A 93,035-nucleotide genomic window follows, 5' to 3' on the forward strand; every position below is an offset into this window, starting at 1 on the left:
GGTGTCGGGGGGGGGGGTGGGGGGGGGTGGGTGCGCGTCGCGGCGGGGGGCGGGTGTGGTGTGTGCGTTGGTTTTGGGGAGCGGCCCTGTGCCGCTGGCCCTCCTGGGGGGCGGGGGGCGGCCCCCCCCCCCCCCCCCCCCCACGCCACTCGATGGACCGACATCGAGGACCGCCCCGCGCCGAAGCCTCCGTTAACATTTCTGCCAAAAAATCATCATATTGACGCACTAAAGTCGCGTCTTTCTTACTCACAACAAAAGGACACCCGATGAGTCGAGAAACCGGCGACAACCTTGACCGGAACCTGAGCGACAACCCGCCGATGGCCAGCGTCATGGACGCCTACCTGAGCCGTCGCAGCGTGATGCGCGGCAGCCTTGGCGCGGCGATCGCCATGATCGCGGGAACCGGCCTGGCCGGCTGCCTAGATGCCATTGCCGCCGCTCGCCAAGATGCGCCCCGCCCGGCCAAGCCGCAGCCCTCGAAACTGAAGCTGGGCTTCGAGTCCATCGCCGGCTCGCGCACCGATGCCTGCGTCGTCGCTGCCGGCTACAGCGCCTATGTGCTGGCCCCCTGGGGCACGCCGCTGAACAGCAAAGCCAGCCCATGGAAGGCCGACGGCAGCAACACCGCCCTCGACCAGGCCAACGCCATGGGCATGCACCACGACGGCATGCACTTCTTCCCCATCGCTGGCAGCGCCGACGACGGCCTGCTGGCGATCAACTTCGAGTACATCGATCCCGCCGCCCTGCACCCGAACGGCCCGACCACCGACGCCAACGGCAAGCGCCCAGCCGAAGAAGTGCGCAAGGAAATCAATGCCCACGGCGTCGGCGTGGTGCGCCTGAGCAAGGTCGACGGCCGCTGGCAGGTGGTCGAGAACGACCCGCTCAACCGCCGCTTCACCACCGCCTCGCGGATGAACATCTCAGGCCCACTGCGCGGCACCGACCACGTCAAGACCCGCTTCTCGCCCGACGGCAGCCAATGCCGCGGGACCAACAACAATTGCGGCAACGGCCATACCCCGTGGGGTACCTACCTGACCTGCGAAGAGAACTGGCCGGGCATCTTCGTCAACAAGGGCGCCCTCCCCGCCGACCAGTCACGGATCGGCGTGGTGACCTCCAGCGGCCTGTACCAATGGGAAAGCGCTGCTGGCGACAGCAGCGAGGTCGACGGCGAATTCGCCCGCTTCGACGTCACCCCGACCGGCGCCAGCGCCACCGACGACTATCGCAACGAAGCCAGCACCTACGGCTACATCGTCGAGATCGACCCGTACGACAGCAGCACCCTGGCGGTGAAACGTACCGCCCTGGGGCGCTTTCGCCACGAGGGCTGCTGCCCGGGCCTGGCGGTGGCCGGCAAGCCGCTGGTCTGGTACAGCGGCGACGACTCCAACAACGAGTACCTGTACAAGTTCGTCTCCGACGCCCTGTGGGACCCGGCCGACGCCAACCCGGCCGACCGCCTGGCCACCGGCGACAAGTACCTGGACCAAGGCACGCTCTACGTGGCCCGCTTCGATGCCGACGGCCGTGGCAGTTGGCTGCCCCTCGACGTCGAGACCGCCACCACCGACGGCAGCACCCTTGGCGCCCGGTTCGGCGACCTGCCGGGTATCCTCCTCAACACCCGGGGTGCGGCCGATGCCGTGGGCGCAACGCCCATGGACCGGCCGGAATGGACGGCGGTCAACCCGCTCAACGGTGACGTCTACCTGACCCTGACCAACAACAGTGCGCGCACCCCGGCAACGGTAAACGCCGCCAACCCACGCGGCCCGAGCCGTCACGGCCATATCATCCGCTGGCGCGACAGCGACGATCAGCGGGGTTTCACCTGGGATATCTTCGTGTTCGGCGCCAACGCCTCCGGTGCCGCCGAGATCAACCGCTCGGGCCTGACCGAACTGAACCAGTTCGCCAGCCCCGACGGCATGTGTTTCGATAGCCGCGGCGTGTTGTGGTTCGAGACCGACAACAGCGAGCCGAGCGTGGCCGACTACACCAACGACCAGTTGCTGGCAGTGATTCCGTCCGACCTGATGGATGCCGATGGCAGGCAGATCCCGGTCAACGCCCGCAACCAGGTGGACCTGCGCCGCTTCTTCGTCGGCCCGAACGGCTGCGAGGTGACCGGCATCGCCTTCACACCGGACAACAAGACGTTGTTCATCAACATCCAGCACCCGGGCAACTGGCCGTACAGCGACATTGCCACCGATGCCACCCCGGCGGGCACGACAGTGCGCCCACGGGCTTCGACCGTGGTGATCCAGCGTAACGATGGTGGGGAGATCGGGACGGCCTGATGGGCTGTCCTTTCAGGTTTCTGGGGCCGCTTCGCGCCTCCATGCCACCTAGCTAACAAACATTCGCGGGCTTGCCCCGCGAATGGCTCCAGCGCGGTCTAGAACTCGGCGAGCCGCCAGACCTCATAGGCCGGCGTCTCGTACGGGTGGCTCGCCTTGAGCGCAGCGACGACCTGGACAACCAGGTCGTCAGCCACCACCAGCTCCACCTTCCACTCGTCCACCTGCTCGACCTGCCCTGCCCGCCCCAGGTACGGCTGGCTGCCGTCCAGAGGCCGGAACTGGCCCTGGCCCAGGGTCTGCCAGGCACAGTGGTCGTAGTCGCCGATGCGCCCGCCACCGGCGGCGAACACAGCGGCCTTGACCACGTCCACATGGCTCGGTGGCACGAAGAAGGCGAGCTTGTACACCGTCAGTTCACCCAGACCCGCGCATTGCGGAACATGCGCATCCAGGCGCCATCTTCCTGCCACTCGTCCGGACGCCAGGAGTTCTGCACGGCGCGGAACACCCGCTCAGGGTGCGGCATCATGATGGTCACGCGACCGTCACGGCTGGTAAGGCCGGTGATACCACGCGGCGAGCCGTTGGGGTTGGCCGGGTAGGCTTCGGTGACCTTGCCGTGGTTGTCGACGTAGCGCAGGGCCACGCAACCGGACAGGTCGGCTTCCAGCAGCGCTTCCTCGCTGGCGAACTCGGCATGGCCCTCGCCGTGGGCGATGGCGATCGGCATGCGCGAACCGGCCATGCCCTGCAGGAAGATCGAATTGGACTTCTGCACCTCGACCATGGCCACGCGCGCCTCGAACTGCTCCGAGCGGTTGCGCACGAAGTGCGGCCAGTACTCGGTGCCCGGGATCAGCTCGTGCAAGTTGGACATCATCTGGCAACCGTTGCACACGCCCAGGGCGAAGCTGTCGTTGCGCTCGAAGAACGCCTGGAAGGCATCGCGGGCGCGGCGGTTGAACAGTGCCGACTTGGCCCAGCCTTCGCCGGCCCCCAGCACGTCGCCGTAGGAGAAACCACCGCAGGCCACCAGGCCCTTGAAGTCGGCGAAGTCGACCCGGCCGGCGAGGATGTCGCTCATGTGCACGTCGATGGCGGCGAAGCCGGCACGGTCGAAGGCTGCGGCCATCTCGACCTGGCCGTTGACGCCCTGCTCGCGCAGGATCGCCACTTGCGGGCGCACGCCCTTCTTGATGTACGGCGCGGCGATATCGTCGTTGACGTCGAAGCCCAGCTTGACCGACAGGCCGGGATTCTCTTCTTCCAGCAGCACGTCGAATTCCTGGTCGGCGCACTCGGCGTTGTCGCGCAGGCGCTGGATCTGGTAACTGGTCTCGGCCCACTGGCGCTGCAGCAGACGGCGCTGGTCGTCGAACAGCACCTCGCCGCCCAGGCTGATGGACACCTCGCCGTTGTTGACCGGCTTGCCGATGACCGCGACGCAGTCTTCCAGGCCGGCGGCGCTGAACTGGGCCAGCACCTCGGGGGTGGCATCCTGGCGCACCTGGATGACCGCCCCGAGTTCCTCGTTGAAGAGGATCGCCGGGACTTCGCCACGCTCGTCGGTCAGCGGGTCCAGGTGCAGGTCGAGGCCGCAGTGGCCGGCGAAGGCCATTTCCAGCACGCTGACCAGCAGGCCGCCGTCGGAGCGGTCGTGGTAGGCCAGCAGGTGGCCGTCGGCGTTCAGGCCCTGGATCACCGCGAAGAAGGCCTTGAGGTCTTCGGCGTCGTCGACGTCCGGGGCCTGCTGGCCGAGCTTGCCGTGCACCTGGGCGAGGATCGAGCCGCCCATGCGGTTCTTGCCACGGCCCAGGTCGATCAGGATCAGGTCGGTCTCGCCCTTGTCCATGCGCAGTTGCGGGGTCAGGGTGTCGCGGATGTCGACCACCGGGGCGAAGCCGCTGACGATCAGCGACATCGGCGCGGTGACGCTCTTCTCGACACCGTCCTCGCTCCAGCGGGTCTTCATCGACATGGAGTCCTTGCCGACCGGGATGGTCAGGCCCAGGGCCGGGCACAGCTCCATGCCCACGGCCTTGACGGTGTCGTACAGGCGGGCATCCTCGCCGGGGTGGCCGGCGGCGGACATCCAGTTGGCCGACAGCTTGATGTCGGAGAGTTGTTCGATGCGGGCACCGGCCAGGTTGGTCAGCACCTCGCCGATGGCCATGCGGCCCGACGCCGGGGCATCGAGCAGGGCCAGCGGGGTGCGCTCGCCCATGGCCATGGCTTCGCCGGTATAGACGTCGAAGCTGGTGGCGGTGACGGCGCAGTCGGCCACCGGTACCTGCCAGGGGCCGACCATCTGGTCGCGGGCCACCAGGCCGGTGATGGTACGGTCGCCGATGGTGATCAGGAAGCTCTTGCTGGCCACCGCCGGATGATGCAGGACGCGCTCGACGGCGTTGTCCAGGTCCAGCGCGCTCGGGTCGAAGTCATCGCCCAGCTCCGCCTCGCGGGTGACCGAACGGTGCATGCGCGGCGGCTTGCCCAGCAGCACGTCCAGCGGCATGTCCACCGGGGTGTTGCCGAAGTGGCTGTCGGTGACGGTCAGGTGCAACTCCTCGGTGGCCTCGCCGACCACGGCGAACGGGCAGCGCTCGCGCTCGCAGATGGCCTTGAAGCGCTCGAAGTCAGCGGCGCTGACCGCCAGCACGTAGCGCTCCTGGGACTCGTTGCTCCAGATCTCGTGCGGCGCCATGCCCGGCTCGTCGTTGGGCACGTTACGCAGCTCGAAGCGGCCACCGCGGCCACCGTCGTTGACCAGCTCGGGGAAGGCGTTGGAAATACCGCCCGCGCCGACGTCATGGATGAAGGCGATCGGGTTCTGCTCGCCCAGTTGCCAGCAACGGTCGATGACCTCCTGGCAACGGCGTTCCATTTCCGGGTTCTCGCGCTGCACCGAGGCGAAGTCCAGGTCGGCGGAGCTGGCACCGGTATCGACCGAGGACGCCGCGCCGCCGCCCAGGCCGATCAGCATGGCCGGGCCGCCGAGCACGATCAGCTTGGCACCGACGGTGATCTCGCCCTTCTGCACGTGCTCCTCGCGGATGTTGCCCATGCCACCGGCGAGCATGATCGGCTTGTGGTAGCCACGGACCTCTTCACCACGCGGGGTGTCGATGGCCTGCTCGAAGGTACGGAAGTAGCCGGTCAGTGCCGGACGGCCGAATTCGTTGTTGAACGCGGCACCGCCCAGGGGGCCTTCGACCATGATGTCGAGGGCGTCGACGATGCGGCCCGGCTTGCCGTAGTCCTGCTCCCAGGGCTGCTCGAAGCCGGGGATGCGCAGGTTGGACACGGTGAAGCCGGTCAGCCCGGCCTTGGGCTTGGCGCCACGGCCGGTGGCGCCTTCGTCGCGGATCTCGCCGCCGGAGCCGGTGGAGGCGCCGGAGAACGGGGCGATGGCGGTCGGGTGGTTGTGGGTCTCGACCTTCATCAGGATGTGCACCGGCTCCTGCACCGCGCCGTACTGGCGGGTCTCAGGGTTCGGAAAGAAGCGCCCGGCGACGTGGCCGACGATCACCGAGGCGTTGTCCTTGTACGCCGACAGCACGCCTTCGCTGTGCATCTGGTAGGTGTTCTTGATCATGCCGAACAGGCTCTTTTCCTGAGCCTCGCCGTCGATGTCCCAACTGGCGTTGAAGATCTTGTGGCGGCAGTGTTCGGAGTTGGCCTGGGCGAACATCATCAGCTCGATGTCGTTCGGGTTGCGTGCCAGGCCCTGGAAGGCGTTGACCAGGTAGTCGATCTCGTCTTCGGCCAGGGCCAGGCCCAGGTCGATGTTGGCCTGGGCCAGCGCGGCACGGCCGCCACCGAGGATGTCCACGGAGGTCATCGGCCGAGGCTGGGCGTGGCTGAACAGGTCGGCGGCTTCTTCGAGCTTGCCCAGCACGCGCTGGGTCATGCGGTCGTGCAGCTCGGCGGCGATGAGCCCGGCGTCGGCCTCGGACAGCTCGCCGGCGACGTAGTAGGCGATGCCGCGCTCCAGGCGCTGGATGGCCTGCAGGCCGCAGTTGTGGGCGATGTCGCTGGCCTTGCTGGCCCAGGGCGAGATGGTGCCCAGGCGCGGCACCACCAGGAACAGGCGGCCACTGGGCTCCTGCACCGGTACGCTCGGACCGTACTTGAGCAGACGGCCCAGCACCTGCTGCTGGTCGGCGGTCAGCTCGCCGCTGACGTCGGCGAAGTGGGCGAATTCGGCATACAGGCCGGTAACAGCGGGGACTTTCTGGCTCAGTTGCTCGAGTAGCTTACCGTGGCGAAAGGCAGAAAGGGCAGGAGCGCCGCGCAGGATCAACATCGTCGGGACAGCCTCAGGAAGGGGTGTGCTTAGAGGCCGTGCATTCTAGCCTAAATCCGCGGCTTTCGGCACCCGCCAGAGGGCAATGCTGCCGGGCGGCGGAACCGGACTTCGGGGTCAGGAAAGCGGCACGAAAAGCAGCTTCAAACGGAAAGCTACAAGCCGCAAGAAAAAGTGGGGCAGTGCACGGCTAATGCTGTTCACTTAAGCCTGATGTGACATCGATTGGGGCTGCCTTGCAGCCCTTCGCGGGCAAGCCCGCTCCCACAGGATCGTGCATTTGCAGCGTACTTGTGGGAGCGGGCTTGCCCGCGAAGGGCCGCAAGGCGGCCCCAATTGATTAAAGTGAACAGCATTAGGCAGTGCACGGCCTGCTTTCCCCTGCAGCTCGCCGCTGGGAGATAAGTAGCTTGAAGCTTGCCGCTAGCAAACCTATGGCCCGTTGTCGAGATATGGCGCGACCGGTCCTTTGCGTATACTGCAAGCTATGTTCGCCCACACTGCTTTGCGCCAGCGCTGCGCCAGATGGCTCTTCGCAACCGGACTCTTCCTGATGCTCGGTGCCTGTGTTGAAAAACCCAGCACCCTCGAGCGCGTCAAGGAGGACGGTGTGCTGCGCGTGATCACCCGCAACAGCCCGGCTACCTACTTCCAGGACCGCAATGGCGAGACCGGCTTCGAGTACGAGCTGGTCAAGCGGTTCGCCGACGATCTCGGCGTGGAACTGGAGATCGAGACCGCCGACAACCTCGACGAGCTGTTCGACCAACTGGGCAAGCCCTCCGGTCCGGTGCTGGCCGCCGCCGGCTTGGTCAGCAGCGAGCGGCGCAGCGCCCAGGCGAAATTCTCCCACCCTTACCTCGAGGTGACCCCACAGGTCATCTACCGCAACGGCCGCTCCCGGCCCACCAGCGTGAAAGGCCTGATCGGCAAGAAGATCCTGGTGCTCAAGGGCAGCAGCCATGCCGAGCAACTGGCCGAACTGAAAAAGCAGAATCCCACGTTGGAATACGAAGAGTCCGACGCTGTGGAAGTGGTCGACCTGCTGCGCATGGTCGACGAGGGCCAGATCGACCTGACCCTGGTGGACTCCAACGAACTGGCCATGAACCAGGTGTACTTTCCCAACGTGCGCGTGGCCTTCGACCTGGGCGACACCCGCGATCAGCGCTGGGCAGTGGCCGCCGGCGAAGACAACAGCCTGCTCAACGAGATCAACGCCTTTCTCGACAAGGCCAAGAAGAACGGCACGCTGCAACGCCTGAAGGAGCGCTACTACGGTCATGTCGATGTACTCGGCTACGTCGGCGCCTACACGTTCGCCCAGCACCTGCAGCAGCGCCTGCCCAAGTACGAGAAGTACTTCAAGGCCAGTGCCAAGGTCGAGCAGGTCGACTGGCGCCTGCTGGCGGCGATCGGCTACCAGGAGTCCCTGTGGCAGCCGGAGGTCACCTCCAAGACCGGTGTGCGCGGCCTGATGATGCTCACCCAGCGCACCGCCCAGGCCATGGGCGTGTCCAACCGCCTGGACCCGAAGCAGAGCATCCAGGGCGGCGCCAAGTACTTCATGGTCGTCAAGGCCCAGCTCGACGACAGCATCAAGGAGCCGGACCGCACCTGGTTCGCCCTGGCCGCCTACAACGTCGGCAGCGGCCACCTGGAAGACGCGCGCACGCTGGCTAGGCGCGAGGGGCTGAACCCGAACAAGTGGCTGGACGTGAAGAAGATGCTGCCACGCCTGTCGCAGAAGCAGTGGTACAGCAAGACCCGCTACGGCTATGCCCGCGGTGGGGAGCCGGTGCACTTCGTGGCCAACATCCGCCGTTACTACGACATCCTCACCTGGGTGACCCAGCCGCAGCTCGAAGGCCAGGTGGCCGAGGGCAGCCTGCATGTGCCGGGGGTCAACAAGGACAAGCCGGCGGAACAGTCGCCGCCGATGTAGTGCCGGGCGACCGGTGGTGGAGGCCCAGACCGGCTCAGGCCTTCGTCCTGCGTGCCTTGAAGAACTCGCTCAGTATCTGCCCGCACTCCTCGGCCAGCACCCCGCCTTCATAGATCACCCGATGGTTGAGAAACCCCTGGGTGAAGAACTGCCCCTGGCTCTGCACGACCCCCGCCTTCGGCTCCAGTGCCCCATACACCACCCGCGCCACCCGTGAGTGCACGATCAGGCCGGCGCACATGCTACACGGCTCCAGGGTCACGTACAGGGTGCTGCCGGGCAGGCGGTAGTTGCTCGCCGCCCTGGCCGCCGCGCGAATGGCGACCATCTCGGCATGGGCGCTGGGGTCGCTGTCGGCGATCGGCCGATTGAAGCCCTGCCCGATGACTTGCCCGTGCTGCACCAGCACCGCGCCCACCGGCACTTCGCCCATGGCCGCCCCTTCGGCGGCCAAGGCCAGGGCCAGACGCATGAATTCCTGGTCGCGGCTGCGATCGATGATCTGCGGGCGCATCAGACCACCGCGATCGCGGCCATCAGGCCGGTTTCCATGTGGTCGATGACGTGGCAGTGGAACATCCAGGTCCCTGGGTTATCCGCCACCAGTGCCACCTGGGCACGCTCGTTCTTGCCCAGCAGGTAGGTGTCGGTGAACCAGGGCTCGACGATCTTGTGGCGATTGGAGGCGATCACCTTGAAACTCATGCCGTGCAGATGGATAGGGTGCTGGTACTGGGTCATGTTCTTCAGTTCGAAGATATAGCTCTTGCCCTTCTGCAGGGTAGCGATCGGTCGATCGGCACAGGTCTTGTCGGTGATGTCCCAAGCCTGGCCGTTGATCTGCCACAAGCTTGGAGGCTTGCCGTCCTCGGTGCCGACCGACACCTTGCCGGCCCACTCGAAGTTGAAGTTGAGCTTCTCGGCGTTCGCCAGGTCCGGCTCAGCGACCGGATTGGGTGGCAGGGGCTTGGGCCAGTCGCCGGGAGCTTCGTCGCTGGCCACCGAGCGCAGGGTGCCCAGGCGCACGAAACCATCGCGCAGGGAGATCTCCTCGCCGGCCTGGGGAATGCGGATGGCCAGGCAGATGCGCATGCCCGGGCCGAGCCAGTAGTCCTTGCCCAGGGGCCGTGGCGTGACGGGGTTGCCATCCAGGGCATAGATCATCGCCTCGCAGTTGCCCTTGAGGTTGATGCGGTAGGTCCAGGTGTTGTCCAGGTTGAGCAGGCGCACCCGCACCACCTGGCCGGCCGGCAGCTCGGTGACCGCCCCGGCCTGGCCGTTGATGGTGATCAGGCGCCCGGCGGTGCCGTTGCGCGCCGCCTCGCGGGCAACGCTGAACGGCATCCAGGCGCCCTGCTCGTCCACGTGCCAGGTCTTCAGGCTCAGGGTGCGTTCATGACGAAACCCCGTGGGCTCGCGCTCCTCGACGATCAGCGGGCCGACCAGGCCGCGGCCCAGTTCCTCGGAGCTGCTGACGTGGGGGTGGTACCAATAGCTGCCAGCGTCCGGGACGCGGAACTTGTAGTCGAAGAACTCGCCCGGCTTGACCGGCAATTGCGACACGTAGGGCACGCCGTCCATTTCCAGCGGCAGGCGGATGCCATGCCAGTGAATGGTCGTCTCGACCGGCAGGTGATTGATGAAGCGTACCCGCAGCCAAGTGCCCTGGCGTACCCGCAGCTCGGTGCCCGGGGCCGATGGGCCGAAGGCCCAGGCCTCGGTCTTGAAGCCGGGCACCAACTCGACGTCCAGGGGTGCGGCGATCAATTCGTAGTCGTGCCCGGCGTTCTCGTCCTCCACCTTGCCCAGCCAGTAGCGGGCGGCGCCCCCGGCGCCCAGGCCAACCACCACCAGGCCGGTCAGGCCCTTGAGCATTTGTCGACGGGTGAAGGACATCGGTGCAGGTACCTCGTTTTTCGCGATCAATCTGCCAGCAGAGCTGGCAAGGAAGGGCGAATACGATACACCTGCAGTTGAGAAAGATTAAGTGAAGACTTGTACCTCGGGCCGGACGCGATGTCGCATCCAGCATTAAGTACCACCCCCACCACGACCGTTCCAACCATCTTGTGCGCCCCTTGAACCACCGCGAGTACGCTCATGATCTTTACCGAACGGCAGAAGCAGGATCACCAAACCCTGAACCTGATGGCGACCCAGGTAAGCACCTCTTGCCCCGACCTGCGCCAGATGGCCCGGGATATCGCCAAAGCGCTCCTGACCCAACATGGTTTCACGGCACTGGATCCCGACCGGGTGTACTTCCATCGCTTCCATACCGCCTCCAGCAGCCCCCGCACATTCAATGGCTGGCAGCATCATGAAAAGCCCTACCAATCGCTGACCCTGCCACAGCTGGTGATGCATCGCTTCGACGCGGCCGAGCAGGACAATGCCGACCTGCTCGGCAACTACACAGGTTTCTACACCTCAGGCCCAGGGGCCCAAGCCTACGATGAACGCAACGAAGTCCCCCTGGCCCCCAAGGCCGTACTCGAGGCGTTCTGGAAGATCGATTTCAGCAGTGCCTTCCATCAACGCCTCGATGCCTTCTGGGCACAGCATGCCGATGACTACCGAACCCTGGCCAAATCCATGTTCCTGAGCAAGGTCCTGGAAGCCTGCGCACATGACGCCCACAGTAGCCTGGCCAAGAGAGCACGCCAGATCACCGAGGCCTTGACGGGCGTGCGGACCTGGCCTGCCTCCCTACAGGAGTTGCGCCAGCAGGTCGTGCCCTCGACAGAGGTACGCCTGTGCACCTTCGACATAGGCGGACACGTCGCCAGCGATATCCTCAGGGTGGTGATGAGTGATGGCTGCCAGTTGCTCTACCTGCCAGGTGAAGACGAGGCGCTGCAACTGTTCGCCAGTGACCGGGAGCTTCATGCGTGGGTCCTGGCCAATACCCGGGAAACGCAAGGCAAGGTCCGCTTCATGGGCCACTTCCCGCTGGCGAGCCAAAAGGAGAATGACCCCAACGTGGGGCTCGGTCACCTGCTGGATGTCATGAGGCGCCAGTGGGACGCCGCACATCCCGATGGCCTGAACACGCAGGACACGACGCTGCATGTGGATGCTTTCAGCCACCTGCGCGATGCCGCTCGCCAGCGCATGCTCGAAGATGCTCACTTCGCCTTGCGCTCCAACGCAGACCTGCGCAAACAGCTGTGGATCGGTTACCTAGGGGCCTTCTCCAAGGTCTTCGGCCCCATGGCCGCCCTGGACTGGCCAGTGGCGCTGGCCGCCGTCGGCGCAGGCCTGGCCGAGACAGGCCTGGATATCGACCAGGCGATCAACGGCCACACCACCGCCGAGCGTCAGGCGGGCGTCACGGGGGCCATACTCGCCGGCATCAATACCTTGTTCAACGCCACTTTCCTGGTTGCCGCCGGTGTGAACGCCACGGGCGAGCTAGCCCCCATCGAGGAAGCCGGCGAACAGGTCACGCTCCCCGAGGAAAACCAGCCCCCGGGCGAAGAACTCGATCCCGCCACCCCGGACGAGATCCAGGCCTGGGTTCCGGAAGATTTCAGGCCGAGCGATCTCGCACAGCGGATGCAGACGCTAGAAAGCAACGATATCCTGCGCAATGCCCCGGCAAACGCACCGTTCAAGGGCATCCTGGTACAGGACGGCAAGCAGTACGCGATGGTTGGCGACCTCGTCTACCAGGTACGTTTCGTCGGAGAACTGGATACCTGGGTCATCATCGATCCAGAAAACCCCTACGCGTTCTCAGGCAGCATCCCCATTGCCCCGGATACCGAAGGCCGCTGGCAACCTATCGACAGCATAGGGCTCAAGGGCGGCGGAATACCGAGGTTCCTGCTCAAGGCATGGGGCCGGTTACGGCCAAGGCCTGCCCTGCCACCCCTGGCCCCCACCCCCTACGACGTAGCGGAAATCGAGCGTCCGGCCTTGGCGCCTGCGACCAGAGGCGGCCTGAGGCTCGCCCTGGAAGACCCCGACAGCGGCCATCCCTATTCGGTCTATAGGCAACTGCGCGACCGCTTGGCCGCTGACGCACAGGGCTTCTTTTCTTCGTTTCACGCCCCTGCCCGCCCAACGATTCCCGAGCTACCCAGTACAGCCACAAACAAGGAGATCATCCGCACGCTTTACCAGGAAAGCGACGGTCTGGTGATCGGCGAGTCACATACCCAACGCGGCGCCAAGCAGTTCTTGATCAAGAACATGCGGCAACTCAAGAAACAGGGGGTGGATGTACTCTACATGGAGCACTTCACGACCGATTTCCACCAGGTCGATCTCGACCTGTTCAACCGAACCGGGATGTTGTCGGCCGAACTCAAGGCCTATGTGGAGGATTTCGACGCCCAAGCCACCCTCGCCGAATCGACGCCCCACACCATGAAGAACGTGCTGTACGAGGCCCACCGGCAGAACGTACGCGTACAAGCCATCGACTGCCTTGCCTCGTACGTCCAAGCCTGGGACGTGCAGCCCTCTTCGACCATTCGCCAGGAAATGATGAACTATTTCGCCCATGTGGTCATCGAGGCCGACCAGACGCGACGCGGGGCCGGGAAATGGATCGCCCTCGCGGGCAACTCCCATGCCAATACCTTCATGGGCACTCCCGGCCTGAGCGAGCTGGAGGGGGTTATCGGCTTGCGGGTCGAAGACGTCGAGATCGACCAGGCAGGCGGCATTGGCAACGATCCCGGCTTCTGGGAGGAGGTGGAGGGGGAGCCGTTATTCGTCAAGAACGACCTGCTCCTGCAAGTTCCTCTCCTTCGCCCCTGGATGTAGGATGTAGGTACGACAGCCCTGCCCCTGAGCGCCATGGCGACAACTCGCGTCAGAGTGCCGCCATGGCACTCCAGCGAATCGTACGCCCTGAAACCCAAAAGCCCGCAATTACGCGGGCTTTTGGATGTTTCTTGCTACTGGGTGCCGGTCAGTACCGGCTGCCGATCATTCCCACTCGATCATCAACAAGTCTCGCAAGCCCGCGTAGTTAAAGGGATTTGCGATGATCGACTGGGCCATTACCGTCGCTTTTACCGTCATCCGACAAGAGTTTTGCCTGGTGCGGAAGATGGAAGGATTTGAGGGGCGACGATTCTGGCAACTCCATCGTCAATCGCCCTCTAGGATAGCGCAGACAAGCACAGCGGTCTTCCTCCAAGCCTCACTTCGCCGATGACTTCGGCGTTGCCTGCCCTCCCCTCTTAAAACCACGATCCCCCGCCATGAACGCCTCCAGCATGTGCGGGATCAGCGTCATGGCATCAACCGCCTCGCCGTAGGTCTGCGCGTGCAGCGCGGCGTAGCGGTCGAGGTCGGCTTTCAGGCCGACCGGGCACGCGAAGGTCAGCTTGACGTTCTCGGTCTTGGGCAGCGGCCCGAGCCGCAGCTTCTTGGTCGCACTCATTGGGAAGCTCCCCGACTGAAGAACAGGGGCTGGTACGGCCGCAGCACCAGATCCCGGTTGACGATGATCCGCACCGGCAGGCCCGGCCGCTCGGTCAGCGTCGGCTGGATGTTCATGTTGCGCCGGGTGATCTCTTGGCCGACCTGATTGATGCTGTCCTGGGCGCTGTCGCGTCCGGCGATGACGATGCGGTTGCCGTCCTGGCGGTTCTCCGGCGCGGCCAGCTCGGCGCCGACGCCCAGCAGCGTCGTCAGCACCGCGCCCGCGACGATGCGCTTCCAATGCCAGTTCACGTCGTCCTCTAGGCCGGCGTAGCCCGCTGGATCGGTGCCCACAAGGTTATCGAGCGTCAGCGACGACGTGTCGGGCAGGATGATCCGATTCCACACCACCTGCACGCGGCTTTGCCCATAGCCGACCTGGCTGTTGTAGCGCCCCAGGATGCGCGATCCCTGCGGGATCAGCAGGAACTTGCCGGTGGCCGTGTCGTAGACCGGCTCCGTCACCGTGGCGATCACGTCGCCCGGCAAGTCCGACTTGATGCCCGTCACCAGCGCGCCCGCGATCACCGTTCCGGCCATTACCTGATAGGGCGACGCCGGCAGCACCAGATTGCCGGAATTGCGGATTTCCGTGGAGCCGGCTTTCAGGAACGCCTCCTTCTGATCTTGCCGGTTCTGCACGGCGGTCGGGTCGGCAGGCTGCGCCGCCACTGACGCCGGCCCGGCAGCGAGCGGGTAGAAGGCCGCGACAGCGCTTGCACCACCAGGCGCACCCGGCGTCGCCTGCGCCACCGTGGCGGCGGCCTGGCCTTGCCCGCCCGAGCGGAAGAACACCGACGAAGCCGCAGCGGCTTCGGCCTCCTTGCGCAAGGCATCGTTGGGATCAGGGCCGGGGGCCGCGTAAGCGGCCACGGCCGGCTGCTGCGAGTTCACGATGGCAGGGCCGAGGTCGCCCGGCAGCGGCGGCCCCAGCTCGGGCACTTGCGGCGGCAGCTTCGAGTAGTCGGCCGGCAGGCCGTCCAGCCCTTCGGACTTCGAGACGCGATCGACGTTGTAAAGCTCGGTTTGCTCGCCCGCACTGCGTCGCTGCGGATGTAGCGACCAGATTGTGGCCCCAAGGACGGCGACCGACAGGCCGCCGACGAGGATGGCCAGCGTGCGCCGGTTCAGGCGCGTGACCGGGCGTGGCTGGGCGCGCAACGCCACCGTTTCCGGCGCGACCTTGCCTGCCTGAGGCGTGGCGAGGTCGGGGGTGTCGTCCTGGCTCATGGTCAGTTCCTCCGCACAACGCCGTCCGTGCGCTCAATTCGCACCACGTCGCCCTTGTCCCCGCCCAGGCGCAGTTCGGCGGCACCGAACAGCCGATCCACGATGTAGTACGGCGAACGGAAGCGGTAATTGACCAGTTGCCCGTCGCCTTGCGCGCCGATGACGAACAGTGGCGGCAGCTCGCCTTGTGCGATGCCCGGCGGGAACTGGATATAGACCTTCTCGCCGTCGTCGAAGGCGCGCAGCGGCTTCCACGGCGGGTTGCTACCGCTGACCGCGTAGCGGAAGCGCAGATTTTCCAGCGCCAGCCCGGTATCGACCGGCGCGGCGGCGCTGGCCGTCTGTGCCTGGCGCTGCAAAGCCAACATCCGGTCGCGCGGGTACTCCCACGACACGGACGCCATCCACGTCTTTTCCGTTGAGGTCAGCTCCAGCAGGTACGTCCTGCGGCTGGTGGTGATAACGAGATTAGTCTTGAGGCCCGAGCGGATCGGCTTGACCATCACGTTCACGCGCAGGTCGGCTCCGCTGCCGCTCGATGTGTCGCCCACGATCCAGCGCACGGTATCGCCCGCCGCCACCGTCACCAGTTCCTCGCCCGGCTGGAGCGAAACCACGGTCACGCGGCCCACGGCCGCATAGATCTGATACAGCGCGCCATCGGTGAAGGGCCACACCTGAATCGCGTTGACGTAGCCCTCGCGCGTGGGCGCGACGCGGGCCTCGGCGTTGGCGCGCGAGACGCGCACCTTCTCGTCTGCCGGTTCCGGCACCGGCTTGACTTCCTCTGCGTCGGGCAACGGCTTCAACTGCGCCGGCATCGGCAACACCTCGGGCACGGCCACCACCTCCACCGGCACAGGCGGCTCGGGTAGCGGCTGGGCCTGCACCGGCTCATCGAGCGAGATGGTCGGTGGCGGCTTGCCCTGCGTGGCACAGCCCGCAAGGGCAAGCAGGATCACCGAAAAAGCGGATTTACGGAAAAGCTCATTCATGGCTTGGCTCCTTCGAAAGAATCCAGTTCGCGGCTCCACGACAGGCCGTTGACGTAGATGCCCAGGGGGTTCTTGCGCAGGCGTTCTTCGGTGCGCGGCGGCTGGAGCACGATGGACACCACGGCCGTCCACCGCTCCAGGCCCGCTGCGGCGCCGTTGACGTAGCGGCGTTCCGTCCAACGCACGTTGAAAGACGTGTCGCTGGCGCGCACGACGCTGTTGATCTGCACCGTCACCGACTCCTTGCCGATGCGCGCGAATGGGTCGTTGACCCGCGCGTAGTCGTTGAGCACGGCCGCGCCCTTATCAGTTGTGTAGCCGTAGGCGTCCAGCCAGTTCTGGCGGACGACGATGGGGTCGATGGACAGCGAGCGCACCAGCGTCACGAAACGCGCGATGTGGTGCGCCGTCTGCGCATCGTTGGGCTGGTACGGCGTGGCGGCCTCGCCGACCGCGCGTACCTGACCCGCGTTGTCCACTTCCACGACGTAGGGCGTCACGATGGACTGCGCAGAGCGCCACACCAGGCCGCCGGCCATCAGCAGCGCGAGCATCAGGCAGCCGAAGGCCATCAGTCGCCAGTTCTTCGCCTGCACGCGGGGCGAGCCGATACGGTCGTCCCACACCTGGCCGGCAGCTTGGTACGGCGTGGCAGGTTGCGGCGTGTCGGCGTAGCGCACCTGCGGTTTCTTGAATCGCATGGTCTGTTCTCCTTATGAGTCGGAATCGCGCAGGCTCGGCCCTTGGCCGGAGCCGCCGCCATCGCCACCGCGCAGCATGTGGGCGGCAGTGGTCGCGGCATGGGTGAGCTGCTGGCGGCGATGCAGCCGCTTGGCCCAAGCGGGTTGTTCCGGCTTCTGTGCAGCGGCACCGTCTGCGGGGGCTTGGCCGGTTGACGCGCCAGCGTCGGCCGTCGAGCCATTCCAGCCAGCACGGAACGGAGCGGCCATCCGCTGCCCGGCAGCGGAAGCGCGGGATGCAGCAGCGCGTCCGGCGGACTGCGTGCCGGTCTTGGCGACGTTGCCTAGGCCCGCTATCGCGCCCTTGGCACCGCCGCCTGCTGCGGCGGAACCGGCCTGGAACGCCGACTTCGCGCTGCCAGCCGCCGACGTGGCGGCACGCGCACCGCTGCCGGCCAGCTTGGCGGCGGCCGGGGCCATGCGGGCACCAGCGGCCACCGCACCGCCCACGCCCGTCGCGGCAGCACCGACAGCCACTGCGGTTCCGGCTGCGCCGATAGCGGCACCGGCCATTGCGCCCGCGCCGAGCTGCGGCGCACCGGACACGAGGCCCGTGGCGATGCCGGGGCCGAAGATGCCCAGCGCCAGCAAGGTGAGCGAGGCCAGCATGATGACCAGCGCGTGGTCGATGGACGGCTCGGCGGGATGGACTTGGAACTGAGCGAACAAGCCCGAGCCGATACCGACGATCACGGCCAGCACCAAAACCTTGACGCCGGAGGCCACCACGTTGCCAAAGACCTTTTCGGCGAGGAACGCGGTCTTGTTCCAGAGCGCGAATGGAACCAGCACGAATCCGGCGAGCGTGGTCAGCTTGAACTCGATCAGCGTGATGAACAGTTGGATCGCCAGCACGAAGAAACACAAGACCACGACCAGCCACGCGAGGAACATCACCACGATGGGGTCGAGGTTCACGAATACTTCGGGAAAGCCCGCCATCTTGCCGATCTGCTCCAGAATCGGCGCCCCGGCGTCGATGCCGGTCTTCGCAAGCCGGCCCGGCTGCAAGAAGTTCTCCATCGTGATGGCCGAGCCGGTGGCGGTGATGCCCAATCCCGCAAACGAGCGGAATACGATGCTGGCCAGCCAGTTGAAGTTATTGATGATGTAGGCGAAGGTACCGACGTAGAGCACCTTGCGTAGCAGCTTGGCGATCACGTCCTCGCCCTGGCCGGTGGCGTGGCTCATGGCCCAATACAGGCCAGCGATCGTCATGTCGATGACGATCAGCGTGGCTGTGAGGAAAGCCACTTCGCCCCGCAGCAGCCCGAAACCCGAGTCGATGTAGGCGGCGAATGTGTTGAGGAATTGGTCGATGATGGTCACGTCATTCATGGCGTGTCCTCCGGTTCGGCGGGAACTGGCGGCGCCACACCATTGGCCGGCTCATCGAAACTCGGCGGGATCGGCGGCAGATCGGCCAGCGTCTGGTATTCATCCGGCCCGGCTTGGCCGGAAAAGAAGCGCCGCCGGAAGGCTTCGGCGGCGGCGCGGCAGGCGTCCTCGCCCGTGGCCTGCCGGTCGGCGGCGCATTGCGCGCGCAATGCCTTGAGCCGCACGGGATCGGCGGCCAGGGCATCGGCAAGGTTGTCGGCCGACTGCTCGCTGCAAGCGGCCAGCAGCGCGGCACACAGGGCGAGGACGCATCGCATGGCGGCCTCCCGTCAGTTGCCGTAGAAGGTCACGGGCTGCGGCGTGTACGACGTACCGTCGCCCAAGAAACGCCGCCGCACCTCGCGGGCGCGTTCCGTGGCCGCCGCCTGCCGCGCCAGTTCCAGCGCAGTCGCCCGGTCTTGCGTGATCTGGAGCCGCTGCGACTGGATCGACTGCTTGGCCTGCAAGGCCAGCAGTTGGTTCATGGCCTGCATCGCTTGCAGCGCGCCTTCGGCCGATTGGCTCTTGCCCACGAGGTCGGCCAGCACGCTTTCGTCTTCGCCCAGGTTCTGCGACACCTGGGCCTGCATCTGCATCGTGGTCTGCAAGCCGTTGAGCGTGTTCCGCCAACGCTCCTGCGCGTCGCGGTACATCTGGTCGCCGCTGATCGTGGCGGCGTACTGCTGCGGATACAGGCGCGCGAATTCCCGATCCAGATTCGTCACGTCGTAGGCCAAGCCGCGAGCCTGGGCGATCAGCCGCTCGGTCGTTGCCAGATTGGCGCGCAACTGGTTCACCACGCTGGACGGCAGGCTGGCGAGATTGCGCGCCTGGTTCATCAGCATCTGCGCTTCGTTCTGGAGCTGGTTGATCTGGTTGTTGATCTGTTCCAGGGTGCGCACGGCTGTAAGCGTGTTCTGCACGAAGTTCGACGGATCGAACACAGTGATGGCGGCCGCCGGCTGTGCGAGCATCAGCGACACAGACAGCGCGGCAGCGAGCGAGGCGGACAGCAAACGGGGCTTGATCTTCACGGTGAAACCTCCAATGGTTGGGGGTTGAGGAACGAAGCAGCCGCCGGTGCGGACAGCAGCAAGTCAGCGGCCCAATCAAGGCCGCGATGGCGCAGCCACGCGCCGGCGAAGCCGGGTGTGCCGGCCTGCGCCAGCACGTGGTCGATGTCGCGTTGGTCTTGCGGTGTGGATGCGCCCGCGAATGCGAGCGCGGCTGGCCCCAGGTCGAGGTCGAACAGACGATTTCCGAGACGCGATTGGTAGTAGTAGTCGCGCTTGGGCTGCGCGGCGGCGACGATTTCGATCTGACGCCTGTTGAGGCCAAAGCCCTCGTAGATCGTGCGAATCTGCGGCTCGATGGCCTGCGGGTTGGGCAAGAAGATCCGACTCGCGCAGCTCTCGATGATCGCGGGCGCAATGCTCGAATCCTTGATGTCGGCAAGGCTCTGCGTGGCGAAGATGACGCTGACGTTCTTCTTGCGCAGGGTCTTGAGCCACTGGCGGATACGCGCGGCAAACACCGGGTCGTCGAGGAACAGCCACGCTTCATCAAGGATCAGCAGCGTGGGCGCACCGTCGAAGCGTTCATCGAAACGCGCGAAGAGGTAATGCAGCACGGCCATGACGGCGGCCTTGCTGTGCATTAGCTCCTCCATCTCGAAGCACTGCACGTCGGCCATGCCCAGCCGGTCATGGTCGGCGTCCAGCAGCTTGCCGTGGGCACCGCCGAGCACATAGGGCGACAGCGCCTGCCGCAGCGTGTTCGATTGCAGCAGCACGGAAAGCCCCGTCATCGTGCGCTGCTCCAATGGCGCACCGGCGAGGCTTCCCAGCGCCGACCAGATAGCCGCTTTCTCGTCGGGGCCGACCACTACGCCTTCATGCAGCAAGCGGCCTTCGATCCATTCGGCCGCCCAGGTGCGGTAGCCCTCGCGGTCGATGCGCGCGAGCGGCTGGAAGGCAATTTCGCCATCCGTTCCGAGGTCGTAGTGCTCGCCGCCCAGCCCGAGAACCGTGGCGCGCATCGAGCGGCCCATGTCGAACGCGAAGATACGCGAGCCGCGATAGCGGCGGAACTGCATTGCCAGCGTGGCGAGCAAGACCGACTTGCCCATGCCGGTCGGCCCCGCGACCAGCGTGTGGCCCACGTCGCCGATGTGCGTCACCAGCCGGAACGGCGTGGCGCCATCGGTGCGTGTGACGATCAGCGGCGGGCCGTCGAGGTGATCGTTCTTTTCCGGCCCGGCCCATACCGCCGACAGGGGCATCATGTGCGCCAAGTTCAACGTCGAGACGATGGGCTGCCGCACGTTGGCGTAGGCATTGCCCGGAATGGAGGACAGCCACGCATCCACAGCGTTGAGCGTTTCGGGGATGGTCACGAAGCCCCGGCCCTGGATGACACGCTCCACCATGCGCAGCTTCTCGTCCGCCACAGCAGCGTCCGTGTCCATGACGGTGACGGTCGCCGTCAGGTAGCCGAAGGCAACTTGGTCGCTGCCCAACTCCTGCAAGGCGGCGTCGGCGTCAGCCGCCTTGTTGTTCGCGTCGGTATCCACCAGCGGGCTTTCCTGCTGGAAGATAGTTTCGCGCAGCAGCGCGATGACGTTCTTCCTTTTCGCAAACCACTGGCGGCGCAGGCGCCCCAACTCTCGTTCCGCCTCGGCTTTGTCGAGGCAGAGAAAGCGCGTGCTCCAGCGGTAGGCAAAGCCGAGACGGTTGAGATCGTCCAGAATCCCCGGCCAGGTCGAGGTCGGGAAGCCTCGCACCGACACCACGCGCAGGTACTGGTCGCCCAGCATGGGCGCCAGGCCACCGACCAGCGCGGAGTCGGTCAGCAGCGCGTCGATGTGGAATGGCACTTCGGGCACGCCGACGCGGTAGCGCCGAGTCGAGATAGTGGCGTGCAGGTAGGTCAGCGTCTGGCTGTCATCGAGCCAGGAGATTTCCGGCATCACGCCATCGAAAAGGTCGAAGACGCGATCGGTTTCCGCGACGAAGGCTTGCAGCCGCTCGCGCCAGTCCACGCCATTCGTCGGCGTGTTCTCGTAGAGCATCTTGGCTGCGCGAGCGCGGGATTCCTCGGGTGGCAGGTAGACCAACGTCAGGTGATAGCCGCTCTCGAAGTCGTTGCCCGATTCCTCGAAGGTGGCGCGGCGTTCCTCGTCCACGAGCCACGACAGCGGCTCGGGAAACTCCGAGTGCGGATAGTCGGCGGCGGCGCGGCGCTCGGCCTCGATGAACAGCGCCCAGCCCGAACCCAGCCGGCGCAGCGCGTTGTTCAGACGCGCCGACGTTGCGATCAATTCGCCTTGCGTCGCGCTGTCGAGATCAGGCCCGCGAAACCGGGCCGTGCGCTGGAAACTGCCGTCCTTGTTCAAGACGATGCCCGGCGCGACCAGCCCGGCCCAGGGCAGCCAGTCGGCGAGCAGCGCCGGGCGCTGGCGGTATTCGGCGAGGTTCAGCATCGCGGCGTTCTCCCCTCACACGTCCAGCAGCGGGCGATGCTTGATGTGCCGGGCGAACACGGCCATGAACTGCGGATCGACGCGCGCACCCCACACCGCCAGCGAATGGCCGACGATCCAGAGCACGGCACCGGGAATCCACAATTGCAGGCCCAGCCCGACAGCAGCGGCCAGTGTGCCGTTGGCGATTGCCACGGTGCGCGGTGCGCCCCCCAGCAAAATCGGCTCCGTCAGTGAGCGGTGCAATGGCACCTCGAACCCGGCCGCGAAGGTATCCAGGGCGCTCATACGACAGCCCCGCCGGAGAAGCTGAAGAACGACAGGAAGAAGCTGGAAGCCGCGAATGCGATGGACAGGCCGAACACGATCTGGATCAGCTTGCGGAATCCGCCCGACGTGTCGCCGAAGGCCAGCGCGAGGCCCGTGGCGATGATGATGATGACCGCGACGATGCGAGCCACCGGCCCCTGGATGGATTCGAGGATGGATTGCAGCGGGCCTTCCCACGGCATTGAGGAGCCGGCGGCCTGCGCGGTTCCGGCCAGGAACAGCAGTAGCGCGGCCAGCAGCAGCCCTTGCCCCGCAGGGCGGCCCAGGCAGCGCAGCCGCGCGAGGTTGGACAGGTGAGAAGTCGGATTTACGGAAACACGGAAAGCATGGGCGTGCGTCATGGCAGTTCTCCAAAGGGATTGAAGGACGGAGACGAGGAAGTCGCCGCAGCGGATGCGGCATCGGGAACTGGCGACAGCTCGGGAAACGGCGTGTCCATCGCGTCCGCCAGTTGGTAGCCAACGCCGTCGAAACCGACGACGCGGGCGATGCTCTCGATGCGGCGCTTGCGTCCGCGCCCGGCGATGTGGATCACCACGTTGACCGCCTCTGCGACCAGCGCACGCGGCGGGTTCACCGCCACTTCGAGAATCAGTTGCTCCAGGCGCAGCAGCGCGCCGAGCGCGGAGCCGGCGTGGATCGTTGCGATGCCGCCCGGATGGCCGGTGCCCCACACCTTGATGAGATCCAGCGCCTCGGCGCCGCGCACCTCGCCGACGACGACGCGATCCGGCCGCAGGCGCATGGACGAGCGCACCAGCTCCGTCATGGACACCACGCCTGCGCGCGTGCGCAGCGGTACGTGGTCGCGGGCCGCGCATTGCAGCTCCACCGTGTCTTCGAGCACCAACACGCGGTCGCCCGTGGCGGCAATCTCGGCCAGCAGCGCGTTGGCCAAGGTCGTCTTGCCGCTGCTGGTGGCGCCGGCGATCAGGATGTTCTGGCGCTCGCGCACGGCGCGAACGAGAAAGCCCGCCTGGGCACTGGTCATCATCCCGTCGATGACGTACCGCTCCAGCGGGATCACGCCGATGGCGCGCTTGCGCAGCGCGAAGGCTGGCCCTGGCGCGGCGGGCGGCAAGATGCCCTCGAAGCGTTCGCCGGTTTCGGGCAGTTCGGCGGATAGCAGCGGCTGGCCGCGATGGATTTCCGCACCGACATGGGCCGCGACGAGGCGGATGATCCGCTCGCCATCGGCCTCGGGCATCTCCACGCCCATCGGCGCGCGGCCCGACGACAGGCGATCCACCCAAAGGGTGCGATCGGGGTTGAGCATGATTTCCACCACGTCGGGGTCTTCCAGCGCGGTAGCGATCAGCGGCCCCATCGCCGTGCGCAGCATCTGGATACGCCGGTCGAGCGACGTGGCGCTCATGGATTGCGGCACGGCGCTCATGACGCACGCTCCTGCGCTTGCGCGGCTGCCACCGCGTCCTCCATCCGCATCGGGTCGGGGTGCAGTTCTTCCACCACGTCACGCACCAGGCTTCGGCCCCGCAGCAGATGGCGGCCAAGCTGCTCGGTGAACTGCTCGAAGCGTGCTTTGCCCTGAGCGCGAGCGGCGTCTTGGTGCGCCTCGGGAACCGGCGTGCTCACGGTCAGGTAGTAGCGGATGAACAGCGCCAGCGTCTCGATGGCGATGTTCTGGTCGCGCTCCATGCGCTCCGCCTGCCGCGAGAGGCGATCAAGCCGCTTAGCGATGGCCGCCTCGCGCTGGTCGGCCGCATCGGGCGACAGCCACGATGCGAGCGCCGCCGCGACGATGGACGACTTGGACACGCCTTTCTTGGCGGCAAGCTCATCGAGCCGCTTGGCGTGCTCGGGCTGGATAAAGAGGTTCAGGCGGTAGTGGCTCATAGCTCGATTCCGTCGTTGGGGTCGAGGGAAGCCAGCCGGGCCGTGCGCTGCATGGCTGGATCAAGCTGGCGAGGAAGGGGAAGCGGCAGGTCGTCGTCATCGAGCAGCGCGAGGTCGGCTGCGGGAGCGGCCAGCTCGGGTGCGTAGGCGACGGCTTCGGAAAGCTCGTGTTGACGGCGCGGGCCGCCGTCGTCGGCGATCAAGCTCCCCAGGCCATCGGCGGATGCCGTGGCGGGTATGGCAGGCGTCGGCGGAATCGCCAGCCCGCTCCAGTCGTCCGGGCGCAGCGGCGGCGCGTCGGCGTACTGCCCGCCCGCAAGCGCGGGCGGCGGCAGCACGCGGCGCTTGAAATTGGCGTCCGCGTAGTAGCGCAGCTTCTTGGCCTTGATCGGTGCGACGCTGGACACCATCACCACCGCCTCGTCAGGCGGAAGCTGCATCACCTCGCCCGGCGTTAGCAGCGGGCGCGCTGTTTCTTGGCGCGACACCATCAAATGCCCGAGCCACGGCGCGAGCCGGTGGCCCGCATAGTTGCGCTGCGCACGCAGCTCGGTGGCGGTGCCGAGCGTTTCGGAAATGCGTTTGGCCGTGCGTTCGTCGTTGGTGGCGAACGTCACGCGCACATGGCAGTTGTCCAGAATCGAATGGTTCTGGCCGTAGGCTTTGTCGATCTGGTTCAGGCTCTGAGCGATGAGGAAGCTGCGAATGCCGTAGCCCGCCATGAAGGCCAAGGCCGTCTCGAAGAAGTCCAGGCGGCCCAGCGCCGGGAATTCGTCGAGCATCAGCAGCAGCTTGTGGCGACGCTCGATGCCGTCGGAGCCATCGAGCGATTCGGTGAGGCGCCGGCCGATCTGGTTGAGGATCAGGCGAATGAGCGGCTTCGTCCGCGAAATGTCCGAAGGCGGAACCACCAGATACAGCGATACCGGATGCTCGGCCGCGATCAGGTCCGCGATGCGCCAGTCGCAACGCGAAGTGACTTCAGCCACCGTGGGATCGCGGTACAGGCCGAGGAATGACATGGCCGTGGACAACACGCCCGAGCGTTCGTTGTCAGACTTGTTGAGCACTTCGCGCGCCGCCGAAGCGACGACGGGATGCGGCCCATCGCCCAGGTGGGGCGTGGTCATCATCCGGCGCAAGGTCAGCTCGAAGGGGCTGGCCGGGTCGGACAGGAAGTTGGCGACACCGCGCAGCGTCTTGTCCTCGCCCGCGTAGAGCACATGCAGAATGGCGCCGACCAGCAACGCATGTGAGGTCTTTTCCCAGTGGTTGCGTTTCTCCAGTGCGCCTTCGGGATCAACCAGAATGTCCGCAATGTTCTGCACGTCGCGCACTTCATGCGCGCCGCGCCGCACTTCCAGCAGCGGGTTGTAGGCGGCCGACTTCGCATCGGTCGGGTTGAACAGCAGACAATGCGAGAAGCGCGAGCGCCAGCCGGCGGTGATCTGCCAGTTCTCGCCCTTGATGTCGTGGATGACGGCCGACGCGGGCCAGCTCAACAAGGTGGGCACTACCAGGCCCACGCCCTTACCCGAGCGCGTAGGCGCGAAGGTCAGGACGTGTTCCGGGCCTTCATGTCGCAGGTACTGGCGATCGTGCTGGCCGAGGAACACGCCGGCCGGCTGTGTGAGGCCGGCTTTGCGAATGTCATCCGCGTTTGCCCAACGGGCCGAGCCGTAGGTCGTGACCAGGCGCGATTGCCGCGAGCGCCAGATCGACATGCCAATCGCCACCAGCACGGCGACAAGGCCGCTGCCGCCCGCGATGGCGCCGCCGGTATCAAACACGCGCGGCGCGTAGGCGTCGAAGAAGAACCACCACTCGAACAGCCGCCACGGTTGATAGACCGGCGTGCCGAAGAAATCAAACCAGGGCGAGCCAAGGCGTAGTTGGTAGCCAAGGGCTGCTGCTGTCCATTGTGTGGCGCTCCACACTCCGGCGATCACGATGCCGAATACCACGGCAATCTGACCGAACAGCACGTTCGTCCCCTGCATGACCTGGCCTCCGATTTCTCCTGCGCCTTTTCCTCATGGAAAGAGCGGCACAAGGACGTGCCGCAAGCGTCAGATTCGGTGCCGGGTCAGTGCCGGTCAAAGACCGTTTTCAGCAGAAAAGTCGATGAAATTGGCAGAATGAGCGTGGTGGCGAGTCAAATAAAAACGCCGCAAGCGTGGGCGCATTGCGGCGTGTCAAACAGAAAGTTGAAGGCGATGCGGCGAACCGTCAACGATCAGAACTTGGGCGATTCCTTCGGCGGTGTGTATGTGGTTTCGCCGTCGCCATAGAACCGCTTTCGCGTGGCTTCGGCGACCCGGTTGCACAGCATATCGCCCAGCTTGGGGCGATCGGTCTTGCATCGCTGCCGCAGTTCCTTTAGCCGTCCGGGGTTGGCTGCAAGTTCTTCCACAGTCGGGATATCTGCCTCCGAATTGGTGGCTTTCTGCGGTGCTTCGGACTGGCCGCAGGCAGTCAATGTCGCGACTAGCAAGAGTGGAATTGTCATTTTCATCGCGCAGGCTCCTCTGGGAGATCAAGACTGCAGCCAGGGAGCAGCCTCGGGCGCTCCAGCGATTCGATGGCCTGGACGCGCTCAATGAAGCGCACCAGTACATCGGAAGGCTCGCCCTCGGGATGCAATAGGTAGGTCGTCAGCGGCGGCACACGTGCCGCCAACGGCCGGCCTACCACGCCTGGTTCACGACTAGCGGCAATATGCGCGGCACCTGCCAGCCCAAGTGCGAAGCCTGCCGATACCAGCGCCATCATCAAATCGCAAGAAGCAACTCGCTCCGCAATGAGCGGTTCCGTGTCCATCCGACGCAGCACCCTATCAACATGTCTGGCATGACCTTCACAAACCTGTGGATCGCACAAGACGAGCGGATAGCGCAGCAGTTCTTCCAGGGGAATTCGCTTATGAGCCAGCAGCGGATGCCGCGCCGGCACCGCGACCATGAGCGTATCGCTCCAGGCAGGCGTGGCGACGATGCCGTCGCCTACCTCATTCGACTGTGCAAATCCAACATCGTACAGATCATCGTGCAACCCCTTGATCTGCTGTGACAAAGGAATTTCGAAGAGGCGAATATCAACGTCGGGCTCTTCCTGCCGGCACAGCGCCAGTAGCGCTGGTAGGCGAGACGGTGAGATTCCATCCGACAAGGCAACACGCAATTGACGGTGAAATCCATTAGCGGCAGCCTTCACACTGTCTCGTGCCTGCTGCAACGCTGCAAATACGCGTGGAACATGCTCCAGGAACATATTTCCAGAACGAGTCAGCCGGGTATTTCGGGTAGTCCGCACGAAAAGCTGGGCACCTAACTCCTCTTCCAGCTCTTTGATAGTCCGCGACAAAGGCGATTGCTCGATATGCAGTCGTTCAGCCGCGCGTGCAAAATGCAGCTCTTCGGCCACGGCAAGAAAGCATCGCAGGTGCCGCAGTTCCATGGGAACTATCTACCTGGGGATGGCTCGGATGCCCAGCATTCGGCAAGCTTGCGGGCCTCGGCCTGCGTTTCGACCGCCTCATGTTGCATACCGAACGCTCTTGCCAGCATCCCCCCCATCTGCCTTGCCTCCTCTCGGCGCACAGGGTCGGGCTCAATACTGATGAATCCCTTGCACACTCGGCTCATCTCCGCTTTGTTCTGCTTGAGCCACAACGCCCTGTGCCTTAGGTCCTGTTGATCTTCATCTCCGCGAAGCTGGTCATACACAATGACGAAAGGCACCCCGTACCGAATAAGCGAAACCGTTTCGGCCTCCCATTGCTTTGCGTAGCCAGGTCTAGCAGAGTCGTTCCTGAAGACGACCATCGGATGGTGGCTAATGTCATGCACCAAGAAGTTCTGAGGGTTAAGGTTCATAGTCAGTCTGCTCCATTGAACAATTGAGTACCCGAGCGAGTCGAGGGGTCACGATGCTGCTAGGCGTGCACACAGCAGTTCCTCGCGAATGGCAGTCAGAATTCGACAAAAAACGATGGCAGGCAGCGATGTCGTCGGCGCTTCTGCCCGACCCGTATCGTGGACCAGTTCCAGCCCATTCGTGGACAGCAGTGCCCTCTGCAATCCTATGGATTGATCGATTCGTGCCCGAATAGCGGACTCAATAAGCTGATGATGCTGCGTTGAGCCGTAGGGCAAGCATTGGCGGTTCCAGTAGGCACCACTGCGATCCGCCAGATCTCCGAGTTGTTTTGCATCCCAGCCACTCAGATGAAAGGCCTGCAGCCGGCGCGGATCGCTCTCTGGAAATTTGATGCCTTGTATGAACCCCTCAACGGACGCAAACAGCATGTCGTGGAATACGAATGGTGAAAGTCCGAAGTTGGAAAGCGCCAGCCCACGCCAGTCGGCGGAGGTGCTGGAGATATTTAGAAAGGTCGTCTTGCTGCTCATTTCGTTACCTCACGAACCTGTAGTTCCCAAAGCGCTGCCCCCTGCATAGCGGTGGACGGCGCAAGCGATGACATCAATGACGAGCTTGCGGATGCTCACCCCCGATCGTTCGAGAGCGGCCTGCAAGCAAGCCAAAGATCACCATCACGATCGAGAGCCCCATGCCGATATACAGAACGGCAATCCAGCTACCGGTGAGGTCATGGAGCTTGCCCGCAAGCGTCGGACCGCATGCCGCCAGAAAGTAGCCAACACACTGGGCCATGCCTGAAAGCGACGCGGCCTGGTGGGCGCTGTTAGCCCGCAGGCCCATGAACATCAACGCCAGCAGCACACCACCGCCAGAGCCCAGGCCGAAGCAGAACGCCCACAAGGAGGCCCAGGACGGCGCCACGCAGAATCCGAGAAGGGCCACGGCCATCAGCCCACCCATAATGGCGGCGACCAGCCTTTGGTCCTTCATACGGCTGACGATGGGACCAAGCAGGAGGCCGGGCACTGCCGAAGCGAATTGCATGACACCATGAAGCGAGCCGGCAACCTCCGGAGAAATACCCGAGGAAGTCAGAACGGACGGCAGCCACGCGACCAACACGTAATACACCAGTGAATTAATGCCCATGAACAAGGTCACCTGCCACGCCAATGCGGAATGCCATACCCGTCCACCATGAGGGGCCGAGGCAGTTCCCTTGGCCGGCGCGGTATGAGACCCCAACTGGCTGGACCACACCAGGGCGGCAACCAACGGAAAGACGAAGGTAGCGCCAAGCGCGCCTTGCCAGCCGAACGCATGTCCCAGCGGCACGGCACTCGCGGATGCCAGCGCGGCCGCGCCGCCTATGGCAATGGAGCAGACGCCCATAACGGTGGGCACCTTTGCCGGGAAGTCACGTTTGACCAGGCTGGGGAGCAGCACATTGCCCACGGCGATGCCGACACCGATGGTGGCCGTGCCCAGATACAGGGTCCACACAGGCCCGACGGATCGGACCACCACGCCGGCCGCGATAAGCAGTAGCGCCCCGAACAGCGAACGCTCCAGTCCGTATTCCCTCGCGAACATCGCGGCAAAGGGAGAAATGATGCCGAACGCCAACAACGGTAGCGTCGTCAAGAGCCCCGCTTGTGCCGGCGACAGCGCAAACGCCGACTGCAGTGTCTCCAGAACGGGAGCAACGCCCGTAATGGGCGCACGCAGGTTGGTCGCGATCAAAAGGAGCCCTGCTATCAGCAAAGCTGGTCGGGCAACCGCCAAGGCTGCATCACGATTACTCATTCATAACTCCAAAAACAGACAATCAGTACCGCAATCTATCGCTTGGACCTAAATATGAATTTAGCTAGAATGACAACAGATCGCTAAATTCTGCCAAGGTAATTCCAATGGCCATGTCGCTAGAACCGTCGTTGAGAAATTTCGACGAAACCAAGGTGCGCGGCCCAGTAGTGGGGATGCGTGTGAACATCGCCGAGCAAAAGAGCGAAGTCCCGGTACATCAACATCGACAAGGACAGCTAGTCCTTGCTCTGAAGGGTGGCGTGACCTGCGAAGTACCTAATGCGATTTGGATGGTTCCCCCGCGCTGTGCCGTGTGGATTCCAGGACAAATGCCCCACAGTGTTCGCGCCACCGCAAACGCACGGATTTGTTACCTCTTCGTGCAACCAGGTGCAGCGCAATTGCCAGACCAATGCTGCACGCTCTCCATCACTCCCCTGGTGCGCGAGTTGGTGCTGCACATGGCTGACCAGGCTCCCGAGTACCTTCCAGACAGCCGAGTGGGACGCAAGGCCGTCGTGCTTCTGGAGGAACTCGCACAAATGCCGGTCGAGCAGCTATACCTGCCAACATCGAACGAACCTCGGATGCGCAAGATTGCGAAGATGCTCTCGGACGATCCAGCGGATCGAAGGACACTTGCCGATTGGGCCAAGCTGGTCGCCATGAGCGAACGCTCGCTAGCCCGACTCGTCCAACAGGAGACAGGCCTGACGTTCGGCCGCTGGCGCCAGCAACTGCACTTAATCGTTGCCATGCGCCAGCTTTCCTCCGGGCAGACGGTTCAGCGAGTAGCGGACCAATTGGGCTACGACTCGGTCACCGCCTTCATCACCATGTTCAAGAAGGCTGTCGGAAAGCCCCCTGCGCGATACTTCGCGGAACTCACACAAGGCGAAGAGCCGTAGGGACGTTCGGATTACTCGAACTTGTACGTCATATTCACCATGAAGTTACGAGGCTCGCCGTACAGGTAGTGGTTGTAGAACCCCGTCATCGTGTAGTACTTGCGATCAAACAGGTTGTTGACGTTCGCCGTGATGGTGGTGTTTTTCGAGACGTCGTAGCGTGCCATCAACGAGGCGAGCGCATAAGAAGCCTGGCCAACTTGGACTTCTCCTTGAGGTCCCGTCGCCGTCCCATAAAAGCGGCTCTGCCAGTTCACCCCACCGCCGATCGTCAAGCGATTCCAGTCACCCGGTAACCGGTAAGTGGTGAACAGGCGCGCCGTCGTTCGAGGAATCTGCGTGCTCAAGCGCTGGCCGTCGCCTTGCGATGCTGTGAAATGAGAGATGCCCGCGTAAAGGTTCCAATCACGCGCAATCTCGCCCTGAACATTGATGTCAAATCCTCGCGACTTGGTGCCGTTGGCCGCGTAATACGCCTGAGAACCGTCGGGAAGCAGATGGCCGCTGTCAATCTGCGGCACACCGTCTAGTCGAGCCTCGAACACTGCGAAGGACGCGTTCAGACGACCGTCCAGATACTCGCCCTTGATGCCAACCTCGGTATTTTTCCCCTTGGTCGGCCCAAGCACCTTATCGTTGCGGTCGCGATCGGTCTGCGGCTTGAAGATTTCCGTGTAGCTGGTGTACACCGAGTAGGTATCGTCAATGTCGTAGACCAACCCCGCGTACGGGATCAGCTTGTTGTCCTTCTTATAGTGAAATGGCTCCCCCCTGCTGCTGTCCCGCTCCATTTCGTAGTTGCTCAGCCGAGCACCGATAATCAGCTTGAGCGGGTCAGCCAACGAGAAGCGGGCCGCGCTATAGAGGCCGGTCTGCTTGATGGTCGTACTGGATGCGTCGTGCGGAAAGCTGGCGAAGTCGGGCTTTGGATAGTTGCCATTCCAGTCGTAGATGCTACCGATAGGGTCCGTCGGGAAGATGAAAGCAGAGTTGTCATGTGCACGGAGCCGGGACGTTGACGCGCCAACCATCAGTTCGTGATCACGCCCGAACAACGCAAACGGTCCAGAGGCCATAACGTCAAAATTGTTCTGCCGACTATTGCTGCGGCCTCCCAGGGCAATCGGCCACAAACCTTCCCCCGAGGCGCGATCCGGATAGCCGTTCATCGAGAACAGCTCGCTTGAGCTGTCCACACGTCGGTGCTCCGCGTTGGCGCGAACGCTCCATCCGTTATCGAACTCATGTTCCAAGCGCGCGAAGGTCGTATTGATCCGGTTGCTCCAATGGCTCCAACGCGGCGCGGTGTTCTTGGACCGGGACCAATCGGTGCGCGATCCATCGGAATAGAACAGCGACTGGCCACCCCAGGTAATCCCCTTCGGGTCGCTATCCTGGTATTCGTGGCCCAGGCTCAGGGTCGTGCTCGACGTCAGATCTGCCTCGACCACACCGTAGAAGGCCTGCCGACGCTGCTGGTAATAGTCGAGGAAGGAATTGCGGTCCTGATAGGCAGCTACCACCCGTGCACGGACATTGCCGGAGGTGGTAAGCGGCGTGGACACGTCCAACACCCCCCGATAGTTGTCCCAAGAACCAGCCCCCAGCGAACCAGTCAGAGAGAACTCACGCAACGGCCGCCTGCGAACGAGGTTGACCGAGGCTGACGGATCGCCGACCCCCTGCAGCAGACCAGTGGCTCCACGTACCACCTCGACCCGATCGTAAAATGCCGTGTCCAGCACCCCCTCACCTGGCAGGAACGATCCGGGAATGTATGTCGTGGGCACGCCATCGTACTGAAAGCTGTCGATACTGAAACCACGCGAATAGTAAGAAACACGTTCCGTGTCCAATGTGGTCGAGCTGATCCCGGTCGTGTTTTCCAGAACATCCTTCACTGAGTTCAACTGCTGATCGTCCATACGCTGACGCGTCACGACAGTCACCGACTGCGGAGTTTCTCGCGGCGAAAGGCTCAGTCCCGTGGCCGCTTTGGTTGTCCCGGTGGTGTATGAGCCAGTCCCTTCTGTATCGGCTCCTGGTCTTTGCGCGGAAACCGTCACCGCGGGGAGAACCGTAACACCGCTTCGTTCCTCCCTGCTTTGCGGCGATACCGCAACGGCCCCTTCTGTCTCCGTGGAAGCCGCATATGCAGGTAGAACGGTCGGTAGGAGCAAGGCGTAGAGCCATGTCATTGGGTGGTGAAGGTTTTTTCGGGCGCAAGCCGGCCCCTGGCGATGAATTGCCATGTCAATAAACTCCTCGAATTCAGAAACGCAACGGAGACCGAGTTGCTCGCTCTAAGGGATATCCGTCAGCGTGGTAGACGCTGGGGTATGGCAGCGTCGCTGGAGACAATGCGCAGGCGTGGTCCTATCAGCCGGTATAGCCCTTCAGAACTTCGTCGATGAGCATTTCCAGGGAAGTGACGCCGGCGCCGGTGAGATACCAAACATCCGGATTCACGAAGACCACGCGGCCGGTCTTCCAGGCTTTGGTCTGCCGCAACAATGGGTTGTCCAGTGCCTTGGGATCTACAGGCTTGCGATCATGGGCAGCGGTCCGGTCCACGACATAGATGATGTCCGGGTCGGCATCGTGAATGAATTCGTTCGAGATCGGCTGGCCATGCAGTCCGGGTTCGATGTGCTGGCTGGCCGGCTTGACACCTAGGGTATCGAAGATGAAGCCGTAACGAGATTGAACACCGAACGCGGTGAACGCGCCGTTGTTGTGCATCACGATGAGCGCCTTCTCCGGGCGATCCTTGATAACAGCACGCGCTTGATCGACCTTGGTTTCGATCTCATGGATCTTCTTGCGTGCCTGGTCTTCCACCCCGAACACGTGCCCCAACGTCATGAGCTGCTTCTTGACGCCACCGATGTAGTCGCCGTGTTGGTTCATGTAGTCCACATCGAAGTAGATCGTTGGAGCGATCTGGGACAACTCCTGATAGCTACCGGCCTCCAGAGGCGAAATCAACACCAAGTCAGGCTTCACTGCATAAAGTTGTTCGAGATTGGGCTGCAGAACCCCGCCCACATCCTGAATTGCCGGATTATCCTGGTACTTCGAGAGAAATCGGGGAACATAGTCCTTCGGCATACCGACAATCGTAATTCCAAGCTGGTCCAGAGAGTCGAGTACGCTCATGTCATAGGGAACGACCCGTTTCGGCCGAGCCTTGAGAACGGTGGTTCCCAACTCGTGTTGCACTGTGATGACGTTTGAATCTGCAACGGCGCGCTCTTGCGCAGCCAAATCTTTCGCTCCTGTTTGCGCCGACTTCCCGGCTTTGCCATCGCAGCCCTGTAATGCGGTCACCGAAACCAAGAGCAAGGCCGCGGCCCACCAATACCTGCTTCTATTCGACTTCATCTTAGTTCTCCTGCTGGTTTGAAGTAGTTGCATACGCACCCGCGAGCGGTGCGCATGATCTCGAAATCCAACTCGTAAAGTTCACGCAGCCGATGTTCCGAAATGGCCTCGGCAGCCTGGCCGCTGAAACTGACGGTGCCGCCCTTCATCGCAACGATGTGATCCGAATAGTTGGCGGCAAAGTTGATGTCATGAACCACCATCACCACCGTGCGGCCGCGTTCGTCACACAGGCGGCGCAAGGCCTGCATGATCTGCACGGAATGCTTCATATCCAGGTTGTTGAGCGGCTCATCGAGCAACAGGCAGTCGGTCTGCTGCGCCACCGTCATCGCCAGAAACGCCATCTGGCGCTGGCCGCCGCTAAGCTCATCGATGTAGCGCTCTCTCAATCCATCCAGGGAGAGAAAGGCCAAGGCTTCGTCGATTTCCCTTTGGTCACGTGCATCGAGTGATCCGCGGGTATAGGGGAATCGGCCGAAAGCCACCAGCTCCTCGACCGTCAGGCGGAGGTTGATATCGGGTGCCTGACGCAGCGTGGCGACACGCGTTGCGTACTCCCTGGGACGGAAATCCAGAACGGTCCTATCGCCGATCCTGATCGCGCCGCTGGTGGGCTCCAGCAAACGCGCGACCAACATCAGCAAGGTGCTCTTTCCTGCGCCATTGGGTCCAATCAGGGAGGTCAGTTTTCCGGCAGGGAACCGAACGCTGACATTGGACAGCACCGGTTTTCCGTTGTACGCCTTGCAAAGGTCTTCCGTCGTGATCATGCATTACCTCGTGTACGCACCATCAGCATGAGGAAGTAGGCCCCGCATACGAGGTTGACGAGAATGCTGACGGTGGTCGTGTAGTTGAAAACGTGCTCGACCAGGAGCTGAGCGATGATGAAGATGCCGACCGCCACTGCGCATCCAGTGGGGAGCGTCAGGCGATGCCATGTGGATTTGGTCATCGAGTACGTGATGTTCGCGACGAAGATCCCCATGAAGGCTGTCGGCCCGATTAGGCTGGTAGAGACGGCCACCAATGCCGCGATGATGGACAGGTAAAGCCTCACGCTCCGCTTGTAGTCCAATCCGAGCGACAAGGATTGTTCGCGTCCCAGCGCCAGAACGTCCAATGAAGGAAGTGTTTTCGCTAAGACGATGGAGATGGCGGCGAGCAGCACCGCCGCATAGGCCAGTTGCTCTGGCTGCGCCCGGTTGAAGGACGCATAGATGAACCCCTGGACGATGCCGAAATCTCCCGGGCTGATCTTGAGCTGGATGAACTGGATCATCGTGCCGAACAGCATGGTCAGCACCAGGCCCACCAACAGCAAGAAGTACACGTTGCGCCTGCCATCCTTGAAAAAGTAGCGATGGACGGCCCACGAGTAGGCCAGCATGAAGACGATAGAGAGGAAAAAGCTCTCGTTGCGGCCGATGGCGATCAGGCCATGCCCGCCCAGAACCAGCGTCAGCAACGATTGAAGAAGCAAGTAGACCGCTTCGTATCCCATGACAGCAGGGGTAAGTATCCGGTTACCCGCAATGGTCTGAAACACGATGGAAGAGACTGCGACGCAGACTCCGCCGATCACGATGGCTCCCAAACGGTTCAGGCGCTTGGGAATGACATATTCAAAGTCGAAACCCGATTGGACGAAGATGAAAATCAACGCAGCCGCGATGACCAGGGTCCATAGCCAGTACCTGTTGAGCACGCGCGTCATTTGAGCTTCCTCAACAACAGCACGAGGAACAGCAGTCCGCCCAGGCCGCCTGCGGTCATACCGATGGGTACTTCAAACGGATAGATCAGAAGGCGGCCAACGATGTCGCACCCAAGCAGGAGTGACGCGCCCGATAGAGCCACGATGGGCAAGGTTCGGCGTAGGTTTTCACCGCAGCGCAGCGCCACCAGGTTTGGGATCACCAGTCCGACGAAAGGAATCGCCCCCACCGCAATAACGGAAGCGGACACAGTGACCGCGACCAACAGCAAACCCACGGCGGCAGTCCCCGAATAGTTCAGGCCCAAACTGGTCGCCGCGTCTTCCCCCATCCCCATTACCGTGAAGCGATGGGCAAACAGGTAGGTAAGCGAAACGATGGGGACGATCAGATAAATGATCTCGTAGTTGCCCTGGACGATCTTGGAGAAATCACCCAGCAACCAACCCTGCATGCTTTGCACAATGTTGTGGCGATAGGCGTAGAACTCTGCGACCGCGCTCAGGACACTGCCGTACATCAGCCCTACGACAGGAACCAACACCGTGTTCCTGAACTTTATTCGCCGGATAATCGCGACATAGAGCATGCACGCCGCGAAGCAGAACAGCAGCGCGAACAACATCTTTCCTATGGTCCCCGCCCCTGGCGTGAGTACCAGCGAAAGCAGAATTCCCAGTTTCGCTGCATCCAGGCCGCCAGAGGTCGCAGGCTCGGCAAACTTGTTCCGAACAATCTGCTGAAGAATCACGCCGCAAATGGATAGCCCCACCCCGGTCAAGACGAGTGCTGCCAAGCGGGGAATACGGCTTACCGTTAGCGTCAGCCATGAATCACCGGAAACTGCGAAAACCTGCGACCACGAGATGTGCGTCACGCCGACGAACAGCGACGCAAAACAAAGGAATCCAAACAAGCTGAATAGACGTGCACGAGCCACGAAATTGCCCTGGCAGAGTTCGTTTCAGGCCGGTGTTCGATACGCGCAGCCGTAGGACGTCCATGTTAGTTTTTTGATGCGAATGATTGCTATTAACAACGGACCGCGAATCGCTAAATCCTGCCAATCGCAACGGATCACGCTGCGTCTTGCGTCAGAGTGCTACAGGAGGGACATCTCCCTTATCCACGGTTTGGTCGACATACTGATTAATCAGAGAGGTGCACGGACGTCCGAGTCCTGGCAAGCCGAGAGTCACCAAATCCCCCCTTCTTGGGCTCAGCAGTTCCGATACCGGACCTGCTATCTGCTTAGTCCTCGGCCAAGATGCCAGGACGTCGTGTGGCTATGGACGGTGGCGCTAATAGACTGACCAAGGCGTTGCTCAATCACTGGTTTCCACGGCACCAGACTGAACCCTATGCCGTCGTCCAGCATGGCGTAGCGCCCGCTGGCGAGCATGACACTGCGCCGGTAGATGCCGGCCACCCGCTGCCCATCCGCCACGGGCCGATGCTCCAGGCCGGTTTCGGCGGCAATGTCCTTCGCTGCCTGCGCCAATTCCCGGTTGCGCAGCGCCCCCAGCAGGTTCCGGGCGAGGATCACGCGCTGCCCGCGTCGCTCAGCCAGCCCCTGTTCGACCAGGAAGTCGGCGCGCTGTTGCAGCGTGTTCTTGACCTCGCCGCCAAAGCCCATTTCGCCTAGCCCTCGGCCACCGCCGATCAACTGCTGATCCAGCCAGGTCGCGCCGATCACGCGGGCCTGCCGCTCGATAGGCAGGTGTGATTTCAACTCCACGGCGACACCGCCGAGACGCTGCGCGTCGTACTGGCGGCCGCGTTCGGCCAAGTCGTCCGGCACCTTCCATAAGCCATCGGTCACGCGCTCGACGATGCCAGCGCGGCGCAAGGCTTCCAGCCGGCGGACGTGGGCGGCGACGACTTCCTGCGGATCGCGGTCGGGCTTGGCCCGGCCTTGCTCGATCGCCAGGTGATGATCGGTGCGGTACAGGCCATCGCTCGCCAGCGCGGCGATGTTCTTGTCGGCGGCGCGCACCTCGGCGGAACCGCGCACCTCCACCACCGCGCCAGCGGGATAGTTCGCCAGCTCGTCGCGGGCGTTGAGCGCGACGTAGTGGGCCTTGCCATCGGTGCCGTCGATGACCAGATAGCCGCGGTCGTGCAGCTCGTCGGCCAGCCCCTTCGCGGCCACGCGGCCGAGGATGGTTCGGTCATCGTCGCCCGGCTCGAACACCGCCAGCTCGCGCGGCTCGCCGCGCATGGCCCGCTGCATGGTGCGGATGATGTCGCCGCGCTCGCCCAGGGCGCGCAAGGTCTTCTCCGCGTCCGCATGGATAGCCCAGGTGCCCGGCTGAGTCTCGTCAGCCAAGCCCAGACGCTGCAAGCGTTGCAGGCGGCCGATCAGCAGCAGGCGCTGGCGTTGCAGCCGGGGTTCGTTGAAGCGTTCGATCTGCACCCGGCCATCCTCGCCGGCCTCGCGCTGCAATGTGCGGTCGAGGCTCGTCCACCGCTCTTGCTCCACCTCGCGCTGCAAGGTCTGCTGGATCTCCAGTTCGGTGCGTGGCCCCAGCCATTCCGTCGCCAGTTCGGCGGCCTGATGCCGGAAGCCGTGGGCGATGTAGTCGCCGGCGATGATGAGGTCTTTGCCGGTGTCGTCGCGTCCGCGCACGATCAGGTGGGTGTGCGGGTTGTCGGTGTTCCAGTGATCCACCGCCACCCAATCCAGCCGCGTCCCCAGGTCGGCCTCCATCCGGTTCATCAGGTGCCGGGTGTAGGTGCGCAGGTCGTCCAGCTCCGCACCGTCTTCAGGTGAAACGATGAAGCGGAAATGATGCCGGTCGTCCTGGCAGCGTTCCTTGAAGGCATCGAGGTCGGCTTCGTCGGTCTGCGGGCCATAGGCCAGGCCAGGTTCGCCATCGCGGCCCGTGCCGTCGCGCTCGATATAGCGCAGGTGTTTCGCCAGAGATTGGGGGCTGGCGTTGCGCTGATTGACCAACAGGGTCTTGATGGTCACGCGCCGCGACATGGGCGTCAGCTTCGCGCCCGCGAAGCGCGCCGCCGTGTGGCCGCGCCCAAGCCGCGAGCCGGGCCGTTGGCCAGTGCCGGGACGGTGCACCGCCGACTTGCCGCCGCTGGCCTTGCCGGTCTGCTTGAGCACCTTGGAAACGAAGCTCTGGCCCTGGCCCTTGCCACGATTCTTCGGGGCACTCGGACGCACCCGGAAATCGTCGTCGCGGCGGTCGGTCATGGCTGCGCTCCCCGTAAGCTACGGCGTGTCCTGTCGTGTGAAGCACGCGGACATGTCAGCATTGGCGCGGGCCTCGCGCCCCACGCGGCACGGCGGCAAAGCCGCTCCGTGCCGCGTCCCCCCACGTGCAGACAGGCTTTCGACGCGGCCAGGTGCCGCGTCCTTTTGTCTTGCCTTCCGCCTTTGCCCCTCGCTGTCGCTCCGGGCAGCGTCGGCCCGGCGGCGCTGCTGCGTAGCCAGCCAGCGCGCCGGCGAACGCGGACACGGCCCCAGGCCGGGCGCGTTCGAGGCAAGACGCCTGCACGTTGGACGGCTGCGCCGAAGACAGCGCGAAGTGCGGTGCGAATACACCCGCACTGCACGCGCGACGACACGGCGACGAACAGCAGAACGACACGCCCGATGGCACGATGAGATGCACGGCGACGTGCAGCGAATCGACGGCCTTCATGGGCGGGATTCCAGCCAGACCGGATGCGCGACGCCGATCACGGCGGATGTGCTGACCGGCCCGAAATACCGGCTGTCGAACGACGCCGGGTTGGTCACACTGAGCAGGAACAGTTCTCCGGGTTCAAGGCGGCGGCACTGCTGCCAGGATGGCAGCGCCCGGCCCCAGCGGTCAGCAGGCAGCACGGCGGCCGAAGGCACGCCGTCGATGCGGACTATGCGACCAGTGATGCACACCTCCTGCGGTGCGACGGCGCCCACGCGCTTGAGCAGCGGCACGCGCGCCGGCAGGTAGCCGCGCTGCGCGGCCAGCGCGGCGGTGTCTGGCGGCAGCGTGGTCAGGACGATGCTGCCCACGGACAAGGGGCGTGGCAGCGAGCCGGAGCCGTGCCCCCGCGGATCAACGCGATACCAGCCGACCGCCACGCTGTCGGACGGGTTATAGATCAGGCGCGGCATCGGATGCACGAAAGACGCCCAAGCGAGCGCAGCGAGGCCGCAGGCGGACAGGCCCGCCAGCACGAGGCGAGCGCGCAGGCGCGAGCGAGGACGCAGCGGAATGCCCGCTGCACCGGCAACGGCGGATGGAAGCGTCATGGCAGCGCCCTCCCGGTCAGCCAGGCGGCGTGCCGCTCGGCGGTGTATTCGGGCAGCGGCAAGCGCGCAGCGAGCCGGTTGGCGAGCGTGCGCCAGTACGTGGGCGAGGCGCCGACGGGCGCGATGCCCAGCGCCTCGATGGCGTCGATGCGCTCCAGCACGGCGCGCACCTGGTTCTCCCCTTCGGCGTGGAGTAGCAGGCGCGCGCCCGGCTGCACGCCGGGGATGCGCTGCGCCGCATCCAGCGGTGTGCAAGCCTGCATCACCATGAGCTGCCAGCGAACGGTGCCGTAGTCGTTGGCCTGCCAGCGGATGCGGCACAACATGGCGCCCGGCAGGAACACCGCGCAGCGCCGCCAGCGGTCGAGCTGATGCGTGCGCGCAGGTTCGCCGAAGCGCAGGTAGAGCTTGAAGCGCGGTTCGATGTAGGCCAGCGCCACGCGCGTCAGCGGCGCGCTGGCAGGCTGGCCGGCGAGCATGGCCAGTGACGGCTGCGGCGCAGTTGTGGCCGCGCCAGCGGCCGACGAAGCGGATGCAGTCATGGCGTTTTCTCCCTGTGGTTCTCGGGAAACTCCCGCTCCAGCAAGCCGCGCAGCAGGTCGGCGACGGTCACGCCTTGCGTGAAGGCCGACACCTTGATGCGCGCCCGCATCGCGGGCGTGATGTCGAGCGTGAGGCGGGCCGTGTAGAGGTCGCCCTTGCCCAACGCATCGGCGTCGCCCTGGCGAATCCACGCCTCGGCGTGCGGATTCGCGGGCGGACGCGCGCCGATGCCGACGCGCTTTGCGCGTATCGGTGGCTTCGCTGTCATGTCGGCCACCACAGCAGTTCGTCCACCAGCGCGGTGATTTCGCGTGCGGCGGCGCTGTCCGGCGCCGTCTCGCGTGCAAGCCGGCCAGCGGCTACGCTGTCGGCGAACACGATGCGCTGATGCACTTCCGCGAGCAGCGCAGGAAGCGGTTGGTCGGCCAGCGCCTGGCGCGCTTCGCGCCCGATCACCGTGGTACTGACGCGCCGATTGATGATGAAGGCCGCGCGCAGCGCAGGCCGAAACACCTGTGCCTCGCGGATCAGCGCCACCATCTCGGCGCTGGCCCACAGGTCGTAAGGGCTGGGCTGCACGGGGATCAGCACGCGCTCGGCCGCCAGCAGCGCGGAGCGCGCCAGTGCCGCGATGCGTGGCGGGCCGTCGATGACGACGTGATCGGCCCGTCTGGCGAGTTCTGGCGCCTCTTGGTGCAGTGTTTCGCGTGCGAGGCCCACGGCGCTGAACAGCCGTGGCAAGCCTTGCTGGCTTCTGCGCTGTGTCCAGTCCAGCGATGAACCCTGCGGGTCCGCGTCCAGCAGGACGACGTGCTGGCCGCGCATCGCCAGCTCGCCGGCGATGTGCGTGGCGAGCGTGGTCTTGCCCACGCCGCCTTTCTGGTTGAGCAGAGCGACGATCATGGCGCGGCCCTCCGTGTTGGAAAGCCAGGCTTTTGCTGCTGCGCTTGTGGCCGCGTGGTGGTTGTCCACCGCAGCGGCGTTTCTCTACTAAAAGTTAGAGAAATGAAGTTAGGGAAGTTAGAGGGCGCACAAACCCAATACTGACGCGGGATTGCGGCCGATCGGCACGCCTGATAGCACGACAGTTCCACGCCTGATAGCACGATACCCCGCACGCCTGATAGCACGACACTGTTCACAGGTTCTCCCGGAGTTATCCCCGTGCCGTATGCGGCACGGGCCGGAAGGTCAGCAGCTCCATGCCGTTGTCGGGCATCCGCTCGATGCCCAAGACGTAGCCGGGCAGCGACTGCCGCGCGACGAGCGCGCGCAGGTCGCAGGCGAAGTCGTAGGGCTTGGCGGTGCTGCCGGATTTCTGGTGCAGGTAGCGGAAGTCGAACTGCCAGCCGTATGCCTGCTTGCCGCCGTGCTTGCGCACCAGGCGGTACAGCCACCGCTCGATGCCGCCCGTCAGCCGGAAATACGCCGGGTCGATGGTCAGCACCAGGGCGGCGTCGAGCACGCCCGCAAAGAACCAGTCCGGCAGGATCAGCTCGATGCCCAGCGGCGTGCCGCTGGCGTCGGCCAGCTCCTTCCATTCGTTGATCCACGAAAAGCGGTGCAGGCGCCGGCCTGTCGTCTCGCGGATGGACGTGGCCACCGTGGTCGATTGCAGCCGATCGAGCGCGGCCTTGAGGCGCTGGTAGTCGCGCAGCGACTTGCCGCGCCCGATGAAGCGCAGGATCTCGTAGGGCGTCGCACGCATCAGTCGCGACGGGCGCAAGCCCGCGTCCTTCGCTTCCACGATCTGCGAGGCCGCCCATATCAGCACGTCCGCATCCCAAATCGTGGCGATGCCGTGCTCCTGCGTGCCTTCCACGCGAATCGTCACGTTGCCCGCACGGAAGTCGATGGGCTTGACCCGCTTGGACTTGCCGAGCGAGAAGAACGGATAGGCCATCAAGTCCTGGCTGTCGCGCGGCGCCATGTCGCCGGGCAAGGCGCGGAACAGGTCGAGCTGTTCGCGCTCCTGCAACGGCCGCTGCCGGGACGGCAGCGCGGTGCTGGACATGGCGATGGCCTGCCGCGCGCCGCCGATCAGCGCGCACGGCTGTCGGCCGAGTGGTGCTCGGCGTATTCGGGATCGGAAGTCGTCTCGAAGCTGCGGTCGGCGGCCCAGGCATCGAGGTCGGCCACGGCGTACATGACGCGCCGGCCGAACTTGCGGAAGCGCGGGCCGCCGCCGATCACGCGCTGCTTTTCCAGCGTGCGCGGCGACAGCCGCAGGTACTCGGCGGCTTCGTCGTTGGTGAGATAGCGTTGGGGCTGCGCAGCAGCGGTCGAGACAGTGGCGGCAGGCCGCAAGGGAACGGGACGCATGGTGTGAACCTCCATCGGTTGAAAGCGCCCGGCCACACAGCGCGACCGGATGGAGGCAGTCTCAGAAAACGCGGCCCTTCTACTCAGGGTCGTTTTGCGTCCACATCAAAACGACCCTTCTCAAGTGGCGGAAGCTGTGCTAGGTGGCGATAGCCGCCGCGCATCAGCGCATCGCCGCGCCGCACCAGGCGGCGCACCTTCGAGCGCAGGCCGCCGTCGCTGTACCAGTCGGCCGCAGCGTCGGCACCGAACAGTCCTTCGCCCACATCGCGCAAGGACGCGCCCGCGAGGGTCGCGTCGAGCGCCTGCAAGGTGTGCAGTTCCAGCAGCGCGGAAGGTGTTGGCCTGGGCGTGGTGGCAGCGAAGGTCGCGCCGCGTGCATGACCGCGCACAGGCGCGGCAGTGCCGCTCCGTTGGGCATAGGCCACGGCCATTCCGTCTTCGAGGCCAGCCGCCAGCGCAAAGCGCAGGCAATGGCCTGGGCTGCGCGCGATCAGCGCGAGCTTCTTGCCGTCGTGGAACAGTTGCTTGTGGCCGGGGATGCGCCAGAACGCGAACGCTGCCGCATCCAGCGGGGGATCGGCATCGGGGTAGAGCTGCACCACGGCGACGTGGCCTGGCAGCCAGGCCGGATGCGCGTCGCGCGCATCCAGGGCCGGGTCTTCCAGCAGGCGCAGGCCCCAGCGCTGTGCCGCTTCCTGTGCCGCCTGTGGCCGACGATGGCGGCGCAGCCAGTCGAGCCGGTAGTCGGGATGCCTGCGCAGGTACTCCCAGGCGAGCGCAAGGCCGTCCAGATGCAGCACGTACAGATACGCGGCAGTCGGATACCAGTGCTCGGCGCTGCGATCGACCATGACGCCACCTCCCTGCGAACAGGACTGGCCGCCACGGCAGGGCTACGCGCTACATCACCATCGTCAGAACGTCATGGGTTAAAAAGGCGGATAGGACTGTCAAGACCGATTGGCTCCGATGCGTTGCGGTATTCGTCTCAATGCTGCGGCGGCAGCGCCCCAACCTTGGGCGCGGTACAGGCCAGCGTGCCGCAGCCCGCGCCTGGCATCATGTCTATTTGGATCAGACTGGTGCGGCTACGCCGCAAGAATCCGGATTGAGACTTACCCGGTATGAAATCAGACTGAAAAAGTCACAGTGGGCCGTATTCAGTCCGGGATCGCTCCGTCGCGCTCGGCCAGCCGGGTGTATTCCGACAGCGTGCGCGTGGGGCGGAAATAGAGGTCGCGCATCACGGGCTACTGGCACGGCCCGACGATGCCGGCCAGCTCCGACAGCTTGACGGTTCCCTGCGCCGGCATCCCGATTCCCAGGTCGATGAGTCCCCAGGCGGTGTCGCCATCGGCGGGATCGAGTGCGGCCAGCAGCCAGGTCACATGCGCGTCCGGCGTAAACAGCCGCACCACGGGCACCGGGTCGATGGCCCGGCCAGCGGCGCGGGCCTCGCCGTTGGCGAGCAGTTGCGCGCGCTCCGGGGACGGTGGCGAGTGGCTGGGGCATGGTCGGCAATCCCACAAATCCAATGATGCACGGATGCGGTTTCACGCCCAAGCGCAGAACCGCCAAACCGGATTTACGCCTTCGTGCGCAAGCACGGATGCGCTTGCGTGGCTTTGCTGGAACCCGCCGATGCGGATTTCCGTAAAGGCACGAAAACGTAGAACACCAAATGAACACTATAGATTGTAGTCCTATAGGGCGCAATGGGCTGTCATCTTGGTTTTTCGAGGGAAACCATAGGTGGCGGCTGGGAACTCATTGGCGAAGGCGTTGAAGACCGTTAGAAAGGCGCGTGGCTTGAGCCAGGAAGCCTTCTCTGACGTGTCCAGCCGCACCTATATGAGCACCCTCGAACGCGACCTCAAAAGCCCGACCCTGCATAAGCTGGCCGAGCTGTGCGAGGTGATGGAGATCCACCCGCTCACGCTGCTGACGCTGGCCTACGCGGGCGACAGCCCGCGCAAGGCCGACGAGCTGCTGGCGCAGGTGCGCCGGGAGCTAGAGGCGGTGTTGAAGGAGCGCGACGCGGCGAAGCCGCGCGCGTGACGTGGTGGTGTGCTGCGAACAGCAGCACAGCGCCCCGCCGTGATGGGCGGGGCGCTGCGGCGGTCACGCCGCCTGGGGCTTGCTGCGCGACCAGATCAGGTCGTGCGTGCCATCCTCGCCTTCGATCAGGCGGGCATAGACCGGAGCCGGGAACGAAGGATCGTCGAGGGTCACGGACTTGTATTCCCGCCCGGCCTCGCTGGTCTTGTTCCATGCCGCGCCGATGTCGTGGCCGGCGGCCTGGAGGCGGAAGTCGGGGGCGTTCTCGCTGTTGCCCTTGTCGTTGGGAATCAGCTTGACCTTGACGTTGAGCGTCAGGGTGCGCAGCGTGCCGGTGAAGCCGTCTTTGTCTGCGGTGAAGGTGCCGATGTTGGCCATGATGGTTTCTCCTTTCGGTTGAACAAGGTTCGCGCCCATCGCGTCCTTGTTGTGATCCGGCCGGCGGGGGACGGGCTGGCTGCACCGCTTGCGGTCGAAACGCAGTGGAGAGCCGGGAGGCGAAAAGAATTTGCTGCGCGAGGAAGCCGCGCAGCGGCGGGGAAATTGTTTTCGCTGGGCGGTTGCAGCCATGAAGCCCGAGGCGCAGCCGCGCCCCCGCCAGGATTCACAACGAGACAAGGACGCCTTGGGCCGAACCGCTCCGAAAGGAGATGGGGCCGACTCGGCATCCCCGCCGGACGGCTTCTCCGGCTCACCCGCTGACGCGGGCCAGGTCAACTGCCCGACGACAAGCGAGAACGCCCCCGCTGCACCTTGCGGCGCCGCTCTTGAGGCGTGTTGTGGAAACTCCATAGCGATGCCGGGCGGGTTGTCCGTGAACCGTCCTTCGTGACGTGATGGGCAGGAACCGCCAGCGTTGAGGACGGCACGCACCTGCACAACCTGCCGCAGCAAGCGCCAGCGTGTTGGTCAACTCCCCGTCCATCGCGACGGGGAGTTGACCGGGCCGATCCGGCGCAGCCGGTTCGGCGGCATTGAGGGGCGCCAAGCATCGCGCGGCGGGGATAGCCCGCAGGGCTTTCCCCTGGAGGCAAGCGCAGCGCGCAGCGCCACAGGCGCGAAGGCGTGAGGGATTGAAGCCGAATGGCCGTGACGGCAAAGACGGCACGGGGCGCAGCCCGAAAGCCCGGCGGCGCAGTGCGCCGACACGCCCAGGATTCGAGGCTGCTATCGCACCGTAGCTCAGCTACATGAAGAAGCTGCCCTGATCGGAGTAACCAGCCGGCTCGATCGCTACATCCGCAATGCGCGATTGCAAGGCACGCTTGCAGCGGACGTTCTCACCTCCATCCTGAATCCAAGCTCCGAGACGCCGCTCTACCCAACCACAAGCAACAGCGTCCCCGCTACTCAAATCGCAATACCATTCCGGCTGAATGTCGGCTTTCCGGGGCTTGAGAACAACATTGATGGAAAGCTCGCCACCACTGATGGCATCCACGCTGGCAACGGCAGGCAGATCCTCGTCAAACATGTAGCGGAAGGTGCTGCGCGCGCAGTGATGGCTGTCCTCGGCGCCGCCGGGCCACCAGTTTTCGCCCTCTGACAGCCCGAACAGGCGCTGTTCAAGGCCGGCGTTGACCGCCGACACCATCAGGTTTCTCCATACCCACCAGCGCGCGCTCCGCTGCGTTCGCAGCGGAAAGGTCTTGAACGGTGAATAGGAATGCTCGAATTCCGGCAGCAGCCGCAAGTCGTCGGGTGCGGCATAACCAAATTGCCGCAGGCGTTGCACCAGCCGGGCATTGCTCGGCTTCTGTGCTTCAGCGGTCGCGTGGCCCGCAAGGGCTGCTCGCAGCGCCGCATGGGTCTTGAATCCCAAAGCTGCGGCAACCGCTTCGCTCAGGTGGGACGAAGAAACACCTTTCACACCACGCTGCGCCCTCTGCTTGAGGGTGCGCAAAGCAGCTTCAGAAACAAAAAAGGTCGAGACAGTCATACCAAATTCCTCAGTGACTGGTCGATGTCTGCCGATTACGCATCGACCGAGGAATAGGCACGGTCAGCGAGGGGGAAGCGCGGAAACGTCGTTTAACCCGGCAGCAGGTTCAGCGTGACGCGGCTGTAACTTTCATCATACCGCACGGCTGCCAGTTCGGATATCGCGTTTTGCTGTGGGCATTGAACACCGGGCGCGGCCACTGCCGCGCCCGGATTTTTGCGTCCACCGCGCCCAGGACGGAACGGCCTGGGCGCGGTGCTGAACGCGGTTATTCCTTCGTCTCGATGAGCCACCACACAGCACACGGCAATGCGTGGCCCGTGATGGGATGAATGTCGGTGAGGTCGGTGTGGGCCGCCCAGCCCGAGGGCGGGCGGTAACCGCGCACGTCGCCTGCGCAGTGCCAGCGGCGGGCACGTACCGTGCCGGGTGCATAGGTCGCCGCCATGCGCAGGCGGCTAGCGGGGGTACGGGTCATGGGGGGCTTCTCCTTCCAGCGAAGCGCCCCGGTCGAGGCCGGAGCGCTTGCGTTCGGCGCGGGTCAAGCGGCCAGCACCTCGGCCGGTTCATCTGCCATCGCTTCGACCTCTTCCGGATCTTCCTGCTCTGGGCCTGCCTCCTGCGGGCCTTCGGCCTTGAAGATGGCAGGCATCCAACCCGTGCCATCGGCCAGCCGCTCGGCTTCGCTGGCAATGTCGGCCTTCTTCAACTTCGCCAGCCGGGAAACCAGCTCGGGCGCGTACTCGCCCACGGCTTGCAGGATCGCGGCCTTCGGAACGTGCTTGAAGTAGCCTTCCGCGCTCGGCTGCCACCATGCGGCCATGTCGAGGCCCACGGCCTGCGCGAGTTCCTCGCCGGGCTGGCGCGGCATGGCGCGATGCGTCACCACGTCCACCGTGGACGCCACGCACACGGCCAGCAGCCGCACCAGTTCGTCTTGCGACTTCGCCAGCAGCGCGGCGAACAGTTCGGCACTGTCCTGCGGCAAGGCTGCGCCTGCCACCTGTTGCAGTTCGCGCAGCGCCACGATGGCAGGCGATTCCGGCCAGTCCGGGGCCATGCCTTCCAGTCGGTCTTGCACTTTCAGGCTCACGCCCAGCGGCAAGTCGTGGCCATAGTGGCTTTCCTGCAAGACCGCCTGCACCATGCCATGCACCAGCGCGGCCAACGCGACTTGCGGATGCCGGGCGACTTCGATTTGCAGCGCGGCGGTGCGGTGGGCGCTCAACCGTTGCGCCAGCCGGTCGGACATGGCGGCGGTCTTGGGCTGCCCATCGCTGTCTCCGTCCTCGCCTCCGTCGTCGTTCCCGGCATCCTCGCCGCCGAAACCTTGGCGCAGGCGTTCCAGCGTGCGCAGCGCCTTGGCCTCGGCCTCGCGCATCAGCCCGCGATGAATCACGGCCTGACCGTTGCGGTCTATGGTGACGATGGCACCGGCTGCGGCCTTCACGGTCGGGCTGTAGTCCTGCAAGCCATCTTCCAGCGCCTGCAACTGCTTGCCCACGGCTTCGCCTTCCTCTTGCAGTGCGTCGGCCTTGTCCTCGTCCTCGGCGTCCAGCGCATCATTGAGGGTTTCGCCAATGGCCTGCACCTTGGCTTGCAGCTTTTCGATGCGCTGCGCTTCGCGCTTGGTCGGTTCGCGCCGTTCCTGCGGGGCGCGCTGGAAGGCGTGCAGGTCAGCATGGGTCACGCCCGGCGTGGCGTCCACCCATGCCCAGCCTTCGGCCTTCACCTCGGCGGCGATGCCTGTCAGCCGGTCTTGCGCCAGCCTGTCCAGCAGCGCGGCATCGGTCAGATACACGCCTGCGTCACCTTCCGCGAATAGGTCATGGCGAACACCACCGCCTGCGGCTTCGTAGGTGTCCAGCCCGACGAACCGCACCAGCGGATGCCGGTAGGCGTCGATTTCGCGTTCGGTCAGGCGGTCGCGCAGCGCGGACGGCTGGCGCTGCCACGTCGGCGCATCGTAGTAGGCGGCTTCCTGCGCGGCGTGGTCGTCGGTGATGGCAAGGGCCATCAACTGATCGAGCGTCACAGCTTCGGCGCGGTAGTCGGCCAGCAGGCGCGGCGACACGTTCGCCAGCTTCAAGCGGCGCTGCACCACCAGCGGGGACACACTGAAATCAGCGGCTATGTCCTCGATGGGTCGGCCTTCGGCCACCAGCGCGGCGAATGCCTCGAACTGGTCAGCAGGGTGCATGGCTTCGCGCTGCACGTTCTCGGTGAGGCTGGCCGTGCGGGCGGTGCCATCGGCCACCAGCAGGCAAGGCACGTCCCATTCCTTGTTGATGCGGCGCTTCTTCGCCAGCAGCTTGAGGGCGGCAAGACGACGGCCTCCGGCCACGACTTCGTAACGCTCGCCGTCAGCGGTCGCGGTCACGATCAAGTTTTGCAGCAGGCCGACACGCTGGATGCTGGCGGCGAGTTCGGGAATCGACATGCGCGGGGTCTTGCGCACGTTGCGGCCCGTGGGGCGCGACACCAGCCGCGACAGCGGCACCAGAATCAGGTTCTTGCTAGGGTCGGCAGCTTCCAGCAGCGCGGCAGGCGCGGCGCTGGCCGTGGCGTGGATGGCTTGGGCTTCGGTGTGGTTGATGGCGTTCATGGTGAAAACTCCTTGTGATGATGGAATGCAGCAGCGAATGACGCGGCAGGGGTTGCTGCCTGCTCCTGCCGCGCAGGGGAATCAGGCTTTCAACTGGCGCAGGCCATCGGCCAGCAGCCACAGGGCGCGATTGAGGCGAATATCGGAATCAATGCCCTGCACCGGGCGGGTCTGCTGGTGGCGTCCGTTGGCGCTGCGCCCATGCAAACCGCCTTTGGTAAGGTTCTCTTGGGTGCGGTTGAACACGCTCCACAAGTCCGGGCGGCGGTCGTCGAAACGGCGCGGCATCAGGATTTGCGATTCGGTGATGGGTGCGGGCTTGTCTGGGTCGTCGTACTTGAGCGACAGCGCGGCGCGGGCGAACACTTCGGCCTCGCCTTCGTCCAGCGTGATGGCCTGCATGGATTCGCGGGATTCCAGCGCACGGTCAAAGCCGTGCAACACCTGATAGGCACCCTCGATCACTTGCCCGGCCACGTCGCCCTTATGCGGCACGCGCACATCGGCCACGGTATCGCCGCAAACAAGGCCATTGCTGCACACGAAACGGAACATCCCGGCCAGCATCTGGTAGCTGCTGGTGCCGTCGTGCGAGTTCAACAGGATGATTTCGTTGGCCTCGCCTCGGGCATTGATCTGGCTGGCGTGGCGTAGCCGGATCATGTGCTTGGTGAAGTCGCGTCGGTCTGCGTGGCGGGTCCGGGTCTGCGTCACCATGAAGGGCTGAAACCCTTCTTTGCGCAGTTCGGTCAGTACCGTGGCGGTGGGGATATAGGCGTAACGCTGGGAGCGACTCTCGTGTGGCGCTTCCGCAAAGATGGACGGCGCAACGCGGTGAATCTGGTCATCGGACAGCGGGGAATCGCTGCGCAGTACCGGGGAGCGGGAAGCGAAACGGGATGCGAGTTGCATGGTCTTTCTCCTGACGAAAAGGGTTTGCTGTTCAAACCGCACACCGGATTCCTAGATTCGGAGCCCAGCCTTTCGGCTGTTCGGTGCGGTTGGCACGAGGAACCCGGTTGGCCCTGTTGCCACCGTCTTTCCTGAGTTCATCGCCCACGACGGTCAGGAGCCCACGGACGTGGGCCGTCAAGGAGAAAAGCGGCAGGTAGGTGCGGCCCGCAGGCGCAGCCGAGGACACGGCCTGGCGCGCCTTGATGGCACGCGGACACGGGCTACAGTCGCGGACAAGGTGAAGGAGTCAGGGAAGACGGCTGGACATGGCAACGGCATATCCTTGTATGCCGACCGCACGCAAGCGAAGCGCGCAGGCCCGGATCGAGAAATCCGGGCCGTAGACGTCAGGGATGTAAAAGGCTGGCGAATGCCAGTCCCGTCAGGGATGAGCGAGTAGCGAACCTGGAGCAGCGCGGTCCGCGAAGCGGAGACGCAAGGCTCTTCTTGGCTTATTATCTATTTGTATGTTTCTGCAACCGAAGAAATTTTTTCCATCTCAGGAATCCAAAAGACAAAAGGGGTAGCGCCTTGTCTGATGTCAACTACGAAAAGCAAGCTCAGGACTATTACGGCAAGGCTCCCATCATTATTTTGGGTAGTGGAGCCTCGGCTGCACATGGAATGTCTGGCATGTGGGGGCTTGCGCAGCATTTGATCAGTAAGACTGATGTTTCAGGGCTATCTGATGCTGAGACGGAGTCCTGGGGTATCTTCTGTCAGACGCTGACAGATGGCGTGGACTTAGAAGCGGCTCTCCACCGAGTAGCTGTATCTGAAGAGCTGACGCGCAGAATCATAAATTCCACTTGGTCACTTATAAACGATGAAGATTTCAGCATCTTCAAGAGTGGCTTGCAAAATAGCTCGATGTTCCCATTGAGCCGTCTGCTTGAACATATGTTCAAAACAAGCTTAAAAAAGATAAATATCGTCACTACAAATTATGATCGCTTGGCCGAGTACGCATGCGAGCAAAGCAGAATTCATCACTACACTGGTTTCACACACGGATTTTTCCGTCAACTGGCCACTCCCGATGAATTGACCTGTTCGCGCAGAGTGAATATTTGGAAAGTACATGGCTCTCTAGACTGGTTCCAGTCCCCACTAGAGGACACTGTCGCAATTTCAGGCTTGCAAGAAATACCTGAAAACTACAGTCCACAGATTGTCACGCCTGGCACGCAAAAGTACCAAAAGACGCACCTTGAGCCATTCCGCTCAATTATCAATAATGCAGACGTAGCCATCAACGAGGCAGGATCATATTTGTGCATCGGATATGGGTTCAACGATGAACATATTCAACCAAAACTTATGGCCAAATGTCAGCGACATGGAGCGCCAGTCACCATCATTACATACGCGCTTTCCGAGTCAGCCAAAAGACTTATCCTTGGCGGCAAAGCGCAAAATTATTTAGCCATAGAGCGAGGAGAAACGGATAATCAGTCTATTGTCTACTCTTCTCTGAGCAGTTCTGCGATCGCAGTAGAGAAAAACATCTGGAGCCTTGAGGGCTACTTATCACTCATCATGTAGAGAGGACATATGCCAATATTCAGCTTTAGGGATGAAGAAGCACTCGGGAAGGTTGCCTCGGTTGACACCACAAATGTCATTGTTGATGTCGAGAATGTGTCCCATCTAAAGAGGCTGCAGGTTAATCATCTCGCTGTACTTCAGAGTAGCAGGCCAGGACAGCACCTTATTGGTCTTATTACACAAGTGACCAGAAAACGAGGCATCGAGAATCTTTCTGATGATGGGATCGTAGACCAAAATTCAGAGTTGAATCTGTGCCGCATTACTTTAATTGGAACCATGCTAGATCGCGATGGCTCCAAGGAGAATGTTTTCCGTCGAACACTCGAAAGTGTCCCAGAAATAGATGCAAACTGCTTCGCTCTCGAAGGCGAGAACCTCACTGGATTTATGCGCACTCTCTCCAGTGTTTCTGCCGACGGCAATGCATTGACACTCGGCAAATACACCCTGGATGATAATGCGGTAGCCTACCTTAATGGAAATAAATTCTTCCAGCGCCATGCCTTTATTGGAGGAAGCACAGGGTCTGGAAAGTCTTGGACAACTGCCAAAATTATTGAGCAGATGTCAGGGCTTTCTACGGCGAATGCCATTGTCTTCGACCTCCACGGAGAATACGCGCCATTGACAGGCCCTGGTATTCAGCATTTCAAAGTTGCAGGGCCTGCAGATGTTGAAGCTCAACGAACTATTTCTGACGGTGTGCTTTATCTGCCGTATTGGCTGCTTTCTTATGAGGCACTAGTTTCCATGTTTGTGGATCGCAGTGACCAAAACGCCCCTAATCAAGCCATGATTATGGCTCGCGAGATCAATCAGGCAAAGAGAAAATACCTTGAGGACAATGGGCAACAGGATTTACTAAAGCATTTTACTGTGGATAGCCCAGTGCCATTTAACCTTGACTTCCTGATGTCGAGGCTGAATGAAATAAACGTTGAAATGGTTCCTGGTGCGCGCGGCGAAAAGCAAGGAGATTTCTTCGGAAAGCTCGCGCGCATGATTTCTAGGCTTGAGAACAAAATCTCTGATCGACGCCTCGGATTTATGTTCAATGGCGGTGGAGATATTCTTGATTTCACGTGGCTTGAGAAATTTGCTAGTGCCGCTCTTGGGAGTACAGGAGAGAACGGAAAAGCAGGTATCAAGATCATCAACTTCTCCGAGGTTCCTTCGGACGTTTTACCACTAATCGTCTCCCTTGTTGCACGAGTTACATTCTCAGTGCAGCAGTGGACACCATCAGAGCTTCGCCACCCCATTGCGCTTCTTTGTGATGAAGCGCACCTCTATATGCCTCAGCGGAATATGGCTGATTCCGCCGACGACATTTCATTGGATATATTCGAGCGCATCGCCAAAGAGGGCCGAAAATATGGTGTCAGTTTGGTTGTAATCAGTCAACGTCCATCCGAAGTAAACAAAACACTGCTTAGTCAATGCAGTAACTTTGTATCTATGCGCCTGACTAATGCCGAGGACCAAGGTGTTATAAAACGCCTACTTCCCGACAGTCTCGGCGGATTCAGTGACATCCTTCCCACACTCGATACTGGCGAGGCGTTGGTTGTTGGCGATGCCAGCTTGTTGCCAAGTCGCATCAGAATCGACGAGCCACAGAATAAGCCAAATAGTGGGACAGTGAATTTTTGGGATGAATGGCAGAATCCAGTCAAGGACAATCGGCTAATTATTGCTGTCGATAACTGGCGAAAGCAAAACATCCAGTAGTTAAAATTGGCAACATAAGCTAAGGTCGTTGGGGGGCAAAGCCCCCCAACGTTCAAACCAGCCCTCGCTCGGCAAACGATACTGTATCTGTACCTGCCACAATGACGTGGTCGAGCGTGCGCACCTCGACTAGCTCCAGCGCACCCTTGAGCCTCTGCGTCAGCACCTTGTCGGCACTACTTGGCTCAGGATTCCCGCTCGGATGATTGTGCGAGAGGATCACCGCCGCCGCATTGAGCCGCAGCGCTTCCTTGACCACTTCACGCGGATACACCGATGCACTGTCGATAGTGCCGTGGAACATCTCCCGGTACTCGATTAGCCGGTGACGTGTATCCAGAAACAGCACCGCAAAGACTTCATGCTCAAAGCCTGCCAGCTTGTTGCGCAGGTACTCCTTGACCAGCGCCGGCGAAGTGAACTCAGCACCACGCTGCATCTTCAGCTCGATGGTCTGGCGTGCCGCTTCAAGAATTTGATCCACCGATGCCGGCAGATAGCGCCCATGGGCGTCACGCACCAGCAAAGCGTCATCGAACGAGGAAAAGGACAGTTGCGACATGATCGTGCTCCGGTTGCTCGGGCGGAATTGCCCGAAACCGGCGTCAGCACGGCGCAGCGCAAGCAGTCAGGGGTCGCAGACGGCCGCCAGGACGCAAGCGCGCATGGCGCGCGCCGCCCTTGACGGCGAGAACGCCGTGATACGGTGAAGGGAACAGCAAGACCGCTCCACTCTCTCGGAATCTCGCCGTGGGCAAGCGGAGCGCGTAGGCTCGCAAAAGCCGAAGGCAACAGGGACAAAGCCGGTTGGTCGCGCCCCGGTACGAGGCACGAGGCGTGGCCCGCAAACCCGACGGCGACACACCTGGATGTGCTTTGCTCAGATAAACTCCGCGTGAGAGCACCAACAATCTTTGGAATAGAGGTAAATCATGTGGTTCGTCGTGAAATTTCGAGATGGGAAATCACCTTCCACTGACAAATATCCACACACCGTGTTGGTCCAAGATAATTGGGACGACTACTCCTACAAGACGACCTTTCACGCCACCATTCATCTATCACCAGACAATGAAGTCGAACTCGGTAGCGTGAAGATCCTCAAGGAGGATCAAACTCATGGCCTAACGCCAGTCCCACGAAGAGCATTTCGAGCATTAGGCGAGAAATTTTGCTCCCTCGGTGCCGACCTAGAGTATTACGAGAAGCTCTTCAAGCTAGGAGCGGCTGTCTACGAAGGATATTTGGAAGGGTTACAGGACGTGGCATACAGCGATAGTGTCCGGGCCCAGTTTGAAGATCATGAGGGATTCAAAGTTTCGCTGCTCCGCTTCAGCGGTGCAGAACGGACCATCGTAGATGCCAGTCGTCTATTTACGCGCAAAACCCCAACTATTCGTCGCAGGGGGCGTGGCTTTGTCATGCGATTCAAGACTCAAGTTGCACGTCAGGCCACTCCTTTGATTGTTGATTTTGATTTCCGAAGAAAAGGCCCACTTCCCAACAGAATCAACGTCCTCATTGGTTACAACGGAACCGGGAAGACTCGTATGCTGGCAAATCTAGCGACAGTAGCCAGCGGTTACGGCTATAGCGAGAAAAGGGACTTCTTAGAGAAGCGCGCGGGCCGCTTCGTCGGAACTCAACCACCTTTCAAGTCTGTAGTAGTTGTCTCATACAGTGCATTCGACACATTCGCAATTCCAGGAAAAACCAACATAGAAAAAAGGCGCCTTGAGAATGAAGGTGGAATCTTTGGCTATGTCTACTGCGGCTTGCGCGAACGAATAGATGTAAATGACGATGAAGCTTATCGGCTTAAAAATCTGGAAGAGGTAGATCAAGAATTTCTCAGCGCGCTAGAGAGAATACGAAGCTCTGACCGCATGAGCATATTGCTCGATGTATTGAAACCCCTACTCCAAGATGTCTCATTTCAGCGAATCGGTCTGACCACTCTATACGCGGACAAAAATGAAGAGTCACTTCTTGATCTTTATCATGGACTCAGTAGCGGCCATAAGATTGTCACCAAGATGATGACCGAATTGACCGCACACCTCGACGACGCACATCCAACGCTAGTGCTCATCGACGAGCCCGAGACCCATTTGCACCCTCCGTTACTTGCAACTGTCCTTAAAAGCATACGTATATGTCTCGACCATTTCGATGGCTATGCCATCATCTCGACGCACTCTCCCGTCGTACTTCAGGAGACTCCATCAAAGTACGTCCTCGTACTGAAACGTATCGGTGAACTCTCAAAGGTCGTTGCCCCATCAATCGAAACCTTTGGAGAAAATATCAGCGTTATCACCGAAGAAGTTTTCAATCTCGATGATGGATCAACGGACTGGCACGACACGCTCCAATCCCTAGCCAGATCACATAATGTCGAAGAGATTGAAGACATGTTCGGCCGCCGCCTAGGATTCGGGGCACGATCGTACATGGTAAACATCGTGGAAGAGGATTTGTGAAAGCATGCATTCCATTCCTCCTCCTGACATCGACAGCGAAGACGTATTTGATGACATCACTACCGCAAAACGGCAACCTACACGCCGCCGACTGGAGGCGGCCAGAAGACGTGTCGTGGCCGCATATGGAATGTATGAGAATGCCGCCCCCTCTGTTGAGTCGCTAGTTCCTGCCACCGTAACAAACGTCCAGCGTAAGGCCTTACATCACGCATATTCCGTAGAAACAGCCCCCATGCTGGACCTACGGGAGAAGCTCAACGAGCCCGTGATGGCCGCACGTTGCCCATTCTGTGGCGTCAGTGAGTCAGGCACCCTGGATCATTATCTCCCCAAGGAGCTATATCCAGAGTTCTCAATTTTTGCTTTGAATTTGGTTCCGAGCTGCGCGAAATGCAATACACGGAAGCGCACGTTGATTGTTGATGAAGACACCGATGTCCGATTGTTCCTTCACCCATATTTTGACGATATTCCTAACCAACCATTCCTGACTGTTCGCGTCGGACTCCGCCAAGGTGCACTGCTTTTGGAATTTCGTGTTCGCCGGCCAGCGGGGATGAGCCAAGCCCGATACTTCCAACTGCGCTCCCACTTCAAACAGCTCGATCTAGCAGATCGCTACCGGAAACTCTCGCTTGTCGAACTGCGTGGACGGCATGGTGGCTTTGTTCGCTTTTACCAAAATGGTGGCGGTGCGGCCCGTGTAGCTGCTGAATTACAGGCAGAAGCGGATGACTACGAGGCCGCGCATGGGTCCAACTTCTGGAGAGTCATTCTGTATCGCGCACTCGCAGCACACGATGGTTTTTGTGACGGTGGATTTGATGTCGTGAAACCACCGCAAGCAGATGGAGCTGAACAAGAATGAAATCCCATCCATTTACCCGCCCCACTATCGTCGCCGCAATCGAATTTCTTGGGGAAATGTTAACGCAGGCGAAGTTCGATCAACTCGTGGTGCGGTTAGGGCTGGACGACGAAATCCCGCCGGGGCCGGCAAAGAGTGTGATTGCGAAAAGCGCCGTACTGGCGCGCCTCGTCAATCAACGCGCAACGCAGATAGTCAGCACCTTGGACGGACCTGTGACTCTGGCTGAAGCCGCGGTACGCGAAGCCGTTGGAGTCGCCGTACCGCAGTATGCGAAGGCCGAGCAGGAACGCCTTCTGCGGGGGCTGGCGCTCGACGGCTACGTTGTCTCCTGGGACGAGGATGCACGAATGCCATCGTTACGCGCGGCGTTGCCTGGCGAAGTGGATCTTCCTGCGGCCGATGATGAAGTTCACCAACTGTTGAAGCAGTTCGGGTTCACTGTGCCATTGGGGCATCTCGATCAAGCCATCGACGCGCATGCGCGCGGCGACTGGGCGGCGGCGAACAGCCAGATACGCACGTTCTTGGAAGGCTTGCTAAGCGACATCGCTTTGCACATTGATCCGCAGAAGGCCACCACGCTGGCTTCCAGCGAAAACCGGCGCGCTTGGCTAGCGGAGCGCGGATTTCTCTCGGTCAACAGGAATGAGTGGACCAGCGACGGAAAGAACTACTTGAATGGCCTGTTCAAGATGCTTCATACCGATGGGTCGCATCCCGGCCTGTCGGACGAAGATCAGAGCACGTTCCGACTGCACCTTGGACTTATCACTGGCCGCACCTTGCTTCGCCGCCTGAGCAACGGTCGTTGAGTGTGCTGCACTACGCCGCAGCAAGTTGTCCAAATAGGTACTGAACTTCACCATGTCTCCATGCCGCGCACACATGGAGCCCGAGGTGCAACAGCAACCGCAAACCTCAAGCGTGACCAGCATCGACACTGACCAGTCCCGTCCCTTGCCGGGGACGGAAGCCTACGAGGCGCTGCCGCAGTTTCCGGTGCGTAGCCCCCTTCCCTTCCGGCGCACCATCCGGCGCCAGGAGCTGCGGCAGATCGTCCCACTAGCCGAAACGACGATCTACGAAATGGAGCGCCGCGGCGAGTTCCCGCGTCGATTCAACCTGACACCGCGCTGCGTCGTGTGGGACTTGGCCGAAGTGGAAGCGTGGATCGAAGAACGAAAGCAGGCCCCGCGCGCCTGCCTCTCAAAGCCGGATGTCCATCTACGCAAAACCCGCCCTGTCCGGGCGGGTTCGAGTGACGCATGAGGCCAGGCAACGGCTCTCATCCAACCAAGGCTTCCAGAGCCTTGGACGCCGAGCGCGGCAAGCGACGCCCCTCCTTCGCCACATTGACCTGCAAGGCCACCCGCGCCACCTCAAACACGTCCTTGGCCAGCGAGTAGCTGCCCTTGGCCTGCAACCAGGCCAATACGTCCGCCAAGTGCCAAATCGACGCGCTGCCCTCATGCACCGGCACCGGGAAGCTGCCCGGATGGGCCAGCATCAGCTTGCGCATGTTCTGCCGCGACACGCCCACGATGTCGGCCACGTCGGTCAGTCCAACCAGATCCGGCGCCACTTCGATCAATCGCGCTGTCGGCGCGGCGCGGCGCACATCGGCCAGCGCGCTACGCACGGCCTCGTCCGCATCCGCTGCCTCACGGGTGAATTCCAGCGCCAACCGTCCCGGCTGCCCGATGCCGACCAAGGCATCGTCGCAGCCTGCTTCGCCCAGGCGCTCCACCAGCGCATCCGGGTCGCGGTCATCATCGGTGAGCTGGTATTTCAGAATGAAGGTGTATTCCATCGCGCTACTCCTTGGCACCATCGTTAGCTTCACGCTGCTGGCGGTGCGTGGTGCAGTTGTCCACGACGCGTCGCAAGGCGCGCGCGTGGTTGCCGGGATTCTTCGGCGTGCTCCATACGCTGGTGATGCAGAACTCGCCGCAGCGACACTCCTCATTGTTGTACGGGCAATACATCCGCCCCCAAGCGTGGCTCCCGCCGACCTCGACGCGCCAGCCCTGTCCTTCGGCGTGCCTAAGAGCTTCCTCGACCTCTTGCTTCGGATGAGAGGAACGGGTCATCAGTGATCTCCAGTATGAGGATGACCGGCAAGGTTGTCAAGTGACAACCTTGCCGCCCTTTCAGGCCGTTGCGCTCAACGCAGGAACGATGACGCTCTCCGGCATCAGTTTCGGCACATAGGTCTGCCCGTCGATCCAGGCATCGACCATGTTGGCCCACTCCTGCAGCATGTGGCGCCGCTGCTGGGCGTACTCAGCCTTGTTGTAGATCGAGCGGGAGGAACGCCCGTCCTCATGCGCCAAGCACTTCTCGATCCAATCCCGGTTGAAGCCGATTTCGTTCAACAGTGTCGAACCGGTACGGCGCAGATCGTGGACGGTGAACGGCTCCAACGGCAGGCCCGCAGCCTTTGCCCGCTCCGCGACGATCTGCGTGACGCGGTTCAAGGTCGCGTTCGACATGCAGCGGTCGGAGTTGTAGCGCGATGGCAGCACGAACTTGGAGCCAGCGGCGCAGGTATGCAGCGCAACGAAGATGTCGAGCGCCTGGCGAGAGAGATAGACCACGTGCGGGTTGCGTCCCTTCATCCGCTGCTTTGGAATCGTCCAGGTCGCGTTCTCGAAATCGACTTCATCCCAAGTGGCCTGGATCAACTCGCTCTTACGCACCAGCGTCAGCAGGATCATGCGCAGCGCCAGCCGGATCGTCGGATAGGTCGCCACCGATTCCATCTGCCGTGCCATCAACCGGATTTCCAGGGGCGACAACGCCCGATCCTTCGGCACGAAGGTCGCGATCGACGCCGCGCCGACGCCGTCGGCGGGATTGTCCACCTTCTCGCCATGCAGGATGGCGAAGGCATAAACCTGCTTCACGATGTCGCGGATATGTACCGCAGTGGCGGGCGCACCGCGTGCCTTCACCTTGCTGCAAAGGGCGCGTAGGTCATCGGCAGTGATTTCGCTAAGTTGTCGGTTCTGGAAGACTGGCAGGATGTCCCGATCGACGATGTGCTTGCGCATCGCCTTGGTGCTATCGGCCATCCGGGCACCTTCCAGCCACTTCGCCGTCACGTCGCCGAAGGTCTTTGCGGCAGTCAGCCGGCGCTTCTCGCGCTGCTTCTCCAGCGCGGGGGACTTGCCCTGGGCGACGGCCTTCTTGGCGTCGATCAGCTTTTCGCGGGCCAATGCCAACGAAATGCCCGCCGGACCGTAGCGGCCAATGGTCAGCGTCTCGCGGCGCCCGTTGAGACGGTAATCGTAGCGGAAGGTGACGGTACCGGTAGGCGATACCGTCACGTACATTCCATCGCGGTCAGAAGCCTTATAAATCTTGGACTTAGGCTTGAGGTTGCGCAGTGCGGTGTCGGTAAGCATCGAGGTTTTTCCTCCTGTTCGTGACGGCTTTTACCGTCAGGGGCCAGGAGACCTGCTGATGCTCGGAAAGCCGCATGAAACTAGCTTTCCCGAGGAGACTTTTACCGTCAAAGACGGCTTTGGTCCGAATAGTGAACGGGAGGGTCTTAATCCGGCCTCCGGTTCTTACCGCCACTTCCACCGCCAACCTGTTCTGCTGGCCGGCGATAGTCACCGATAGCTGCCGCGACGTATCCACTTGAAAATCAACACGTTACGGCAGCTTTTCGATAGCTGGCGATAGTCCCCGAAGGACGTCAACTCACTCCCACTCGATCGTGGCAGGCGGCTTGCTCGACACATCGTAGGTGACGCGGGAAATGCCTTCGATTTCGTTGATGATACGGCCGCTGACGGTCTCCAGCAGCTCATAGGGCAGGTGCGCCCAGCGAGCGGTCATGAAGTCCACAGTCTCGACGGCGCGCAGGGCGACAACCCAGGCGTAGCGACGGCCATCACCGACCACACCGACCGACTTCACCGGCTGGAACACCACGAACGCCTGGCTGGTCTTGTGGTACCAGTCGGCCTTGCGCAGTTCTTCGATGAAGATGTGGTCGGCGCGACGCAGCAGGTCGGCGTATTCCTTCTTCACTTCACCGAGGATGCGCACGCCCAGGCCCGGGCCCGGGAACGGGTGGCGGTAGACCATGTCGTACGGCAGGCCCAGCTCCAGGCCGATCTTGCGCACTTCGTCCTTGAACAGCTCGCGCAGCGGCTCGACCAGCTTGAGGTTCATCTCCTCCGGCAGGCCACCGACGTTGTGGTGCGACTTGATCACGTGGGCCTTGCCGCTCTTGGCGCCGGCCGACTCGATCACGTCGGGGTAGATGGTGCCCTGGGCGAGGAACTGGATGTTCTCCAGCTTGCTGGCCTCGGCATCGAACACGTCGATGAAGGTGCGGCCGATGATCTTGCGCTTCTTCTCCGGGTCGCTCTCGCCCGCCAGGTTGGCCAGGAACTGGGCCTCGGCGTCGGCACGGATCACCTTGACGCCCATGTTCTCCTTGAACATGGCCATCACCTGGTCACCTTCGTGCAGGCGCAGCAGGCCGTTGTCGACGAACACGCAGGTCAGCTGGTCACCGATGGCGCGGTGCAGCAGCGCGGCGACCACGGAGGAGTCGACGCCGCCGGACAGGCCCAGCAGCACGTTGGCCGAACCGACCTGCTCGCGGACCTGGGCGATGGCGTCCTCGACGATGTTCGACGGGGTCCACAGGGCTTCGCAGCCGCAGATGTCCTGGACGAAACGCGACAGGATGCGCCCGCCTTGCTTGGTGTGGGTCACTTCCGGGTGGAACTGCACGCCGTAGTAGCCACGGGCATCGTCGAACATGCCGGCGATCGGGCAGCTCGGGGTACTGGCCAGGATGTGGAAGTCTTCCGGCATCTGGGTGACCTTGTCACCGTGGCTCATCCACACGTCCAGGCCGAACACGCCGTCATCGTCGACATGGTCTTCGATGCCATCGAGCAGGCGGCTCTTGCCGACCACGTCGACGCGGGCATAACCGAACTCGCGCAGGTCGGAACCTTCGACCTTGCCACCCATCTGTTCGGCCATGGTCTGCATGCCGTAGCAGATGCCCAACAGCGGGACGCCCAGGTCGAACACCGCCTGCGGTGCGCGTGGGCTGTCGGCTTCGTGGACCGACTCGGGGCCGCCGGCGAGGATGATGCCGCGTGGGTTGAATGCGCGGATCGCTTCATCGTCCATGTCGAACGGATGCAGTTCGCAGTAGACCCCGATCTCGCGCACGCGGCGGGCGATCAGCTGGGTGTACTGGGAACCGAAATCGAGGATCAGGATACGGTGAGCGTGAATGTCGAGGGCCATGACTCAATCTCTGATACAGCTGCGAGCGTCTAGCCGCAAGCTGCAAGTTGATCGGGGGAAAACGCGGTAGCGGCTGCAGCGCAACTACCGCTTGTAGCTTGGAGCGCGTAACGGCGACTGGGCTGTCAGCCGACGCGGTAGTTCGGCGCTTCCTTGGTGATCTGCACGTCATGCACGTGGGACTCGGCCATGCCGGCACCGGTGATGCGCACGAATTCCGGCTTGGTGCGCATCTCGTCGATGGTCGCGCTGCCGGTGTAGCCCATGGAGGAACGCAGGCCGCCCATCAGCTGGTGGATGATCGCCGCCAGGGCGCCTTTGTAGGGCACACGGCCTTCGATACCTTCCGGCACCAGCTTCTCGGCACCGGCCGAGGAGTCCTGGAAGTAGCGGTCCGAGGAGCCCTGGGCCTGCGCCATGGCGCCCAGCGAGCCCATGCCACGGTAGGCCTTGTAGGAACGGCCCTGGAACAGCTCGACCTCACCCGGGGCCTCTTCGGTACCGGCGAACATCGAACCCATCATGACGCAGGAGGCGCCGGCGACGATGGCCTTGGACAGGTCGCCGGAGAAGCGGATGCCGCCATCGGCGATCAGCGGGACGCCAGTCCCTTCCAGGGCGGCGGCGACGTTGGCGATGGCGCTGATCTGCGGCACGCCGACACCGGCGACGATACGGGTGGTGCAGATCGAGCCCGGGCCGATACCGACCTTGACCGCGTCGGCACCGGCTTCGGCCAGGGCCTTGGCAGCGGCGCCGGTGGCGATGTTGCCGCCGATCACCTGCACCTGCGGGTAGGTTTCCTTGACCCAGCGCACGCGGTCGATCACGCCCTTGGAGTGACCGTGGGCGGTGTCGACCACCACCACGTCGACGCCCGCGGCGACCAGGGCGGCAACGCGCTCGCCGGTGTCCTTGCCGGTACCGACGGCGGCGCCGACGCGCAGGCGGCCCTGGTCGTCCTTGCTGGCCAGCGGGTAGGCCTTGGCCTTCTCGATGTCCTTGACGGTCATCATGCCCTTGAGGTTGAACTTGTCGTCGACGATCAGGACTTTTTCCAGGCGGTGCTTGTGCAGCAGCTCGCGGACTTCGTTCTTGTCGGCGCCCTCGCGCACGGTGACCAGGCGCTCTTTCGGGGTCATCACCTCGCGCACCTTGGCTTCCAGACGGCTTTCGAAGCGCACGTCACGGGAGGTGACGATACCGACCAAGTCGCCGTTCTCCAGCACCGGCACGCCGGAGATGTTGTTCAGGCGGGTCAGCTCGAACAGGTCGCGCACGGTGGCGTCGGCGTCGATGGTGATCGGGTCCTTGACCACGCCGGCCTCGAACTTCTTGACCTTGCGGACCTCGGCGGCCTGCTGCTCGATGGTCATGTTCTTGTGGATGATGCCGATGCCGCCTTCCTGGGCCATGGCGATGGCCAGGCGCGCTTCGGTCACGGTATCCATGGCGGCGGAGACCAGGGGAATGTTCAGCTCGATGCCACGGGTCAAACGGGTCTTGAGACTGACTTCATTGGGCAGTACCTCGGAATAGCCAGGTACAAGGAGGATATCGTCGAAGGTCAGGGCTTCTTGGCTGATACGCAGCATCGCGGGGGCTCCCGGGCGGGAAAAATGGAAGCGCGCCATTATACTCATCCACGCTGCCGCGCTCAATGCAAAATAAGGGCCTCTTGTCAGCTGCGAGCGTCGGGACCAAGCCGCTCGCCGCGCGTGGCTCAGCGCTTGTCGCCCAGCTTCACCTGCACCACCGCCACCGGCTGGTCCAGCCAGTCGGCGAAGGTATCGAGGAAGGCCTGGGTGAAGCCGGCCTCGCCCCAGTTGTTGAAGATGAACCCCAGGTTGGAGAAGGCGCACGGCTGCAGGTAGAGGAAGCCGTTGATGTCGTCCTCGAAGCCGCATAGCGGGCAAGTGAAGTTGTCGCTCACCCCGGGCATCCACTCCTCCAGGCTCTCGAACAGCGGTTCGCCCACCTCACGCCGACATTCGGGGCAGCCGGCCTCCTCGAGAAAACCCTCGGTAGGGGTATAGATGCAGCGCTTGAGCACCACCTCCAGGCCGTTGATCGGCTCGCCGAAGGGCAGCTTCTGCGGGTGCAGCGCCACCTTGCGCGCGCCCTCGGCCAGGGCATGGCCCATGCGGTTGCCGGTACGCCCGCAGGTGCTCAGGTGTTCCTCGACGATCTTCTCGCGCACCAGCCAGCGCAGGATCGCCCGGGCGCGGGCTTCATGCACCGGCACGGTGGACAGTTTGGGGACGATGATGCTCTGGGTGTTCATGAACGAAACGGGCCTGCGGACTGCGGTAATGGCGCAATTCTACCGCCTGCTCACCTGCCCAGATAGCGACCGATCAACGCCACGCCGCTGGCCAGCACCAGCCAGGTGACCATCGGACGAAGGCCTCGCGCGACAGCCTCATGCTCAGCCGCCGTCCAACCCACAGCCCGGCGATCTGGAACAGCGACAGCCCAAGACACTGTGGGCTTGCCGGCGATAGGGCGCGAAGCGGCCCCAAATGACCGGCACGGGGACCTGCCGGCAACCGATGCACAACCCCGCCGCGTCCTTTATGATGCCCGCCATGATCAGAGACCCTTTCGAACGACTCGGCCTGGACCGCGAGGTCCTCACCGTCAGCCAGCTCAACGGCCGCGCCCGCGTGCTGCTCGAGGACGTGTTCCGCAGCGTCTGGGTGGAAGGCGAGATTTCCAACCTCGCCCGCCCGGCCTCCGGCCATGTCTACTTCACCCTCAAGGACAGCGGCGCCCAGGTGCGCTGCGCGCTGTTCCGGCAGAATGCCGCCCGCGTGCGCCAGGCCCTGCGCGACGGCCTGGCGGTGCGGGTGCGCGGCAAGGTCTCGCTGTTCGAGGGGCGTGGCGACTACCAGTTGATCCTCGACAGCGTGGAGCCGGCCGGCGATGGCGCCTTGCGCCTGGCCTTCGAGGCACTGAAGGAGAAGCTCGGCGCCGAAGGCCTGTTCAGCGCCGAACGCAAGCGCCCCTTGCCGGCCCACCCGCAGCGCATCGGCATCGTCACCTCGCCTACTGGCGCAGTGATACGCGACATCATCAGCGTCTTTCGCCGCCGCGCGCCCCAGGTCGAATTGAACCTGATCCCCACCGCGGTGCAGGGCCGCGAGGCCATCGGCCAGATCGTCCGTGCCTTGCAGCTCGCCGACAGCCGTGGTTTCGACGCACTGATCCTGGCCCGTGGCGGCGGCTCGCTGGAAGACCTCTGGTGCTTCAACGAGGAAGCCGTGGCCCGCGCCGTGGCGGCCTGCGTGACGCCCATCGTCAGCGCCGTGGGGCATGAGACCGACGTGTCGATCAGCGACTTCGTCGCCGACGTCCGGGCCCCGACCCCATCCGCCGCCGCCGAGTTGCTCGCCCCCGACAGCAGCGGCCTGCAGCAACGTCTCGAGAGCCTGCAACGGCGCCTGCTGCTGCGCATGCGCAACCGCCTGGCCCACGACCACCTGCGCCTGGAAAGCCTGGCCCGGCGCCTGCGTCACCCGGGCGAGCGCCTGCGCCAGCAGGCCCAGCGCCTGGACGACTTGGACATGCGCCTGCGCCGCGCCTTCATGCTCGGCATGAACCAGCGCCACGAACGCCTGGCACGGCTCGACACACGCCTGTCCGCCCAGCACCCGGGGCGCACGCTGAAGCTGCTCGGCCAGCGCCTGGACAGCCTTGCCGAGCGCTTGCCGCGAGCCATGCGCGAAGTGCTCAAGGACCGTCGCCAGCGCTTCCAGGCCCAGTTGCAGACCCTGCAGGTGGTCAGCCCACTGGCGACCCTGGCGCGCGGCTACAGCATCCTGCTCGACGAGCGCGGCCAGGCCATTCGCAGCGCCGCCCAGACTCACAACGGCCAACGCCTGACCGCACGCCTGAACGAAGGCGAACTCAAGGTGCGGGTCGAGGACAATCACCAGACCCCGGTCACCCTTTCGCTACTGGACTGACACATGCCCCGCCTGCTCGCGCCCCTGCTCGCCCTGACCCTCCTGCTGCTCGGCACCAGTGCCCAGGCCAGCTACATCACCCGCCAGTTGAACAAGCCGGTACCTGGCGGCGTCGCGGTGGTCGACCTTGGCCCGGCAGCCAGCGCCCCGAGCGCACGCTTCGACGGCAAGCCGGTGCTGGTGGTCAAGGAGCAGGGCACCTGGCTGGCCATCGTCGGCATCCCCCTGACCCAGCAGCCCGGCACCGCCGTGCTCACCCAGGGCGGTCGCACCCTGCCCTTCACCGTCGTCGGCAAGAAGTACCCCGAGCAGCGCATCACCTTGAAGAACAAGCGCCAGGTCAACCCCAACCCCGAGGACCTCAAGCGCATCGACCGCGAACTGGCCGAACAGCTCAAGGCCTACCGCAGCTTCAGCCCCAACCTGCCGAGCAACCTGATCCTCGACAAGCCGGTCAACGGCCCGCTGTCGAGCCGCTTCGGCGTACGCCGTTTCTTCAATGGCGAGGAACGCAACCCGCACGCCGGGCTGGACTTCGCCGTGCCCGCCGGCACGCCGATCAAGACCCCGGCCAACGGCAAGGTGATCCTGGTGGGCGACTATTTCTTCAATGGCCGCACGGTGTTCGTCGACCATGGCCAGGGCTTCATCAGCATGTTCTGCCATATGTCCAGGATCGACGTGAAACCCGGCCAGGTGCTGCGCCGCGGCGAAGTGGTCGGCCGTGTGGGCGCCACCGGCCGGGCGACCGGGCCGCACATGCACTGGAATATCAGCCTGAACGATGCACGGGTGGACCCGGCGATCTTCATCGGGGCGTTCCAGCCCTGAGATCGGCGACATTGGGCCGCTTGCGCCCCTTGAAAAGACCGCGCAACCAACGCGGTCTTTTTGCACCCAGCAAGCGATAAAATCTCGAAAACCTACTTTTTTTGAGCATTTCTATCAATTTTTCTCGAAGGCTTGCCATCCTTCACCCCACTGGTTAGGGTTGAAGACATGAAAACGTCCACGACCCTCATTCTGCTCCGCCAACACCGCAGCCTCTGCCTGGTCAGTGCACGACTACCAGGGTGAATCGCGTCGCCTCGCCTTTTCATCTCGTTACGTCCGGCAGGCCCGATCACGGCCGCACACTAAAGGATTGCTTCCATGACCATGCTCAAAGACCCTTCGAAGAAATACCGCGCGTTCCCGACCATCGACCTGCCCGACCGCACCTGGCCGTCGAAGACCATCACCCAGGCGCCGATCTGGTGCAGCTCCGACCTGCGTGATGGCAACCAGTCGCTGATCGAGCCAATGGACTCGGAGAAGAAGCTGCGTTTCTGGAAGACCCTGGTGCAGGTAGGCGTCAAGGAAATCGAAGCGTCCTTCCCGTCCGCCTCGCAAACCGACTTCGACTTCGTGCGCACGCTGATCGAGGACGGCCACATCCCGGACGACACCACCATCCAGGTGTTGACCCAGGCCCGTGAAGACCTGATCGCCCGGACCTTCGAGTCCCTGCGCGGGGCCAAGAAGGCCATCGTCCACCTGTACAACGCCACCTCGCCGTCGTTCCGCCGCATCGTCTTCAACCAGGACAAGCAAGGCGTGAAGGACATCGCGGTGAACGCGGCCAAACTGTTCGTCAAGTACGCCGCCCAGCAGCCGGAAACCCAGTGGACGTTCCAGTACTCGCCGGAGACCTTCAGCGCCACCGAACTGGAGTTCGCCAAGGAAGTCTGCGACGCGGTGATCGAGGTGTGGAACCCGACCCCCGAGCACAAGATCATCCTCAACCTGCCGGCCACCGTCGAAGTGGCGACGCCGAACGTCTACGCCGACCAGATCGAGTGGTTCTGCCGCAACATCAGCCGTCGCGACAGCGTGATCATCAGCCTGCACACCCACAATGACCGTGGCACCGGCATCGCCGCCACCGAGCTGGGCCTGATGGCCGGCGCCGACCGCGCCGAAGGCTGCCTGTTCGGCAACGGCGAGCGCACCGGCAACGTCGACCTGGTCACCCTGGCCCTGAACCTCTACACCCAGGGCATCGACCCGCAACTGGACTTCTCCGACATCGACGGCGTGCGCAAGGTGGTCGAGGAGTGCAACCAGCTGCCGGTGCACCCGCGTCACCCGTACGTCGGCGACCTGGTCCACACCGCCTTCTCCGGCTCGCACCAGGACGCCATCCGCAAAGGCTTCGCCCAGCAGAAGGACGGCGAACTGTGGGAAGTGCCTTACCTGCCGATTGACCCGGCCGACATCGGCCGCAGCTACGAGGCGGTGATCCGCGTCAACAGCCAGTCCGGCAAGGGGGGCATCACCTACCTGCTCGAGCAGGAGTACGGCATCAGCCTGCCGCGCCGCATGCAGATCGAGTTCAGCCAGGTGGTACAAGGCGAAACCGACCGCCTGGGCCTGGAAATGACCGCCCAGCAGATCTACAGCCTGCTGCACAAGGAATACCTCCAGGCCAACACCCCGTACGCGCTGGTCAGCCATCGCCTGCAGGAAGAAAACGGCCACAGCGCGGTGGAAGTGGAAGTCGCCGGTGAAGGCGAGACCACCCTGCACTGGCGCGGCAAGGGCAACGGCGCCCTGGAAGCCCTGGTCGCCGGCTTGCCGATCGGTGTGGAGATCATGGACTACAACGAGCACGCCATCGGTGCCGGTACCAATGCCAAGGCCGCGGCCTACATCGAGCTGCGCGTGGCCGGTGGCCGTCCGGTGCATGGCGTGGGCATCGACGAAAACATCACCACCGCCAGCTTCAAGGCCCTGTTCAGCGCGCTGAACCGCTCGCTGAGCCAGCAAGCAGCGAAGGCGGCATAAGTCACACCGCAACATGCAAAGCCCCTGTCGAAAGACAGGGGCTTTCTTGTGCTCGACAGTTAGAGCGAAACGTAATTCGTTGATTTGGGCAAACCCTGTGGACATTCCGTCAACCGAATGTTCTGCGTGCGGCAGCGCTGCCCGCAGGGCTGGGTCATCTCCCTCAGAACAACTTGATCGTATAGCTCAGGATCAACCGGTTCTCATCGATATCCGTGCGGTAGTTCGATCGCGCCACCACGTTGCGGATACGTACGCCAACGCCCTCCAACGGCCCACTCTGCACCACATAGGCCAGGTCCAGGTCGCGCTCCCAGTCACGCCCCTCGAAGCCCAACCCCGTCTCCACGTCCTTGCCCTTCACATAGCGCAAGGTCGACGTCAGCCCAGGAATCCCCAGCACCACGAAGTTGTAGTCATGCCGGACCTGCCACGAACGCTCGCCCGGGGCGGCGAACTCGTAGGTGGGCAGCGTGTTGCCCAGCGGGTTGGTGTTGGCGCCGACCTGGATGAAGCCGTCGTCGCCACCGATCTGCTGGTAGCCCAGGTAGAAGGTATGCCCGCCGTGCTTGGCGGAGAACAAACCGAACAACGCATGGTTGTCGTACTCGCCGGCGATCTGCCGGCCGTCCTCGCGGGCATCGAAGTAACCTGCGTTGACCCCCAGCACCCAATCCCCCACCGGCTCGGCATGCTTGAAGCTGTAGAAACGCTGCTGGTAGATGTCCTCGAGTTGCGCCTGCCACACCCCGACACTGGTGCGGTTGTCGTTGAAGGCATAGTCGGCGCCGACGTAGTTGAAGCGGTCGCTGGTGAAACGGGCCAGGCGCTGCGGGTTGATCGGGTCGTTGACCAGGGCATACATCTTCTGGTCGTTGGACGAGTCGCGCAGGCGGGTGGAGCGGAACTGGCCCGCGCTCAGGGTCAGCCCCGGGAACTCGCGGGATTCGAGCATCGCGCCCTGGTAGGTCGGTGGCAACAGGCGCAAGTCGCTGAACACCAGCACCGGCAGGTTCGGCATTAGCTCGCCGATCTTCAGTTCGGTCTTGGAGGCCTTGAACTTGATCGCCGCACCCAGGCGGCCGTACTCGTCCGCCGACTCACCGTCGGCGTGCGTGGGCAACAATCCCGACCTGGCCCGGTCAGGGCTGCTGTCGAGCTTGATGCCGAGCAGGCCGATGACATCGACACCGACGCCGACCGTACCCTGGGTATAGCCGGAGCTGGCATTGAGGATGAAGCCCTGTGCCCATTCCTCGGTCTTCGATTGCCTGTTCGCCCCCTGGATATCGGAATAATCGCGGCTGAAGTAATAGTTGCGGGCTTGCAGGGTGGCCTGGGCACCTTCGATGAAACCGGCTTGCTCGGCGACCGACTCACCGCACAGGGCGGCGGCCAGGCAACCGCCAGTCAGGCGAACGGCCGGGTTGAGACGCTGTGACATTCGGGCATGCATGGAACGACTCCTGGATTTCGGGCAATGGCGATCCGTCGCGGTGGCCTGGGGCCAACCACGGGCGGAGTGCGACAAGGGGGATCGGCAAGCGGACCCAGGGCCCGCCTGCACTGCCGTTACGAAAGCCGGTCGGCCGCCTAGCGGTTGACCAGCTTGGCCGGCAAGGCGATCACCAGGAAGCAGCTGAGGATCAGGCAGCCTGCGAACACCCACAGCGCGGCATGGGAGGTGCCGGTAAGGTCGGTCACCAGGCCCATCAGCGAGTTGCTCACCAGGCCCGCGATGTTGGCCAGCGAGCAGGCCAGGGCGAAGCCGGTGGCCGCGGCGGTACCCTTGAGGAACGTCGCCGGCAGGCTGAAGAACACCGGTACCGCGCCGATGATCGCAGCCGAGGCGATGGAGAACAGCACCACGGTCACCACCAGGTTGTAGCTGAACAGGGTACTGCCGGCCATGGCGAACGCACCGATGACGAAGGGCACGATGATGTGCCAGCGGCGTTCGCGATGACGGTCGGAGCTCGCACCGATCATCAGCATGCCGAGCAAGGCGGCAAGGCTGGGGATGGCGGTCAGCAGGCCGATGTGGAAGGTGTCGCTGACGCCCGCGTCGCGGATGAAGGTCGGCATCCAGAAGCCCATGGCATAGGCGCTGAGCAGGATGGAAAAGTCGATGCCACCGAGCATCCACACCTTCAGGTTGAAAAAGCCATCGCGGAAACTGTGCTTGCTGCCCTTCCCTTCCGCGTCATCGGCGGCGAGATCGCTGGCCAGTTGCGCCTTGTCGTCCTCCGACAACCACTTGGCCTGCTGGAAGTTGTTGGGCAGCGCCCAGAAGGTCAGGATGCCGAGCAGCACACTCGGGATCGCCTCCAGCAAGAACAGCCATTGCCAGCCGTGCAAACCGTGCACCTGGTCGAAATGGCCCATGATCCAGCCGGAGATCGGCCCGCCGATCACGCTCGACAGCGGCAGCCCGATCATGAACAGGGCGATGATGCGCCCACGCCGGTAGGTCGGGTACCACATGGTCAGGTAGTACAGCACGCCCGGCAGGAAGCCCGCCTCGGCGGCCCCCAGCAGGAAACGCAGGATATAGAACTGGGTGGTGCTGGTGACGAACATGGTGCAGGCCGAGAGCAGGCCCCAGGTGATCATGATACGGGCGATCCAGATCTTCGCACCGACACGCTCGAGGATCAGGTTGCTGGGCACTTCGAAGATGATGTAGCCAACGAAGAACAGCCCGGCGCCCAGGCCATAGGCCGCGGTGCTGAACTGCAGGTCTTCGAGCATCTGCAGCTTGGCGAAGCCGACGTTGATGCGGTCGAGATAAGCGGCGAGATAGCAGAAGCACAGGAAGGGGATGAGCCTCCATGTGATCTTTCGATAAAGCGCTTGTGTGCCATGGTCGGCTTCGCTATGGACCGTGGTTGCATTCGCAATGGGCATTTTCTGTCTCCTGGCGGCGACTTGTGGTTGTTGTATAGGCCAGCAGTTTTCGACGCTCCGGGAGCGCCGCGAACTACAAGCGACTTTCCAGGGCAGCGTCACAAGATCCCCGAGCGCTCCTGCGGGGAGGTCGCCCAGACAGCAGGCGGCCAGGGAACGGGCTTCCCGCGCCGTTCCTCGATTGTTATGGGTGCGCCGGTCGAGTCAGCCGGCCAGGCGCGCCAGTTGTTCCATGGCTTCCTGCCGACTGACGACATCGCCGTACTTGCTGTCGATGTCGAACAGGTTGGCCTCGTGGGGAGCGGGATGGCGATCGCCCACGCATTCACGAACCACGATGGTACGGAACCCATGCTGCACGGCGTCCACCGCGCTGGCACGGATGCAGCCGCTGGTGGAGCAGCCGGCCAGCACCACGGTGTCGACCCCTTGTGCATGCAGCAGCGAGGCCAGGCTGGTACCGAAGAAGGCACTGGCGTACTGCTTGCTGATCACCGGCTCCCCTGGCCGTGGCGCCACCGGGGCGCAGAACGCCGCCAGCGGGTTGCCCTCGACCATGTCCTTCATCACCGGCGCCTTGCGCACCCAGATACCCCCATCGGCGAAATGCCCAGGCTGGTAGCGGATGTTGGTATGCACCACCAGGGTACCGCAGCCACGGGCCAGTTCCAGCAGGCCAGCGGCCTGCTCCACCGCCGACACCACGCCCGGGGCGTAGAGCGGCGCACCTGGTGTGGTGTAGCCCTGCATGAAGTCGATCAGCAGCAAGGCAGGCTTGCGGCCGAAGCCGATGCGCTGGCCCCACACGCCCTGGTAGTTGTCGCTTGCACTCTGCACGTCGCTCATTTCCGCCTCCCGACTCAGTAGGCGCCCGACAGCAAGGCACCGGCACCCGGCACCACTGGCTCCAGGTCCAGGGCCTTGAGCATGGCGTAGGTGGTGGCGATGGCCGCAGTGACCACCGGCTTGCCGGTCTGCGCCTCGACCTTGGCCACCGCCGACAGCGACTGCATCTGCACGCAGGCCGACAGCACCACCACATCGACGCCTTCCAGGTCCATGTCGGCGACGATACCGGGCAGGTTGGCCGGGTCGTGGCGGGCCACGGCGAGGTTGTCGGGGATTTCCAGCGCGCGCCAGTCCTGCACCTCGAAGCCTTCTTCACGGATGTAGTTCACCACCAGTTCGGTGAGCGGCTTCATGTAGGGCGCGACGATGGCGATGCGCTTGGCCTTCATCACGTGCAAGGCTTCGACCAGGGCACCGGCGCTGGTGATCACCGGGGCCTGCGCCTCATTGTCGGCGGTGGCCTTTTGCAGGCGCTTTTCCGACTGGCGATGGTAGCCCAGCCCCATGGCCATGATCGCCACCAGGCAGGCGTAGCCCAGCACGTCGACCTTGGCGTCGGACAGCTCGACCGCGCAACGGTCGGACTCGGCGTCCATCGCCGCCAGCTCTTCCTTCTTCACCTGTTTCATGCGCATGCGGCTGGAGTGGAAGGTGAAACGCTCGGGGCGGATGGCCTGGCGCGCCATGAGCATCGCCGGGATCTCGGTTTCCATGGTGGTGTTCGAGCTCGGCACGATCTGGCCGATGCGATACAGCTTGGTCATGTTGCGTGCTCCTTCAGACGAGAGGTTGGCCGAGGAAATCGCCGAACGCGGCGAAGAAACCTTCAAGGTCATCCCAGGGAATCATGTGCCCGGCGTTGTCGACGTGAACCACCTGGATATCCGGCTTGAGCTCGCGGATCTCGGCGATGTCCTGGGGCTGGATCACGCCGCCGCGCCCGGCCACCATCAACAGTGCCGGCTGGCTCACGGCGGGCAGGTACTGGTGGATATCCACCTCGTGGAAGTCCTCGAAGGCGCGCACGATCGCCGGCTCATGGCAGGTGTGCAGCCACTCGGCGCGCAGTTGCAGTTGCTCGTCGCTCCAGGTTGGGCAGAACGCGCGCATGTCGTCGCCGGTCATGCCGATGCTGGCCTGGCGGATCGAGTCCACGTACCACGGCAGCTTGCTCGGATACGCGCGGCGCCCCGGCCCGGAGACCGGCGGGTCCACCAGCACCAGGCACTGCAGGCCCGGTGCGCCTGCGGCGGCGGCACGGATGGCGAAACGCGCCCCCATCGAGTGGCCGAGCAGGTCATAGCGCTCAAGGCCCAGGGCCTCGGCGAACGCCGGGATGTCCGCGGCGCAGGCATCGGTGCCATAGTCCAGGCCCGGACCGCTGGAGGACAGGCCACGGCCGCGCACGTCGAGCACGTAGGTGTCGAAGTGCTGGCCCAGGCGCTCGGCCACGAAGCCCCAGGTGATCGCCGGGCTGGTGATCCCCGGCACCAGGATCAGCGCCGGGCCCTTGCCACCGTAGCGCAGGTAGTGCTGGCGGATGCCGTTGGCACTGACGTTGCCACCCTCGACGAAGGTGCTCATGCCGCTTCCCCGCTCTTGAGCTGCTGGCCGTAGAGGTCATAGCCATAGACCCACGCCGGATCTTCCTGGGTACGCAGGAAGGTGTTGGCGTTGGACACGGCCTGCACGCGCGAGGCGCGCTCCTTGCGGTTGGCCTCGTACAGGGCGAAGGCGGTGTGGTGGTCGGACAGCCCGGTTTCCTCCAGGCAGCGGGTCAGCATGGCGGCATCCTCGATGGCCATGCAGGCGCCCTGGGCCATGTGCGGCTTCATCGGGTGACAGGCGTCGCCCAGCAGCACCAGGCGGCCACGGCTCCACAGCGGCAGCGGGTTGCGGTTGCGCAGCGGCCACTTGGTGATCGACTCGGTGGAGCGGATCAGGTTCTGCACCGTCGGGTGGTAACCCTCGAAGGCCGCCAGCATCTCTTCCTGGCTGCTGTCGACGAACGGGCCCTGGAAGTCCCAGGCTTCGTGCGGCACGCCGGTGACGAAGTAGTACTCGTCCCGCTTGCCGGTGGTGTAGTAGACCATCATGTGACGGTCCTCGGTCCACCACTTCACGCAGTCTTCGAACACGTCCGAATAGCGCGCCAGTCGCTCGCCGCGGATCAGCGCCCGGTGGGCGACCCAACCGCTGTAGATCGGTGCTTCGGCGCCCAGCAGCGCTTCGCGGATCTTCGAGTGGATGCCGTCGGCACCGATGACGATGTCAGCCACGGTGCTGGTGCCGTCGGCGAAGGCCAGGCGCACCTGGTCGCCATCATCGACGATGCTTTCCAGGCGCTTGCCGAAGTGCACGGTGCCCGGCTTGATGGCGGCGATTTGCAAGGCATGCAGGTCGCCACGGTGAATGGTGATGTACGAGGCGCCGTACTCGCGACGGGCGAACTCGCCAAGGGGAATGCGCGACAGGTAGTCGCCGCTCAGGCCGTCGCGGCTGAACCAGAAGTCCGGGTGGGAGCTCATCAGCTCCAGCTTCTGCTCCAGCCCCATGCGGCGGAAGATCTTCATCACGTTCGGGCCGATGTGGATACCGGCGCCCAGCCGGGTGAACTCCGGTGCCTGCTCATAGACCTCGACGTCGAAGCCTGCCTGCTGCAACAACGTCGCGGCGGCCGCACCACCCAGCCCTGCACCGACGATCGCGATTTTCTGTCTACCCCGCATGGGCATGTCTCCTCTTGTTCTGATGGATCGCAAGCGGGAGGTCCCGCCTGGCGATTTACAGTGTATACGCTGTATTTTTTCAAAGTGAAGATGCTGCACCAGGATATTTTCAAACAACCGATTGAAGTCGACGAACGGCCTACTGTTACCGTATACATTGATAAATGTGTGCTTTCGTAACGAGCCAATACAGTGCTTGCGCTTTGTTCGGGGATGCGCTTTTCTATTGCAAATAGGGTGTACACGCTATTTATAAGCACTACAACGAAGCACGCGGCACCACCATGGTGCAACGGCCTCCCCCTTCACGCCTGACCAGGAGAAACCCGATGCCGGTTAGCAACGCAGAACTGACCCAGATGTTCGAGCACGTGCTCAAGCTGTCCCGCGTGGACGAAACCCAGAGCGTGGCCGTGCTCAAGAGCCACTATTCCGACCCACGCACGGTGAACGCGGCGATGGAAGCGGCGCAGCGCCTGAAGGCCAAGGTCTATGCGGTGGAGCTGCCGTCGTTCAACCACCCCAGGGCCATGGGCAACGACATGACCGCCTACTGCGGCGACACGGCGCTCACCGGCAACCTCGCCGCCCAGCGCGCCCTGGAAGCCGCCGACCTGATCGTCGACACCATGATGCTGCTGCACTCCCCCGAGCAGGAGCAGATCCTCAAGACCGGCACGCGCATCCTGCTGGCCGTGGAGCCGCCGGAAGTGCTGGCGCGGATGCTGCCGAACGAAGAGGACAAGCGTCGCGTGCAGGCCGCCGAGGCCATGCTCAAGCAGGCGCGCACCCTGCACGTGCGCTCCAAGGCCGGCAGCGATTTCCATGCCCCGCTGGGCCAGTACCCGGCCGTCACCGAATACGGCTACGCCGACGAACCCGGGCGCTGGGACCACTGGCCCAGCGGCTTCCTGTTCACCTGGCCGAACGAGGACAGCGCGGAGGGCACCCTGGTGCTGGACGTGGGCGACATCCTGCTGCCGTTCAAGACCTACTGCCGCGAACGCATCACCCTGGAGATCGAGAAGGGTTTCATCACCGGCATCCACGGTGGCTTCGAGGCCGAGTACCTGCGCGACTACATGAAATACTTCGACGACCCCGAGGTGTACGGCATCTCCCATATCGGCTGGGGCCTGCAACCCCGCGCCCAGTGGACCGCCATGGGCCTGCACGACCGCAACGACGGCATGTGCATGGACGCCCGCGCCTTCTATGGCAACTTCCTGTTCTCCACCGGCCCCAACACCGAGGTCGGCGGCAAGCGCAAGACGCCGTGCCACATGGATATCCCGCTGCGCAACTGCGACATCTACCTCGACGACCAGGCCGTGGTGCTGGCCGGCGACGTGGTCGCCCCCGAGGCCTCCAAAGCCCGCTAGCCCTGACCCGCGGCTTGGTTATACTGGCCGGACGCTCCGCTACCGGGGGCCGGCCAGCCCCCTCCACACAAGCCAAGCCATCACATGCCCAGAAAACCCAGCCCAGCTCCCGCCGCCCCACAGATCGACGCCACGCCCTACGATGTCACCGAACAGATCGGCCACCTGCTGCGCAAGGCCTATCAGCGGCACACGGCGATCTTCCAGCAGCAGGCCTGCGACCCGCAGCTCACCTCGATCCAGTTCGTCACCCTGTGCGCCCTGCGCGACAACGGCCCCAGCTCCCAGGCCGAGCTGATCAAGGCCACCGCGGTGGACCAGGCGACCATTCGTGGCATCGTCGAGCGCCTCAAGAGCCGTGGCCTGATCCAGCTGTCGCCAGACCCAGGCGACCGGCGCAAGGTCATCGTCGAACTCACCGAGGCGGGCAACACCCTGCTCGACGCCATGATTCCCTGCGCCCGCCGGATCAGCGAACTGAGCATGGGCAGCCTGAACGCGGCGGAGCAGGTGGCGATCCTGTTCCTGCTACGCAAGATGATCGACAGCGACGAGTCGGCTGGCTGATCCGTCCTGGGGCAGTTTTCTTCACAAGCGTTCATGCCATTGGGGGCCGCTTTGCGCCCCATGATGGCAACGCACGACTTGACTGACTGACATAGCCGCAATCATCCCTGGCCTGCTTCTTGCCTACTCATTTCATGTAGTGAGTACTTACCGAAAAAACGCACCCGTTGAGTCCTTTGGTAGCGCCCCGGTACTCGCCCATGAACGGCAAGCAACCTCCAGAGATGAGCGAACCATGCAAAAAGACATCTCCCTGCGAGTCAACGGCCAGGCAGTCGAGGTCAGCGCGACGCCCGACACGCCACTGCTCCTGGTCCTGCGCAACGACCTGTGCCTGAACGGCCCGAAATACGGCTGCGGCCTGGGCGAATGCGGCGCCTGCACGGTGATCATCGACGGCGTCGCGGCACGCGCCTGCGTGATCCCGCTGTCCGGTGCCGAAGGCCGCGATATCACCACCCTCGAAGGGCTCGGCAGCAAGGCCGCGCCGCACCCGGTGCAGCAGGCGTTCATCGACGAGCAGGCAGCGCAATGCGGCTACTGCATGAACGGCATGATCATGACCGCCAAGGCCCTGCTCGACCGCATCCCCAACCCCAACGACGAACAGATCCGCAACGAACTGTCCGGCAACCTCTGCCGCTGCGGCACCCACGTCGAAATCCTGCGCGCCGTGCGTCGCGCAGCCGGCCGCCAGGCCTGAGCCCGGAGACAAGCATGAATCACTCACAGCAGGTTCCCACCCGCGACCAGTTGCTGGCCAAGACCGGCGTACTGCTCATCGTCGACGAGATCGTCCCACCCTCGGGCCCGGTGGCCAAGGGCGCGACGCCGGAGGTCAAGGACAAGGAGTTGGCGCTGTTCCTAGCCGTCAGTGACGATGGAACGGTCTACGCCTTCAACGGCCACGTGGACCTGGGCACCGGCATCCGCACCTCGCTGGCGCAGATCGTCGCCGAGGAACTGGACCTGCGCATGGACCAGGTGCACATGGTGCTCGGCGATACCGAGCGGGCACCGAACCAGGGCGCCACCATCGCCAGCGCCACCCTCCAGATTTCCGCCGTGCCGCTGCGCAACGCGGCGGCGGAGGCACGGCGCTTCCTCCTGCGACGAGCAGCGCAGCAGCTGGCTGCCGATGTTGAGCAACTGCGCATCGACGACGGCGTGGTGATCGCTGGCGACGGCCGTGCACTGACGTTCGCCGAGCTGGTGCGCGGCGAACACCATCGACTGCGCATCAGCGGCGACGCGCCGCTCAAGCGCATCGAGGACTACCGCCTGGTCGGCCGTAGTGCCGCGCGCGTGGACATCCCCGGCAAGGCCACCGGCGAGCTGACCTACGTCCACGACATGCGCCTGCCCGACATGCTTCATGGCCGCGTGGTACGCCCGCCCTACGCCGGCTACGACAGCGGCGAATTCGTCGGCAACAGCCTGCTGGCAGTGGACGAATCGTCGATCGCCCATATCCCCGGCGTGGTCGCGGTGGTGGTGATCCGCGATTTCGTCGGCGTGGTCGCCCAGCGCGAAGAACAGGCAATGCGTGCCGCGCACGAACTGAAGGTCAGCTGGAAACCCTGGACCGGCAAGCTTCCCGACCTGTCCGACGTGGCCCAGGCGATCCGCGACAACCCTAGGGTCCAGCGCACCGTGCTGGACAAGGGCGATGTCGACGCCGGCATCGCCAACGCCAGCCAGCGCCTGAGCCGGAGCTACCTGTGGCCGTACCAGTTGCACGGCTCGATCGGCCCGTCCTGCGCGCTGGCCGACTACACCGAAGGGCAGATCCGCGTCTGGTCCGGTACCCAGAACCCGCACCTGCTGCGCGCCGACCTGGCATGGCTGGTGGAATGCCCGGAAGAACGCATCGAGATCATCCGCATGGAAGCGGCCGGATGCTACGGGCGCAACTGCGCCGACGATGTCTGCGCCGATGCGCTGCTGTTGTCACGCGCAGTGGGCCGGCCGGTGCGGGTGCAACTGACCCGCGAGCAGGAGCATGTGTGGGAACCCAAGGGCACGGCGCAACTGATGGAGATCGATGGCGGGCTCAACGCCGACGGCAGCGTGGCCGCCTACGACTTCCAGACCAGCTACCCGTCCAATGGCGCCCCCACCCTCGCCCTGCTGCTGACAGGAGCCGTGGAGCCGGTGCCGGCGCTGTTCGAGATGGGCGACCGTACCTCGATCCCGCCCTACGACTACGAACACATGCGCGTCACCATCAACGACATGACCCCGCTGGTGCGTGCCTCGTGGATGCGCGGCGTATCGGCCTTGCCCAACAGCTTCGCCCATGAGTCGTACATCGACGAGCTGGCCTTCGCCGCGGGCGTCGACCCGGTCGAGTACCGCCTCAAGCACCTGTCCGACCCACGGGCCATCGACCTGGTCAAGGCCACTGCCGAGCGCGCCGGCTGGCAACCCCACGACGCCCCCATGCAGACCCCGGCCGAGGGTGACGTGCTGCGCGGTCGGGGCTTTGCCTATGCGCGCTACATCCACAGCAAGTTCCCCGGTTTCGGTGCGGCCTGGGCGGCCTGGGTCGCCGATGTCGCGGTGGACCGGCGCACCGGCGAAGTGGCGGTGACCCGCGTGGTGATCGGCCATGACGCCGGCATGATGGTCAACCCGGAAGGGGTGCGGCACCAGATCCACGGCAATGTGATCCAGTCCACCAGCCGGGTGCTCAAGGAGCAGTTGAGTTTCGAAGACTCGAAAGTGGCGAGCAAGGAATGGGGTGGCTACCCGATCCTCACCTTCCCCGAGGTTCCGGACATCGACGTGATGATGCTGCCGCGCCAGCACGAGCCCCCCATGGGCAGCGGCGAATCGGCCTCGGTGCCAAGCGCCGCGGCTATCGCCAATGCCATCTTCGATGCCACCGGCATCCGCTTCCGTGAGCTGCCGATCACCGCCGAACGGGTACGTGCGGCGCTGGGCGGCGATGGTCCCGGCAACGACACGCCAGCGCCCGGCGAGGTGAAGACCAAGCGCTCGAAGTGGTGGTTCGGCTCGCTCGCCGGCCTGTTCGGCGCCGCCCTGGGCATGGCCGCCACCGCCCTGCCCTGGCGCGCCGAGATCGCCCCGGTGACGCCGCCTGCAGCCGGCAGCTGGTCGGCGTCGATGCTCGAACGGGGGCGCCAGGTGGCTGCCGCGGGCGATTGCGCGGTCTGCCACACGGTGAGCGGCGGCAAGGTCAATGCCGGCGGGCTGGCGATGGAAACACCCTTCGGCACGTTGTACAGCACCAACATCACCCCTGACCCGGAAACCGGTATCGGCCGCTGGTCGTTCGCGGCCTTCGAGCGAGCCATGCGCGAAGGCATCAGCCGCGATGGCCGGCACCTGTATCCGGCCTTCCCCTATACCTCGTTTCGCAACATCACCGACGGCGACATGCAAGCACTGTATGCCTACCTGATGTCCCAGGCCCCGGTACGCCAGGAAGCGCCCGCCAACCAGATGCGCTTCCCATTCAACCAACGCCCGCTGATGGCTGGCTGGAACGCGCTGTTTCTCAAGCGCGGCGAGTACCAGCCCGACCCGCAGCGCAGTGCACAGTGGAACCGTGGTGCCTACCTGGTCGACGGCCTGGGCCACTGCACCGCCTGCCACTCGCCGCGCAACCTGATGGGCGCCGAAAAGGCCGGCAGCAGCTATCTGGCCGGCGGCAAGGTCGACGGCTGGGAAGCACCGGCCCTCAATGCCTTGGGCACGTCGTCGATACCCTGGAGCGAACGCGAGCTGTTCGACTACCTGCGTACCGGTTTCTCTGACAAGCACGGCGTCGCCGCCGGCCCCATGGGCCCTGTGGTCAGCGAACTGGCCACCCTGCCGGAAAGCGACGTACGCGCCATCGCCCATTACCTGGCCTCCCTCGACGGCGAGCCACGAGCGGTAGCGGCCAAGGCACCGCCCCAGGCGGACACACAGGTGTCGCTGAGCAATGGCGAACGGGTGTTCAAGGGCGCCTGCCAGGCCTGCCACAGCGATGGCCTGGGACCGAAGCTGTTCGGCGTCAGCCCGTCGATGGCGGTCAACAGCAACGTCCACAGCGACCTGCCGGACAACCTGCTGCGCGTGGTGCTGCACGGCATCCCGACCCCGGCGACCCGCGACCTGGGCTACATGCCGGGCTTCAGGGACAGCCTGTCGGATCGGCAAGTGGCAGACCTGGCAGCCTACCTGCGCCAACGCTTCGCCGCCGACAAACCGGCCTGGGAAGGGTTGCAGGCCAGGAGCGCACAGGTACGCGCCAACCCCGGCAGCCACTGAGCCTCAGCGGCGCAGGCCGCGCAGGGCCAGGTCGCTGATGAAGTGCAGCCAGTCGTCCTTGGCGCGCTTGTCGGTGAGGTCCTCGGCGAGGAACGAGCTCAAGGTGTAGCAATTGGAGTTATAGAAGTAGCAGAGCGAGGCGATCATCAGGTAGGCGTGCTTGATGTCGATGTCGTCGCGAAACAGGCCCTTGGCCTGCCCGGCTTCGATGATCGGCCGCAACACGCCGACCGCCTCGCCCGACAGCGCCTGCAGGTTCAGGGATTTGCGGGCGTGCTGGCCCTGGTGCAGGTTCTCGGTGGCAAGGATGGTGACGAACTCCGGGTGACGCAGGTAGTAGTCCCAGATGAACGCCACCAACTGGCGCAGCGCGGCCTCGGGGTCGGCGAGGTCGAGCCGCAGCTTGCCCTCGGCCTTGTTGAAGCTGGCGTAGATATGTTCCAGCACGCTGATGAACAGCTTCTCCTTGTTACCGAAGTAGTAATAGATCATCCGGTCGTTGGACTTGGCCAGCTTGGAGATTTGCTCGATGCGCCCGCCGCTGAAGCCGTGCTTGCTGAACACCCGCACCGCCGCCTTGAGGATGCTGTCCTTGGTACGGTCGGCCTGCTGGGCACGAACGCCGGTTTTGCGATTCTGCATGTTGGTCCCTGTGGGGCAGTGCCAGATGGCCCGGATAGTACCAACACTGCCACAGGGCTCGCGCCCCTGCGCGACTTTTCTGGCGCGATGCACACCCTTTGGAACGAGGTAGCGGAACATGCGGCATCTCGACTTGCAGGTCATAGACCAGGCGCTGCAATGGGCCCGATCGGGCCAGCCGGTGTGGCTGTGCACGGTGCTCTCCACCTATGGCTCGGCACCCCGCTCACCAGGCGCGATGCTGGTCAGCCGGGGCGTGGACGGGTACGTCGGGTCGTTGTCCGGCGGCTGTGTGGAAGAAGAGTTCCTGGAGAGCCTCGCACGGGGCGCATTCGCCCGACAGGCGCAGGTGGTACGCTACGGCGATGGCCAGGAACAGAGCCGGCGCCTGCGCCTGCCCTGCGGCGGCGTCTTGGTGGTGTTGGTGGAGCACCGAGCGCCGGATAGCGACTGGCTGGAGCACCTCGAGGCCCTGCGTAGCGCGCTGCTCGGCCAGCGTCGGCTATCACGCCAGGTGAGCCTGGCAGATGGCGCCTTGCGCATCGACACCCACGGCGGCCAGGGCAATGCCCGCGTACGCCTGCTCGATGATGCGGTGCATATCGACATCGGCCCGGCCCTGCGCCTGGTGCTGGCCGGCCTGTCGCCGGTGGCCGAAGCCTGCGCCGACATCGCCCGTACGCTCGGCTGCGAGGTGATCGCATGCGATCCCCGGGAAGAAATGGCGCACGTGCAGCTCGACGGCGTGCAGATGCACCGCATCCTGCCTTCGATGTACATCGCAGCGCACGGCTGCCATGCCGCGACGGCCGTGGTGGCGCTGACCCACGACCCGAAGATCGACGACCTGGCGTTGATGGAGGCGGTCAACACCCCGGCCTTCTACATCGGCGCCATGGGCTCGACCACCACCTCGGCCCGCCGCGCCGAACGCCTGCGGCGCATTGGCGGGCTGACCGACGCACAGATCGAACGCCTGCACATGCCCATCGGGCTGGACCTTGGCAGCAAGTCGCCAGCGGAGATCGCCCTGGCGGTGATGGCGGATGTGCTGCGGGTGTATCGGGGCAAGGCGCGGCATGCGTTGTAGCGGTGCGCAAGGGACGCCGAGCGGCCCCAATGGCGCTGGCACCGGGCCTACCCCACGATGCCTTCTGCCAGGCAAAAAAAGGGGCGCCGACCAAGCGCCCCATAAGCCGTGCAGCACACAACAAATACGATTTCAGTCCAGCAGGGCCATGGCCTCGGCACTGCAGGCCTCGATCCGCGCCCAGTCGCCGTTCTTGATCCAGCTGCTGTCGAGCATCCAGGTCCCCCCCACGCACATGACGTTGGGCAGGGCCATGTAGTTGCGCACATTGGCCGGGTTGACGCCGCCAGTCGGGCAGAAACGAATGTCGCCGAACGGGCCGGCGTAGGCTTTGATCGCCGCCACCCCACCACTGATCTCGGCGGGGAACAACTTGAAGCGCCGGTAGCCGAGGGCGTAGCCCATCATGATTTCCGACGGCGTGCTGATGCCCGGCAGCAGCGGGATGTCGCTGTCCACGCCTGCTTCGAGGATGTCCTGGGTGACCCCGGGAGTCACCACGAACTGCGCGCCAGCGGCCTCGACGGCGGCGAACATGCCGCGGTCCAGCACGGTACCGGCACCGATGCACAGCTCCGGCCGCTGCTCGCGCAGCACGCGGATGGCCTTAAGGCCGTGCTCGGAACGCAACGTCACCTCCAGGGTGCGGATGCCACCGGCGGCCAGGGCGTCGGCCAGGGGCAGGATGTCTTCCTCACGGGCGATGGTGATCACCGGCAGGATGCGCGCCTGGCCACAGATCGCGTCGATCCGGGCGGCTTTCTCGGCCATCGAGAGCAGAGGCTGTGGGCGTTCAAGCGTGGTCATGAGAGTGGATCCTTGGCTCATGGGCACCAGTAGATGTCCAGGGGGTCGTGAAGAAAGGCGCGAATCGGCATTTCGGTTGGGTCGGCGCCCGCCAGGGCGGCGCGCAGGGTAGCGAGTTTGCCCGGGCCTTGCACGGACAGGGCGATGAAGCCGGCGCTGGCCAGCAGTGCGCGGCTCATGCTCAGGCGCTGGCGCGGCACGCTCGGCGCCAGCATCGGCAGGCAGCGGCGCGTGCCGGCAGGGTCCAGGCCTTCGGCCAGGTTGGGGCTGGCCGGGAACAGCGACGCCGTGTGGCCGTCGTCGCCCATGCCCAGCACCAGCACATCGATCGGCGGCAGCTCGGCCAGGGCCTGGTCGGCCAGGGCAGCGGCGGCCTCGAGGTTGTCAGCGCAGTGGTACAAACCGACGAAGCGTGCCTTGGCCGCCTCGCCCGTGAACAAGTGACGCGCCAGCAGCCCGGCGTTGCTGTCGGCATGCGCCACCGGCACCCAGCGCTCGTCGGCCAGGCTCACGGTGACCTTGGCCCAATCCAGCGGCTCGCCGGCCAGGCGCTCGAGAAACGGCACCGGGCTGCGCCCGCCAGACAGCACCAGGCAGGCCTGGCCCTTGGCAGCGATGGCCTGGCGCAGGCGCTCGGCCACATCACCGGCCAGGGTCTCGGCCAGCGTGGCGGAGTCCGCCAGTGAGTGCGCCTTCACCTGCGCAGGCAATTGCAGTTCAGATATCGCCATACCACGCCCTCCCATCGCGTGTAATCAGAGCGATCGAGCTCATCGGCCCCCAGGATCCAGCCGCATAGGGCTTGGGGGCGTCGCCGGCGTTCTTCCAGCCGGCGATCAGCTGGTCGCACCATTTCCAGGCATATTCGATCTCGTCCTTGCGCACGAACAGGTTCTGGTTGCCGCGCATCACTTCCAGCAGCAAGCGCTCGTAGGCATCGGGAATCCGCGCGCTGCGCCAGGTATCGGAGAAATTCAGCTGCAGCGGCCCGCTGCGCAGTTGCATGCCTTTGTCCAGGCCCTGTTCCTTGGTCATCACCCGCAAGGAAATGCCTTCGTCCGGTTGCAGGCGGATGATCAGTTTGTTACCGATCTGCAAACGCTGTTCCGGGGCGAAGATGTAGTGCGGCGTTTCCTTGAAATGGATGACGATCTGCGACAGTTTCTGCGGCATGCGCTTGCCGGTGCGCAGGTAGAACGGCACGCCCGACCAGCGCCAGTTGCGGATATCGGCACGCAGGGCGACGAAGGTCTCGGTATCGCTGGCGGCGTTGGCGTTGTCCTCTTCCAGGTAGCCTGGCACCGGCTTGCCATCGCTGTAGCCGGCGATGTACTGGCCCCGCACCACGCAGGTGCTCAGGGCCTCGCCGGTGATCGGCGCCAGGGCCTTGAGCACCTTGACCTTCTCGTCGCGGATGCTGTCGGCCGACAGGTCGCTGGGCGGGTCCATGGCGATCAGGCAGAGCAGCTGCAACAGGTGGTTCTGGATCATGTCGCGCAGCTGGCCAGCCTTGTCGAAGTAGCCCCAGCGCCCCTCGATACCGACCTTCTCGGCCACGGTGATCTCCACGTGGGAGATAGAGTTCTGGTTCCACTGGGTTTCGAACAGGCTGTTGGCGAAACGCAGGGCGATCAGGTTCTGCACCGTCTCCTTGCCCAGGTAGTGGTCGATGCGATAGACGCGGCTCTCCGGGAAGAAGCGCGCCACGGCGTCGTTGACCCGGCGCGACGACTCCAGGTCGTGGCCGATGGGCTTCTCCAGCACCACCCGGGCACGATCGGCCAGGCCGGCCTTGTCGAGGTTCTCGCAGATCGCCCCATAGACTGCCGCCGGCGTGGCGAAGTAGGCGATCAACGGCAGCTCGCCGGCAACCTGCTCGGCCAGGGCCTGGTAGCCCTCGGGCTGGAGGAAGTCCAGGCGCAGGTAGCTCAGGCGGCCGAGGAATCGCCCCAGGGTCGCCGCCTCGATGTCCGCCTCGGGCACGAAGCGGCGCAGGTGCGCCTCGATGGTCGCCAGGTGCTGCTCGCCGTCGCCTGCCTCGCGGGCCAGCGCCAGCAGGCGGGAATCGGCGTGCAGCAGGCCGGCACGGTCGAGCTGGTAGAGCGCGGGGAACAGCTTGCGCAGTGCCAGGTCGCCGAGGGCGCCAAACAGGGCAAAGGTGCAAGGTTCTACACTGATCGCAGCCATGATGTTGGTTCTTTCCTAAAGTTGACCTAGGAATATCGTGTTCAAACACGATTTTCAAGGGGTAATGTAGTAAAAACTACAACATTACCGACAAATGTTACAGACAAGTGGTGCGGCAACCTTACCGCCAGTACGATAGACACCGTGCAAAAAGCCTGCTGTTCCACCAGCCGGCCGTCTTCCCGACCCAAGGACATACCATGGACCGCGTGCGAAACCTCCTGGAACAGATCCAGGGACGCCTCGACGAGCTGAACAAGGCCGAACGCAAAGTCGCCGAGGTCATCCTGCTCAACCCGCAACAAGCCACCCGCTTCAGCATCGCCGCCCTGGCCCAGGCGGCCAAGGTCAGCGAGCCGACCGTCAACCGTTTCTGCCGCTCGTTCGGCGTCAGCGGCTACCCTGAGCTGAAGCTGCAACTGGCGCAGAGCCTGGCCAGCGGCGCCGCCTACGTCAGCCGCGCCGTGGAGGCCGACGACGATCCGGCCGCCTACACCCAGAAGATCTTCGGCAGCGCCATCGCCTCGCTCGACAGTGCCTGCCAGCAGCTCGACCCGCAGCAGGTCAGCCGCGCCGTGGACATGATGATCCAGGCCCGGCAGATCCACTTCTTCGGCCTCGGCGCCTCGGCCCCGGTGGCCCTCGACGCCCAGCACAAGTTCTTCCGCTTCAACCTGGCCGTGTCGGCCCACGCCGACGTGCTGATGCAACGCATGCTGGCCTCGGTGGCGCACACCGGTGACCTGTTCGTCATCATCTCCTACACCGGGCGCACCCGCGAACTGGTGGAGGTGGCGCGCCTGGCCCGGGAAAACGGCGCCTCGGTGCTCGGCCTGACCGCCGCCGGCTCGCCGCTGGCCAAGGCCTGCAGCCTGAGCCTGCACATCCCGCTGCCGGAGGACACCGACATCTACATGCCGATGACCTCGCGGATCATCCAGCTCACCGTGCTCGACGTGCTGGCCACCGGCATGACCCTGCGCCGTGGCGTGGACTTCCAGCCCCACCTGCGCAAGATCAAGGAAAGCCTCAACGCCAGCCGCTATCCCATCGAGGACGACGAGCTCAACTGAGCCGATGCGCCTGCAGGCGCAGGTGGGCACGCTGCCCCGGCGCCAGGCTCAGGCCCTCGTCACTGCCGCTGGCCGCCTCGACGCAGACGAAACGCTGGCACTCGCGCCCGCTCACGCCCATCAGCGGACGCTTGCCCGGGTGCCAGACCACGGTGTCGTCGCTGTCGCCAGTATCGATGCACAACGCCCGCTCCCAGGCCGGGTCCTGCAATTGCACCCGGGGTGTGCCCGGATAGACCTTCTGGCAACCACCCTTGAGCTTCAGGGCGCCGTCCTCGCGGCAGGCCTGGCGGTTCAGGCGGTCGTAGCCCTCGATATCCTCCAGCCCAGACAGCGCTATCTCCGAGACGTCGCTGATACGCCAGTAAGCCAGCAGCGCATGGCTCAACTGGCAGGGCTCGCTGTCCTGGTGCTCGGTGCTCAGGCGCAGCTCCATGCGGCTGTCCAGCCGCGCATGCAGGTCGACCTGCCAGTCGCACAGCTGCAGGCGCCACCTGAGGGTCACGCCTTCCTCGTCCTCGCGGCTGTCCATCAGCTTCCAGTCGAGCAACCGCGCCCAGCCGTGGGCCGGCCACAGGTCCTCGCTGGGGTGGCGGCCATACCAGGGCCAGCACACCGGCACGCCACCACGGATCGCACCGACCTGCGGCCACTGTTCGGCGCACCACAGCCAAGGCCGTTCGCCGGCCGGCTGGAAATGCAGCAGCTGCGCGCCCTGGCGGCTGAACACCGCCTGGCAACGGGGATGATCGATGATCAGCACATCGCGCTGCTGGTAACGCTCCCACTCGAAGGTCGGCCTGGGCCGCTGCGAGGTGAAGAAGCGATGGAGCGGATGTTCGGGCATGGTTGCAAGGCTCTTGTTGTTGAGATAGCGCTGTCTCGACCTGGGCCCTGTTGCCACTGCGGGCCAGTGGGAACAGGGTTGCCAAGAATGGATGGCGTAAATTTACAACAATTTTTCTCAGAATGACGACTGAATCTTCAGGCCCGCGACCAGCGCGTTGTCCACCTCGTCCACCCCGCCCGGGCTCTTGATGTATTGCAGGTTGGGGCGCACGGTCAGCCAGTTGGTGACGTGGAAGCCGTAGTACAGCTCGGCGTTGTACTCGGTGCGCTGCAGCGGCACGAAGCCTGGGTTGTCGTAGTCGTCGATGCCGCTGGCGGCATTGAGCTGCCCGGCGCGCTTCTTCACGTCGTCGTTGACGTGGATACGGGCGATGCCGAAGCCGATGTCATCCTTGGGCCGGGCATCGAAGGGCCCCTTGTAGACCAGGCCGAGCTGCTGGTAGTTGTCGATGACGTTGGTGGCCTTGTCGTGCACGGTGAAATTGGCGAACAGGCTCAGGCCACGATTGACGTCGCCGCCATGGGCGGTGACCTGCTGCTGCGCCACCACCCACCAGCCATGCTTGCTGGAGTGGGACTTGAAGTCATTGCCGGTGATGCCTTGGGGCTGGCCATTGACGTCTTCGTAGACATCGTCGGCCTTGGCGGTGCTGTAGTAGTAGCCCAGCCGGTACTCGCCCGGCAGGCCATTGACCTTCGGCGACCAGACCATCTCCACCGGCAGGATCGCCCCCTTGGTGCCGCTGCCGCTGAGCTTGAAGCCGTTGCCGGTCTCCAGGTTCGAGGGGTTCTGCTCGAAGGCGCCGACCTGGACGAAGAATTCCGGGTTGATGTTGTACTTGACCCGCAGGGCCCACTGGCTGACCGGCCAGTTGTACCAGATGCCACCGACCCAGTTGCCCACCTGAGAGCCACAGAACGCCAGGTTCTGGAAGTCGCAGGGGAAGCTGTTGAAGTCCTCGCCTTCGCCGAAGCGGCCGAATTTCACGTCCAGGGCGCCATCGAAGTACTTCTGCTTGATCCACATCTGGGTCAGACGCCAGGTCTGGCCACGTCCCCAGACCTCCTGGACCGAGCTGAACTGGCCGGCACGCGGGTCGCTGATGCGGTCGTTGGACAGGTTGCGGCCACTGCGCTCGGTGATCGCCAGCTTGAACTCGGCGTCATGCCAGCCAAGGATCTTCTCCAGGTCCAGGTGCGCGCCGAGGGCGAATTGGTCGCTGTAGCGCGCGGTCTTGTCGTCGTTGTAGCCACCGTGCAGGTTGCCGGCTACCTCGCCGACGTAGTCGAGGGTGAAATCGTAGCCTTTCTCCAGCAGTTCGGTGCGGGCTCCGCCCCAGTCACCGGTCATCCATTTCGACTCCGTCGAGAAGGCCTCGGCGGCCTGTGCGCCACTGCTGCCGACGATGGCCAGCATGGCCAGCGCCCCCAGCGTCCCGATGCGTTTGCAATGATCCATCCCTTGTTCCTCATTTCTTGTTATTGATGGTTTAGACGACTCAGCGCCCTTTGAAACGAGCCACGTTGTCCTTGACCACTGGGGCCGGCGTGGCCAGGTCCAGGCGTTCGCCGCTGACCGCGTCGAACAGCAGCACCCGCCCCGGATCGAACTGCAGGTTCAGGCTGTCGCCGACACGGCACGCCACATCCGGCGCCAGGCGGCAGCAGACCTTGGTCTGGTTGAGGGTGACGAACACCAGCAGGTCCGGCCCGGTGGGTTCGATGACCTGCACTTCAGCCCGGATACCCGGCAGGCCGTTGCCCTCCTCCGCCCCCAGGGTGATCTGTTCCGGGCGCACGCCGAGGATGATCTCGCGCCCGTCCAGCGCATCGTCCAGCACGCCGAGCGACAGCTCGCAGCGGGCCTGGCCGCTGTCGAGCAGGGCCAGCAGGCGCCCCTCCTGTTTCGTCAGGCGCACGGGAATGAAGTTCATCGGCGGCGAGCCGATGAAGCTGGCCACGAACAGGTTGGCCGGATCGTTGTAGATCTGCCGCGGCGTGCCGAACTGCTGGATGACCCCGTCCTTCATCACCGCCACCTTGTCGCCCAAGGTCATGGCTTCGATCTGGTCGTGGGTGACGTATACCGTGGTGGTCTTCAGGCGCTGGTGCATCAGCTTGATCTCGGTGCGCATCTCCACCCGCAGCTTGGCGTCGAGGTTCGACAGCGGCTCGTCGAACAGGTAGATCTTCGGCCGTCGCGCCAGGGCCCGGCCCATGGCCACCCGCTGCTGCTGGCCGCCGGAGAGCTGGCCGGGCTTGCGCCCGAGCAGGTGCTCGATCTGCAGGAGCCTGGCGACCCGCGCCACCTCCTCGTCGATGGCCGCCTGGGACATCTTGCGGATCTTCAGGCCGAAGGCGATGTTGTCGCGCACGCTCATGGTCGGGTACAGCGCGTAGGACTGGAACACCATGGCGATGTCCCGGTCCTTGGGGCTCATGCCGCTGATGTCGGCACCGTCGACGAGGATCTCGCCGCCGCTGATGTCTTCAAGGCCGGCGATGCAGTTCATCAGGGTCGACTTACCGCAGCCGGAGGGGCCGACCAGGATCAGGAACTCGCCGGACTCGATGGCCAGGTCGATCGCCTTGAGGGTATCCGGCAGGCCGCTGCCGTAGCGTTTGTTGACGTTGCGAAGTTCGAGCCGTGCCATGTGTCACCCCTTGACCGCGCCGGCGGTGAGGCCGCGCAGGAAGTATTTGCCAGCGAGGACGTAGACCAGCAGGGTCGGAAGCCCCGCGATCATCGCCGCCGCCATGTCGACGTTGTATTCCTTGACCCCGGTGCTGGTGTTGACCAGGTTGTTCAGGGCCACGGTGATGGGCTGGGCGTCGCCGCTGGCGAACACCACGCCGAAGAGGAAGTCGTTCCAGATCTGGGTGAACTGCCAGATCAGGCAGACCATGATGATCGGCACCGACATGGGCAGCAGGATCCGCCCGAAAATGGTGAAGAACCCCGCCCCGTCCAGACGCGCCGCCCGCACCAGGGCCTCGGGCACGCTGCAGTAGTAGTTGCGAAAGAACAGCGTGGTGAAGGCCAGCCCGTAGACGATGTGCACCAGCACCAGGCCGGTGGTGGTGCTGGCCAGGCCCAGCTTGCCGAGGGTGAACGAAGCCGGCAGCAGCACGGTCTGGAATGGCAGGAAGCAGCCGAACAGCAGCAGCCCGAAGAACAGCTGCGAGCCACGGAAACGCCACATCGACAGCACGTAGCCGTTGAGCGCGCCCACCAGGGTCGAGATGAGCACCGCCGGCACGGTGATCTTCACCGAGTTCCAGAAGTAGCCGCCTACCGTGTCCCAGGCCTTGAGCCAGCCGATACCGGTGACCACTTCCGGCCAGCTCAGCAGGTTGCCGGTGCGGATGTCGTCGGGCGACTTGAAGCTGGTCAGCAGCATCACCACCAGCGGCACCAAGTACAGGGCGCAGGCGGCCAGCAGGGTGGCATGGATTGCCAGGCGGCTGGGGGAGAACCAACGCGGGCTAGTCATGGCGCTTGTTCCTCAGTTCCGAATACAGGTAGGGCACCAGGATCGCCAGGATGGCGCCGAGCATGAGGATCGCACTGGCCGAGCCCATGCCCATCTGCCCGCGGCTGAAGGTGAAGTTGTACATGAACATCGCCGGCAGGTCGGAGGCGTAACCCGGCCCGCCGGCGGTCATGGCGGCGACCAGGTCGAAGCTCTTGATGGCGATGTGGGCGAGGATCATCAGGGCGCTGAAGAACACCGGGCGCAGGCTCGGCAGGACGATGCGCAGGTAGATCCTCGGCAGGCTCGCGCCATCGACCTGGGCGGCACGCACGATCGACGAGTCGACCCCACGCAATCCGGCCAGGAACAGCGCCATGACGAAGCCCGAGGCCTGCCACACGGCAGCGATCACCAGGCAGTAGACGACCCGGTCCGGGTCTACCAGCCAGTCGAAGCGAAACCCCTCCCAGCCCCAGTCGCGCAGGAGCTTGTCCAGGCCCAGGCCGGGGTTGAGCAGCCACTTCCAGGCGGTGCCGGTGACGATCATCGACAGGGCCATGGGGTAGAGGTAGAGGGTGCGGATGACGCCTTCGCGGCGGATGCGCTGGTCCAGCAATACCGCCAGCAGCACGCCGACGGCCAGGCTGATGGCGATGAACAGGCCACCGAAGACCAGCAGGTTCTTGCTGGCGACCCACCAACGGTCGTTGTCCAGCAGCTTCAGGTACTGGGTCAGCCCGGCCCACTTGTAGCTGGGCATGAAGCTGGAGTGGGTGAAGGACAGCACGAAGGTCCAGAGGATGTAGCCATAGAAGCCCACCAGGACGATCAGCATGCTGGGGGCCAGCACCAGTTTCGGGAGCCAGCGCTGCAGGGCGTCCAGGGGGGAGGCCCGCAGGGTTGCGGTTACTGTGTTCATGAGGAAATCCTGCTGGGGTGCATGGATTTATGGAGTGCGGTGTGAGGTATTGCCGATTTGGGGGGGGTGGGGGGGGATATGGCGGCACAGAAACAGTGTCGTTTAAACAAAAACCAGCCCCCCAGAAAAAAGGGAAAGCGGGTTT

The 93,035-nt window shown here is 63.8% G+C and carries 81 protein-coding genes and 2 pseudogenes; 20 read left to right on the plus strand and 63 right to left on the minus strand.

All coding sequences use genetic code 11. The features are described 5' to 3' along the window. Window positions 1–269: 269 nt before the first annotated feature. The gene (locus WCE05_RS13535; RefSeq protein ID WP_368816053.1) at window positions 270–2,321 is read left to right on the plus strand and encodes a PhoX family phosphatase; all 2,052 of its coding nucleotides are present in this window, start codon (window positions 270–272) and stop codon (window positions 2,319–2,321) included. Between the two features lie 98 nt (window positions 2,322–2,419). On the opposite strand, the gene WCE05_RS13540 is transcribed toward WCE05_RS13535, so the two are convergent. Then, on the minus strand, window positions 2,420–2,731 hold the full coding sequence (locus WCE05_RS13540) for a YqfO family protein (RefSeq protein ID WP_225787259.1): 312 nt from the start codon (window positions 2,729–2,731) through the stop codon (window positions 2,420–2,422). Window positions 2,732–2,733: 2 nt separating this feature from the next. Beyond that, complete coding sequence (gene purL / locus WCE05_RS13545) at window positions 2,734–6,630, minus strand: phosphoribosylformylglycinamidine synthase (RefSeq protein ID WP_225787258.1); 3,897 nt, start codon at window positions 6,628–6,630, stop codon at window positions 2,734–2,736. A gap of 487 nt (window positions 6,631–7,117) precedes the next feature. On the opposite strand from purL, the gene mltF reads away from it, so the two are divergent. Beyond that, window positions 7,118–8,575 carry a membrane-bound lytic murein transglycosylase MltF gene (mltF, locus tag WCE05_RS13550; RefSeq protein WP_225787257.1) on the plus strand — a complete coding sequence of 486 codons (1,458 nt, stop codon included), beginning with the start codon at window positions 7,118–7,120 and terminating at the stop codon, window positions 8,573–8,575. A gap of 34 nt (window positions 8,576–8,609) precedes the next feature. On the opposite strand, the gene tadA is transcribed toward mltF, so the two are convergent. Together tadA and WCE05_RS13560 are read right to left on the minus strand one after the other, a co-directional pair. Then, the gene (gene tadA, locus WCE05_RS13555) at window positions 8,610–9,089 is read right to left on the minus strand and encodes a tRNA adenosine(34) deaminase TadA (RefSeq protein ID WP_368816054.1); all 480 of its coding nucleotides are present in this window, start codon (window positions 9,087–9,089) and stop codon (window positions 8,610–8,612) included. Then, window positions 9,089–10,471 (minus strand): multicopper oxidase family protein, encoded by a 1,383-nt coding sequence (locus tag WCE05_RS13560; RefSeq protein ID WP_253081232.1) that lies wholly within the window; start codon window positions 10,469–10,471, stop codon window positions 9,089–9,091. The genes tadA and WCE05_RS13560 overlap by 1 nt, the downstream gene beginning before the upstream one ends. Window positions 10,472–10,675: 204 nt before the next feature. On the opposite strand from WCE05_RS13560, the gene WCE05_RS13565 reads away from it, so the two are divergent. Beyond that, window positions 10,676–13,351 (plus strand): DUF6543 domain-containing protein, encoded by a 2,676-nt coding sequence (locus WCE05_RS13565; RefSeq protein ID WP_368816055.1) that lies wholly within the window; start codon window positions 10,676–10,678, stop codon window positions 13,349–13,351. Between the two features lie 382 nt (window positions 13,352–13,733). Here the strand turns inward: WCE05_RS13565 and WCE05_RS13570 are convergent, their stop codons facing one another. The 17 genes from WCE05_RS13570 to WCE05_RS13650 all read right to left on the minus strand — a co-directional run bounded on the left by WCE05_RS13570 (window position 13,734) and on the right by WCE05_RS13650 (window position 29,715). Then, complete coding sequence (locus tag WCE05_RS13570) at window positions 13,734–13,976, minus strand: DUF2274 domain-containing protein (RefSeq protein WP_171891520.1); 243 nt, start codon at window positions 13,974–13,976, stop codon at window positions 13,734–13,736. Beyond that, complete coding sequence (locus WCE05_RS13575; RefSeq protein ID WP_171891521.1) at window positions 13,973–15,247, minus strand: TrbI/VirB10 family protein; 1,275 nt, start codon at window positions 15,245–15,247, stop codon at window positions 13,973–13,975. The genes WCE05_RS13570 and WCE05_RS13575 overlap by 4 nt, the downstream gene beginning before the upstream one ends. Window positions 15,248–15,249: 2 nt before the next feature. Beyond that, complete coding sequence (gene trbG, locus WCE05_RS13580; RefSeq protein WP_171891522.1) at window positions 15,250–16,242, minus strand: P-type conjugative transfer protein TrbG; 993 nt, start codon at window positions 16,240–16,242, stop codon at window positions 15,250–15,252. Next, entirely contained in the window at window positions 16,239–16,943 is a 705-nt protein-coding gene (trbF, locus tag WCE05_RS13585; protein WP_171891523.1) for a conjugal transfer protein TrbF, read from the minus strand. The genes trbG and trbF overlap by 4 nt, the downstream gene beginning before the upstream one ends. 12 nt (window positions 16,944–16,955) lie before the next feature. Beyond that, window positions 16,956–18,320, minus strand: coding sequence for a P-type conjugative transfer protein TrbL (gene trbL / locus WCE05_RS13590; protein WP_171891524.1), 1,365 nt, complete (start codon window positions 18,318–18,320; stop codon window positions 16,956–16,958). Beyond that, window positions 18,317–18,637 (minus strand): hypothetical protein, encoded by a 321-nt coding sequence (locus tag WCE05_RS13595; RefSeq protein ID WP_368816056.1) that lies wholly within the window; start codon window positions 18,635–18,637, stop codon window positions 18,317–18,319. The genes trbL and WCE05_RS13595 overlap by 4 nt, the downstream gene beginning before the upstream one ends. A 12-nt stretch (window positions 18,638–18,649) precedes the next feature. Next, window positions 18,650–19,387 (minus strand): P-type conjugative transfer protein TrbJ, encoded by a 738-nt coding sequence (trbJ, locus tag WCE05_RS13600; protein ID WP_171891542.1) that lies wholly within the window; start codon window positions 19,385–19,387, stop codon window positions 18,650–18,652. A gap of 2 nt (window positions 19,388–19,389) precedes the next feature. Next, the gene (gene trbE / locus WCE05_RS13605) at window positions 19,390–21,840 is read right to left on the minus strand and encodes a conjugal transfer protein TrbE (RefSeq protein ID WP_171891526.1); all 2,451 of its coding nucleotides are present in this window, start codon (window positions 21,838–21,840) and stop codon (window positions 19,390–19,392) included. Window positions 21,841–21,855: 15 nt separating this feature from the next. After that, the gene (locus WCE05_RS13610; protein WP_128622892.1) at window positions 21,856–22,128 is read right to left on the minus strand and encodes a VirB3 family type IV secretion system protein; all 273 of its coding nucleotides are present in this window, start codon (window positions 22,126–22,128) and stop codon (window positions 21,856–21,858) included. After that, entirely contained in the window at window positions 22,125–22,511 is a 387-nt protein-coding gene (locus WCE05_RS13615; protein WP_128622893.1) for a TrbC/VirB2 family protein, read from the minus strand. The genes WCE05_RS13610 and WCE05_RS13615 overlap by 4 nt, the downstream gene beginning before the upstream one ends. Continuing rightward, window positions 22,508–23,566: a P-type conjugative transfer ATPase TrbB gene (gene trbB, locus WCE05_RS13620; protein ID WP_171891527.1), complete on the minus strand. Its 1,059-nt coding sequence runs from the start codon at window positions 23,564–23,566 to the stop codon at window positions 22,508–22,510. The genes WCE05_RS13615 and trbB overlap by 4 nt, the downstream gene beginning before the upstream one ends. Continuing rightward, window positions 23,563–24,027, minus strand: a complete 465-nt coding sequence (locus tag WCE05_RS13625; RefSeq protein WP_128622895.1) for a ribbon-helix-helix protein, CopG family — start codon at window positions 24,025–24,027, stop codon at window positions 23,563–23,565. Before WCE05_RS13625 ends, trbB begins: the two co-directional genes overlap by 4 nt. Then, window positions 24,024–26,027 (minus strand): conjugal transfer protein TraG, encoded by a 2,004-nt coding sequence (locus tag WCE05_RS13630; RefSeq protein WP_171891528.1) that lies wholly within the window; start codon window positions 26,025–26,027, stop codon window positions 24,024–24,026. The genes WCE05_RS13625 and WCE05_RS13630 overlap by 4 nt, the downstream gene beginning before the upstream one ends. A gap of 236 nt (window positions 26,028–26,263) precedes the next feature. Then, window positions 26,264–26,542, minus strand: coding sequence for an entry exclusion lipoprotein TrbK (locus WCE05_RS13635; protein WP_171891529.1), 279 nt, complete (start codon window positions 26,540–26,542; stop codon window positions 26,264–26,266). Further along, window positions 26,539–27,483 (minus strand): LysR family transcriptional regulator, encoded by a 945-nt coding sequence (locus WCE05_RS13640; RefSeq protein WP_171891530.1) that lies wholly within the window; start codon window positions 27,481–27,483, stop codon window positions 26,539–26,541. The genes WCE05_RS13635 and WCE05_RS13640 overlap by 4 nt, the downstream gene beginning before the upstream one ends. Before the next feature lie 467 nt (window positions 27,484–27,950). After that, window positions 27,951–28,436, minus strand: a complete 486-nt coding sequence (locus tag WCE05_RS13645) for a hypothetical protein (RefSeq protein WP_128622900.1) — start codon at window positions 28,434–28,436, stop codon at window positions 27,951–27,953. A 73-nt stretch (window positions 28,437–28,509) separates the two neighbouring features. Next, window positions 28,510–29,715 carry a CynX/NimT family MFS transporter gene (locus WCE05_RS13650; protein WP_171891531.1) on the minus strand — a complete coding sequence of 402 codons (1,206 nt, stop codon included), beginning with the start codon at window positions 29,713–29,715 and terminating at the stop codon, window positions 28,510–28,512. A gap of 107 nt (window positions 29,716–29,822) precedes the next feature. Here WCE05_RS13650 and WCE05_RS13655 point away from each other — a divergent pair, with 107 nt between their 5' ends. Then, on the plus strand, window positions 29,823–30,626 hold the full coding sequence (locus WCE05_RS13655) for a helix-turn-helix domain-containing protein (RefSeq protein ID WP_069353302.1): 804 nt from the start codon (window positions 29,823–29,825) through the stop codon (window positions 30,624–30,626). A gap of 11 nt (window positions 30,627–30,637) precedes the next feature. Here the strand turns inward: WCE05_RS13655 and fhuE are convergent, their stop codons facing one another. From fhuE to WCE05_RS13725, 14 genes and pseudogenes are all read right to left on the minus strand, one after another. Further along, window positions 30,638–32,878, minus strand: coding sequence for a ferric-rhodotorulic acid/ferric-coprogen receptor FhuE (fhuE, locus tag WCE05_RS13660; protein ID WP_322961213.1), 2,241 nt, complete (start codon window positions 32,876–32,878; stop codon window positions 30,638–30,640). Between the two features lie 127 nt (window positions 32,879–33,005). Then, window positions 33,006–34,010, minus strand: a complete 1,005-nt coding sequence (locus tag WCE05_RS13665; RefSeq protein ID WP_198422359.1) for a siderophore ABC transporter substrate-binding protein — start codon at window positions 34,008–34,010, stop codon at window positions 33,006–33,008. Further along, window positions 34,007–34,783, minus strand: coding sequence for an ABC transporter ATP-binding protein (locus WCE05_RS13670; RefSeq protein WP_069353299.1), 777 nt, complete (start codon window positions 34,781–34,783; stop codon window positions 34,007–34,009). The genes WCE05_RS13665 and WCE05_RS13670 overlap by 4 nt, the downstream gene beginning before the upstream one ends. Beyond that, on the minus strand, window positions 34,780–35,730 hold the full coding sequence (locus WCE05_RS13675; RefSeq protein ID WP_171891533.1) for an iron chelate uptake ABC transporter family permease subunit: 951 nt from the start codon (window positions 35,728–35,730) through the stop codon (window positions 34,780–34,782). Before WCE05_RS13675 ends, WCE05_RS13670 begins: the two co-directional genes overlap by 4 nt. After that, window positions 35,727–36,671: an ABC transporter permease gene (locus tag WCE05_RS13680; protein ID WP_171891534.1), complete on the minus strand. Its 945-nt coding sequence runs from the start codon at window positions 36,669–36,671 to the stop codon at window positions 35,727–35,729. The genes WCE05_RS13675 and WCE05_RS13680 overlap by 4 nt, the downstream gene beginning before the upstream one ends. 303 nt (window positions 36,672–36,974) lie before the next feature. Continuing rightward, complete coding sequence (locus WCE05_RS13685) at window positions 36,975–38,939, minus strand: relaxase/mobilization nuclease and DUF3363 domain-containing protein (RefSeq protein WP_171891535.1); 1,965 nt, start codon at window positions 38,937–38,939, stop codon at window positions 36,975–36,977. A 447-nt stretch (window positions 38,940–39,386) separates the two neighbouring features. Further along, entirely contained in the window at window positions 39,387–39,986 is a 600-nt protein-coding gene (locus WCE05_RS13690; protein WP_171891536.1) for a S26 family signal peptidase, read from the minus strand. Continuing rightward, window positions 39,983–40,528, minus strand: a complete 546-nt coding sequence (locus WCE05_RS13695) for a DUF2840 domain-containing protein (protein ID WP_033953249.1) — start codon at window positions 40,526–40,528, stop codon at window positions 39,983–39,985. The genes WCE05_RS13690 and WCE05_RS13695 overlap by 4 nt, the downstream gene beginning before the upstream one ends. Then, window positions 40,525–40,797 (minus strand): hypothetical protein, encoded by a 273-nt coding sequence (locus WCE05_RS13700; RefSeq protein ID WP_058199582.1) that lies wholly within the window; start codon window positions 40,795–40,797, stop codon window positions 40,525–40,527. Before WCE05_RS13700 ends, WCE05_RS13695 begins: the two co-directional genes overlap by 4 nt. Further along, window positions 40,794–41,432: a ParA family partition ATPase gene (gene parA, locus WCE05_RS13705; RefSeq protein ID WP_171891537.1), complete on the minus strand. Its 639-nt coding sequence runs from the start codon at window positions 41,430–41,432 to the stop codon at window positions 40,794–40,796. Before parA ends, WCE05_RS13700 begins: the two co-directional genes overlap by 4 nt. A gap of 253 nt (window positions 41,433–41,685) precedes the next feature. Continuing rightward, a complete protein-coding gene (locus WCE05_RS13710) occupies window positions 41,686–42,543 on the minus strand; it encodes a replication initiator protein A (RefSeq protein WP_043101170.1) in 858 nt (285 codons plus the stop codon). A 26-nt stretch (window positions 42,544–42,569) separates the two neighbouring features. Continuing rightward, the gene (locus WCE05_RS13715; RefSeq protein ID WP_058199554.1) at window positions 42,570–42,851 is read right to left on the minus strand and encodes an AlpA family transcriptional regulator; all 282 of its coding nucleotides are present in this window, start codon (window positions 42,849–42,851) and stop codon (window positions 42,570–42,572) included. 83 nt (window positions 42,852–42,934) lie between these two features. Then, window positions 42,935–43,705: a DUF2285 domain-containing protein gene (locus WCE05_RS13720; protein ID WP_058199553.1), complete on the minus strand. Its 771-nt coding sequence runs from the start codon at window positions 43,703–43,705 to the stop codon at window positions 42,935–42,937. 309 nt (window positions 43,706–44,014) lie between these two features. Then, a pseudogene (locus WCE05_RS13725) lies at window positions 44,015–44,366 on the minus strand (DUF2958 domain-containing protein). Between the two features lie 240 nt (window positions 44,367–44,606). Between WCE05_RS13725 and WCE05_RS13730 the strand changes: the two are divergent. After that, on the plus strand, window positions 44,607–44,912 hold the full coding sequence (locus tag WCE05_RS13730) for a helix-turn-helix domain-containing protein (protein WP_026088574.1): 306 nt from the start codon (window positions 44,607–44,609) through the stop codon (window positions 44,910–44,912). Between the two features lie 63 nt (window positions 44,913–44,975). Here the strand turns inward: WCE05_RS13730 and WCE05_RS13735 are convergent, their stop codons facing one another. The 5 genes from WCE05_RS13735 to WCE05_RS13755 form a co-directional block, all read right to left on the minus strand. Continuing rightward, the gene (locus WCE05_RS13735; RefSeq protein ID WP_041836030.1) at window positions 44,976–45,290 is read right to left on the minus strand and encodes a DUF736 domain-containing protein; all 315 of its coding nucleotides are present in this window, start codon (window positions 45,288–45,290) and stop codon (window positions 44,976–44,978) included. 808 nt (window positions 45,291–46,098) lie between these two features. Further along, window positions 46,099–46,851 carry a hypothetical protein gene (locus tag WCE05_RS13740; protein WP_058199552.1) on the minus strand — a complete coding sequence of 251 codons (753 nt, stop codon included), beginning with the start codon at window positions 46,849–46,851 and terminating at the stop codon, window positions 46,099–46,101. Window positions 46,852–47,122: 271 nt separating this feature from the next. Beyond that, a complete protein-coding gene (locus WCE05_RS13745; protein WP_043101154.1) occupies window positions 47,123–47,332 on the minus strand; it encodes a hypothetical protein in 210 nt (69 codons plus the stop codon). Between the two features lie 63 nt (window positions 47,333–47,395). Then, window positions 47,396–49,459 carry a ParB/RepB/Spo0J family partition protein gene (locus WCE05_RS13750; protein WP_058199551.1) on the minus strand — a complete coding sequence of 688 codons (2,064 nt, stop codon included), beginning with the start codon at window positions 49,457–49,459 and terminating at the stop codon, window positions 47,396–47,398. 81 nt (window positions 49,460–49,540) lie between these two features. After that, complete coding sequence (locus WCE05_RS13755) at window positions 49,541–50,371, minus strand: DUF932 domain-containing protein (protein ID WP_058199550.1); 831 nt, start codon at window positions 50,369–50,371, stop codon at window positions 49,541–49,543. Window positions 50,372–50,944: 573 nt separating this feature from the next. Here WCE05_RS13755 and WCE05_RS13760 point away from each other — a divergent pair. Then, window positions 50,945–51,958, plus strand: coding sequence for an SIR2 family protein (locus WCE05_RS13760; protein ID WP_171891539.1), 1,014 nt, complete (start codon window positions 50,945–50,947; stop codon window positions 51,956–51,958). A gap of 9 nt (window positions 51,959–51,967) precedes the next feature. Further along, complete coding sequence (locus WCE05_RS13765) at window positions 51,968–53,695, plus strand: ATP-binding protein (RefSeq protein ID WP_071562117.1); 1,728 nt, start codon at window positions 51,968–51,970, stop codon at window positions 53,693–53,695. 52 nt (window positions 53,696–53,747) lie between these two features. Here the strand turns inward: WCE05_RS13765 and radC are convergent, their stop codons facing one another. Further along, window positions 53,748–54,257 (minus strand): DNA repair protein RadC, encoded by a 510-nt coding sequence (radC, locus tag WCE05_RS13770; RefSeq protein ID WP_171891540.1) that lies wholly within the window; start codon window positions 54,255–54,257, stop codon window positions 53,748–53,750. A gap of 370 nt (window positions 54,258–54,627) precedes the next feature. Here radC and WCE05_RS13775 point away from each other — a divergent pair, with 370 nt between their 5' ends. From WCE05_RS13775 to WCE05_RS13790, 4 genes are all read left to right on the plus strand, one after another. Beyond that, entirely contained in the window at window positions 54,628–56,178 is a 1,551-nt protein-coding gene (locus WCE05_RS13775; protein WP_043101139.1) for an AAA family ATPase, read from the plus strand. A gap of 4 nt (window positions 56,179–56,182) precedes the next feature. Then, window positions 56,183–57,049, plus strand: coding sequence for an HNH endonuclease (locus tag WCE05_RS13780; RefSeq protein ID WP_123794453.1), 867 nt, complete (start codon window positions 56,183–56,185; stop codon window positions 57,047–57,049). Next, a complete protein-coding gene (locus WCE05_RS13785) occupies window positions 57,046–57,864 on the plus strand; it encodes a hypothetical protein (RefSeq protein ID WP_043101136.1) in 819 nt (272 codons plus the stop codon). Before WCE05_RS13780 ends, WCE05_RS13785 begins: the two co-directional genes overlap by 4 nt. Window positions 57,865–57,949: 85 nt before the next feature. Beyond that, window positions 57,950–58,321 (plus strand): AlpA family transcriptional regulator, encoded by a 372-nt coding sequence (locus WCE05_RS13790; RefSeq protein WP_235582662.1) that lies wholly within the window; start codon window positions 57,950–57,952, stop codon window positions 58,319–58,321. Between the two features lie 16 nt (window positions 58,322–58,337). On the opposite strand, the gene WCE05_RS13795 is transcribed toward WCE05_RS13790, so the two are convergent. The 7 genes and pseudogenes from WCE05_RS13795 to WCE05_RS13825 form a co-directional block, all read right to left on the minus strand. After that, entirely contained in the window at window positions 58,338–58,862 is a 525-nt protein-coding gene (locus WCE05_RS13795) for an AlpA family transcriptional regulator (protein ID WP_058199544.1), read from the minus strand. A gap of 4 nt (window positions 58,863–58,866) precedes the next feature. Then, complete coding sequence (locus WCE05_RS13800; RefSeq protein WP_171891541.1) at window positions 58,867–59,142, minus strand: hypothetical protein; 276 nt, start codon at window positions 59,140–59,142, stop codon at window positions 58,867–58,869. A gap of 60 nt (window positions 59,143–59,202) precedes the next feature. Then, window positions 59,203–60,459, minus strand: coding sequence for a site-specific integrase (locus tag WCE05_RS13805; RefSeq protein ID WP_058199542.1), 1,257 nt, complete (start codon window positions 60,457–60,459; stop codon window positions 59,203–59,205). A gap of 301 nt (window positions 60,460–60,760) precedes the next feature. Further along, on the minus strand, window positions 60,761–62,338 hold the full coding sequence (gene guaA, locus WCE05_RS13810; protein WP_225787251.1) for a glutamine-hydrolyzing GMP synthase: 1,578 nt from the start codon (window positions 62,336–62,338) through the stop codon (window positions 60,761–60,763). 125 nt (window positions 62,339–62,463) lie between these two features. Continuing rightward, window positions 62,464–63,933 carry an IMP dehydrogenase gene (gene guaB / locus WCE05_RS13815; RefSeq protein ID WP_225787250.1) on the minus strand — a complete coding sequence of 490 codons (1,470 nt, stop codon included), beginning with the start codon at window positions 63,931–63,933 and terminating at the stop codon, window positions 62,464–62,466. A 128-nt stretch (window positions 63,934–64,061) separates the two neighbouring features. Further along, window positions 64,062–64,622: a sugar ABC transporter ATPase gene (locus WCE05_RS13820; RefSeq protein WP_368816057.1), complete on the minus strand. Its 561-nt coding sequence runs from the start codon at window positions 64,620–64,622 to the stop codon at window positions 64,062–64,064. Between the two features lie 50 nt (window positions 64,623–64,672). Then, a pseudogene (locus WCE05_RS13825) lies at window positions 64,673–64,815 on the minus strand (hypothetical protein); the annotation flags it as partial. 111 nt (window positions 64,816–64,926) lie between these two features. Between WCE05_RS13825 and xseA the strand changes: the two are divergent. The 3 genes from xseA to leuA all read left to right on the plus strand — a co-directional run bounded on the left by xseA (window position 64,927) and on the right by leuA (window position 69,132). Next, window positions 64,927–66,306 (plus strand): exodeoxyribonuclease VII large subunit, encoded by a 1,380-nt coding sequence (xseA, locus tag WCE05_RS13830; RefSeq protein ID WP_368816058.1) that lies wholly within the window; start codon window positions 64,927–64,929, stop codon window positions 66,304–66,306. A 3-nt stretch (window positions 66,307–66,309) separates the two neighbouring features. Then, a complete protein-coding gene (locus tag WCE05_RS13835; RefSeq protein ID WP_253081236.1) occupies window positions 66,310–67,137 on the plus strand; it encodes a M23 family metallopeptidase in 828 nt (275 codons plus the stop codon). A gap of 321 nt (window positions 67,138–67,458) precedes the next feature. After that, window positions 67,459–69,132, plus strand: a complete 1,674-nt coding sequence (gene leuA / locus WCE05_RS13840; RefSeq protein WP_225787245.1) for a 2-isopropylmalate synthase — start codon at window positions 67,459–67,461, stop codon at window positions 69,130–69,132. A gap of 163 nt (window positions 69,133–69,295) precedes the next feature. On the opposite strand, the gene WCE05_RS13845 is transcribed toward leuA, so the two are convergent. The 6 genes from WCE05_RS13845 to WCE05_RS13870 all read right to left on the minus strand — a co-directional run bounded on the left by WCE05_RS13845 (window position 69,296) and on the right by WCE05_RS13870 (window position 75,617). Continuing rightward, complete coding sequence (locus WCE05_RS13845; RefSeq protein ID WP_225787244.1) at window positions 69,296–70,588, minus strand: OprD family porin; 1,293 nt, start codon at window positions 70,586–70,588, stop codon at window positions 69,296–69,298. Window positions 70,589–70,725: 137 nt separating this feature from the next. After that, on the minus strand, window positions 70,726–72,039 hold the full coding sequence (locus WCE05_RS13850; RefSeq protein ID WP_225787243.1) for an MFS transporter: 1,314 nt from the start codon (window positions 72,037–72,039) through the stop codon (window positions 70,726–70,728). 204 nt (window positions 72,040–72,243) lie between these two features. Further along, a complete protein-coding gene (locus tag WCE05_RS13855) occupies window positions 72,244–72,885 on the minus strand; it encodes an N-carbamoylsarcosine amidohydrolase (RefSeq protein ID WP_225787242.1) in 642 nt (213 codons plus the stop codon). 14 nt (window positions 72,886–72,899) lie between these two features. Continuing rightward, window positions 72,900–73,652, minus strand: a complete 753-nt coding sequence (locus WCE05_RS13860; protein ID WP_225787241.1) for an Asp/Glu racemase — start codon at window positions 73,650–73,652, stop codon at window positions 72,900–72,902. 13 nt (window positions 73,653–73,665) lie between these two features. Then, the gene (gene nicD, locus WCE05_RS13865) at window positions 73,666–74,472 is read right to left on the minus strand and encodes an N-formylmaleamate deformylase (RefSeq protein ID WP_253167702.1); all 807 of its coding nucleotides are present in this window, start codon (window positions 74,470–74,472) and stop codon (window positions 73,666–73,668) included. Further along, window positions 74,469–75,617 (minus strand): FAD-dependent monooxygenase, encoded by a 1,149-nt coding sequence (locus WCE05_RS13870; RefSeq protein WP_253081240.1) that lies wholly within the window; start codon window positions 75,615–75,617, stop codon window positions 74,469–74,471. The genes nicD and WCE05_RS13870 overlap by 4 nt, the downstream gene beginning before the upstream one ends. 329 nt (window positions 75,618–75,946) lie before the next feature. Here WCE05_RS13870 and WCE05_RS13875 point away from each other — a divergent pair, with 329 nt between their 5' ends. From WCE05_RS13875 to WCE05_RS13890, 4 genes are all read left to right on the plus strand, one after another. Beyond that, window positions 75,947–76,999 carry a 2,5-dihydroxypyridine 5,6-dioxygenase gene (locus WCE05_RS13875; RefSeq protein WP_225787238.1) on the plus strand — a complete coding sequence of 351 codons (1,053 nt, stop codon included), beginning with the start codon at window positions 75,947–75,949 and terminating at the stop codon, window positions 76,997–76,999. 84 nt (window positions 77,000–77,083) lie between these two features. Further along, window positions 77,084–77,566: a MarR family winged helix-turn-helix transcriptional regulator gene (locus WCE05_RS13880; protein WP_225787237.1), complete on the plus strand. Its 483-nt coding sequence runs from the start codon at window positions 77,084–77,086 to the stop codon at window positions 77,564–77,566. Window positions 77,567–77,801: 235 nt separating this feature from the next. Next, window positions 77,802–78,269 (plus strand): (2Fe-2S)-binding protein, encoded by a 468-nt coding sequence (locus tag WCE05_RS13885; RefSeq protein ID WP_253090597.1) that lies wholly within the window; start codon window positions 77,802–77,804, stop codon window positions 78,267–78,269. A 14-nt stretch (window positions 78,270–78,283) separates the two neighbouring features. Continuing rightward, entirely contained in the window at window positions 78,284–81,847 is a 3,564-nt protein-coding gene (locus WCE05_RS13890; protein ID WP_368816059.1) for a molybdopterin cofactor-binding domain-containing protein, read from the plus strand. Between the two features lie 3 nt (window positions 81,848–81,850). On the opposite strand, the gene WCE05_RS13895 is transcribed toward WCE05_RS13890, so the two are convergent. Continuing rightward, complete coding sequence (locus WCE05_RS13895; RefSeq protein WP_225787234.1) at window positions 81,851–82,489, minus strand: TetR family transcriptional regulator; 639 nt, start codon at window positions 82,487–82,489, stop codon at window positions 81,851–81,853. 118 nt (window positions 82,490–82,607) lie between these two features. Between WCE05_RS13895 and WCE05_RS13900 the strand changes: the two genes are divergently transcribed. Beyond that, entirely contained in the window at window positions 82,608–83,579 is a 972-nt protein-coding gene (locus tag WCE05_RS13900) for an XdhC family protein (RefSeq protein WP_368816060.1), read from the plus strand. 132 nt (window positions 83,580–83,711) lie between these two features. On the opposite strand, the gene WCE05_RS13905 is transcribed toward WCE05_RS13900, so the two are convergent. The 3 genes from WCE05_RS13905 to zwf are packed head-to-tail and all read right to left on the minus strand — an operon-like array spanning window position 83,712 to window position 86,573. Next, window positions 83,712–84,386, minus strand: a complete 675-nt coding sequence (locus WCE05_RS13905) for a bifunctional 4-hydroxy-2-oxoglutarate aldolase/2-dehydro-3-deoxy-phosphogluconate aldolase (protein ID WP_225787232.1) — start codon at window positions 84,384–84,386, stop codon at window positions 83,712–83,714. Between the two features lie 17 nt (window positions 84,387–84,403). Further along, window positions 84,404–85,117: a 6-phosphogluconolactonase gene (gene pgl / locus WCE05_RS13910; RefSeq protein ID WP_253090595.1), complete on the minus strand. Its 714-nt coding sequence runs from the start codon at window positions 85,115–85,117 to the stop codon at window positions 84,404–84,406. Then, window positions 85,104–86,573, minus strand: a complete 1,470-nt coding sequence (zwf, locus tag WCE05_RS13915) for a glucose-6-phosphate dehydrogenase (protein ID WP_225787230.1) — start codon at window positions 86,571–86,573, stop codon at window positions 85,104–85,106. The genes pgl and zwf overlap by 14 nt, the downstream gene beginning before the upstream one ends. A gap of 209 nt (window positions 86,574–86,782) precedes the next feature. On the opposite strand from zwf, the gene hexR reads away from it, so the two are divergent. Then, a complete protein-coding gene (gene hexR / locus WCE05_RS13920) occupies window positions 86,783–87,646 on the plus strand; it encodes a DNA-binding transcriptional regulator HexR (RefSeq protein ID WP_225787460.1) in 864 nt (287 codons plus the stop codon). On the opposite strand, the gene WCE05_RS13925 is transcribed toward hexR, so the two are convergent. The 5 genes from WCE05_RS13925 to WCE05_RS13945 all read right to left on the minus strand — a co-directional run bounded on the left by WCE05_RS13925 (window position 87,639) and on the right by WCE05_RS13945 (window position 92,890). Then, window positions 87,639–88,493 (minus strand): D-hexose-6-phosphate mutarotase, encoded by an 855-nt coding sequence (locus WCE05_RS13925; protein WP_225787229.1) that lies wholly within the window; start codon window positions 88,491–88,493, stop codon window positions 87,639–87,641. The two genes, hexR and WCE05_RS13925, sit on opposite strands and share 8 nt — an antisense overlap. Window positions 88,494–88,610: 117 nt before the next feature. Then, the gene (locus tag WCE05_RS13930) at window positions 88,611–89,912 is read right to left on the minus strand and encodes a carbohydrate porin (RefSeq protein WP_225787459.1); all 1,302 of its coding nucleotides are present in this window, start codon (window positions 89,910–89,912) and stop codon (window positions 88,611–88,613) included. An 82-nt stretch (window positions 89,913–89,994) separates the two neighbouring features. Beyond that, the gene (locus WCE05_RS13935; RefSeq protein ID WP_225787228.1) at window positions 89,995–91,149 is read right to left on the minus strand and encodes an ABC transporter ATP-binding protein; all 1,155 of its coding nucleotides are present in this window, start codon (window positions 91,147–91,149) and stop codon (window positions 89,995–89,997) included. Between the two features lie 3 nt (window positions 91,150–91,152). Then, a complete protein-coding gene (locus WCE05_RS13940; RefSeq protein WP_368816061.1) occupies window positions 91,153–91,989 on the minus strand; it encodes a carbohydrate ABC transporter permease in 837 nt (278 codons plus the stop codon). After that, window positions 91,982–92,890 carry a carbohydrate ABC transporter permease gene (locus WCE05_RS13945; protein ID WP_368816062.1) on the minus strand — a complete coding sequence of 303 codons (909 nt, stop codon included), beginning with the start codon at window positions 92,888–92,890 and terminating at the stop codon, window positions 91,982–91,984. The genes WCE05_RS13940 and WCE05_RS13945 overlap by 8 nt, the downstream gene beginning before the upstream one ends. Window positions 92,891–93,035: the final 145 nt, after the last annotated feature.

The sequence above is a fragment of the Pseudomonas sp. I2 genome (assembly GCF_040984075.1).
Classification (GTDB): Bacteria; Pseudomonadota; Gammaproteobacteria; order Pseudomonadales; family Pseudomonadaceae; genus Aquipseudomonas; species Aquipseudomonas guariconensis_B.

Excerpts from the sequence above, each read along its gene's own strand:
- WCE05_RS13535 (WP_368816053.1), top strand. The coding sequence starts at position 270 with ATGAGTCGAGAAACCGGCGACAACCTTGACCGGAACCTGAGCGACAAC.
- purL (WP_225787258.1), bottom strand. The coding sequence starts at position 6,630 with ATGTTGATCCTGCGCGGCGCTCCTGCCCTTTCTGCCTTTCGCCACGGT.
- mltF (WP_225787257.1), top strand. The coding sequence starts at position 7,118 with ATGTTCGCCCACACTGCTTTGCGCCAGCGCTGCGCCAGATGGCTCTTC.
- tadA (WP_368816054.1), bottom strand. The coding sequence starts at position 9,089 with ATGCGCCCGCAGATCATCGATCGCAGCCGCGACCAGGAATTCATGCGT.
- WCE05_RS13560 (WP_253081232.1), bottom strand. The coding sequence starts at position 10,471 with ATGTCCTTCACCCGTCGACAAATGCTCAAGGGCCTGACCGGCCTGGTG.
- WCE05_RS13565 (WP_368816055.1), top strand. The coding sequence starts at position 10,676 with ATGATCTTTACCGAACGGCAGAAGCAGGATCACCAAACCCTGAACCTG.
- WCE05_RS13570 (WP_171891520.1), bottom strand. The coding sequence starts at position 13,976 with ATGAGTGCGACCAAGAAGCTGCGGCTCGGGCCGCTGCCCAAGACCGAG.
- WCE05_RS13575 (WP_171891521.1), bottom strand. The coding sequence starts at position 15,247 with ATGAGCCAGGACGACACCCCCGACCTCGCCACGCCTCAGGCAGGCAAG.
- trbG (WP_171891522.1), bottom strand. The coding sequence starts at position 16,242 with ATGAATGAGCTTTTCCGTAAATCCGCTTTTTCGGTGATCCTGCTTGCC.
- trbF (WP_171891523.1), bottom strand. The coding sequence starts at position 16,943 with ATGCGATTCAAGAAACCGCAGGTGCGCTACGCCGACACGCCGCAACCT.
- trbL (WP_171891524.1), bottom strand. The coding sequence starts at position 18,320 with ATGAATGACGTGACCATCATCGACCAATTCCTCAACACATTCGCCGCC.
- WCE05_RS13595 (WP_368816056.1), bottom strand. The coding sequence starts at position 18,637 with ATGCGATGCGTCCTCGCCCTGTGTGCCGCGCTGCTGGCCGCTTGCAGC.
- trbE (WP_171891526.1), bottom strand. The coding sequence starts at position 21,840 with ATGCTGAACCTCGCCGAATACCGCCAGCGCCCGGCGCTGCTCGCCGAC.
- WCE05_RS13610 (WP_128622892.1), bottom strand. The coding sequence starts at position 22,128 with ATGAGCGCCCTGGATACCTTCGCGGCCGGGTTCGAGGTGCCATTGCAC.
- WCE05_RS13615 (WP_128622893.1), bottom strand. The coding sequence starts at position 22,511 with ATGACGCACGCCCATGCTTTCCGTGTTTCCGTAAATCCGACTTCTCAC.
- trbB (WP_171891527.1), bottom strand. The coding sequence starts at position 23,566 with ATGAGCGCCGTGCCGCAATCCATGAGCGCCACGTCGCTCGACCGGCGT.
- WCE05_RS13625 (WP_128622895.1), bottom strand. The coding sequence starts at position 24,027 with ATGAGCCACTACCGCCTGAACCTCTTTATCCAGCCCGAGCACGCCAAG.
- WCE05_RS13630 (WP_171891528.1), bottom strand. The coding sequence starts at position 26,027 with ATGCAGGGGACGAACGTGCTGTTCGGTCAGATTGCCGTGGTATTCGGC.
- WCE05_RS13635 (WP_171891529.1), bottom strand. The coding sequence starts at position 26,542 with ATGAAAATGACAATTCCACTCTTGCTAGTCGCGACATTGACTGCCTGC.
- WCE05_RS13640 (WP_171891530.1), bottom strand. The coding sequence starts at position 27,483 with ATGGAACTGCGGCACCTGCGATGCTTTCTTGCCGTGGCCGAAGAGCTG.
- WCE05_RS13645 (WP_128622900.1), bottom strand. The coding sequence starts at position 28,436 with ATGAGCAGCAAGACGACCTTTCTAAATATCTCCAGCACCTCCGCCGAC.
- WCE05_RS13650 (WP_171891531.1), bottom strand. The coding sequence starts at position 29,715 with ATGAGTAATCGTGATGCAGCCTTGGCGGTTGCCCGACCAGCTTTGCTG.
- WCE05_RS13655 (WP_069353302.1), top strand. The coding sequence starts at position 29,823 with ATGGCCATGTCGCTAGAACCGTCGTTGAGAAATTTCGACGAAACCAAG.
- fhuE (WP_322961213.1), bottom strand. The coding sequence starts at position 32,878 with ATGGCAATTCATCGCCAGGGGCCGGCTTGCGCCCGAAAAAACCTTCAC.
- WCE05_RS13665 (WP_198422359.1), bottom strand. The coding sequence starts at position 34,010 with ATGAAGTCGAATAGAAGCAGGTATTGGTGGGCCGCGGCCTTGCTCTTG.
- WCE05_RS13670 (WP_069353299.1), bottom strand. The coding sequence starts at position 34,783 with ATGATCACGACGGAAGACCTTTGCAAGGCGTACAACGGAAAACCGGTG.
- WCE05_RS13675 (WP_171891533.1), bottom strand. The coding sequence starts at position 35,730 with ATGACGCGCGTGCTCAACAGGTACTGGCTATGGACCCTGGTCATCGCG.
- WCE05_RS13685 (WP_171891535.1), bottom strand. The coding sequence starts at position 38,939 with ATGACCGACCGCCGCGACGACGATTTCCGGGTGCGTCCGAGTGCCCCG.
- WCE05_RS13690 (WP_171891536.1), bottom strand. The coding sequence starts at position 39,986 with ATGACGCTTCCATCCGCCGTTGCCGGTGCAGCGGGCATTCCGCTGCGT.
- WCE05_RS13695 (WP_033953249.1), bottom strand. The coding sequence starts at position 40,528 with ATGACTGCATCCGCTTCGTCGGCCGCTGGCGCGGCCACAACTGCGCCG.
- WCE05_RS13700 (WP_058199582.1), bottom strand. The coding sequence starts at position 40,797 with ATGACAGCGAAGCCACCGATACGCGCAAAGCGCGTCGGCATCGGCGCG.
- parA (WP_171891537.1), bottom strand. The coding sequence starts at position 41,432 with ATGATCGTCGCTCTGCTCAACCAGAAAGGCGGCGTGGGCAAGACCACG.
- WCE05_RS13710 (WP_043101170.1), bottom strand. The coding sequence starts at position 42,543 with ATGTCCAGCACCGCGCTGCCGTCCCGGCAGCGGCCGTTGCAGGAGCGC.
- WCE05_RS13715 (WP_058199554.1), bottom strand. The coding sequence starts at position 42,851 with ATGCGTCCCGTTCCCTTGCGGCCTGCCGCCACTGTCTCGACCGCTGCT.
- WCE05_RS13720 (WP_058199553.1), bottom strand. The coding sequence starts at position 43,705 with ATGGTCGATCGCAGCGCCGAGCACTGGTATCCGACTGCCGCGTATCTG.
- WCE05_RS13735 (WP_041836030.1), bottom strand. The coding sequence starts at position 45,290 with ATGGCCAACATCGGCACCTTCACCGCAGACAAAGACGGCTTCACCGGC.
- WCE05_RS13740 (WP_058199552.1), bottom strand. The coding sequence starts at position 46,851 with ATGACTGTCTCGACCTTTTTTGTTTCTGAAGCTGCTTTGCGCACCCTC.
- WCE05_RS13745 (WP_043101154.1), bottom strand. The coding sequence starts at position 47,332 with ATGACCCGTACCCCCGCTAGCCGCCTGCGCATGGCGGCGACCTATGCA.
- WCE05_RS13750 (WP_058199551.1), bottom strand. The coding sequence starts at position 49,459 with ATGAACGCCATCAACCACACCGAAGCCCAAGCCATCCACGCCACGGCC.
- WCE05_RS13755 (WP_058199550.1), bottom strand. The coding sequence starts at position 50,371 with ATGCAACTCGCATCCCGTTTCGCTTCCCGCTCCCCGGTACTGCGCAGC.
- WCE05_RS13765 (WP_071562117.1), top strand. The coding sequence starts at position 51,968 with ATGCCAATATTCAGCTTTAGGGATGAAGAAGCACTCGGGAAGGTTGCC.
- radC (WP_171891540.1), bottom strand. The coding sequence starts at position 54,257 with ATGTCGCAACTGTCCTTTTCCTCGTTCGATGACGCTTTGCTGGTGCGT.
- WCE05_RS13775 (WP_043101139.1), top strand. The coding sequence starts at position 54,628 with ATGTGGTTCGTCGTGAAATTTCGAGATGGGAAATCACCTTCCACTGAC.
- WCE05_RS13780 (WP_123794453.1), top strand. The coding sequence starts at position 56,183 with ATGCATTCCATTCCTCCTCCTGACATCGACAGCGAAGACGTATTTGAT.
- WCE05_RS13785 (WP_043101136.1), top strand. The coding sequence starts at position 57,046 with ATGAAATCCCATCCATTTACCCGCCCCACTATCGTCGCCGCAATCGAA.
- WCE05_RS13795 (WP_058199544.1), bottom strand. The coding sequence starts at position 58,862 with ATGGAATACACCTTCATTCTGAAATACCAGCTCACCGATGATGACCGC.
- WCE05_RS13800 (WP_171891541.1), bottom strand. The coding sequence starts at position 59,142 with ATGACCCGTTCCTCTCATCCGAAGCAAGAGGTCGAGGAAGCTCTTAGG.
- WCE05_RS13805 (WP_058199542.1), bottom strand. The coding sequence starts at position 60,459 with ATGCTTACCGACACCGCACTGCGCAACCTCAAGCCTAAGTCCAAGATT.
- guaA (WP_225787251.1), bottom strand. The coding sequence starts at position 62,338 with ATGGCCCTCGACATTCACGCTCACCGTATCCTGATCCTCGATTTCGGT.
- guaB (WP_225787250.1), bottom strand. The coding sequence starts at position 63,933 with ATGCTGCGTATCAGCCAAGAAGCCCTGACCTTCGACGATATCCTCCTT.
- WCE05_RS13820 (WP_368816057.1), bottom strand. The coding sequence starts at position 64,622 with ATGAACACCCAGAGCATCATCGTCCCCAAACTGTCCACCGTGCCGGTG.
- xseA (WP_368816058.1), top strand. The coding sequence starts at position 64,927 with ATGATCAGAGACCCTTTCGAACGACTCGGCCTGGACCGCGAGGTCCTC.
- WCE05_RS13835 (WP_253081236.1), top strand. The coding sequence starts at position 66,310 with ATGCCCCGCCTGCTCGCGCCCCTGCTCGCCCTGACCCTCCTGCTGCTC.
- leuA (WP_225787245.1), top strand. The coding sequence starts at position 67,459 with ATGACCATGCTCAAAGACCCTTCGAAGAAATACCGCGCGTTCCCGACC.
- WCE05_RS13845 (WP_225787244.1), bottom strand. The coding sequence starts at position 70,588 with ATGCATGCCCGAATGTCACAGCGTCTCAACCCGGCCGTTCGCCTGACT.
- WCE05_RS13850 (WP_225787243.1), bottom strand. The coding sequence starts at position 72,039 with ATGCCCATTGCGAATGCAACCACGGTCCATAGCGAAGCCGACCATGGC.
- WCE05_RS13855 (WP_225787242.1), bottom strand. The coding sequence starts at position 72,885 with ATGAGCGACGTGCAGAGTGCAAGCGACAACTACCAGGGCGTGTGGGGC.
- WCE05_RS13860 (WP_225787241.1), bottom strand. The coding sequence starts at position 73,652 with ATGACCAAGCTGTATCGCATCGGCCAGATCGTGCCGAGCTCGAACACC.
- nicD (WP_253167702.1), bottom strand. The coding sequence starts at position 74,472 with ATGAGCACCTTCGTCGAGGGTGGCAACGTCAGTGCCAACGGCATCCGC.
- WCE05_RS13870 (WP_253081240.1), bottom strand. The coding sequence starts at position 75,617 with ATGCGGGGTAGACAGAAAATCGCGATCGTCGGTGCAGGGCTGGGTGGT.
- WCE05_RS13875 (WP_225787238.1), top strand. The coding sequence starts at position 75,947 with ATGCCGGTTAGCAACGCAGAACTGACCCAGATGTTCGAGCACGTGCTC.
- WCE05_RS13880 (WP_225787237.1), top strand. The coding sequence starts at position 77,084 with ATGCCCAGAAAACCCAGCCCAGCTCCCGCCGCCCCACAGATCGACGCC.
- WCE05_RS13885 (WP_253090597.1), top strand. The coding sequence starts at position 77,802 with ATGCAAAAAGACATCTCCCTGCGAGTCAACGGCCAGGCAGTCGAGGTC.
- WCE05_RS13890 (WP_368816059.1), top strand. The coding sequence starts at position 78,284 with ATGAATCACTCACAGCAGGTTCCCACCCGCGACCAGTTGCTGGCCAAG.
- WCE05_RS13895 (WP_225787234.1), bottom strand. The coding sequence starts at position 82,489 with ATGCAGAATCGCAAAACCGGCGTTCGTGCCCAGCAGGCCGACCGTACC.
- WCE05_RS13900 (WP_368816060.1), top strand. The coding sequence starts at position 82,608 with ATGCGGCATCTCGACTTGCAGGTCATAGACCAGGCGCTGCAATGGGCC.
- WCE05_RS13905 (WP_225787232.1), bottom strand. The coding sequence starts at position 84,386 with ATGACCACGCTTGAACGCCCACAGCCTCTGCTCTCGATGGCCGAGAAA.
- pgl (WP_253090595.1), bottom strand. The coding sequence starts at position 85,117 with ATGGCGATATCTGAACTGCAATTGCCTGCGCAGGTGAAGGCGCACTCA.
- zwf (WP_225787230.1), bottom strand. The coding sequence starts at position 86,573 with ATGGCTGCGATCAGTGTAGAACCTTGCACCTTTGCCCTGTTTGGCGCC.
- WCE05_RS13925 (WP_225787229.1), bottom strand. The coding sequence starts at position 88,493 with ATGCCCGAACATCCGCTCCATCGCTTCTTCACCTCGCAGCGGCCCAGG.
- WCE05_RS13930 (WP_225787459.1), bottom strand. The coding sequence starts at position 89,912 with ATGCTGGCCATCGTCGGCAGCAGTGGCGCACAGGCCGCCGAGGCCTTC.
- WCE05_RS13935 (WP_225787228.1), bottom strand. The coding sequence starts at position 91,149 with ATGGCACGGCTCGAACTTCGCAACGTCAACAAACGCTACGGCAGCGGC.
- WCE05_RS13940 (WP_368816061.1), bottom strand. The coding sequence starts at position 91,989 with ATGACTAGCCCGCGTTGGTTCTCCCCCAGCCGCCTGGCAATCCATGCC.
- WCE05_RS13945 (WP_368816062.1), bottom strand. The coding sequence starts at position 92,890 with ATGAACACAGTAACCGCAACCCTGCGGGCCTCCCCCCTGGACGCCCTG.